This window comes from Proteus sp. G2674, from assembly GCF_009915195.1.
Lineage (GTDB): Bacteria > Pseudomonadota > Gammaproteobacteria > Enterobacterales > Enterobacteriaceae > Proteus > Proteus mirabilis.
Genome location: NZ_JAABLS010000023.1, coordinates 57,672 through 152,904, shown reverse-complemented (window position 1 = coordinate 152,904; position 95,233 = coordinate 57,672). Strand labels below are relative to the sequence as shown.

General features: G+C 37.5%; 87 protein-coding genes and 3 pseudogenes (1 of these 90 running past the window's edge). 33 read left to right on the top strand and 57 right to left on the bottom strand.

Translation table 11 applies throughout. The features are described 5' to 3' along the window. The 3 genes and pseudogenes from GWI58_RS10880 to cysB form a co-directional block, all read left to right on the top strand. Nucleotides 1–668, top strand: a 668-nt coding sequence (locus GWI58_RS10880) for a hypothetical protein (RefSeq protein ID WP_161769175.1), incomplete at its 5' end; no start/stop codon positions are given. A gap of 104 nt (nt 669–772) precedes the next feature. Next, nucleotides 773–1,518, top strand: a pseudogene (locus tag GWI58_RS10875) (hypothetical protein). A gap of 440 nt (nt 1,519–1,958) precedes the next feature. Further along, entirely contained in the window at nt 1,959–2,933 is a 975-nt protein-coding gene (gene cysB / locus GWI58_RS10870; RefSeq protein ID WP_004243041.1) for an HTH-type transcriptional regulator CysB, read from the top strand. Nucleotides 2,934–2,992: 59 nt separating this feature from the next. Here the strand turns inward: cysB and GWI58_RS10865 are convergent, their stop codons facing one another. Next, nucleotides 2,993–3,826, bottom strand: a complete 834-nt coding sequence (locus GWI58_RS10865; RefSeq protein WP_004248113.1) for a hypothetical protein — start codon at nt 3,824–3,826, stop codon at nt 2,993–2,995. Between the two features lie 221 nt (nt 3,827–4,047). On the opposite strand from GWI58_RS10865, the gene acnA reads away from it, so the two are divergent. After that, nucleotides 4,048–6,720: an aconitate hydratase AcnA gene (gene acnA, locus GWI58_RS10860; RefSeq protein WP_161769174.1), complete on the top strand. Its 2,673-nt coding sequence runs from the start codon at nt 4,048–4,050 to the stop codon at nt 6,718–6,720. A gap of 275 nt (nt 6,721–6,995) precedes the next feature. On the opposite strand, the gene GWI58_RS10855 is transcribed toward acnA, so the two are convergent. Together GWI58_RS10855 and ribA are read right to left on the bottom strand one after the other, a co-directional pair. Then, nucleotides 6,996–7,811, bottom strand: coding sequence for a MetQ/NlpA family lipoprotein (locus GWI58_RS10855; RefSeq protein WP_004243034.1), 816 nt, complete (start codon nt 7,809–7,811; stop codon nt 6,996–6,998). A 228-nt stretch (nt 7,812–8,039) separates the two neighbouring features. After that, the gene (gene ribA, locus GWI58_RS10850) at nt 8,040–8,639 is read right to left on the bottom strand and encodes a GTP cyclohydrolase II (RefSeq protein ID WP_004243033.1); all 600 of its coding nucleotides are present in this window, start codon (nt 8,637–8,639) and stop codon (nt 8,040–8,042) included. Nucleotides 8,640–8,917: 278 nt separating this feature from the next. Here ribA and pgpB point away from each other — a divergent pair, with 278 nt between their 5' ends. From pgpB to yciH, 5 genes are all read left to right on the top strand, one after another. Further along, on the top strand, nt 8,918–9,637 hold the full coding sequence (gene pgpB / locus GWI58_RS10845) for a phosphatidylglycerophosphatase B (RefSeq protein ID WP_094959214.1): 720 nt from the start codon (nt 8,918–8,920) through the stop codon (nt 9,635–9,637). A 158-nt stretch (nt 9,638–9,795) separates the two neighbouring features. Continuing rightward, on the top strand, nt 9,796–10,113 hold the full coding sequence (locus GWI58_RS10840; RefSeq protein WP_004243031.1) for a LapA family protein: 318 nt from the start codon (nt 9,796–9,798) through the stop codon (nt 10,111–10,113). A 12-nt stretch (nt 10,114–10,125) separates the two neighbouring features. Beyond that, the gene (gene lapB / locus GWI58_RS10835; protein ID WP_004243030.1) at nt 10,126–11,295 is read left to right on the top strand and encodes a lipopolysaccharide assembly protein LapB; all 1,170 of its coding nucleotides are present in this window, start codon (nt 10,126–10,128) and stop codon (nt 11,293–11,295) included. 43 nt (nt 11,296–11,338) lie between these two features. Further along, nucleotides 11,339–12,085 (top strand): orotidine-5'-phosphate decarboxylase, encoded by a 747-nt coding sequence (pyrF, locus tag GWI58_RS10830; RefSeq protein ID WP_094959268.1) that lies wholly within the window; start codon nt 11,339–11,341, stop codon nt 12,083–12,085. Then, the gene (yciH, locus tag GWI58_RS10825) at nt 12,078–12,401 is read left to right on the top strand and encodes a stress response translation initiation inhibitor YciH (RefSeq protein WP_004248106.1); all 324 of its coding nucleotides are present in this window, start codon (nt 12,078–12,080) and stop codon (nt 12,399–12,401) included. Before pyrF ends, yciH begins: the two co-directional genes overlap by 8 nt. A gap of 224 nt (nt 12,402–12,625) precedes the next feature. Here yciH and GWI58_RS10820 read toward each other — a convergent pair whose 3' ends face one another. From GWI58_RS10820 to GWI58_RS10780, 9 genes are all read right to left on the bottom strand, one after another. Continuing rightward, nucleotides 12,626–14,569 (bottom strand): exoribonuclease II, encoded by a 1,944-nt coding sequence (locus tag GWI58_RS10820; RefSeq protein WP_161769173.1) that lies wholly within the window; start codon nt 14,567–14,569, stop codon nt 12,626–12,628. Nucleotides 14,570–14,681: 112 nt separating this feature from the next. After that, a complete protein-coding gene (gene nth / locus GWI58_RS10815; RefSeq protein ID WP_161769172.1) occupies nt 14,682–15,320 on the bottom strand; it encodes an endonuclease III in 639 nt (212 codons plus the stop codon). 12 nt (nt 15,321–15,332) lie between these two features. Further along, entirely contained in the window at nt 15,333–16,037 is a 705-nt protein-coding gene (locus GWI58_RS10810; protein WP_161769171.1) for an electron transport complex subunit E, read from the bottom strand. A 1-nt stretch (nt 16,038) separates the two neighbouring features. Then, a complete protein-coding gene (rsxG, locus tag GWI58_RS10805) occupies nt 16,039–16,665 on the bottom strand; it encodes an electron transport complex subunit RsxG (RefSeq protein ID WP_004251120.1) in 627 nt (208 codons plus the stop codon). Nucleotides 16,666–16,676: 11 nt separating this feature from the next. Then, the gene (gene rsxD, locus GWI58_RS10800; RefSeq protein ID WP_161769170.1) at nt 16,677–17,753 is read right to left on the bottom strand and encodes an electron transport complex subunit RsxD; all 1,077 of its coding nucleotides are present in this window, start codon (nt 17,751–17,753) and stop codon (nt 16,677–16,679) included. A gap of 5 nt (nt 17,754–17,758) precedes the next feature. Next, nucleotides 17,759–20,263 carry an electron transport complex subunit RsxC gene (gene rsxC / locus GWI58_RS10795; protein WP_161769169.1) on the bottom strand — a complete coding sequence of 835 codons (2,505 nt, stop codon included), beginning with the start codon at nt 20,261–20,263 and terminating at the stop codon, nt 17,759–17,761. Beyond that, nucleotides 20,256–20,882 (bottom strand): electron transport complex subunit RsxB, encoded by a 627-nt coding sequence (rsxB, locus tag GWI58_RS10790; protein WP_004243020.1) that lies wholly within the window; start codon nt 20,880–20,882, stop codon nt 20,256–20,258. Before rsxB ends, rsxC begins: the two co-directional genes overlap by 8 nt. Next, nucleotides 20,882–21,463: an electron transport complex subunit RsxA gene (rsxA, locus tag GWI58_RS10785; RefSeq protein ID WP_004243017.1), complete on the bottom strand. Its 582-nt coding sequence runs from the start codon at nt 21,461–21,463 to the stop codon at nt 20,882–20,884. Before rsxA ends, rsxB begins: the two co-directional genes overlap by 1 nt. Nucleotides 21,464–21,556: 93 nt before the next feature. Then, complete coding sequence (locus GWI58_RS10780; protein WP_094959209.1) at nt 21,557–22,024, bottom strand: DUF2569 family protein; 468 nt, start codon at nt 22,022–22,024, stop codon at nt 21,557–21,559. Between the two features lie 132 nt (nt 22,025–22,156). On the opposite strand from GWI58_RS10780, the gene GWI58_RS10775 reads away from it, so the two are divergent. After that, a complete protein-coding gene (locus GWI58_RS10775; protein ID WP_094959208.1) occupies nt 22,157–23,200 on the top strand; it encodes an oxidoreductase in 1,044 nt (347 codons plus the stop codon). Nucleotides 23,201–23,222: 22 nt separating this feature from the next. Then, nucleotides 23,223–24,209 carry a bile acid:sodium symporter family protein gene (locus GWI58_RS10770; protein WP_004243014.1) on the top strand — a complete coding sequence of 329 codons (987 nt, stop codon included), beginning with the start codon at nt 23,223–23,225 and terminating at the stop codon, nt 24,207–24,209. A gap of 68 nt (nt 24,210–24,277) precedes the next feature. On the opposite strand, the gene add is transcribed toward GWI58_RS10770, so the two are convergent. Beyond that, nucleotides 24,278–25,279, bottom strand: coding sequence for an adenosine deaminase (add, locus tag GWI58_RS10765; RefSeq protein ID WP_094959207.1), 1,002 nt, complete (start codon nt 25,277–25,279; stop codon nt 24,278–24,280). 557 nt (nt 25,280–25,836) lie between these two features. On the opposite strand from add, the gene GWI58_RS10760 reads away from it, so the two are divergent. Next, nucleotides 25,837–26,790: a VWA domain-containing protein gene (locus GWI58_RS10760; protein WP_161769168.1), complete on the top strand. Its 954-nt coding sequence runs from the start codon at nt 25,837–25,839 to the stop codon at nt 26,788–26,790. Nucleotides 26,791–26,871: 81 nt separating this feature from the next. Here the strand turns inward: GWI58_RS10760 and GWI58_RS10755 are convergent, their stop codons facing one another. Then, a complete protein-coding gene (locus tag GWI58_RS10755) occupies nt 26,872–28,545 on the bottom strand; it encodes a YdgA family protein (RefSeq protein ID WP_004251140.1) in 1,674 nt (557 codons plus the stop codon). A 574-nt stretch (nt 28,546–29,119) separates the two neighbouring features. Between GWI58_RS10755 and fumC the strand changes: the two genes are divergently transcribed. Continuing rightward, nucleotides 29,120–30,517: a class II fumarate hydratase gene (gene fumC / locus GWI58_RS10750; protein ID WP_004243002.1), complete on the top strand. Its 1,398-nt coding sequence runs from the start codon at nt 29,120–29,122 to the stop codon at nt 30,515–30,517. A 75-nt stretch (nt 30,518–30,592) separates the two neighbouring features. On the opposite strand, the gene tus is transcribed toward fumC, so the two are convergent. Both tus and GWI58_RS10740 read right to left on the bottom strand, forming a co-directional pair. After that, complete coding sequence (gene tus, locus GWI58_RS10745; protein WP_004248095.1) at nt 30,593–31,522, bottom strand: DNA replication terminus site-binding protein; 930 nt, start codon at nt 31,520–31,522, stop codon at nt 30,593–30,595. Between the two features lie 473 nt (nt 31,523–31,995). Further along, nucleotides 31,996–33,261, bottom strand: a complete 1,266-nt coding sequence (locus tag GWI58_RS10740; protein ID WP_094959205.1) for an MFS transporter — start codon at nt 33,259–33,261, stop codon at nt 31,996–31,998. 138 nt (nt 33,262–33,399) lie between these two features. Here GWI58_RS10740 and GWI58_RS10735 point away from each other — a divergent pair, with 138 nt between their 5' ends. The 3 genes from GWI58_RS10735 to bioD all read left to right on the top strand — a co-directional run bounded on the left by GWI58_RS10735 (nt 33,400) and on the right by bioD (nt 36,522). Beyond that, nucleotides 33,400–34,314 carry a LysR family transcriptional regulator gene (locus GWI58_RS10735; protein ID WP_012367946.1) on the top strand — a complete coding sequence of 305 codons (915 nt, stop codon included), beginning with the start codon at nt 33,400–33,402 and terminating at the stop codon, nt 34,312–34,314. A gap of 129 nt (nt 34,315–34,443) precedes the next feature. Further along, nucleotides 34,444–35,655, top strand: a complete 1,212-nt coding sequence (gene mlc / locus GWI58_RS10730) for a sugar metabolism global transcriptional regulator Mlc (RefSeq protein ID WP_004242997.1) — start codon at nt 34,444–34,446, stop codon at nt 35,653–35,655. 195 nt (nt 35,656–35,850) lie between these two features. Further along, nucleotides 35,851–36,522 (top strand): dethiobiotin synthase, encoded by a 672-nt coding sequence (gene bioD, locus GWI58_RS10725; RefSeq protein ID WP_004242994.1) that lies wholly within the window; start codon nt 35,851–35,853, stop codon nt 36,520–36,522. Nucleotides 36,523–36,750: 228 nt separating this feature from the next. Here the strand turns inward: bioD and GWI58_RS10720 are convergent, their stop codons facing one another. The 5 genes and pseudogenes from GWI58_RS10720 to GWI58_RS10700 all read right to left on the bottom strand — a co-directional run bounded on the left by GWI58_RS10720 (nt 36,751) and on the right by GWI58_RS10700 (nt 39,321). Continuing rightward, nucleotides 36,751–36,987 carry a DUF1161 domain-containing protein gene (locus GWI58_RS10720; RefSeq protein WP_004242993.1) on the bottom strand — a complete coding sequence of 79 codons (237 nt, stop codon included), beginning with the start codon at nt 36,985–36,987 and terminating at the stop codon, nt 36,751–36,753. A 49-nt stretch (nt 36,988–37,036) separates the two neighbouring features. After that, nucleotides 37,037–37,393, bottom strand: coding sequence for a DUF1283 family protein (locus GWI58_RS10715; protein ID WP_004242992.1), 357 nt, complete (start codon nt 37,391–37,393; stop codon nt 37,037–37,039). A 97-nt stretch (nt 37,394–37,490) separates the two neighbouring features. After that, complete coding sequence (gene ydfG, locus GWI58_RS10710) at nt 37,491–38,240, bottom strand: bifunctional NADP-dependent 3-hydroxy acid dehydrogenase/3-hydroxypropionate dehydrogenase YdfG (protein WP_004242991.1); 750 nt, start codon at nt 38,238–38,240, stop codon at nt 37,491–37,493. 542 nt (nt 38,241–38,782) lie between these two features. Beyond that, nucleotides 38,783–38,935 (bottom strand): annotated as a pseudogene (locus GWI58_RS10705) (glycine zipper 2TM domain-containing protein); the annotation flags it as partial. Beyond that, nucleotides 38,923–39,321, bottom strand: coding sequence for a hypothetical protein (locus tag GWI58_RS10700; RefSeq protein ID WP_161769166.1), 399 nt, complete (start codon nt 39,319–39,321; stop codon nt 38,923–38,925). The gene GWI58_RS10700 and the pseudogene GWI58_RS10705, both read right to left, overlap by 13 nt. Nucleotides 39,322–39,934: 613 nt before the next feature. On the opposite strand from GWI58_RS10700, the gene GWI58_RS10695 reads away from it, so the two are divergent. Further along, nucleotides 39,935–40,219 carry a VF530 family DNA-binding protein gene (locus GWI58_RS10695; RefSeq protein ID WP_004242975.1) on the top strand — a complete coding sequence of 95 codons (285 nt, stop codon included), beginning with the start codon at nt 39,935–39,937 and terminating at the stop codon, nt 40,217–40,219. 12 nt (nt 40,220–40,231) lie between these two features. On the opposite strand, the gene GWI58_RS10690 is transcribed toward GWI58_RS10695, so the two are convergent. Continuing rightward, nucleotides 40,232–41,401 (bottom strand): XylR family transcriptional regulator, encoded by a 1,170-nt coding sequence (locus GWI58_RS10690; protein ID WP_004242974.1) that lies wholly within the window; start codon nt 41,399–41,401, stop codon nt 40,232–40,234. 188 nt (nt 41,402–41,589) lie between these two features. Between GWI58_RS10690 and GWI58_RS10685 the strand changes: the two genes are divergently transcribed. From GWI58_RS10685 to xylB, 4 genes are all read left to right on the top strand, one after another. Further along, nucleotides 41,590–42,759, top strand: coding sequence for a MalY/PatB family protein (locus GWI58_RS10685; RefSeq protein ID WP_110229218.1), 1,170 nt, complete (start codon nt 41,590–41,592; stop codon nt 42,757–42,759). A gap of 6 nt (nt 42,760–42,765) precedes the next feature. Next, on the top strand, nt 42,766–44,241 hold the full coding sequence (nhaC, locus tag GWI58_RS10680) for a Na+/H+ antiporter NhaC (RefSeq protein ID WP_004242972.1): 1,476 nt from the start codon (nt 42,766–42,768) through the stop codon (nt 44,239–44,241). A 10-nt stretch (nt 44,242–44,251) separates the two neighbouring features. Continuing rightward, complete coding sequence (xylA, locus tag GWI58_RS10675; RefSeq protein WP_012367934.1) at nt 44,252–45,568, top strand: xylose isomerase; 1,317 nt, start codon at nt 44,252–44,254, stop codon at nt 45,566–45,568. Between the two features lie 78 nt (nt 45,569–45,646). Further along, complete coding sequence (gene xylB, locus GWI58_RS10670; protein WP_161769165.1) at nt 45,647–47,101, top strand: xylulokinase; 1,455 nt, start codon at nt 45,647–45,649, stop codon at nt 47,099–47,101. A 61-nt stretch (nt 47,102–47,162) separates the two neighbouring features. On the opposite strand, the gene GWI58_RS10665 is transcribed toward xylB, so the two are convergent. From GWI58_RS10665 to GWI58_RS10625, 9 genes are all read right to left on the bottom strand, one after another. After that, nucleotides 47,163–47,762 carry a LysE family translocator gene (locus GWI58_RS10665; protein ID WP_012367932.1) on the bottom strand — a complete coding sequence of 200 codons (600 nt, stop codon included), beginning with the start codon at nt 47,760–47,762 and terminating at the stop codon, nt 47,163–47,165. A 358-nt stretch (nt 47,763–48,120) separates the two neighbouring features. Continuing rightward, nucleotides 48,121–48,384: a DUF3811 domain-containing protein gene (locus GWI58_RS10660; RefSeq protein ID WP_004242966.1), complete on the bottom strand. Its 264-nt coding sequence runs from the start codon at nt 48,382–48,384 to the stop codon at nt 48,121–48,123. A gap of 168 nt (nt 48,385–48,552) precedes the next feature. Then, the gene (locus tag GWI58_RS10655) at nt 48,553–49,578 is read right to left on the bottom strand and encodes a threonine aldolase family protein (RefSeq protein ID WP_004242965.1); all 1,026 of its coding nucleotides are present in this window, start codon (nt 49,576–49,578) and stop codon (nt 48,553–48,555) included. Nucleotides 49,579–49,715: 137 nt separating this feature from the next. Next, entirely contained in the window at nt 49,716–51,068 is a 1,353-nt protein-coding gene (gene yegD / locus GWI58_RS10650) for a molecular chaperone (protein WP_161769164.1), read from the bottom strand. Nucleotides 51,069–51,159: 91 nt separating this feature from the next. Next, nucleotides 51,160–51,558, bottom strand: a complete 399-nt coding sequence (locus GWI58_RS10645; RefSeq protein ID WP_161769163.1) for a DUF6122 family protein — start codon at nt 51,556–51,558, stop codon at nt 51,160–51,162. A gap of 57 nt (nt 51,559–51,615) precedes the next feature. Continuing rightward, nucleotides 51,616–53,091 carry a TolC family protein gene (locus tag GWI58_RS10640; protein WP_161769162.1) on the bottom strand — a complete coding sequence of 492 codons (1,476 nt, stop codon included), beginning with the start codon at nt 53,089–53,091 and terminating at the stop codon, nt 51,616–51,618. Further along, nucleotides 53,088–54,944 carry an FUSC family protein gene (locus tag GWI58_RS10635; protein ID WP_161769161.1) on the bottom strand — a complete coding sequence of 619 codons (1,857 nt, stop codon included), beginning with the start codon at nt 54,942–54,944 and terminating at the stop codon, nt 53,088–53,090. The genes GWI58_RS10640 and GWI58_RS10635 overlap by 4 nt, the downstream gene beginning before the upstream one ends. Continuing rightward, on the bottom strand, nt 54,931–55,971 hold the full coding sequence (gene mdtN / locus GWI58_RS10630) for a multidrug transporter subunit MdtN (protein ID WP_004242957.1): 1,041 nt from the start codon (nt 55,969–55,971) through the stop codon (nt 54,931–54,933). The genes GWI58_RS10635 and mdtN overlap by 14 nt, the downstream gene beginning before the upstream one ends. Nucleotides 55,972–55,974: 3 nt before the next feature. Further along, nucleotides 55,975–56,256 carry a YtcA family lipoprotein gene (locus GWI58_RS10625; protein WP_004242955.1) on the bottom strand — a complete coding sequence of 94 codons (282 nt, stop codon included), beginning with the start codon at nt 56,254–56,256 and terminating at the stop codon, nt 55,975–55,977. Nucleotides 56,257–56,559: 303 nt separating this feature from the next. Here GWI58_RS10625 and mnmH point away from each other — a divergent pair, with 303 nt between their 5' ends. Then, nucleotides 56,560–57,648: a tRNA 2-selenouridine(34) synthase MnmH gene (gene mnmH / locus GWI58_RS10620; protein ID WP_017628112.1), complete on the top strand. Its 1,089-nt coding sequence runs from the start codon at nt 56,560–56,562 to the stop codon at nt 57,646–57,648. Nucleotides 57,649–57,722: 74 nt separating this feature from the next. Here the strand turns inward: mnmH and GWI58_RS10615 are convergent, their stop codons facing one another. The 3 genes from GWI58_RS10615 to GWI58_RS10605 form a co-directional block, all read right to left on the bottom strand. After that, on the bottom strand, nt 57,723–58,478 hold the full coding sequence (locus GWI58_RS10615; RefSeq protein WP_094959193.1) for a DUF4184 family protein: 756 nt from the start codon (nt 58,476–58,478) through the stop codon (nt 57,723–57,725). A gap of 141 nt (nt 58,479–58,619) precedes the next feature. Beyond that, nucleotides 58,620–60,020, bottom strand: a complete 1,401-nt coding sequence (locus GWI58_RS10610) for an amidohydrolase (RefSeq protein WP_004251191.1) — start codon at nt 60,018–60,020, stop codon at nt 58,620–58,622. Nucleotides 60,021–60,076: 56 nt separating this feature from the next. Then, nucleotides 60,077–60,532 (bottom strand): YaiI/YqxD family protein, encoded by a 456-nt coding sequence (locus GWI58_RS10605; RefSeq protein ID WP_094959192.1) that lies wholly within the window; start codon nt 60,530–60,532, stop codon nt 60,077–60,079. A 251-nt stretch (nt 60,533–60,783) separates the two neighbouring features. Here GWI58_RS10605 and GWI58_RS10600 point away from each other — a divergent pair, with 251 nt between their 5' ends. Next, complete coding sequence (locus tag GWI58_RS10600) at nt 60,784–62,382, top strand: ABC-F family ATPase (protein ID WP_017827716.1); 1,599 nt, start codon at nt 60,784–60,786, stop codon at nt 62,380–62,382. A 133-nt stretch (nt 62,383–62,515) separates the two neighbouring features. On the opposite strand, the gene GWI58_RS10595 is transcribed toward GWI58_RS10600, so the two are convergent. Both GWI58_RS10595 and GWI58_RS10590 read right to left on the bottom strand, forming a co-directional pair. Further along, nucleotides 62,516–63,526 carry a hypothetical protein gene (locus GWI58_RS10595; protein WP_094959191.1) on the bottom strand — a complete coding sequence of 337 codons (1,011 nt, stop codon included), beginning with the start codon at nt 63,524–63,526 and terminating at the stop codon, nt 62,516–62,518. A gap of 433 nt (nt 63,527–63,959) precedes the next feature. Beyond that, nucleotides 63,960–64,304, bottom strand: a complete 345-nt coding sequence (locus GWI58_RS10590; protein ID WP_237611693.1) for a hypothetical protein — start codon at nt 64,302–64,304, stop codon at nt 63,960–63,962. On the opposite strand from GWI58_RS10590, the gene GWI58_RS10585 reads away from it, so the two are divergent. Further along, the gene (locus tag GWI58_RS10585; protein ID WP_337247329.1) at nt 64,288–65,097 is read left to right on the top strand and encodes an MFS transporter; all 810 of its coding nucleotides are present in this window, start codon (nt 64,288–64,290) and stop codon (nt 65,095–65,097) included. The genes GWI58_RS10590 and GWI58_RS10585 overlap by 17 nt on opposite strands. Before the next feature lie 3 nt (nt 65,098–65,100). On the opposite strand, the gene GWI58_RS10580 is transcribed toward GWI58_RS10585, so the two are convergent. Continuing rightward, nucleotides 65,101–65,988, bottom strand: coding sequence for a LysR family transcriptional regulator (locus GWI58_RS10580; RefSeq protein ID WP_004242940.1), 888 nt, complete (start codon nt 65,986–65,988; stop codon nt 65,101–65,103). A gap of 72 nt (nt 65,989–66,060) precedes the next feature. Continuing rightward, nucleotides 66,061–67,023 carry an acetyl-CoA carboxylase carboxyl transferase subunit alpha gene (accA, locus tag GWI58_RS10575; RefSeq protein ID WP_004248063.1) on the bottom strand — a complete coding sequence of 321 codons (963 nt, stop codon included), beginning with the start codon at nt 67,021–67,023 and terminating at the stop codon, nt 66,061–66,063. A gap of 262 nt (nt 67,024–67,285) precedes the next feature. Between accA and ydeE the strand changes: the two genes are divergently transcribed. After that, nucleotides 67,286–68,470 (top strand): efflux MFS transporter YdeE, encoded by a 1,185-nt coding sequence (gene ydeE / locus GWI58_RS10570; RefSeq protein WP_094959190.1) that lies wholly within the window; start codon nt 67,286–67,288, stop codon nt 68,468–68,470. A 6-nt stretch (nt 68,471–68,476) separates the two neighbouring features. Here the strand turns inward: ydeE and GWI58_RS10565 are convergent, their stop codons facing one another. After that, complete coding sequence (locus tag GWI58_RS10565) at nt 68,477–69,322, bottom strand: helix-turn-helix domain-containing protein (RefSeq protein WP_094959189.1); 846 nt, start codon at nt 69,320–69,322, stop codon at nt 68,477–68,479. A gap of 196 nt (nt 69,323–69,518) precedes the next feature. On the opposite strand from GWI58_RS10565, the pseudogene GWI58_RS10560 reads away from it, so the two are divergent. Then, nucleotides 69,519–70,062 (top strand): annotated as a pseudogene (locus GWI58_RS10560) (GNAT family N-acetyltransferase). A 52-nt stretch (nt 70,063–70,114) separates the two neighbouring features. Here the strand turns inward: GWI58_RS10560 and GWI58_RS10555 are convergent. The 6 genes from GWI58_RS10555 to ddlA all read right to left on the bottom strand — a co-directional run bounded on the left by GWI58_RS10555 (nt 70,115) and on the right by ddlA (nt 75,068). Next, nucleotides 70,115–71,398 (bottom strand): cystathionine gamma-synthase family protein, encoded by a 1,284-nt coding sequence (locus GWI58_RS10555; protein WP_004248059.1) that lies wholly within the window; start codon nt 71,396–71,398, stop codon nt 70,115–70,117. A gap of 12 nt (nt 71,399–71,410) precedes the next feature. Continuing rightward, the gene (locus GWI58_RS10550) at nt 71,411–71,986 is read right to left on the bottom strand and encodes a MetQ/NlpA family ABC transporter substrate-binding protein (RefSeq protein WP_237611692.1); all 576 of its coding nucleotides are present in this window, start codon (nt 71,984–71,986) and stop codon (nt 71,411–71,413) included. Nucleotides 71,987–72,202: 216 nt separating this feature from the next. Further along, nucleotides 72,203–72,724, bottom strand: a complete 522-nt coding sequence (locus GWI58_RS10545; protein ID WP_004242928.1) for a carbapenem self-resistance protein CarG family protein — start codon at nt 72,722–72,724, stop codon at nt 72,203–72,205. Nucleotides 72,725–72,913: 189 nt separating this feature from the next. Further along, a complete protein-coding gene (locus GWI58_RS10540) occupies nt 72,914–73,291 on the bottom strand; it encodes a lysozyme inhibitor LprI family protein (RefSeq protein ID WP_223231925.1) in 378 nt (125 codons plus the stop codon). Nucleotides 73,292–73,548: 257 nt separating this feature from the next. Further along, nucleotides 73,549–73,932, bottom strand: a complete 384-nt coding sequence (locus tag GWI58_RS10535; protein WP_004248057.1) for a VOC family protein — start codon at nt 73,930–73,932, stop codon at nt 73,549–73,551. Nucleotides 73,933–73,967: 35 nt separating this feature from the next. After that, on the bottom strand, nt 73,968–75,068 hold the full coding sequence (gene ddlA / locus GWI58_RS10530; protein ID WP_004242920.1) for a D-alanine--D-alanine ligase: 1,101 nt from the start codon (nt 75,066–75,068) through the stop codon (nt 73,968–73,970). 472 nt (nt 75,069–75,540) lie between these two features. Between ddlA and GWI58_RS10525 the strand changes: the two genes are divergently transcribed. Then, nucleotides 75,541–77,283, top strand: a complete 1,743-nt coding sequence (locus GWI58_RS10525) for an ABC-F family ATP-binding cassette domain-containing protein (RefSeq protein WP_161769160.1) — start codon at nt 75,541–75,543, stop codon at nt 77,281–77,283. 94 nt (nt 77,284–77,377) lie between these two features. Here GWI58_RS10525 and yqfB read toward each other — a convergent pair whose 3' ends face one another. From yqfB to leuE, 5 genes are all read right to left on the bottom strand, one after another. Beyond that, the gene (yqfB, locus tag GWI58_RS10520) at nt 77,378–77,707 is read right to left on the bottom strand and encodes a N(4)-acetylcytidine aminohydrolase (protein WP_004248055.1); all 330 of its coding nucleotides are present in this window, start codon (nt 77,705–77,707) and stop codon (nt 77,378–77,380) included. 44 nt (nt 77,708–77,751) lie between these two features. Beyond that, a complete protein-coding gene (locus GWI58_RS10515; RefSeq protein ID WP_094959186.1) occupies nt 77,752–78,615 on the bottom strand; it encodes a methylated-DNA--[protein]-cysteine S-methyltransferase in 864 nt (287 codons plus the stop codon). A 79-nt stretch (nt 78,616–78,694) separates the two neighbouring features. Then, complete coding sequence (locus tag GWI58_RS10510; protein WP_094959185.1) at nt 78,695–79,306, bottom strand: DNA-3-methyladenine glycosylase family protein; 612 nt, start codon at nt 79,304–79,306, stop codon at nt 78,695–78,697. A gap of 121 nt (nt 79,307–79,427) precedes the next feature. Further along, complete coding sequence (locus GWI58_RS10505) at nt 79,428–80,045, bottom strand: pyridoxamine 5'-phosphate oxidase family protein (RefSeq protein ID WP_094959184.1); 618 nt, start codon at nt 80,043–80,045, stop codon at nt 79,428–79,430. Nucleotides 80,046–80,148: 103 nt separating this feature from the next. Further along, nucleotides 80,149–80,796 carry a leucine efflux protein LeuE gene (gene leuE / locus GWI58_RS10500; RefSeq protein ID WP_004248051.1) on the bottom strand — a complete coding sequence of 216 codons (648 nt, stop codon included), beginning with the start codon at nt 80,794–80,796 and terminating at the stop codon, nt 80,149–80,151. Nucleotides 80,797–81,635: 839 nt separating this feature from the next. Here leuE and GWI58_RS10495 point away from each other — a divergent pair. From GWI58_RS10495 to GWI58_RS10485, 3 genes are all read left to right on the top strand, one after another. After that, nucleotides 81,636–82,394, top strand: a complete 759-nt coding sequence (locus GWI58_RS10495) for a GNAT family N-acetyltransferase (RefSeq protein ID WP_004242909.1) — start codon at nt 81,636–81,638, stop codon at nt 82,392–82,394. A 314-nt stretch (nt 82,395–82,708) separates the two neighbouring features. Beyond that, a complete protein-coding gene (locus GWI58_RS10490) occupies nt 82,709–83,107 on the top strand; it encodes a RidA family protein (RefSeq protein WP_004242908.1) in 399 nt (132 codons plus the stop codon). Continuing rightward, nucleotides 83,104–84,075 carry a threo-3-hydroxy-L-aspartate ammonia-lyase gene (locus GWI58_RS10485; protein WP_094959183.1) on the top strand — a complete coding sequence of 324 codons (972 nt, stop codon included), beginning with the start codon at nt 83,104–83,106 and terminating at the stop codon, nt 84,073–84,075. The genes GWI58_RS10490 and GWI58_RS10485 overlap by 4 nt, the downstream gene beginning before the upstream one ends. Before the next feature lie 94 nt (nt 84,076–84,169). Here GWI58_RS10485 and GWI58_RS10480 read toward each other — a convergent pair whose 3' ends face one another. From GWI58_RS10480 to GWI58_RS10450, 7 genes are all read right to left on the bottom strand, one after another. Further along, nucleotides 84,170–85,081: a dihydrodipicolinate synthase family protein gene (locus GWI58_RS10480; protein WP_094959182.1), complete on the bottom strand. Its 912-nt coding sequence runs from the start codon at nt 85,079–85,081 to the stop codon at nt 84,170–84,172. A gap of 23 nt (nt 85,082–85,104) precedes the next feature. Beyond that, nucleotides 85,105–85,716 carry a dihydroxyacetone kinase subunit L gene (locus GWI58_RS10475; RefSeq protein WP_004242903.1) on the bottom strand — a complete coding sequence of 204 codons (612 nt, stop codon included), beginning with the start codon at nt 85,714–85,716 and terminating at the stop codon, nt 85,105–85,107. Then, nucleotides 85,716–86,711, bottom strand: coding sequence for a dihydroxyacetone kinase subunit DhaK (locus tag GWI58_RS10470; RefSeq protein WP_017827727.1), 996 nt, complete (start codon nt 86,709–86,711; stop codon nt 85,716–85,718). Before GWI58_RS10470 ends, GWI58_RS10475 begins: the two co-directional genes overlap by 1 nt. A gap of 133 nt (nt 86,712–86,844) precedes the next feature. After that, a complete protein-coding gene (locus GWI58_RS10465; protein ID WP_004248045.1) occupies nt 86,845–88,332 on the bottom strand; it encodes a tripartite tricarboxylate transporter permease in 1,488 nt (495 codons plus the stop codon). Nucleotides 88,333–88,350: 18 nt separating this feature from the next. Further along, nucleotides 88,351–88,785, bottom strand: a complete 435-nt coding sequence (locus GWI58_RS10460; RefSeq protein WP_012367913.1) for a tripartite tricarboxylate transporter TctB family protein — start codon at nt 88,783–88,785, stop codon at nt 88,351–88,353. A gap of 30 nt (nt 88,786–88,815) precedes the next feature. Further along, nucleotides 88,816–89,760 carry a tripartite tricarboxylate transporter substrate binding protein gene (locus tag GWI58_RS10455; RefSeq protein ID WP_004242895.1) on the bottom strand — a complete coding sequence of 315 codons (945 nt, stop codon included), beginning with the start codon at nt 89,758–89,760 and terminating at the stop codon, nt 88,816–88,818. Further along, nucleotides 89,760–91,004: a PfkB family carbohydrate kinase gene (locus GWI58_RS10450; RefSeq protein ID WP_004242894.1), complete on the bottom strand. Its 1,245-nt coding sequence runs from the start codon at nt 91,002–91,004 to the stop codon at nt 89,760–89,762. Before GWI58_RS10450 ends, GWI58_RS10455 begins: the two co-directional genes overlap by 1 nt. A gap of 793 nt (nt 91,005–91,797) precedes the next feature. Between GWI58_RS10450 and dmsA the strand changes: the two genes are divergently transcribed. The 3 genes in view from dmsA to GWI58_RS10435 are tightly spaced (at most 11 nt apart) and all read left to right on the top strand, a layout consistent with a single transcriptional unit that may run on beyond the window. Next, on the top strand, nt 91,798–94,242 hold the full coding sequence (dmsA, locus tag GWI58_RS10445) for a dimethylsulfoxide reductase subunit A (protein WP_004248044.1): 2,445 nt from the start codon (nt 91,798–91,800) through the stop codon (nt 94,240–94,242). Nucleotides 94,243–94,253: 11 nt separating this feature from the next. Continuing rightward, a complete protein-coding gene (locus GWI58_RS10440) occupies nt 94,254–94,871 on the top strand; it encodes a DMSO/selenate family reductase complex B subunit (protein WP_161769159.1) in 618 nt (205 codons plus the stop codon). Between the two features lies 1 nt (nt 94,872). Continuing rightward, on the top strand, nt 94,873–95,233 hold the 5' end (the start) of the coding sequence (locus GWI58_RS10435; RefSeq protein ID WP_004242891.1) for a DmsC/YnfH family molybdoenzyme membrane anchor subunit. 500 nt of this gene lie beyond the right edge of the window; only the first 361 of its 861 coding nucleotides appear in the window; the start codon lies at nt 94,873–94,875; its stop codon lies off the right edge, out of view.

The window sequence follows — 95,233 nt, the reverse complement described above, 5'->3', positions numbered from 1 at the left end:
ATAATAAATTCCCCGTCAATATGAATAATGATGGCAATAAAATCACGGTTTATTCAACTATTTACCCTGAAATGGTAGTGCAAGTCCGAGGTACTTATACATCTAATAAGTGTGAACGTTCTCATTTTAATTCTGATTATACCGAAGTCTCTTACTCCTCTTTAACACAAAAAGTAGAGGTAGAGCGTAAAATAGCAGAGGATAATAAAACCGCGACCTATATCGTGCCTATTGATGGAGGGGGATGGTGTAATTGGAAGCTGGTAGAAATAGAGATAGCACCATTATCTACTAAATATGAAGTGCTTGTTAGAAGAAATATGGTTTTTTCATTGACTAATAGTGAACATTCAAAAATAAAATTATTTGCTACATTAGCCCCTGTTATAGTGGAAGAAAAGGATGAACAGTCCATCTATTACTCATCATCAATAATGGAGGATGAACAAAAATTATCCAATAAATCAGATGGAGAAATTTATTTTAATTATAAAATTGAACCTAAATTAACCACGACTATCATCTCAAATGATAACAAAGCTATTTTCCCTAACGGTAATATTAAAATATTGGACGGATCTAGTTATAGCAGAATAATTAATTTCAATGAAATAATCGAGAATAGTGATGAAAAAGCGTTTACTTCTTTTGTTAGATATATTGATTGATTAATCTGTTTGGGGGAGTAAGTGGTTTTTTTCTGTCTAAAGTGTAAGAAGGGATATGCGATTGCGATTTTAAGCAGGTGAACGGAGTTGAATGGGGATTAACTATACTAATGACAATGATTAAATTATTTGTTCTTATTCCTTATCTATTGTTAGGTGGTTGTAGTGGGCTTATCAATATATATCTGGATAATAAATTCCCCGTCAATATGAATAATAATGGCAATAAAATCACGGTTTATTCAACTATTTCCCCTGAAACAGTAGTGCAAGTTATTGGTACTTATACGTCAAATAAGTGCCAACGTTCTCATTTTAGTGCTGATTATACCGAAGTCTCTTACTCCTCTTTAACACAAAAAGTAGAGGTAGAACGTAAAATAGCAGAGGATAATAAAAACGCGACCTATATCGTGCCTATTGATGGGGGGGATGGTGTAATTGGAAATTGATAAAAATAGAACTAGCGCCAATCTCTACCATTTATAAAAATCATATGGTGATTAGTAAGGTTATCCCAATTGTCGATGACAAACATTCAAAAATAGAACTATTTACTACATTAGCCCCTGTTATAGTGGAAGAAGATGATCAATCTATCTATTATTCACCATCAATCACGGAAGGTGAGAAAAAACTATCCAATAAATCAAATGGAGAAATCTATTTTAATTATAAAGTTGAACCTAAACTAACCACGACTATCTCAAAAGATGAAAAAGTTATTTTTCCTAATGGGAGTATTAAAGAGCCGACCTTTTCTATTTATACTGGAAGGGTTAGTTTTAATGAAATAATCGAGAATAGTGATGAGAAAGCGTTTACTTCTTTTGTTCGATATATTGATTAATCAATAGGTTACTATCTAGTTCAACTATTAATTTAACTATGCAATCTTATAGATTTATTTGATATGAACTAACCTTCGATGGTGATCATCTTCTATGTATGTACATTACGTTAAATATGATTCTGTTGCTCCTGATCGTTTACTGTACTTTCCAACGTTTACTAGGCAATAGTACAGTGGTTTTAACAGCAAATCGAATCAGTAAATTGTTATTATCACAATACAATCAAGACCATCCACAGACAGCAAGATTTCTACCGATTTTTATAGCTTATAACTATTCGATATAATAAAACCTAAATAACCTTATTAATTACGTTAGACCGAAATGAAATAAGTGATATAGTGGTTATATATTGCTTATTTATTATTCTTTTTAGTTATATGAATATGAGCGGAATAACAGAATAATAAGTCTTTTGTAAAGGGATCGTGCTTCTATGAAATTACAACAGTTGCGTTATATCGTTGAAGTGGTGAATAACGATTTAAACGTCTCAACGACAGCAGAGCGTTTATATACCTCTCAGCCGGGGATCAGTAAACAAATTCGTATGCTAGAAGATGAGTTGGGTATACAAATATTCTCTCGCAGTGGTAAGCACTTAACACATGTGACGCCAGCGGGGGAAGAAATTGTCAGATTATCTCGTGAGATATTATCCAAAACAGAAGCTATCCGCTCGGCTGCAGGGGAACACACTTATCCTGATCGCGGTTCGCTTTCTATTGCCACCACTCATACACAAGCGCGTTATGTTTTACCCCCAGTGATTAAAGGTTTTATAGAACGTTATCCCGAAGTGTCATTACATATGAATCAGGGTTCACCGACACAAATTGCAGAAGATGTTTGCCGTGGTAAAAGTGATTTTGCTATAGCGACAGAATCACTACATCTGTATAACGATTTAGTAATGTTACCTTGTTATCGTTGGAATCGTATTGTGGTGGTAACTAAAGATCACCCATTGGCGCAAAAGCGTGAAGTTACCTTACAAGAGCTTGCAACTTACGATATCGTTACTTATACCCATGGTTTTACTGGGCGTTCTGATCTTGACGAAGCCTTTGGTAAAGTGGGTTTAAAGCCTAAAATTGTTTTTACTGCAACGGATGCGGATGTAATAAAAACTTATGTCAGGCTACACTTAGGTATTGGTGTGATTGCGAGTATGGCATTTGATCCGATGCTTGATAGCGATTTAGTCGCTATTGATATGCGTGATAAATTTAGTTATAGCACCACAAAAATTGCATTTCGACGTAGTGGTTTTTTACGCGGTTATATGTATGACTTTATGTGGCGTTTTGCCCCACATCTAACACGTAATTTGGTGGAACAAGCGACAGCTTTACGCACCAATGAAGAAATTGAAGAGTTATTTAAAGATATCGAGTTACCTTTAGTTTAATACGCAAAGGCGGGTATATTATCCCGCCTTTTACCATTATGTAACTTATAACATTAATGCTATTGCAATAAAAAGTCCCCACTAAAAAATGAATCAGATTGAGTAATACTTAACTGACGAAACTTATTTAAAAAAGCATAAAATTGTCGATTAATCAGTGGATCATTAAGTGCACCAATATCAAAAATTGAGGTGATTGTTGTGTATTCTACTGAAATCGTAAATTTTCGCCCCGAACAACTGGCTAATAACATTTTGGCTGTTCGATGTGAGAAACGTAGACTCATTATTTTTAATTTAGGTACAAAAATAAGCTGATTATTATGATTAAGGATTTCCGTCACACCTGCAATAGTTATCGTTTTATAGCTATCAAAGGATTGGCGTATTCCTAGTTCAATTTGTTGTCCCTGATTGCGTAAAAAATCGATAAACTCGGCTAATGACGGTGACGCTGCATTAATGGCCGCACCTAATAACAGTTGCACAAAGGCTTGAGCAATTGAAAAATCAAATGTTTGCTTATCAAGTCGTTTGCTTTCAACTTTATTACGGCTAAGCAAAGGCAAATGATTAAGGGTTTCTAGCCAATGCTCTGGTTGATAATAAGCTTCACTATCTTCTTTTTTTAATACTGAAAGATGATTCGACATAATAGAGATTAAGGCAATTTGTATATCTTTCAGCTGTGTCATGATCATTTTTTCTGATTCGTTAAAACGTTTAGGTGAAGCGATAATAAATTGAACAAGTCCTTCTGTATCTTTGATATTAAGTGTCTGTTGTAATGATTTTATTGCTAAAGGCTGTGGAAAAGGGGGCGTAATAGGTTGTGCAAAATAACTATCAGCCATCATAATCTTTTTTAGTTGTTCGGCTTGTTGATTGTTCATATACATTATCCTTTATTTGCAATAATACCCCCATTAAATCCTAATTAAGTTAAAAGAAAGAGATTAAGTTTTGTTAGTAATATAATCTCAATAACATCATATTAACAAATCGTGTGGTCCGTAAGCGAAATTTCTCTTTCTATGATATGGTTAATAGATAACCTTACCTATTTTGATAGTTTGTGATTGCTGTCAGCATAAAAATAAGAAGGAGAGGAGCTATGTCGTTACGTCTGAAAAAGGAGAGTCTTTCTACGCTCTCTGTAGGTACTCATCAATATGAGTATTACCGTCTTTCTGAAGTTGCTCGTCAATTAGGGGATATCACTCGTCTCCCTAAATCGTTAAAGGTTCTGCTAGAAAATTTAGTCCGCTATCTTGATGATGATACGGTTGTTGAAGATGATATTAAGGCATTGGTAGATTGGCAAAAAAATGCCCACGCCTCCCGTGAAATTGCCTATCGCCCAGCAAGAGTATTAATGCAAGATTTTACGGGTGTACCTGCCGTTGTTGATTTAGCCGCTATGCGTGAAGCCGTAAAATCTTTGGGGGGAAATGTAGAAAAAGTTAATCCACTTTCTCCTGTTGACTTGGTTATCGACCATTCGGTGATGGTTGATAAATATGCCAGTGATGATGCTTTTGAGAAAAACGTTGAAATTGAAATGCAGCGTAACTATGAGCGTTATCTCTTTTTACGTTGGGGGCAACAGTCGTTTGAACGTTTTCGTGTAGTACCTCCTGGAACGGGCATTTGCCATCAGGTTAACTTAGAATATTTAGGTAAAGCGATATGGTCTGAACAACAAAATGGCCGACATATTGCTTACCCTGATACTTTGGTTGGAACCGATTCACATACTACTATGATCAATGGTCTGGGCGTATTGGGTTGGGGCGTTGGTGGCATTGAGGCGGAAGCTGCGATGTTAGGCCAACCGATTTCAATGCTGATCCCTGATGTGGTAGGTTTTAAGTTAACGGGTAAACTACGTGAGGGGATCACAGCGACTGACCTAGTATTAACCGTAACGCAAATGTTACGTCAACATGGTGTGGTAGGGAAATTTGTTGAGTTTTATGGTGATGGACTAGCTTCTTTGCCTCTTGCTGACCGAGCGACGATTGCCAATATGTCACCTGAATATGGTGCAACCTGTGGCTTCTTTCCTATTGACGAAATTACACTAGATTATTTACGCCTTACTGGGCGTGAAGAGCAAGAAATTGCATTAGTTGAAGCCTATAGTAAAGAGCAAGGCTTATGGCGTCATGCCGGTGATGAACCTATTTTCACCTCAACCTTATCGTTAGATATGGGCACTGTGGAAGCAAGTCTTGCTGGCCCTAAACGACCACAAGATAGAGTTAATTTGCTGAATGTACCAAAAGCATTTAAAGCTGCTGTAGAGCTTGAAACAAATAAAAAACCTCTTGCTCAATATCCTCAGGTCACCATTGATAATCAGCCACCTTTTACCTTAACGGATGGTGCGGTAGTAATTGCAGCGATCACCTCATGTACCAATACCTCTAACCCTAATGTTTTAATGGCCGCAGGTCTACTGGCTAAAAATGCGGTAGAAAAAGGCCTACAGCGTAAGCCATGGGTCAAATCGTCATTAGCCCCCGGCTCTAAAGTGGTGACAGACTACTTAGCACTGGCAGGATTAACACCTTATTTAGATAAACTTGGTTTTAATTTGGTTGGTTATGGTTGTACCACATGTATTGGTAACTCAGGGCCTTTATTAGCCCCGATTGAAGAGACTATTAAAGATAATGATTTAACTATAGCCGCTGTACTATCGGGTAATCGTAACTTTGAAGGTCGTATCCATCCTTTAGTGAAAACCAACTGGCTTGCTTCTCCTCCTTTAGTCGTGGCTTATGCGCTATCTGGTAATATGAATATTGATTTGACCAAAGAGCCATTAGGTGAAGATAAGCAGGGCAATCCAGTCTATTTGAAAGATATTTGGCCTGACAGTAAAGCCATTGCCGATGCGGTGGAAAAAGTAAAAACGCAGATGTTCCATAAAGAGTATTCTGCGGTATTTGATGGTGATGAAACTTGGCAATCACTAAAAATACAAGATACCCCGGTGTATGCTTGGCAACCTGATTCTACCTATATTCGCCATCCTCCTTTTTTTGAAGGTATGACAAAAACACCTGAGGCGATTAAAGATATTCACCAAGCCAGTATTTTAGCCATATTAGGTGACTCGGTGACCACCGATCATATTTCACCTGCTGGGAATATTAAAGCTGATAGCCCTGCTGGGCGTTATCTTCGAGAGCATGGTGTTGAACCAAAAGACTTTAACTCTTACGGTTCAAGACGTGGTAATCACGAAGTTATGATGCGAGGAACTTTTGCAAATATCCGTATTCGTAATGAAATGGTGCCGGGGATCGAAGGGGGCTTTACAAAACATATTCCAACGGGAGAAACGTTAGCCATTTATGATGCGGCGATGCGTTATCAGCAAGAAAATACGCCTTTAGCCATTATTGCCGGTAATGAATATGGATCAGGCTCTAGCCGTGACTGGGCCGCCAAAGGTACACGATTATTAGGTGTGCGAGTGGTGATAGCCGGATCGTTTGAACGTATTCACCGTTCTAATTTGATTGGTATGGGAGTATTACCTTTAGAATTTCCTAACGGTGTATCACGCCAGACTTTAGGGCTCAAAGGTGATGAAAAAATTGAGATAACGGGGCTTAATTCGCTAACACCGGGTCAAGATGTCGCTGTCAATATTACTTTTGCAGATGGTCGCCAAGAAACTATTATGGCTCGTTGTCGTATTGATACGCAAACTGAGCTGGCTTATTTTGAACATGGCGGGATCTTGCATTATGTTATTCGTAATATGTTGTAAATAGAGCCTTCATATTAGTATTAATAGTAATAAACGCCTTATATGAAATCCCCCCGATAGTTGGACAACCGATTATCGGGGGGATTTTTGTGTCAAAATTATAGCCATGGTTTAAGAATCGCCGTAGCCAAGAACGCTTAAATAGGTTATGAAAACTCTTGCAAAAATCTGTTCGACTTGGATGAGACTGTCGTTAAATTGTGTATTTACCTAGTTTGGCTTAATTAAGTAAAGACCGAATTTAGTATTGAAGTCACTCTTTTTAATTTAAACAATTACCACCCTTGAATAGCACCACCTTTAAAAATAGTCTCAGCGGCTGTTGCCACTTCGGGTGACTGGTAGGCTTTAATAAAATCGCGTACATTCTCTGCTTCTTTATTATCTTCTCTTGTAACAATAATATTAGTATAAGGTGAACTTTTATCTTCAATAAAAATACTGTCTTTGGTTGGTGATAAATTAATTTGTTGGATATAAGTTGTGCTAATTATCGCAACCGTTACTTGGGGATCGTTTAATACTCGAGGTAGTTGCGCACCTTCTAATTGCATAATATTTAATTTAAGTGGATTATCAATAATATCGAGTGTTGTGGGTAATAGGCCACTGTCAGGGTTTAAGGTGATCAGTTTCTCTTTTTGTAGCAATAATAATGCGCGCCCCAAGTTGGTTGGATCATTGGGCAGTGCTATTGTATCACCGGGTTTTAATTCTTGAGGATGTTTAATTTTGGTTGAATAACCCGCCATAGGAAAAACAAAGGTATTGCCTACCGCGACGAGGTTATAACCACGAGAACGATTATCTTGCTCAAGGAAAGGGCGATGTTGGAACACATTGGCATCTAATTCTTTGTTTGCAGTGGGATCGTTAGGTAACAATGAGCCACTAAACCCCACCAGCTCAACCTCTAAACCATATTTTTCTTTAGCCACTTTTTTAGCGACTTCTGCCACATCTTGCTCTGCACCATTAATCACCCCCACTTTAATTGCATAACGGTTGTTATCATTGTTATCGCAACCTGTTAATAGTGTCCCAGCTAATAAAAGAGACGCAAAAATCCTACCAGAAAAATGTAATGGCATTATGCTATTCCTATTAAAAATTATTTAGTTATAAATAGCTTAAAGCCAGTTAAAGAGTCAACAGCTTGCCATATGATAAAATTTCACATGATATAATTTAATAATTAAAGGATAAAAAATCATCTTGAAAATAGTCAGTAGCTTGATGGGGGTAAGTGCAGGAAAATAAAATCCGGGCTAAATCACCCGGATTGAATAATAACGCTGATAATCTATCCGATATTTATGTTATTGCGCTTTTTTAAATAACATATGTCCCATTTTATCCGCTTTAGTATCAAGATAATGAGCATTACTTGGATTACGTCCTACGATTAATGGAACACGCTCTACCACGTTGATCCCAGCTTCTTTCATTATTTCGATTTTCTTTGGATTATTGGTTAATAATCGTACTTCATGTATGCCTAATAGATTATACATATCAGCGCAAAGGGTGAAGTCGCGCTCATCGGCTTTAAATCCTAACTTTAGATTAGCTTCGACAGTATCTAATCCTTGGTCTTGTAATGCATAAGCGCGGATTTTATTAAGTAAACCAATATTGCGACCTTCTTGGCGATGATAAAGTAATACACCACGGCCTTCTTTGCTAATTTGTGAAAGGGCAGCTTCTAGCTGAAAACCACAATCACAACGCAGGCTAAATAATGCATCGCCAGTTAAACATTCAGAATGAATACGGGATAAAACGGGTTTTGTGCCAGAAATGTCACCAAAAACGAGGGCAACATGATCTTTTCCTGTGGCAATTTCTTCAAAACCCACCATTAAAAACTCACCAAAAGGAGTAGGGAGTTTTGCTTCTGCGATACGTCTTAATTTCATTATTTTTGACTCATAATTTCAGGTGATACTCTCGTTCAAGATTATACACTTTATAACGAGGACAAAGAGAAATAAAACACTGAAATGGTTCCTTGTCTAAATCGGCAGGGAATTTGATCACACACACTTAATAAATCACACCTAAACAAATTATCAGATTTTAAGCCTACTTGCATAATTATTTATTGCTAAACTGGTATTGTTTATACTAATCATTTATATCAGTTAATCATCAGTAAATAAAAATAGTGCATACAGAATAGATAAGGACAAATAGATTGAATAAGCAAATATCAGTATTGATGCTTTTAGGAAGTGGATTGCTTTTGATTGTACCTATTGTGGTGCTTATTCTGGGATGGCAATGGCAACCATCAGCACATCCTCTGGGAGGCGAAAGCACTTTATGGATAGCCAATAGTGCGGCTAAACCTTGGGGAGCTTTAACTATATTACTTTGCCTTGTTTTGCTCTTTTTTATTCTTAAACTACCTAAAAAAGCATTTATTCAGTTGGCAATTATTATGGTCGCGACTTTGATGTTGGGGCAGTTGATCAAAGTGGTTGTAAAAAATAGCGTTAAAGAGCCACGACCTTATGTGGTTTGGGTCAGTAACCAACTATCAATATCACCAGAACATTTTTACCAAGTGTCTCGTCCTGAGCGTGAGCAACTGTTGCATAATGGATTATCTCATTCGTCGCTGATCCCTCAATGGCAATTAAGCCATTGGCGAGCAGAAACCGGTTATGCCTTTCCTTCTGGACACAGCTTATTCTCTGCAACACTGGCTTTATTTGTGTTTGTGCTGTGTATGTTACGACGTCATTATTTTTTAGCCAGCTTAGGGATATTATGGGGTATTGATGTGACTGTCGGACGAATAATATTAGGTATGCACTGGGCATCTGATGTGATTGTCGGTATTCTGATTAGTGCTGTGTTGGTGTGGTGTGCATTTTGGATGATTGAACGACGATTGTTGTTAAAACTTTGATAATCGTTTTTCTTTTTGAGATAGCGAATTTATTTTTCACTATTTATGTGAAAAAATATACGAAAATCAGATGATTCTAAGAAATGACTTTCTTTGTGAGTGGTGAAAATGCTACCTTTATCCCTTATCCAAAGAAAAGAGAATAAAAAGGAAATAATGTGAAGAAAGTTCTACTTTTTATTTTGGTTGTTCTGGTGCTAGCTATTGTCGTAATAGCTATGACGTTAGGTTCAAATAATGATCAGGTGATCACCTTCAATTATCTTATTGCTCAAGGTGAATATCGTATCTCTACTTTATTAGCCACGCTGTTTGGTGTTGGTTTTGTGCTGGGCTGGATCGTCAGTGGCGTTTTTTACTTGCGAGTACGTTTATCATTAGTAAGAGCAAAGCGTAAAATTAAGCGCCTTGAAAGTGAACAAACCAAACAAGAAAGCCAAGAAAATCGTTCTACAGCCGTTTCTACTGTAAAATAAGGACGAGAATAGATGCTTGAGTTGCTGTTTCTGTTATTACCGGTCGCTGCGGCTTATGGCTGGTATATGGGGCGTCGTGGTGCGCAACAGGATAAACAGCAAAATGCCGATCGCCTGTCACGTGAATATGTGGCAGGGGTTAACTTTTTACTTTCTGATCAACAAGACAAAGCGGTTGATCTGTTCCTTGAAATGCTTAAAGAGGATAGCTCAGCCTTTGAAGCACATCTTACTTTAGGTAATCTATTTCGCTCTCGTGGTGAAGTTGAACGTGCTATTCGCATTCACCAATCATTAATGGAGAGCGCGGCACTCTCTTTTGAACAACGTCTTCTCGCTATTCAGCAACTTGGCCGTGATTATGTCGCAGCAGGGGTTTATGATCGCGCTGAACATATGTTTTTACAGCTGATTGATGAGCAGGATTTTCGTCAAAGTGCATTACAATCCCTCCTAGCCATTTATCAACTTACCAGTGACTGGGGTAAGGCGATAGAAACCGCAGAGAAATTGGTAAAACTGGGTCAACATGAACTTAAAGAGCAAATTGCCCATTTCTATTGTGAACTCGCATTGCAAGAAATGAGCAGTGATAATCTTGATAATGCGCTAAGTTTTCTACAAAAAGCCGGGCAAATGGATCCACTTTGTGCCCGTGTTTCCATTATGTATGGTCGTATCTATATCGCGCGCGATGAAAAAAATAAAGCCATTGATGTATTAATGAAAGTGATTGAGCAAGATAAAGAGATGGTCAGTGAAACCTTGCCAATGCTTTTTGAATGCTTCCAATCTCAAGGTGATCCCGCACGTTGGGAAGCCTATTTACGTCAATGTGTCGAGAGTAATTGTGGTGCCATTGCAGAGCTTTATCTTGCCGATATTATTGAAGAGAAAGAGGGCATTGAAGCCGCACAGTTATATATTAATCGCCAACTAGAACGTCATCCTACCATGCGACTTTTCTATCGTTTAATGCGCTATCATTTAGCTGAAGCAGAAGAAGGACGCGCAAAAGAGAGTCTGATCTTATTACGTTATATGGTCGGTGAGCAGATCCGCACAAAACCTGATTACCGTTGCCATAAATGTGGTTTTACCTCCCATGCATTATATTGGCATTGTCCATCCTGTCGCTCTTGGGATACTGTTAAGCCGATACGTGGCTTAGATGGTCAGTGACGATGTCACTTTTAATAGTCTCTTGATAAATAAAGGCCTTAAAATGTCATTTGATTGTGATAAAAAATCGCCCAGCTCTACCTGCGCGCCCGTTATTGTGGCACTAGACTATGAAGACCAAAAAAGTGCACTCGATTTTGCACAACGTATCGACCCTTCATCTTGTCGCCTGAAAATTGGTAAAGAGATGTTTACTCGCTTTGGACCGCAATTTGTAACGCAATTGCAACAGCAAGGGTTTGATATTTTCTTAGATTTAAAATTTCATGATATACCCAATACGGTGGCGAGAGCAGTTGCCGCGGCTGCCGATTTAGGGGTATGGATGGTAAATGTGCATGCGAGTGGTGGTAGTCGTATGATGCGTGCGGCAAAGGAGAGCTTAAGCTCATTTGGCAAAGAGGCACCGCTATTAACTGCTGTTACTGTGTTGACCAGTATGGATCAATCCGATCTCACTGAATTGGGCATTAGCCTAACTCCAGCAGAACAAGCCGAACGCTTAGCATTACTGGCTAAAGCCTGTGGTCTTGATGGTGTGGTATGTTCGGCCCATGAAGCCACTCGTTTTAAACAAGTGTGTGGTGATGACTTTTTATTGGTCACTCCCGGAATTCGACCCGCAGGGAGCGAAGTGGGTGATCAGCGTCGAGTTATGACGCCAGAGCAAGCGATAGTGGCTGGGGTGGATTATATGGTGATCGGCAGACCTATTACACGCAGTGAAAATCCACTGGAAACTTTACAGCAAATTAATCGTTCTATACAAGGTGTTGTGCAACATGGATAATAATTCTCGGCTGGTTTATTCCACTGATATCGGTCGGATTAAAGAAGAAGAGCAGAAACCTACGCGTCCTGCCGGTGATGGTATTGTGCGTATCCAACGTCAAACCAGTGGCCGTAAAGGTAAGGGTGTTTGTGTTATCTCTGGTATTGATTTGGATGATGCCGCTCTGGCTAAATTAGCGGCTGAATTAAAAAAGAAATGTGGTTGTGGTGGCAGTGTTAAAGAGGGATTAATTGAAATCCAAGGTGATAAACGGGATTTAATTAAATCTTTATTAGAAGCGAAAGGGATGAAAGTGAAATTGGCCGGAGGCTGAGGTCGTTTTTTTATCACCACCCCAATCATTGATTGAAGCCTAGTATTCTACATATAGTGCGCTTATCTTGTTGAAGGTCGGCGCATTTTTATTATTAGCAAACTAGCATCAATAGTGACAGCGTCACTTTATCTATCTGTAGAGTCGCAAAATGCAATAAATAAAAAAGCTGATAACCTGAGTAAGGTTATCAGCTTGATAATATCTATTACGCTAAATAGCTGTTAAATCGGACGAGCAACAATATTACGCGTTTCTAGTTTCACATCTTCAATACGTACCGGAATAATGTCATTGAGCTTATAGGCTGTTTCACCTTTAATAATGACAGAGCCAGTTTCTTGACTACATTGAATTTCGTCACGTACCGCATGTAAAAATGGTGCAGGAATAAAGGCAATAGCCCCATTTTCAACTAAACGTACCCGAATACCACCACGAGTAATATCAATAATTTCGGCATTAAAGGTACTCTCAGTGCTAGCAAAAGGTTTTAAGAAGCGCGCATATAACCAATCACCGACATCGCGCTCGGCCATACGGTTAGCACGACGACGTTCGGCAATACGAACACAATCTTCATCTTGTGGTTTTTCTGCCGCACTTTTGCTGATAATCGCTTTTAATAAACGGTGATTTAAAATATCACTGTATTTACGGATCGGTGATGTCCATGTCGCATAAGCTTCAAGGCCTAAACCAAAGTGAGGGCCTGGCTCTGTTTTTATTTCAGCGAAGTTTTGGAAACGACGAATACGACTATCAAGGAATTGGTTTGGCTGATTATCTAGTTCACGACGTAAGCGACAGAAACCTTCAAGGGTTAATAACTCATCTGCGTTGGTTTCAATACCGTGCTCTTTTAAGGTTTGTGAGACTTGATCAATATAGAGCGGATCAAAACCAGTATGAACGTTATAAATACCAAAACCGAGATTGCGACTAAGTACCTTTGCCGCACAAATATTGGCGGTGATCATCGCTTCTTCCACGATACGGTTGGCAGTACGACGTTTTTCCGCCACGATATCTAATACGTTGCCACTGTCATCAAGAATAAAACGATAGTCAGGACGCTCTTTAAAGACGAGAGCATGTTGTTCACGCCATACATGACGTTTCTCGCTCATCTCTTTTAATAGCATGACTTGTTCATGAACAATCTTATTTTCAGGTGCCCACTGTGTTTCTTCACCTTCTAGCCAATCAGAAATATTGTCATAAACCAGTTTTGCTTTTGATTCTACCCATGCTGAGTAGAAGTGGATCTCATCGGTTAATGCACCATCCTCCATGATACCCACTTGGCAGACTAACGCAGGACGTTTTTCATTAGGGCGCAATGAGCAGAGATTATCTGATAGCTCACGAGGTAACATCGGGATATTAAAGCCCGGTAGATAGTTTGTTAGCGCTCGTTGTGCTGCAATGGTATCTAATTCACTATTAGGCTGAATATAAGCCGTTGGATCGGCAATAGCGATATACAGTGAAAGTTGGCCATTTTCTTCTTTACGAATATATAACGCATCGTCCATATCTTCGGTTGAAGCACTATCGATGGTCACAAAGGAGAGCTCGGTTAAATCTTCACGCGGTAGATCATCATGTAAGGTTAATGTTTCACTGTCTACTTCAGGTGCATTTCGCTCTAATTGATGACGCATTAATGTCACCCACCAAGGTGCAAAATGGTCATCTTTATCGGTAATAAAATCAGTTAATTCAGCTTGAAAATGTTTATCACCTTTAAGAGGATGTCGGCGCATTTCCGCCACTGCCCAATCTTGATCGGCAAATGGATGCGTTAAGCTTTTTACAGGACGACAAGGAATGGCATCTTTGAGTAGAGGGTGATCAGGAATAATCCATAGACGATTATCACCTTCTTTTTTCTGAACACGGCCGACAAAGCGAGTCAAAAAGGGTTCTACCAGCTCTTCAGGCTCAGCGGACTCTTTATCATTATTGGTATGTACGGCAGCAATAATGCGATCACCGTGCATCACTTTTTTCATTTGAGGAGGAGGGATAAAATAGCTTTTCTGACCATCAACTTCAAGGAAGCCAAAGCCTTTATCTGTCCCTTTTACAAGGCCTTCCACGCGCGGTGTTTGGGCATGGAGTTGCTGTTTTAGCTGAGCAAGCAGCGGATTGTCTTGAAACATATTTTTCCGGAAAGTCGGCAATTTTAATAATAAAAGTGGGCAATAGTTTTATTCGATTGTGTGTAATGACGCAAGTAATATGCATCAGAAAAACAGAGAAATTTGCACAATGTTATTGTGGATCTGTTTTTTCGGTATACTCACAGAGATCTTCAATAATACAAGAGCCACACCGTGGTTTTCTGGCAATACAGGTATAACGACCATGCAGGATAAGCCAATGGTGGCAATCGACTTTAAATTCTGCCGGTACCACTTTTAGCAGTTTTTGTTCCACTTCATTAACATTTTTTCCCGGTGCAAATTTAGTGCGATTACACACGCGAAAGATATGTGTATCAACAGCAATGGTCGGCCAACCAAAAGCGGTGTTAAGTACGACATTCGCTGTTTTACGACCGACACCGGGTAATGCCTCTAAAGCTTCTCTATTTTCAGGAACTTGGCCATGATGTTTATCTACCAATATTTGGCAGGTTTTAATCACATTCTCAGCTTTTTTATTAAATAGGCCAATGGTCTTAATATAGGATTTGATCCCCTCAACACCTAATTCCAGCATTGCTTGAGGTGTATTGGCAACAGGGTAAAGTTTTGCTGTTGCCTTATTAACACTAACATCGGTGGCTTGTGCAGAGAGTAACACGGAGATCAATAATTCAAACGGGGAGTTAAATCTTAACTCAGTAGTAGGATGCGGATTGTTATCCCGCAACCTAGTTAAAATTTCTATACGTTTAGCTTGATTCATTATGCTCACAAATTAGTTTTTAACAATATGACTGCCACAACCTTGTTCTTTTTCATAGGTTTTGGTCGTGGATGGAACGCGTTTTTTCTGTTTTTCATCAATCAGGTATTTTATGGCCAGCATAAAACCTAAACCAATAAAGGCACCGGGTGGTAAAATAGCCAGTAAGAAAGGTGAGTCTAAATGTACTATCTCAACCCTTAATACTTGCGCCCATTCACCTAATAATAAATCAGCACCATCAAATAAAGTGCCATTACCTAATATTTCACGCATTGCCCCTAAAACAAAGAGTGCCGCTGTTGCACCTAATCCCATAGCAAAGCCATCAATTGCTGAAGGGAAAACTTCATTTTTAGCTGCAAACGCCTCTGCACGACCAATCACAATACAGTTAGTGACAATAAGAGGAATAAATATTCCTAACGATTGGTATAAACCATAAGCATAGGCATTCATAAGCAATTGTACCGCACTAACAACGGATGCGATAATCATAACATAAATTGGAATACGAATTTCAGAGGGAACCCAACGACGTAAACTAGACACTGCCACATTGGTACAAACTAATACTAATGTTGTGGCTAGACCTAAGCCTAGAGCATTGGTCGCGGTAGAAGACACTGCCAGTAATGGGCACAGCCCTAATAATTGAACTAAAGCAGAGTTATTCTTCCATAATCCTTGTGAAAACAGTTCTTTGATCATACTCATTTTAATTCGCCTCACAAGCTGAAAGGGTATCTAATTTTTCAGGTAAAGATTGTATTAACCATGCAGTGCGTTTTGATGCATTAACGACGGCTCTTGGTGTGATAGTTGCTCCAGTGAATTGGTCAAAATCACCACCATCTTTTTTTACCGCCCAATGTGAGTCATGATCACTGGTAATAAACTTGTTACTTAATGAGTAAATCCAATCTGAAATACGCGTTTCTATTTTATCACCTAGCCCCGGTGTTTCATTATGTGTTGTCACGCGAACACCGAGTACTTTGCCACTAAAATCAGCACCAACCAATAATTCAATCGCCCCTGAATAACCGTCCGGTGCAGTTGATTCTAATGCGGCAGCGACAGGTTTACCATTAAAACGAGCAACATAAAGTTTATGTGGTTTTTCATTACCTAATGCTTTATCTGTCAAAATATAACAATCTTGCGCGAGATGGTTATTGTAGAGAGAGGTTGGGATCACTTGGTCTAATAATTTCTGTTTTTCTAAAGCCGCTTGCTCTGCGATAGTATTCGCCGTCAAGTGATAGACGACAGCCGTTAACCCTGTGGTACAGGCCGCAAAGATAGCTAATGTTAACCCATGACGTTTTAGTATCTCGATCATCATTATCTCCATTAATGTCCATAAACCCGAGGACGGGTATAACTATCAATAAGCGGTACAGCAATATTAGCTAATAGGACTGAGAAGGCCACGGCATCAGGATAGCCACCATAGACACGAATAATCCACACTAATAGGCCAATGATTGCACCATAGATTAATCGCCCTTTTGGTGTGGTGGAGGCGCTAACAGGATCGGTGGCAATAAAGAAAGCCCCTAACATCGTCGCACCTGAGAAAAGCTGTAATAGTGGCTGAGAGTAACGAGTAGGATCGATCCCCCAACTGATCAGCGAACAAACGCCAAGCAGCGTTAACATGGCAACAGGAATTTGCCAGCTAATAATTCGTTTATATAACAAGATAACGCCCCCAACCAGATAGGCAACATTCACCCATTGCCAACCCATTCCCGCAAATCCACCTTGTAAGATTGGCGTTGCTAATACTTCATCAATAGAGTGGGTTAATAATCCAGTTTTAAAACTATCAAGTGGTGTGGCTTGGGTAATGCCATCTACAGAGCGTCTTAAATCTTCAAGGGTGAGTCCTGAGGGTGTATGTCCGGTAAAGATAATACTTAAGCTATCTATAAAGTTATAAGACACTGCTTGTAATTCAATGGGGGGCATCCATGATGTCATTTGTACAGGAAAGGAGATCAATAGCACCACATAACCGACCATCGCGGGATTAAATGGGTTTTGACCTAATCCACCATAAATATGTTTGGCAATAACAACCGCAAAAAATGTCCCTAAAACAATTATCCACCAAGGCGCTAAAGGAGGAATACTAATTGCTAGTAAGATACCTGTTAGTAAAGCGGAATTATCTTTTAGGTATAGAAGTGGATCTTCTTTTCTGAGTTTGACACAAATAGTCTCCGCCAATAGCGCGACAATGATTGCCAAGATGATTTGATATAGCGTCCCTAAACCAAAGAAGTAGAGTTGGCATAGAATACCTGGAATAGCGGCCAATATTACCCACAACATCACTTGACTGGTGGATTGTTGATTATGAGTAAATGGAGAGCTGGCGATTTTCAATTTGCTATTGTTATTTTGTATTGGTCTAAATTTCATTTGTATTAATCCAATGTCACTTCTTCTTTAGCATGGCGTTGCTGTGCTTCTTTTTTAGCTTTTACGCGGGCAATGGCAGCGGCGACAGCCGCTTTACGTGGATCGGTTTCTACCTCAGCATCAGCCTGAGTTTCAGCCGGTGTGTCTACTTTTGCAGTTGCATGTGCTTGTTGAGCTTTTTTAGCTTTTACCCGGGCAATGGCAGCGGCGACAGCGGCTTTGCGCGGATCGGTTTCCACTTCAGCCGGAGTTTCAGCCGGTGTGTCTATTTCTGCAGTTGCTTGCGCTTGTTGAGCTTTTTTAGCTTTTACGCGAGCAATAGCAGCAGCGACAGCCGCTTTACGTGGATCGGTTTCCACCTCAGTCGGAGTTTCAACAGGTGTGTCTACTGTGCTTGCTTGCGCTTGTTGGGCTTTTTTAGCTTTTACCCGAGCAATAGCAGCAGCCACAGCAGCTTTGCGCGGATCGGTTTCCACCTCAGCCGGAGTTTCAGCAGGTATGTCTACTTTTGCAGTTGCCTGTGCTTGTTGAGATTTTTTAGCTTTTACGCGAGCAATAGCAGCAGCGACAGCAGCTTTACGTGGATCGGTTTCCACCTCTGCCGGAGTTTCAGCCGGTGTGTCTACTTTTGCAGTTGCTTGCGCTTGTTGAGCTTTCTTAGCTTTTACCCGAGCCAATGCTGCCGCTACAGCAGCTTTGCGCGGATCGGTTTCCACCTCAGCCTGAGTTTCAGCAGGAGTGTCTACTTTTGCAGTTGCTTGCGCTTGTTGAGCTTTCTTAGCTTTTACACGAGCTAATGCTGCCGCTACAGCGGCTTTGCGCGGATCACTTTCTGCATCGGCGGTGGTATGGGTATTTTGTGGTACCTGTTGTGCCAATTTAGCAGCTTGTTTTGCTCGGGCTTCTTCTTTACGTTTTTTGCGTGCAGCAATAGCCGCTGCGTTGTCAGGTTGTTCTCCTGCTTTAACAGCAATAATTTTGCCAATGCTATGTTTTTCTTTTACACGAGAAAGTGCAGATTGCACTTCATTTTGTTGGTGATCATCAAGCTTAACTGCAGCACGTTGATGTCTTGCCTCACGTTCAAGCTTTTCTCGTTCCATACGGATTTTTTTCGCTTCAAAGCGTGCCTTAGCTTCAGCCGCTCGTTTAGCTTCCGCATCAATTTCTCGTATTTCTGCTTTTTCTTGGCGGTAATATTGCACTAATGGAATATTACTAGGGCAGACAAAAGCACAAGCCCCGCACTCAATGCAGTCAAATAAATTATGTTGTTGCGCTTTCTCATGCTCTTTCCCTTTACTAAACCAGTAAAGTTGTTGTGGTAGCAAACCACTAGGGCAGGCGTCAACACATTGACCACAACGGATACAGGCTTCTTCAACATTATCTGTATCCATCTCCTCTGGAGAGGGAATTAATAAGCAGTTAGTAATTTTTATAACGGGGGCATTTAAGTCAGGTAAGGTGAAGCCCATTAAAGGCCCGCCCATAATGACCATCTGCTCAGAGCCAGCAACAAAGCCTGCTTGTTTTATAAGTGCATAAATAGGAGTACCTAAACGTGCCCAAAAGTTGCCTGGGGTTTTAGCCCCTTGTCCAGTTACGGTAACGACACGTTCAATTAAAGGTTCATCATCGATAATGGCACGTTTAATTGCCACTACCGTCCCCACATTTTGCATTAATACGCCAATATCAGAGGAGCGACCGCCAGAAGGAACTTCTTTGCCCGTTAATATTTTGGTTAACTGTTTAGCGCCTCCAGATGGATATTTGGTAGGGATCACCCGAATAAAAATACGTTTTTCATTTGTGAGTGCTGTTAATGCTTGTTTTAAGGCGGCAATAGCTTCAGGTTTGTTATCTTCAATACCAATCAGCACTTCATCTGGTGACAGTATATGCATTAATATCTGACAACCCGCAATAACTTCATCTGCGTGCTCTTGCATAAGTCTGTCATCAGCTGTGATATAAGGCTCACATTCAGCGGCATTTATGATGAGCGTTTTAACTAAATCACCACCACCTTTTAATTTTGTGGCTGTTGGAAAACCCGCTCCCCCTAATCCAGCAATGCCTGCTTCATGAATACGGGTAAGCAATACTTCTTTACTTTGTGATTGATAGTCAACTAGCGGTGATTTTTCTCGCCATTCGTCTTTACCATCAGAGACAATTTTCACTGCAATTTCAGGCAGACCAGAAGGGTGAGTGCTTGGAAATGGCTCTATTGCCGTAACCGTGCCTGATATAGAAGCATGAACAGGTAATGTTCTTCCTACGCCACGGGTTAAGGCTTGGCCTTTTAAAACATGATCACCCACTTTAACGCAAAGTTGCCCAGGAGTACCTAAGTGTTGATGAATAGGGATGGTAACCTCATCCGGTAACTGGGCAATACGCATAGGCGTGCGACTTGATTGTAATTTCATTTCGGGAGGATGAATACCGCCTTTAAAATCCCAAATTTTATCTTTTTTAAATAACGAAAAGAGATTAAACATGAGCGTTATCCTCCGTCTTTAATGACGGTTCATCTTCGGGGGTTTCTTCTGGCTCTGCAGGAATATTTCTTACAGGGATAGTATTTAAATCCCATTTCCAATTAGAGGTCGTCATTTTCACAGGAACTAAAGTAATACAGTCTGTTGGACAAGGTGGAACACATAAATCACACCCTGTGCAGAGATCTTCTATTATGGTGTGCATTGCACGAGTAGCGCCGACGATGGCATCCACTGGGCATGCTTGAATACATTTTGTGCACCCGATGCAGTTGTCTTCATCAATTAAAGCCACTTTTCTCACCGGATTTAATGCTTCTTCATCACCATCAAGTGGTTGTGGATCAACCCCCATCAGTTCGGCAATTTTTAACATAACCTGTTCACCACCTGGTGCACAACGGTTAATCATTTCTCCATTATTAGCTACCGCTTCTGCATAAGGGCGACAACCAGGATGACCACACTGACCACACTGACTCTGTGGTAATATGGCATCAATTTTTTCCACAATAGGATCTTCTTCTACTTTAAAGCGACGAGCGGAATAACCTAAAATCAGGCCGAATAGAAGCCCTAGTACACCCAGTACACCAATTGCTATCCATAAAGAATTCATTACAGTTTCACCAAACCACTAAAACCCATAAAGGCAAGAGACATTAAACCCGCAGTAATTAAGCCAATAGAAGAGCCTTTGAAAGGAGCAGGAATATTGGCGACAGCCAGTCTTTCTCTAATGGCTGCAAATAACACCATAACTAAGGAGAATCCTACCGCAGCACCAAAACCATATACTGCTGATTGCATAAAGGTATGTGATTGATTGATATTCAGTAACGCGACCCCTAATACGGCACAGTTGGTGGTAATTAAAGGTAAGAAAATCCCCAATAGACGATATAACGTTGGACTCGTCTTTCTTACGACCATTTCTGTAAATTGCACCACAACAGCAATCACTAAAATAAAGCTGAGTGTACGTAAATAGAGTAAGTCTAAGGGAACTAAAATAAAGGTATCCATTAGCCAAGAGCTAATAGAGGCAATCGTCATGACAAACGTTGTCGCAAACCCCATTCCTATCGCGGTTTCTAATTTTTTTGATACACCCATAAATGGGCATAAACCGAGGAATTTGACGAGTACAAAGTTATTCACCAAGACGGTACCAACGAATAAAAGCAAGTAATCAGTCATTGCTATGCCAAAATTGTTAAAAAATGGAGAAAAAGCCTCATAAAATAAAGAGGCTAAACGGGCGAGTATAATATCAAGCTGAAATGTATGAAGTTATCGATCTTGTGTGAAAGTTTCACGGACACGCTTAGCATATTTGATATAAGGCACAAAGCAGACAGTTGCCATAACGGCCCATAATAGTGACTTAACCGCGGTTTGATCATCAACAGGGGCAAAACCGAAACTTTTTATCGCCAACAATAAGTTAATTAATAACCAAATAATAAATAAACGAGGAAAATTTTTAGCGCGGTAAAAAAACTGTCTTAATAAATAAGCGGTAAATGCAAACATCGCCCATGCTGTTAACACGGAAAGATACCAGCTTGATACCACATGAAAAGGTAGCTGGTGGATAATCGAAAAATCTGAAAAATATCGTATTAAATATAAAACAGACATTAAACCTAAGCCCACTATCGACAACAGCAAATAAGCCAAAGGGGCAAGTAACCAACCCGTAATAGGGGCTTTAGGGGAATGCTCGGGCAAAACGTTTGTCTGAGGTTTTAATTTCATTAATCAAAGATCCTACTATTATACTAAGTTCTAAACGAGATATTATCACAAACTTTGTTATTATTTATTTAGCTGTAGAAGTGAAAGTCATTTTTCATTTATAGAATAAAAAGATAAAAGCGGGATAGGGTTATGACAAAAAATTTAAACGTGGGGATTATAGGCTATGGTTATGCAAGTAAAACCTTTCATGCTCCCCTGATCTGTACCACTGAGGGGTTAACACTATCAGCCATTTCAAGCTCTGATGAAAGTAAAGTTATCGCTGATTTTCCTAATATTACGGTGTATGCCAACCCACAACGACTGATTGATGATCCAGACATCGATTTAATTGTTATTCCAACACCTAATAACACTCACTATACCTACGCCTCACAAGCCTTAAAAAACGGTAAACATGTTGTTGTCGATAAACCTTTTACTTTGACACTCGATGAAGCAGAAAAATTGGTACAACAAGCGAAAGAAGCTAAGAGATTACTCTCAGTTTTTCATAATCGTCGTTGGGATGCCGGTTTTCTTACCGTTCAAAAATTACTCGCCGATAAAACATTAGGTGAAGTCAGTGCCTATGAAGCGCATTTCGATCGTTTTAGACCCGCTGTGCGCCAACGTTGGCGTGAAGATGCCGGACTTGGTGGAGGACTTTGGTACGATCTGGCCCCTCATTTACTAGACCAAGCGGTATGTCTTTTTGGTCAACCTTATGCAATCACTGCTGATATTGCTCAGTTGCGCCCTAATGCTAAAAATGCTGACTACTTTCATACACTATTAGACTATGGTCATCTGAAAGTTATTTTACATGCCTCTATGTTGGTTGCCTCACCTACGCCTATTTTTGCTATTCATGGGACCAAAGGCAGTTATGTAAAATATGGTTTAGATACCCAAGAAGATGCATTAAAAGCGGGTTATCTTCCGACGGAAATGTATAACTGGGGGGCTGATCCTCAAGAGGGTGAATTAACATTATCGACAGAGAGTGGTGAATTAGTAACAACAAAGTTACCGACTCTATCAGGTAATTATCCCGCTTATTATCAGCAAATTTATCGTGCGATTGCATTTGGTGAAGAGAGTCCTGTTACTGTGTCACAGGCCATTAATGTTATGCGTTTAATTGAAGCCGGTAGCCTTTCAAATCAATCAAAAACCACAATTAAGCTGTAAACATTAGGGAGTGACGAAAACCATGTCTTGGTGGCAAAAGCTAAAAATTGACTCTTTTTTAATGATTATGATCTTGGTGGTCATACTCGCAACATTATTACCTGCGCAAGGTGAGATAAAAGTCATCTTTCAACATCTCACTACGGCTGCGATCGCCTTATTGTTTTTTTTGCATGGGGCAAAGCTTTCTAGAGAAGCGATATTGTCAGGACTTGGTCATTGGCGCTTACATTTAGTGGTTTTTGCCAGTACTTTTGTTTTATTCCCATTACTAGGGTTGGGACTACAGTTTATGGTGCCTGACTGGATGTCACCTACCGTTTATATGGGATTTTTATATCTTTGTGCTTTACCTGCGACAGTACAATCCGCTATTGCCTTTACTTCTGTTGCCGGTGGTAATGTAGCAGCGGCAATCTGTAGTGCATCAGCATCAAGCATTTTAGGGGTATTTTTATCCCCTGTGCTGGTGGGTTTTTTAATGGAAACACAAGGCTCTGCTGAGCATTTTGATACTGCGGGGGCGATACAATCTATTTTATTACAACTGATGGTGCCTTTTATTATCGGTCATTTATCTCGTCCATTAATTGGCCGTTGGGTTGATAATCATAAGATGTTAGTGAATAGAACCGATCGCTCTTCTATTTTGCTGGTGGTTTATGTTGCATTTAGTGAAGCTGTCGTTGAAGGTATTTGGCATAAAATTGACGGTTGGTCGTTATTGACTATCACCATTGTCAGTTGTGTATTACTGGCTATTGTACTTGTTATTAATATTTATAGTGCAAGATGGCTTGGCTTTAATAAAGCCGATGAAATCACGATTGTATTTTGTGGCTCGAAAAAGAGCTTGGCGAATGGGGTTCCCATGGCAAATGTACTATTTCCCGCAGCAACGGTGGGGATCATGCTATTACCGCTGATGCTATTTCATCAAATTCAATTAATGGTTTGTGCCATATTAGCTCAGCGTTATGCTAATCAAGCTAAAAAACACCATCAGTAGTCACTGTAAAAATAGAGCAAAATATAAAAATACCGCCTTAGCAATAAGGCGGTATTTTTTCGTTAATATTAACCTAAACTCACTTTTTTAATTAATGCATCACGTTCAGCTTGGCTAATAAAAGCCATAGTAAGGCCATTAATTTGTGCTTGGCGAATTTGTGCTGCGGTTAAACCCGCCGCAGGAGCAGCAACAGTATACTCATGTTTTAACTCAATACCTTCCACGGCCGGATCGTCAGTATTGAGTGAGGCGATAATACCGTGCTCTAAGAACTTCTTAAGAGGATGTTGTGCTAAAGAGGTAATCGTACTGGTTTGAATATTTGAGGTTAAGCAAGATTCAATACCAATTTGGTGCTCTGCGAGATAATCCATCAAACGGGGATCTTCAATGGCTTTAACACCGTGACCAATACGACTTGCCCCTAATTCTTTAATCGCGTGCCAAATACTTTCAGCACCAGCCGCTTCACCTGCATGAACGGTGATCTTCCAGCCAGTATCACGAGCACGGTTAAAGTGAGGTTGGAATAAATGCCCAGGGAAACCTAATTCATCGCCAGCTAAATCAAGTGCGGTGATTTTATCTTGATGTTTTAATAGACCATTTAATTCTTGCTGGCAGGCATTTTCACCAAAAGTACGGCTTAAGATGCCGATTAAACGGATCTCAACATCATAAGTGTGTAAGGCACTTTGTACACCATCAATAATTGCTTCAACAACACCTTCAATCGGTAATTGATGCTTCATGGCCATATAGTAAGGTGAAAAGCGTAATTCTGCGTAATCAATACCTGCATTAGCAACATCGACGACGTTCTCATAAGCAACACGGCGACAAGCGTCTAAATCGGCGAGTACAGCAACGCCCCAATCTAACTTTTGTAAGAAGCTCACTAAGCTAGGCTCATTTTTAGTTATCTGCACATGTGGGCGCAATGTTTCTAGCTCATAGGCAGGTAGGGCAATATTATGTTGTTGTGCTAAATCTAAAATTGTTTCCGGACGGATATTTCCATCTAAATGGCGGTGCAAATCGGTTAAAGGCAACTGTGTGTCAATCACGTGTTATTTTCCTTTTTAATAATAATAATGAAAATCCACTTGTTATCGTGATTTTCTTTTAAGGGGAATAAAGTAATAAATTGCCTATTATTATGAATGATTTTCAATTGATTCACTATAAATTAAACTAAAGTTGTTTATTTTTAATACATAAAGAGGCGTTTTTTTTGTATTTTTCGATAATAAAAATTATTTTTAAATTAATACTGTACATTTATTATCTTTATTTTTCAGTATATTTGATGCTTCTTATCAACTTGGCTGAAAATGTAATTTTTCCTTTAAAAACAAATATATCATGATTTTTGATATAAGCTATCAGATATACTGATAGGTGTTAGTAAGAATAGAATGTCTATTAGCGGAAGGGCTGATTATCTAATTATAAATAAAGTGATTGTTTTATTAATTATTGTTAATAATATTGGGATATTAAAAAATAACAAATCTATTATATTTAATAAGGAAGTGAACAAACAAAATAAAATCATAATATATTTTTGCTAGAAAAAGGCTAATCACTTTATTTTTAATATTGCATATATTGGAGCGAGAATATGAATGGAAAAAATAGTTTAATAAATAATGATAGTAATAAACAAATAGCTAAACCAATAATTCCGCCACCAACTGCTAACCCTACTTTAAGTTCACAAATGGAGACAGGAGATGGCAATGTTGCTTTAGATTTAGTTGTGGTAATAGATACAAGTGGCTCAATGGCTGATGAATCTTCTGATTTAAGTCAACAAATAGATGATGCTGTTCAAAAGGCATTAGGACGTTGCCCATCAAGTTTAAGAGTCACTTTTTTAGGAATAGAAGGTACGTGGGATAATACTAAGTTCGATCGCTCAGTGACTGACTATTTAATGACACAAGGTGTATCTGCTCACAAACTACAAGCAAGAGCGCCATTTAAAGAGGCTGATGGACGAGATCATGCTGGAAATAAAGAAGATTTATGCCGAGCCGTCATTGATGTGTGTAAATATTTCGATTGGCGAGATGGCGCTCGTCGAGCAATTTTTGTCTTAGGTGATGAAGGTATGGAAGGTGGCGGAGGTGTATTAACACAAGCCGCTGTGCTTAAAAACAATGAGGCAATAGTGGTTGCTAGAAGCGAAAAAGTAAAAGTATATACTTATCAGGGAACGCCTAATGATGATCCCTCTAATGTGGATCGCTTTCCTACTATTGTTGATAGAGATAACATCACGAAAGAGTATGTGCGCTTAGCGCAGATGACGGGAGGACGTTCTTATATATACACAACAGGTATCGCTAATTTTTCTTTAGTTCTGCAAGAAATTCTATGTGACAGTTTAACATTACCTAAACTTCCTGATCTGAATAAAGATAATTCAACGTGTCGTCATGTTTGTGAAGAGCTCTCTACTATTATATCAACAGTTAATACCCTTGCAGAAATAATGCATAAAGCGATTGATTCATGTTGTAAAGATGATTGGGGCACTCGCGAAGTGTTTAAGCCCAATTGTGATTGTTAATAACAATAAAAAGCCCCTTATCATAAGAATGGTGATAGGGGGCTTTATTGATTAGTGACTGTATGCTATCAGTGACTAAAATTAATTGTTTTCAGCAGGTGCTGCTGGGATCTCAATTTGTGGCTCTTCTATTGCATCATTTTGATCTGGCTCTTCTGAATATTCAGGATAATCAGAGTCATCATAATCATAAGAAGAAGCACCCGCACCGAATAACATCGCCGCTAAACCTAACATTTGAGGGGCTTGTGTTACTTCCATAAACTCATCAAAGCTGTAAGTTTTACCGTTCATAGTAAATTTATCAGCAGCATAGTTCAGGTTTAAAGACAGTTTATTACCGTCTTGTGATAACAGCATCAATGGCAGAGCATCTTTCTCGTCTTGAGAAATTTGATTGATATTTTGCTGTAATTCAGTTTTTAACTGTGCCATGTCGTTAGCGGTTGTTTTCTGAATTTCAGCTTTATCTTCGTCTGTTAAGCCTTTTTCAGAATAACGCATAACATCAAGGTATTGTGTGGTACTACGGAACTCCGTTAGCATTGGTACAGAAAGATCGATATTAAAATCGATATTATTAAACAATTCATTAAACAGAACTGAAGGCGCCTTGTCTTCTTTTTTCAGTGCATCAGCATTGAACGCATTTAAATCTAACTTAAAGTTTAGCTTGCTTGCGCCACTGCTATTGGTAAGCGATGCTTCATCGATACGGAATACTAAACCTTTTTCCAAAACATCACGTACAGCTTGCTCAATCATCGCTGAATTATCGTATTTATTTTGATTCCAAGGTAAGAAGGTGCTGTTATAAACTTTAGTTAATAGCAACATCGCATCTGGGTCTGCTTTATCAATTGAGTAAGCAAATTTACCCGCACCAAAATCAAAACCACCAACATTAAGAGATTTAAAACTATAATCTTGAGTGATAAAGAATAATTTATCTTTAATTTGGCTCTTAGTAGCAAGAGAAGTATCTTTTAAAGTGAAATTAGATGACTTATCTTGGCTCGTAAAGGTAATATCGCCAAAGTTCAGTGTTTGTGTATCAAATAGATATTGATCGTCTTTAACTTTAGTTCCTTCGACAGAGCCTGCAATATTTTTCAGCGTAAAGGTTTCATCATTACCTTTCTTAACAATGACTTCATCACCTTTTACTGCTGTTGAGATGTTTGTTGCATTTTTATCGGAAGAAAAATCAATCTGAAACGCAGATGTTGTTAACTGGCTACCTTCTTTGCTGTAATTAATAGGATTTATGTTAACTTTACCCGATACACTGCCATCAAACGATAAAGAAGAGTGCATATCAATAAATGATGGCTCTTTGGTCAACTTAAATAGATCTTTAGTGGTCTCATTATTCACTAAAGTATTATTCATTGCTGCTAACTTAGGAGCTAGATTAAATTGAGCAATATCAGAAAGAGGGAATGGCCCATGGTCAATATCCGTCTTAAAGAGCACTTCTTCTACTTTTTTATCTTCATCTGATTTGGCATGCTCTGAAATCACAACCGCAAGATCAGCAGTAGAAGTAAAGACGCCTTTCTTATAGTCACGAATTTCAAGTTTAATATCCGCACCTAATTGGCTTTCTTTAGCGAGTTGCGCTAATTGAACGTTAGTGCGTTTGGTTTCTTCCTGTAAGCGGCTTTCAATTTTACTGCCCATGTACCATGATGCACCGGTCCAAACAACACCTAGTGCAACAATAACACCAACAGCGACAAGCGATTTCTTCATAATTCTAGTCCATCCTCTGTGTATGCTTCGTAGCATACGTTCTTAAGATTGTTTTGCTACCCTTAAACAATCCAACAAATTGGTTTTGGTTATCAATACTCTGAATATGAATATAGATAATTAGCGTATATTAATTGCTATCTATATTCTCTGTAAATATAGATTTAGTGAAATAAGAACGCAATCAGAACTTACTTAGTTATAAGCTAACACAATGAGTTTAAAGAGAAATAATTATAGATAACTTAAATAAGGCAATTAAAGATAAAAATGTCGTTTTTTGGTCTTTTTTGGATTAAAAGTATATTTATTTAAGCCATATTTGTATTTATGATACAGAATAAAAGCTTGTAATTAATATGGTTATAAATAGAGAGCAAAAACACCAATATTATCGTGAGCCAACCTCATTTAATCAGAAAAATCAACCAATTTCATTCTGTTATAAATTTCATAAGCTCGCTTTAGCTCTCATATTTATTATTCTATTTATGGCATGATAGCTGTATCCGAGTTATTTACTAGAAAGTAATTCGGAACTAATCAATTATTCTGTGTACTTAAGGAGATTGAAATGGCAGCCACTCGCATTGAAAAAGACTCAATGGGACAAATCGAAGTACCAGCTGACCAGTTATGGGGAGCTCAAACGCAGCGTTCTCTAGAACACTTCCGTATTTCAGTAGAAAAAATGCCTGTTGCACTGATCCACGCGCTTGCTTTAACCAAAAAAGCCGCCGCCGGTGTCAATATGGATCTCGGGTTATTACCTAAAGAACGTGCAGATGCAATTATTGCTGCTGCTGATGAAGTGCTGGCAGGTAAACACCCAACTGAATTCCCATTAGCAATCTGGCAGACCGGTTCTGGCACTCAATCAAATATGAATATGAATGAAGTGTTAGCTAACCGTGGTAGTGAGATACTAGGTGGTATCCGTGGCATGGAACGCAAAATTCATCCGAATGATGATGTTAACAAAAGTCAAAGTTCAAATGATGTGTTCCCAACGGCCATGCATGTCGCTGCTGTTATCGCATTACGTCAGGATTTACTGCCGGAATTAAAATCATTACTGAAAGTATTTAAAGAGAAAGCAGAAGCTTTCCATGATATCGTCAAGATTGGTCGTACTCACCTGCAAGATGCGACACCACTTACATTAGGTCAAGAAATCTCCGGTTGGGCGGCGATGCTTGAGCATAATATCAAACATATCGAAGATTCAGTTCCTCATGTGTGTGAGCTTGCGTTGGGAGGAACGGCGGTTGGTACAGGATTAAATACACATCCTGAGTACGCAGTTCGCGTTGCTAAACGTATCGCTGAATTATCAGGTCAGCCATTTGTCACGGCTCCTAACAAATTTGAAGCATTAGCAACCTGTGATGCACTGGTTCATTCTCATGGTGCGTTAAAAGGTTTAGCTGCCTCATTAATGAAAATAGCTAATGATGTACGTTGGTTAGCATCTGGCCCTCGTTGCGGTATTGGCGAAATTTCTATTCCAGAAAATGAGCCAGGTAGCTCCATTATGCCAGGTAAAGTGAACCCAACTCAGTGTGAAGCGTTGACCATGCTGTGCGCTCAAGTTATGGGTAATGATGTTGCTATCAATATCGGTGGTGCTTCAGGTAACTTTGAACTGAACGTATATCGCCCAATGATTATTGATAACTTCCTACAATCAGTGCGTTTATTGGCTGATGGTATGCGTAGCTTTAACGAGCATTGTGCTATTGGCATTGAACCAAACCGTGAGCGTATTAATAAATTATTGCATGAGTCTTTAATGCTGGTTACGGCATTAAATACCCATATCGGTTATGACAAAGCTGCAGAGATCGCGAAGAAAGCTCATAAAGAGGGCTTAACGCTGAAAGAATCTGCACTGAAACTGAACTACCTGACAGCAGAAGAATTTGATAGCTGGGTACGTCCAGAAGATATGGTTGGTAGTATGAAAAAATAAGCAATTATACGCTTATTTTATCTAGTACAATATTGGATCCCGCTATCCCAGATAGCGGGATTTTTTTTCTATTGCTTATTTTTCAAGATATAAATGTAAGCGTGGAATAATTAATTGTAACTTTTTGGCTTTAGGGCGATGGCGAATTTGAATATTATTCACATCATAATCAGCTAATTCACCTATTATGGGCTTAAAATCCGACGCTTTATCAATATAGAAAGCTAATAATGGTAGGGGACAAGCATATTGTACCTGTTTTTGTTGCTCCGAATACCAAACTCTGGCAATAGGTTGGACTTTCACTGGACGCTTAATTTTTAATTTGGCATTTTCCGGGAGTTGTGAAAGGGTCATTATCTCTTTATCGATACGTTCAGCCCATTGTTCACTAGTATAAGGAGGTACGGCGCGATTGGCTTCTCGACTTTTTTCTAGCTGAGCTAACACATCATTACGAGTTAAGTTTTTTATAATGTTTTTATTGGCCCAGCCAAAACGTACTGTATCAGGATCAGAAAGTAGGGTGAGGGTGCGATAAGCATTAAGTGTAATTAAGCCTTTTAGCTGATTATGGACAAAATCAAAACGTTCTTCTTTCGAAATACCAGACTCTTTCGTCACAATATCTGAAAGCTGTTTTTTTAATGAATTAATGCTCTCTACTTGTGTTTTTACATTCTTAAATACAGGATTGCTGACACTAAAACAGAGTACCCCCGGTAAACGTATCGCACGCTTGCTACTGACATGTGGGGCATTATCATAGATAAAGAGATTGGTCATTAATTTTAAAGAGAGTTCTAAAGCATCAAGATCATAACTAGGTGACACTGTAACATTTGTTATCTCATCATGTTCATCTTCTTTACTTACCTCAGGTAATTCAAAAACCGCAGAAGGAAGTTGCTTTAACTGACGAAGAAAATCGGTAAGAGCATTGATTTCTGTTTCAAGTTGTTGAAAACAGAGATTAAATCGCTGTATTGCATCATATTTGCTCATCTCTATAACCTTATTTAGTTACAACATACAATTAGCCGTTATTAAAAACAATACATAAACTTCAGTGGAATGTATATCGTCTAGTAGGGTGAAAATTAAAAAATCACGCTATACTGTTTATTTATACAGTATAGCGATAAAAGGGCACTTTGTAGATGATATTTTTCTTAAATATCGTTATATGCGGTTTTTTTAAGCTAGCTTGGTTTTATTTTTAATCTTCTTCAGGAAGGGTAATGAGAAGCTGTATATTCATCTACACAATCTGGCTTAGTCGGTGGACAGTTGTCTACTGTGGCAACAGATATAGATGTAAATAATAGTGTTGCTAGTATTATTGGTAATTTTATTAAAGTCATGGTTGTTGTCCTTTTCAAAATAGAGACTCCATACTAAAAAAAGCAAAGTAAAGTCACAATTTTCTTTATTATCAATAGGTTTTTATAAATTAACAGATAGAAAATTATGACTTTTTATTGTGCTATTCGATTAAGGCGCAGTGCGATTAATAGTGCTGTTAACATTAAAAAAGCAATAAACAAACCAACACCAAGCCAACCAAAATTGACCCAGAAGATCCCACCTAGTGTTCCCGCAATACTCGAGCCTGCATAATAGGTAAATAGATAAAGAGAAGAGGCCTGCGCACGTCCTCGTTTAGCTCGACGTCCAACCCAACTACTTGCTACCGCATGGGCAGCAAAAAAACCCGTAGTTAAAATAAGCATACCTATAAAAATAATTGCCAGAGAGTCAAACAGTGTAATTAATATACCCGCTAGCATCATAGAAACACCGGCAATAAACACTTTACCTAATCCATATTTATTGGTTAATAAGCCTGCTTTCGATGCACTATAAGTTCCACTCAAATAAACAATTGAAATTAAACCAACGGTTGTTTGAGTTAATGAATAAGGTGCATCTAATAGGCGATAACCAATATAATTAAATAAAGTTACAAACCCTCCCATTAACAAGCCACCTTCAATAAAAAGAAGAGGGAGTCCTTTATCTCTAAAATGCAATTTAGTTGTGATAAGAAGATTACGTAGTTTTAAGGTCGCTGGCCTAAAATGTTGTGATGTCGGCAATATTCGCCAAAAAATGATAGCAGCAACAAGGGCAAAAATACCTAAAATAATCACAGACACACGCCAAGAGTAATAATCACTCAAAACACCAGTAATAACACGACCACTCATACCACCAATAGAGTTACCGCTAATATAAAGCCCCATCGATAAGGCTAGATAAGCAGGATGGATCTCTTCGCTAAGATAGGTCATCGCAACGGCTGCAACACCACTAAGTGATAGTCCTACGAGTGCTCGTGTAATTAAAATCCCCGTCCAGCTATTCATCATGGCACTTAATAGTGTGAAAAAAGCCGCACAAAATAGCGCAATAACCATCACATTTTTTCGACCAAACGCATCAGAAAGAGGCCCTGTAATCAATAGACCACAAGCCATAAGACCTGTAGAAAGCGATAAAGCAAGACTACTGGTTGCTGGGGTGACTGAAAATTCTTTTGATAGGATAGGTAAGATAGGTTGCACAAAGTAGAGTAATGCAAAAGTGGCTAAACCAACCATAAAAAATGACACTGTCACTTTTATATAAAGCGCGTCATCACGCTGGATATAGTGTTTCGGACTGTTTGGTTTAGAAGTGGTGTTGATAGAAACATCTTCTTTTAGGGCCATGTTTTTGCTGCTTATTTCATGAGTGTCCATAAAAAGTGGCTATCCAATACTTAAATTTGATTTATATCAATGTTAGAAACATTTGATTTTTTTGTCTAATATATTAATCATTAGCAATAAGACTTTTAAAGTATCAATAGGCATTTACATCAACGAATAATACAAATTATGAATATAGAACTTCGCCATTTACGTTATTTTATTGCTGTTGCTGAAGAATTACATTTTGGTAAGGCAGCTGAGAGATTAAATATTTCCCAACCTCCTTTAAGTCAGCAAATACAAGCCTTAGAAAGTGAGATAGGGGCTCGTTTACTTGAAAGAACCAATCGTTCTGTTTCGTTAACCCCGGCAGGACAAATGTTTTTAAAAGGATCCTATCAAATTATGGCACAAGTTAAGGCGGTAGCGACACGAGCATCAAGAATGGAAAAAGGAGAATTAGGTGAAATTTCAATTGGTTTTACCTCAACAACACCTTTTATGCATTTGGTTACGTTAAGTTTGCGTCAATTTAGGGAAAATTATCCTGAAGTCGGTATTCATATGCATCAAATGAATACCAAACAGCAGATATCACCATTATTAACTGGCCACATCGATTTGGGAATTATGCGTAATACGGTGTTACCTGATAATTTGCACCACCAGCTCCTATTTCGTGAACCTTTTATTTTGGCAGTTTATGAAGGGCATCCTTTACTTGCATACAAAGAAACAGGCGTAAATATTCAAGATATTGGGCAATATCCTTTTGTATTTTTTGAGCGAGATGTAGGAACGGCGCTTTATGATGAAATTATTCAATTGCTTAGCCTTGCGGGAATTACACCAACGATAGCACAGGAAGCCGGAGAGGCGATGACCATCTTGGGGCTTGTTGCTGCCGGATTAGGTATTTCTATTGTGACAAAATCATTTACCCGCATGAAAGTTGATGGTGTGCATTATCTGCATTTTGCTAATTCGAATGCTTTCTCTGAAGTATGGTTAGTTTCTCATAACAAACGAACGATCCCCGCTGCGGCCAATAGGTTGACTCAATTATTGCTAAAAAATATCTTAGAAGATCAAAAATCTTGATTTATATGTGCTTTCCATCACGATTTTTATGTAATTATTGTACAATTATCACAAACTGACGACATAATCGAAAAATAATTATTTAGAGCTTCGAATTAATTACGGCTTTTTTATTAAGGATAAGATGAAATGGGGATCCCGCCTAGCCATATTGATCATGTAAAACAATTTAATCTTGGCACTGTTTTTCGATTAATTGATGAACATGGTCCTATTTCTCGCATCTCATTATCTAAAAAAGCAACACTTGCGCCTGCCAGTATTACTAAAATTACGCGAGAATTAGTTGAAGCACACCTTATTCATGAAACAGAATTTCCTGGGTTAGGATTTCGAGGACGGCCGGCTGTTGGTTTAAAGTTAGAGAGCAAAGGGTGGCAATTTTTATGTATTCGAGTAAATAATGGTAGCCTACTTTTTAGTTTAAGAGAGCTAGATAATCAATTAGTTGTTGAAGATACCTTCGACTTTCCTAAACAAAATAGTGATGCTTTTTTGCATCATTTCCTTGCTGCAATAGATACATTCTTTCAACGTTATCAATCAAGAGTAGAGCGCCTTACTGCAATTAGTATTACCATGAATGCAATTGTTGATCCGATTAGTGGCGTTATTTATAGCTCTCCTTACTATGCTATCCAAGATATCCCGCTGGCTGATAAAATTCAGGAAAAAACAGGTGTTGCTGTTTTCTTACAACACAGTGTAACAGCTTGGACAATGGCTGAATCACTCTATGGTGCAGCCAAAAATAACACCGATATTCTGCAAATTGTTATTGATGATATTGTTGGTGCAGGGGTTGTGACTAATGGAAAGACATTACATTCAAACAGCCATAGTGCCGTCGAAATAGGGCATACAAAAGTTATTGATTCACAGACACAATGTTATTGTGGTGCAAAAGGGTGTTTAGAAACGGAAATATCGATCCCTCAGTTAATTAAAAAAGCACAGCACTTGGCGCAAGAAAATCCCACCTCAATACTTAATCAATATCCGATTACGGTAGAAACGTTATGTGATGCTGTATTAATTGGTGATAAACAAGCATTAGACATAATTAATTTAGTGGCGCAACGACTTGGTTTTATTTTAGCCGTGATGGTCAATATTTTTAATCCTCAAAAAATATTAATAGGTTCACCTCTATGTAGAGCAAAATCTGCACTTTTCCCCCTGATCCTTAGTAGTATCCAACACCATGTATTACCTAGATATGCCCATAATTTGGTTATTGAAGAAACAGAATTGCGCAATAAAGGCACATTGCCAGCGGCATCACTAGTAAAAGAAGCCTTATATAATGGCTCATTATTACTTGAGTTAATGCAAGGCTAATAATAATACAATAAAGTATAATTAAAGTATTATGCATAGAGAAGTAGGCCAATTGATCACTTACATTACCCTATTTTTACTCAATTAACTAAAAAATTGAGCTAACTCAAGCCACCATAAACAGTGTTACCCTAAACTCTAATCTCTGTCATTTTTCGTAAACCTGATTTATCTGTCATAACGGAAGTAAATTATATGTTAACACGCTTGTTTGTTACGGGGACAGATACCAACATAGGTAAAACTGTTGTCACCCGAGCACTTCTTCAGTCAATAAATCGTGGCGGGACAACAGCAGTGGGCTTTAAGCCTATCGCAACCGAATTACATGAAACGGTTGAGGGTAATCGTAATCGTGATGCTCAGATTATTCATAATTCCTCACCTATTGACGCTCGCTACGACGAAATTAACCCTATTTTGCTAGAAAATTGTTATGTAAGTGAAAATGCAATAGACTTCCATCAAATTTCAAGTGAACTAAATAATTTGGGCCAAAAAGCTGAATGCGTTGTTATCGAGGGGAATGGTGGTTGGCGCTATTTACTTGATGATAATACTTTTTATTCAGACTGGGTGGCTAAAGAAAAAATTCCTGTTGTTCTAGTGGTTGGGATCCAACCTGGTTGTGTCAATCACTCAATTCTAACCGCGCAATCTATTATTAATGATGGTTTAGAACTAGTTGGTTGGGTGGCTAATAGAATTAATCCTGGGTTACCGCACTATGCAAAAATTGTAGAAAGGTTATCTCAGCATATTCCAGCTCCATTGATTGGTGAAATCCCGTATTTATTGCGCCCTGAAGAACGCGATCTCTCTTGTTATCTTGACTTAAGCCAGTTAGAAATCGCTCAACCCGCTTAGTTAAGGTCAATCAAAGAGAATAACAATAAGTTATTTCTATTCAATAACTTATTTCCTATTAATATTTAGTTTTACTTATTACTTATCAACGCCTAATGGGTTAACTCATTGGGTGTTTTTTATTTAACAATGAATACTAAATATTAATAGCCTAATCGCTATTTAGGTTAAAAAAGAAAAGGGCACACAAAGTGCCCTTTTTAGCTATTAATTCTATTAAATCAATGATTAATGGCGAGTATAAATGATTTTTTTAGAATCATTTTCACAAGTACCTACAACTTTACCTTCAGTCTGTGCAACTTGATCATTTTCAACCACTGTTAGGGTAAAGTTAGCCGCAGGAACACCATTATTTTCAATTTTTTGTTGAATATCTTGAACGACTTCATCACATCCAGCATTTGCGGCTAAAGGTGCAAATGCGAACAATGTAGCCAGTACTGCAAATAGATATTTTTTCATAACATTTCTCTCCTTGCTTGATTTCTAAAACATCATTGTTTTATTTATATTAAGGGTTAATTGGGCGACCAGTATTACTGTCTAAACAGCGACGTGTTTCTGGCTCCCAGTAAGCATAGATATTGGCGCTTTTTAAACAAGCATCACGCTCATCAATAGCTTTATCTATTTTATTAAACTCAGTTTTTTCGCGTTGGTTGATTTTATTACGGAGATCGCGTTTTTGATCCCAATCTTCTTTCATTTGTCGAGCTTGCTCTTTATCTAAAACATTATCATAGCCATTGCCATTAATGGTTACATTTGTTGAAGCTGCAACAGAAGAAAAAGAAGACACGGATAAACCAAGAAATAGTGAAAATAGCAGAGTCCTTGTTGCTTGTTTCTTAGTTAACGTATTTATCATAATGGCTATCCTCTAAAATTATGTAGCACTGAACAATGACTATTTTATATCAACAAGTATATATGATCCCTTAACAAAAAATGAGTTTTCAGTGCGTTTAATTTTGTCGGTGCACACTTAATCCGGCAAAAGATTGACTGACGGGCATCATCTCAAGCGTATTAATATTAACATGTGCAGGCAATGTTGCCGTCCAAAAAACCGCCTGTGCAACATCTTCAGGAGTAAGAGCATCTGCTCCTGCATAAGTTTGTTCTACTTTATCGGTATCACCTTTAAAGCGTACTAATGAGAACTCAGTTCCACCCACAAGACCGGGTTCAATATCAGTAACACGTATTTTTTTACCTTGAAGATCGGCACGTAAGCCTAGGCTAAATTGCTTAACAAAGGCTTTGGTTGCACCATACACATTTCCCCCCATATAAGGCCAAGAAGCCGCTGTTGAGCTGATATTAATAATATGCCCGACATTGCGTTCAACCATTGAGGGTAGTAATGCACGAGTGACATGCACTAAACCTTTATTATTAGTTTCGATCATAGTATCCCAATCATCAAGATTGGCTTTATCAGCGGTACTTAATCCTAAAGCGAGTCCTGCATTATTGACTAATACATCAATTGAGCGCCATTGTTCTGGTAATTGGTGATAAATTTCACTGACTGCTTTTTTATCGGTGACATCTAATTGTAAAGGATAGAATAGATCGCCCAGTTCTTGATGAAGAGCTTGCAGTTTATCAAGACGTCTCGCAGTACCAATAACTTTGTGTCCATGGTTAATAAAGTGACGAGCAATAGCTTCTCCAAAACCTGCAGAAGCACCGGTGATAAATATAATCATTTACTTATCCTCATTGTTTTAATCTTTGAAAGTAAAAAGCGAACGTTAACAAGAGTCAAGTTGAAAAATGCAGCTTTGAGATAAATCAGGGGAAAGATAAGGTTCTTTGCCAATGTAAAAGATTTTTAACTTTAATCATCACTGAGTTATACGTTTTTCACTACTGATCAAAGTGGGTTGAAAGGGGGGGGTTTATTTAGTGTCACAGTAGAGAAGGTTTAATATAGAGGTGTCATAAAAAAGCTAGGGCAAAACAAATAGGCTTAATAAAAACATGGTTACAACAATAATCACGACGCCTATAACGGCAATGGTAAGTGTGGGAGATAAAAGAAAGCAAAAATAACAGAGTACAAAAGTCACCGCGATATGGAGCAGATCGCTAAACTGATGATAAAGACAAATAATCAAATTTTTAATTTTCAATAGAGCCGTTCTTACCATCATTTACCCGTAACTATGACTACTATATAGGTTATTGCTCGAATCTGAGCTTATAAAAATTTATAAGCTCAGTTTAGCATAGTAAATAACGGTAATAGTTATTTTTTGCCAACTTGATGGCCAATAACACCACCTAATACACCGCCGCCAATAGTTCCTAATGGACTACCATCTGTTAAAATTGCACCACCTATGGCACCAGCACCGGCACCAATTGCTGTATTACGATCGCGTTTTGTCATGCTTGAACAACCCCATTGGGATTGGATATTCTTGCATCAGGGTCATAAACAAAGCAAATCAATGATTTGCAGTTGGGGTGTGCAGTGTAGTGGGCTTTATCTATTATTAATTGTTCACCGACCTCTTTTGCCTTTAAATTTTTTCTTGTTTTTTTGACCTCAATAATAATATTTTCATCCTTTAATAAAAAATCAACCCTTGATGATGAACCCGCGTAACTTGGTGTATATTCCTCTTCTCTAATATCATCAAAATGTAATTTTAATAAAGCATGTAATAAATCCTGAACATCATATTCATCTTCAATCTCAAGAGTAGATCTATCGCTATGTCTTGATTGTAATTGCCTTGCGACACTATGAAATTTATAGCAAATATTTTCAATAATACGCATTGGATCAGCTTTTAATGTGATGTCTGAAAGGGTGCGGTAAATGATTACCTCTACAGAAAATTATTTGTGGAGGGGGATTTATGCAGTATTGAAGTGATAAACGATCACAAATATATTGAACAAACTAAAGGCTATTTTACGGTTAGATTTATAGTTACAGCAAAGAGCAATATCAACGGTAGAAGTTTGAAATAATAAATAAAAATATTAAGAATTATTATTGGATAGATGTCTTTGATTCTTATGATAGCGTCACGGGCATCAATTTAACTGACGGTATAAACATCTAAAAAGGCTTTATTAAAATCCTTTCTAAAGTAGTATCTGATAAAAAGACAAAAAAACATTGGATCCAACCAACATAATCAATCAGCCAAAAACAGAGATTTCAGCGGCTATCCGTATTTACCTACCATTGTTCGCATAATGTATATTATGTTAAATGGCATGTAATAACCAATAACTTTATGGATGCTTTCTTTTAATGATTTATGGATTGTAATTTATGATTTTTAACCATAATAACAATATAGATGGCTTTATACTTTGGTTGTCTCTTGTGTTACTTTCTTGTACTCTGCTACGCTTTATTATCAACCTATTTGAGTAAACCATGACAGAAGCTCGTTCTAAAGATCCACTACACGGTATCACGCTTGAAATGCAAGTTAATGCATTAGTGGCTAAATATGGTTGGGTTAAATTAAGCCAACTAATCAAAATTAACTGTTTTAGAAACGAGCCAAGTGTAAAGTCGAGTTTGAAATTTTTGCGCAGAACTCCTTGGGCGCGCTCTGAGGTAGAAGCACTATATCTAAATCTTGTTGAAGAAAACCTTGATGATACAATCAATTATTCTGAAAGTGATCCTTGGGCAAATAGTCGCTATAAAAAATAATTGTTATTTTTATTAATTCTCATCTCTAAAATCCTTTGGTGTCATGCCAAACTCTTTTTTAAAAATAGAGTAAAAATATTGTAACGACGGATAGCCACACATCAAAGAAATCTCTTGTATTGATAATGTTGTTGTGGCTAATAAGTTTTTCGCCCTTTTCAGCTTCTCTTCATAAATCACGGCATGGATAGTCTTCCCTACTTCTTTCTTAAAACGCTGTTCTAAATTAGAACGCGACATATTTACAGCGTCTAACACTTGCTCAGTTTTTATTCCTTTACAAGCATTGTAATAAATATAGTGCATTGCTTGTACAACAGTAGGATCACTAAATGAATGAAAGTCTGTTGAGCGACGTTCAATGATTTTTACTGGAGGAACTAATATTCTTGGTAGTTGTTCGGTTGGATGCCCTTCTAATATTTGATGCAGAAGCTTCGCGGCTAAATATCCCATTTGTCGTGAACCTTGTACTACAGAAGATAACGCTATACGTGATAAATAACGTGTCATATCTTCATCATCAATGCCTATAATACTGATTTCTTCAGGCACATTAATATTTAAGTTATCACAGACTTGCAGTAAATGACGCGCTCTGGCATCGGTGACGGCAATAATGCCAGTTTGTGGTGGTAACGTTTGTATCCAGTCAGATAAACGATTCTGTGCATGTTGCCAATTCTCTTGTGTGATATCCATACCGTTATAAATGATGCCAGGGTATTTTTCGCGAGTAACTAATTGCCGGAATGCATATTCTCTCTCATTAGACCAATGCGGGTAGTTTTTTGCCGGTAATCCATAAAAAGCAAAATGTTTAAGCCCTTTTTGCTTTAAATGTAAAAAAGCTTGATGAATCAATTGGTAATTATCAGTAGCAATATACGGCACAGAAGGATAATCTTTTGCTTGATGATAAGAGCCACCGACACCAATAACAGATAAGGGTGATTGGCTCAAATGTTGAGTAATAATGGGATCGTCAAAGTCTGCAATAATGCCGTCACAAACCCAATGATTAATATTATCAAGACGGGTGCGGAAATCTTCTTCAATAAATACATCCCAATGGCACTGTGACGCCTGCAAGTATTCACCTACCCCTTCAACAACTTGTCGGTCATAGACTTTATTAGCGTTGAATAACAGCACGATACGAAAGTATTTATCTTTTTTCATATTAGATCACCCACTCTTCCATGTTGGCCATTAAACCACAGCTTTGTATTTGTCAGCATTCTCCTTCGTGGCTATGTGATTACTATCACACAAGTCAGATTTCGTAATAGCAAAGTAAAAAATAGGAATAACCAAGAGTAAGTACAACGAGTATTTTGTTGTTAAACCACATTGCCGAGGGGATTTTCATGAATCAGAATAACTTTAATAAATTAATTTCTAGGCAAAATACCTACAGTGCTAAATGGTGCAACAGTAACGCCAATGTTATTCCATTATCGGTTGCCGATATGGATATTTCTGCACCAGATTTTATTATTAATAAACTCAGTCAGTTTAATTTAACCGGTATTTATGGCTATACCGATCTTAGTTCTGATTGGAATAATGTTGCGGTAAATTGGTTTAAATCTCAATATGCTTGGCATGTTACACCTGAATCTGTGGTGTTTTGCCCTCGCATTATCCAAGCCGTCTCTCTCTATATTCAAAATTTTACTCAAATTGGCGATAAAGTGACAACCTTGTCACCTGCTTATCATCCTATTAGCAATACAGTTTGTGTAAATCATCGCCAGCTACTAGAAAGCCCCTTAATTTATCATAATGGGCGCTATGAAATAGATTTTGACGATTTAGAAGATAAATTTAAACAATCTGTCTGTTTTATATTGCTCTCTCCCCATAATCCAACCGGAACAGTATGGCAACAAGCTGATTTATTAAAAATTGCTAAACTTGCTGAAAAATATAAAGTTTTTATTATTTCTGATGACGTTCATGCTGATTTCGTTTTTGATAATGCCATTTATCGACCTATATCAACTTTAAGTAGCTATGTAGAACAACACTCTTTTATTTGCACATCACCGGCTAAAACCTTCAATTTAGCGGGGCTTGAAATAGCCAATATTGTGATTGCTAATCCAGAATATCGTGAGAAATTTAAACAATGCTTAATTGCCGCAGGTATTCATAATCCTGGTTACTTCTCTGTCCCTGCTTTCTTACAAGCTTATACCTTACAAGGTCAACAATGGATCAAGGAGCTTAAATATTACCTTGCTGAAAACAGGCAGTGGGTAAAAGAGCAATGTGCACGTTATTTTCCTGATTGGGTTATCACTCAAAGCCATGGCACCTACATGCTATGGATCAATTATCAAAAAATGCAGTTAACCGAACAACAATTAAAGCATTGGTTTGTTTCATTAGCCGAAGTAGAAATGAGTTGGGGGAGCGGTTTTGGTGCGGCTGGGGATGGTTTTTTCCGCATTAATGTTGCTACACCTCGTTCAATATTAGAAACCGTTTTTACTCGGCTTATTCGTACCTCACCTCACGCCAGTTTGGAATAAATTACAATGAAAACGCAAACGATAAATAATCCGAGAACCCCTACACTTCTCGAGTCACTGTTTCCTATATTTACAATGGTGGTGCTATTAGGCGGAGGTTACGCCGCTTTTGATTTACCTCCCGAACCACTAATGGTGTTATCAACCGTCGTCGCGGCATTATTAGTTAAACGATTAGGCTATCGTTACGACGAAATCTTAACGGCTATCTCACAAAAAATCGCCAAAACGATGCCGGCTTTGCTGATCTTAATTAGCGTTGGTTTATTAATCGGGACATGGATGGTGGGAGGAACCATTCCATTGATGATCTATTATGGATTAAAGATGATCAGTCCTGAAATGCTATATGTTACGGCACTGCTAGTGACATCATTAGTATCAGTTTGTACTGGCACTTCATGGGGCTCGGCGGGCACTATTGGCGTCGCTTTTATGGGCGTAGCTGTTGGTATGGAGGCTAATCTTGCAGCAACTGCGGGTGCCGTTGTTGCTGGTGCTTACTTTGGTGACAAACTCTCACCACTATCAGGGGATACTAACCTCGCTGCAATGGCGGCCAGAATAGATCTTTATCAACATATCTGTCACCTGCTTTATACCACATTACCTTCCTTGATCCTCACAGCGATTATCATGACTGTCTATGGTATGAATGGCGATTTAGCAGGACAAGGAGTGCCTGAAAAAGTCACCTTAATTACCAATGGGTTGGAGAATATTTACCACTTTAACTTGATCCTGCTTATTCCTGTATTAGTCATTTTATATGGTTCGGTCACGAAAAAACCGACTATTCCAGTTATGCTGGCCTCTGCCGCTATTGCGATGTTGAATGCTTATCTTATTCAAGGATTTGGCTTACATGATATCGTAAAAAGTGCCGTTGATGGCTTTAATGTCTCCATGATCCAAGGTAAAGAAGTACCTGAATTATTAGGTAATTTATTAAATCGTGGTGGTATGAACTCCATGATGAGCACCCTACTTATCTGTTTCTGCGCACTCTCCTTTGCGGGGACTCTATCTTTAAGCGGTGCATTAGAAGTGATCGTTCATGCACTGCTAAAAATGGTGCATTCAACAGGATCGATGATCTTAGCGACTATTGCTTGTGGACTGACCATGATTGGTGTTACTTGCAATGGACAAATCTCTATTCTTATTCCTATCGAAATGTTACGTGGTGCGTATATTGAACGCGGTTTACACCCTAAAAACCTTGCTCGTACTGTTGAAGATTCCGCCACTATTTTTGAGCCTATCTTACCTTGGACTGCTGCCGGCGCTTATATGGCGGGTACATTAGGTGTTGCAACCCTAAGTTATTTGCCTTGGGCTGTATTGTGCTGGAGTGGCATCTTCTTTGCCATGTTATGGGGTTTCACCGGTTTTGGCATTGCTAAATTAACACCAGAAGAGCAGGAAGAAATGACTGCTGAGCTTGGATCACATTCAGAATTACAACTTGATACTAAATAAGGACGGTTCCATGTCTTACTTTGATAAAATTGAACAAATTCAATATGAAGGTACCACCAGCGATAACCCTCTCGCTTTTCGCTACTATAATCCAGATGAAATTATTTTAGGGAAAAGAATGGAAGATCATCTGCGATTTGCTGCCTGCTATTGGCATAACTTCTGCTGGAATGGTTCGGATATGTTTGGTATTGGTACGTTTGATAGACCTTGGCAGACACCGGGAGAAGCACTAGAACAAGCAAAGCGTAAAGCGGATGTTGCTTTTGAATTTTTCCATAAACTCAATGTACCTTTTTACTGTTTTCATGATGTTGATGTTATCTCTGAAGGAAATAGCATTAATGAATATATCACCAATATGGCAGCAATAACTGAGGTATTAGCGCAAAAACAGCAAGAAACGGGCGTTAAATTATTATGGGGAACTGCAAATTGTTTTACTCATCCTCGTTACGGAGCTGGTGCTGCAACAAATCCTGATCCAGAAGTATTTGCTTGGGCGGCAACTCAAGTTTGTGAAGCGATGAAAGCAACAAAAACGCTGGGAGGTGAAAACTATGTGTTATGGGGAGGCCGCGAAGGTTACGAAACATTATTAAATACAGATTTACGCCAAGAGCGGGAACAAATTGGTCGTTTTATGCAGATGGTTGTTGAGCATAAACATAAAATTGGATTCCAAGGTACACTGCTCATCGAGCCGAAGCCACAAGAGCCAACTAAGCATCAATATGATTATGATACTGCGACAGTTTATGGTTTCTTAAAACAATTTGGTTTAGAAAAAGAAGTTAAAGTGAACATAGAAGCTAACCATGCAACTTTAGCGGGTCATAGTTTCCATCATGAAATCGCCACAGCTATTGCATTAGGTATTTTAGGCTCAGTCGATGCTAACCGAGGTGATCCACAATTAGGTTGGGACACAGACCAATTCCCCAATAGTGTAGAAGAAAATGCATTAGTTATGTATGAAATTCTCAAATCCGGTGGTTTTACGACTGGTGGATTAAACTTTGATGCCAAAGTACGTCGTCAAAGTAATGATAAATACGATCTTTTCTATGGGCATATATCGGGAATGGACACCATGGCAATGGCATTACGTATTGCAGCAAGAATGATCCAAGACGGTGGACTTGATAAATTTATTGCTCAACGTTATGCGGGATGGAGTGCTGAACTTGGCCAAAATATCCTACAAGGTAAATTAAGTCTTGAAGAAGTGGCAAAATATGCACAAAGCAATACCTTAGCGCCCCGCTTACAAAGCGGGCGTCAAGAGATGCTAGAGAGTTTAGTGAATCGTTATATTTTTGGTTAAGGGTATAAAAAGATAAACACAGCAGAGTAGCGCTGTGTTTATTGATTAAATTAACATAAGATCATGGGGTAAAACGTCATGTATTTAGGGCTAGACTTAGGCACATCAAGTGTTAAAGCGATCATCATGAATGAGCAAGGTGATGTCGTTGCCAGTCATTCTATACCTTTAACTCTCTCACGCCCTCATCCTCAATGGTCAGAGCAAGATCCACAAGCATGGTGGCAGGCAACTGATGAAGCGATAAAACAACTGAGTCGTACTCAACCTATGGAACAGATCCAAGCCATTGGTCTCAGTGGTCAAATGCATGGCGCGGTATTACTTGATGCGCAGCAAAATATATTACGCCCTGCTATTTTATGGAACGATGGTCGCAGTGTTAAACAGTGTTTACGACTGGCAAAGCAATATCCTCAATTTAAAGAAATCACGGGCAATTTAGTTATGCCTGGGTTTACAGCGCCTAAATTGCAATGGGTCGCAGAAAACGAAGCGGAGATCTTTTGTCAGATTGCTCATGTGCTATTACCAAAAGATTTTCTACGTTGGAAAATGAGTGGTAATTTTGCCAGTGATATGTCGGATGCGGCGGGTACACTGTGGTTGGATATGCAAAAACGCGATTGGAGTGATGAATTATTAGCGGCAACGGGGCTTTCTCGATGTCAAATGCCGGCCTTATTTGAAGGTAACCAGATAACGGGTTACTTACTGCCAGAAATTGCTAAAAAATGGCAAATGAAACAAGTGCCGATTATAGCGGGTGGTGGTGATAATGCAGCGGGTGCAATTGGTGTAGGAGTATATCAACCGGGTCAAGGGATGCTCTCTTTGGGCACATCCGGTGTCTATTTTGTTGTCAGTGAAAAGTTTCTCCAAAACAGTGACAATGCGGTACATAGTTTTTGCCATGCATTGCCACAAACTTGGCACTTAATGTCGGTAATATTAAGTGCGGCTTCTTGTCTAGATTGGGTATGCCAATTAACGGGGATCAGTGATGTTGGTGCAATGTTTAAAGAAATAGAACAGCATGCACATTCTGATAGTTCCCTGCTCTTTTTGCCTTATCTTTCTGGTGAACGGACACCTTATAACAATGCGGATGCCAAAGGCGTATTTTGGGGGTTAACTCACCAACATCAGCGTGCGGATTTATGTCGAGCGGTGTTAGAAGGTGTCAGTTTTGCGTTGAGGCAAGGAATTGAAGTGGCGGATAAGGCTGGACAACACGCAGACAACATAACGTTAATTGGTGGAGGGGCAAGAAGTGAATATTGGCGACAATTACTAGCTGATATTACAGGAAAAACCTTGGATTATCGTCAAGGTGGTGATGTTGGTCCTGCACTGGGAGCTGCTAGACTGGCGCAATTAGCGATAAATCCGGCTCATTTATCGCAAATTATTCTTTCTCAGCCAAAACTTGAAACACGTCATGTTCCCAATTTAGAAAAACATAAGGCATATCAAGATAAATATAATGCCTTTAAAAAGCTCTACACACTTATTGAAACAATGAAAATATAAAACAATATTGCGTTAACATCAGGATTATACAAAGGGCGAGATGATACTTGCCCTTTTCTATTTATTGGAATAATACAGAAATAGCACTTAATGCTAATAAACCACCCATAATAAAATTAAATAGCCTTAATATTTTGGGATTTTTTAATCGCTCTCGTAAGCTATGACCAAAAGTGGCCCATATAGCAACACAAGGAAAATTAATTAATGTGAAAATAATAGCAACTAACAACATTGAAATATAAGGATATTGTGGTGAGGTATATAATGTTATCCCTGAAATCGCCATCATCCATGATTTAGGATTAATCCATTGAAATAATGCAGCCTCTAACAAGGTTAACGGTGAGCCTTGTTTATTACTATTTTGCTCAACAGAATGACTAATTGCCGTTTTCCAAGCTAACCACAATAAATACAGTGCTCCGAGATATTTTAATATATTGTAAATAATGGGCGATGATTTAATAAGTGCTCCAATGCCTATCCCCACAGCCAATAACATCACAAAAAAACCGAGAGACACACCGATAGCATGAGGCATTGTACGCTTTAAGCCAAAGTTAATACCTGATGCCAGAAGCATAATATTATTCGGGCCTGGTGTAATTGAAGTAACAAATGAAAATATGGCTAATGATAAAAAAATGTCGAAAGTCATATATAAAATTCTAATCAATAAATAATGAATAAGGAGATATTAAATTGCCTTTTCTTTTTTTATTTACCAACTAGTGCTTAATTTTATAGGAATGGTAATACTTAGCACTAGAGAAATTCATTATTTTAGGAATTTGTCTATCTATATGGATAAGTTTCAGCTTTTATTCTATTATATGGAATTTTCTACGGTATGATAAGTTAAAATAACGATATTATATAGTAAGGTAATTGAAGGTGACTTATTACTAGAAGATATAACCTGCCCTACAAATATATTATTCTGATACCTTTCATAAAATATAACTATTAGCCCTAATAAATATATTGATATATTAGGGCTAATATAATAGCTATTGCTAACGATACCCGCGACGATGGTTTTGGGCAGACCAACTATAGGTTTCATCACTAGAGACTAATTTCTGTTTTTTCTTCTGGGAAAGGGCTTTTTTGCTGGCTTTTTCTACTTCGAGGGAGATTTCGGTAATAATAGCATCTTTCACTTTATTCATTTCGGCGTTAGTTAATTCACGCCCCAATTTCTTTCTCTCTTGACCGATTCTGGTTCTAACGCGCATCTGTTGGGCATCTGTCATCTCTTGAAGAGTCAGCTTTTTCATACAATCACACCCTGTATTGAGAAAGGAGTCTTTAATATAACATTATTTCAACGACTCACAATCAATCAATTGCCTTTTTTGATAGTAAAACGCGATCGAGATAGATATTACGCGCTTATTACACGCGTAATACCATAAAGTGAAGGATTAAACTAACAGATAGACCGATTAAATAAGTTTAAGAAATTTAACTTTAAAATCATCAATATCTTGTTGTGTTGTTGCCCAAGAAGTACAAAGGCGCAAACAGCTTAGCTGTGGATCGTCAAGTAATATGCGATGAAAAACAAACTGCTGCGTTAGCTTTTCTGCAATATCATTAGGTAAAATGACAAACACTTGGTTAGATTCTGGTGGTGCTAAAAAATCAAAACCATGCTCAGTAAAGAATGCGGCTAATTGTGAGGCCATCTCATTGAGATGTTTACCTAATTTAAAGTAGAGATCGTCGCTAAATAATGCCGCGAATTGTGCCCCTAATAACCAACCTTTTGCCTGTAATCCGCCCTTTTGTTTTAAGCTAAAGCGAAAATCAGAATTTAATGCAGGATGACAAATCACTAATGCTTCTGCTGACATAGCACCAATTTTTGTGCCGCCAATATAGAAAGCATCAGTTAAGTGTGCGATATCTTCAATCGTTAGATCGCTGTTATCAGACATCAACCCTGTCGCTAAACGTGCACCATCAAGATATAACCATAAATTATGTGCATCACAAAATTCGCGTAACGCTTGTAATTCGGCTTTACGATATACCGTACCAATTTCAGTGGCATTGGTTATATAAACAAGTTTAGGTTGCACCCAATGTTCATCGTTATGTTCAGCGAGGATCGGCTTCAATAAATCTGGGGTCAATTTACCATCAGCAGAAAAAGTGGTGATCACTTTATGGCCTGTTGCCTCAATCGCTCCCGTCTCATGAGTCGCAATATGCCCGGTGCTGACAGAAATTACTGCTTGATGTGGGCGTAAAAAGTGAGAAATAGCGGTTAAATTAGTGATAGTGCCACCATTAAAAAAATGGATCTGCGCTTCGGGTTGTTTAATTCGCTGTTTGATTAATTCTTTAGCTTGATGACAAAGGGTATCCATACCATAACCATCATAACGTTGACCTACTGTATCTGTAATTGCCTTCATGACCGCAGGATGTGCAATTTCATTATAATCATTTTGGAAGCGGTACACGTGTACTCCTATTTATGTTGTGTTTGGTCTGTCTATTATAGATAAAAGAAAAGCATATGGCCTTTAATTGACAAATTATCAAATAAACACCACATGCTGAGTCTAATATATTTAAAAATAGAGCGATTTAAAACCGCCTATTTAAAACAAACTTCACCCCAACGGGCTAATCCTGCGGTTACTGAGCCGAAATCATTACCTTTTACAATAGGCACATTAGGTAACTGTTGCTCGATAGCTTGACATAAAATCGGTGAACGCGCAGAGCCTCCCGTCATAAACACCACATCAGGTACTACGCCCCCTTGTTGTACGGCATCATTAACCAAATCAATCATTTTATCTTTAGGGGATCCAATGGCTTCAACCATTTGCTGGCGTGTGATATTGGTTTCTAATGTTTCACTTAATAACGCGATGCTGGCTAAATAGGTATGGCAATCTGATAATGCCATTTTTGCCTCTTCCGCTTTGCGGACAATGCCATATCCTAGTGTTTCATTATAGACTTCAATTAAGCGTTTTATCTTTTCTGGCTCTTGGGCATCACGACGTAGTTGATTTAATGCCGCTAAGTTTTGTTGAGAATAAAAATCTTTTTGTGCTTCAACATTATTGATAGCAATAGGATCCCAAAATTGTTTTAACGGCAATTTTATGCCCGATGAAGTTAGCCCTGTCATGCCAAATAAAGGCATTAGCTGTTTAAAAGCTAGGTAGATATCAAGATCATTACCACCCACACGTTGTCCACTATGCGCTAATAGTGTACTGGCACGATCGGTTTTACCCCGATAGCTAGGGCCCATTTGAATCAATGAGCAGTCCGTTGTACCGCCACCAATATCAACTACCAAGACTGTTTGGTCTTTGGTTAATGTGGATTCATATTCTAAACCTGCGGCTACCGGTTCAAATTCAAATAAAACCTGTTTAAAGCCGGCTCGTTTAGCTGCATTAATTAAAATACGCTCGGCTTGCTTATTGGCAGCCACTCCCCCTAACCCATTAAAGTTAATAGGTTTACCAATCATGGCATCAGTAATGGTTGCTTGAGTGCTTTTTTCCGCTTGTTGTTTTATATTGGCCATCATGGCGCACACTAAATCTTCAAAAAAGCTGATTTGTATCTCATGTAAGCCTGAGGCACCAAGAAAAGATTTAGGCGATTTGACGTAATAAACATCACGGGGATCTTTTAGATACAAACTTAATGCCGCCTGACCGAAAACGATATCCTCAGGCACTAATTCAATATCTTCATCACGATTAAACGCGATTGATTTTCTTAATAGTTGTTCGCCAATAGAGTTGGTAGGTTTAATATTTAAGTGGCGAAATAAATGTTCGGAAACAGATTCACGGGTTGGCGCACAAAGAGTAGATGGAATATAAACATTCTCACCTTCTAAAGGTAATAGCGTTGGTTTCCCCTCTTTCATTATTGCCACAGAACAATTTGATGTTCCATAGTCAAAGCCAATAAACATATCGCCTCCCAGCTAGACTTCGTTAAAAAAAAGACTGAGCACTCTACATCAAGCTTATTGTAATTACTACCAGATTGTGGTGTTTTATCTTTTAATATTCGAATGGCGTTTCTGGCGAATAAAGTTTATTACAGCTTATTGTTATCGCCATATTGGGTTTTAAGCCACCTAAATAACAATCAACAGAATCGGTTAATAGATGAAATAAGCACCCAACGGCAATGGCTTTCCATTTCCAAGAAGGAATAAACCATAAAACGATATAGACAATGGCAGCCCATAGAGTATGCAATGGATGAAAACCAACACTGCAACGATTGGGATCAAAGATTGGCGTTGCAAACAAATGGTCAATGTCTATTGCCATCGTACTTATCATAAGAAGCGCAGCAAGTCGCCAGTTTTTACCCCAAAATAGATAAGCGAGTGCTATTGGCGCTAAAAAATGTAAACCATAATGTATTATTGTTCTGGCGATTTCAAAGATCACAAACGTCTCTATTGCACTGTTATTTGATAGGCAGCCCTTTTTATAAGGTGATTATCTCTATTTATCAAGGTGTATATTAGGTAAGCCCTGATCAATATCCCCTAAAGCAAAGGCTAAATCTACTGCGGCAATTAATGAGCCTGTATAAGCATCTATATGTGAGAGTTGCGCATTTAATAGTGCAATTTCTGCAGTATTAATCTCCGTTACTGTACCTAGTCCATTGTTAAAAAAATCGACACTGGCGGTATAACTTAATTGTGCGGTATCAACGAGATTTTTAGCTGCTTTGTTCGCTTCAAGGGCCGATCTTAATGCATTCTCACTGAGAGAGATCTCTTTGATTGCCGTATCTTGGCTTTTGCGCAAATTTTCTTGTGCTAATTGGATATCTGATTGAGCATTGCTCATTCGCGACTGACGCATGCCCCCTTCATATAAGGGAATACTCACGCCAATTAAAATATTCGACGATGAAGTTCGTTGGCTAATTTCAGGTAACCCCTGAACATCAAAATGCCCCGAACCACCAGCAAGAGCACCGGCGAGATACACTTTAGGTAAATAGTCAGATTCAACAGAGCGTGCCGTTTTTAATGCCGCTTGCTCTAATTCATAGTGAGCTAAAATATCAGGGCGTTGTGATAACGCTTTTTTTATCACATCGTGAGTCAATGGGGAAATATCATCAGGTAAGTGCGCGTCATTATCATAATTCACTTTTATCTTTTCAAAGGGAGAGACACCTATTGCAGACAGTAATAACTGATACTGATCTTTTTCATGGCCTTTAGCTAATACATGTTGTAATTCTACTTGGGCAACTTGTTGTTTGGCTAAAGCAACATCTAATACGGTTGCTAATCCCCGCGCACGTTTTTGTTCTATGGCATATAAAATATCTTTGCTTCTTTGCAGTGCCTCTTGGGTTAGAGTGACTTTTTTAAGGGCCGCACCATAACTAAAATAGGCAACAGAAACATCATGAATTATTTTTTGATGCATCAGATTAAAATTAAGGTTTGTTGCCAAAGAAGCATGTTTAGCGGCATCGGCTAAAGCTCCTCGTTTGCCGAAGTCAAAAATAAGCCATCTAAAGGTTAACGCTGGAATAAAAGCACTGTTTGATGTTTTAATATCATCAACAATTGGATTGGCGGGTAAATCTACTTTTCCTCTTTGATAGCCTGCCAATGCCGTTGCGGTAATAATCGGCAAATAAGTGCTTTCTACCATACCAATATCGGTGGCTGATTTTTTCGCTAATAACCAAGCAATCCGTGTTTCAGGATTATTTTGCTGACCAAGATCGATAAGCTCTGCCAATCCATAGCTCGTTTTAGTGGTTTGCTCTTGCTGAGGTGTGGCGAGGTATTGTTCAGAGGCTGCCATATAGTTTGTATTATTATAAGGCATCGGTTGTTGTGCTGAGTATTTCCCATAATCGCTAGTATCAATACATCCAACAAGTAATAAACTTAACCACGATGATAGAATATATTTTTTATGATTAATGGCCGATTTTATCATCATCTATTTTCTCTTATTAACTGTTTAAATACTTGTTCTCTTTCATTGATAGGCAACATTTTTATTTCTTCAGTTAAGACATTTTTTTTAAAATCATCTGGAGATAAAGGCAGTGTATCGGAATACTCTCCATTATCATCAAAAATAAACCTATCAGCATAACTATGGCGACTGATGTAAGAAATCTTGCTTAATGACTGTTTAAAAAACAAGGTGAGTACTTTGTTTCTTTCTTTATCTTTTCTCTCAAACAGCAGTAAATCAATATTATCTTTAGATTGTGCAATAGTCTCATTAATAGAGGCGACTAAATCTAAGCACTCACTTTTATAGGCAGAGCATCTTAACTTTGTATAGTCATCTAAAATCGTGGCGAGCTGTTTGTATATTGTATTGACGATACTCGCGGGCCAGACTCGAGTAAAAATGACATACATAACGATATTGCCTAATAAAATACCCAAAATACGGTCGGAAACCACATCCATATCAAAACTCGGTTTAAAGCCATGTAGTGTCGTTAGCAAAAAGGCTAATCCTACTTGTACGCCAGCATAAGAGATACGTTCATTACCGGCGGCAACCCAGGCCGCCGGTAAAAGACAGAAGAAGATCAATACCATCAACTGAAAAATATCAGAAATATTAGGAATAATATAAAGCAGTGAGATCATGCCAATTAATGCGCCAATCAGACACCCTATTATTCTTAGTGTAAGTTTATGAACCGTTTCGCCCACTGACGTGAGTGCAACCACATAGCAAGTGATCATCGCTGTATGGATACCTTGCCATTTAAAATAATCATAAAACAAATAACATAAAATAGCGGCAAGAGTTGTTTTAATCGCAAAGTATTTATGATTAGGATTACTAAATGCATCGCTTACAAAAAAGGGTGTGGCTTTTTTAATGGGTTTAGTGGTTCGTTTTGTTAGCAAAATAGTATTAAATTTATCTAATAAAGCGATTCTCTTTATTGGCTGAAGACGTTGCACACTATCTTTAATGTTATCTAACGAGTGATTGGCAAAACAGTCCGCAATATATTTACATCTTTTCGCTAACATAAAACGTAACGATGTTGGGGTATTGTCATCCACTGTTATTGACATAACTAATATTGCATAGGAGTTATCAACCATGTTTTCTAACCATTGGATATCTTCTTTACCTAATAGATAAAGGATTTTCATAACCATCAAATAACGTTGGCATTCTGCTTGTGTTCCTAGTATTTCACTCAGCGTTATCTGGTTAGTTTTTTTCCCTAAGAAAAAATCATGGGCTGCCATAAAGCGCGTTGAAATTTTATTAAGCAGTAATTTCCGTGGGCTAATACCAAAAAAATAATTGAATACAATCACCAATAGCATCGGCGAAACGGCCATTAATAACGCATAAAGCAATCCTCTGGTTGCAGCATCACCAAATGGGATATCTTCAATTAGCGTCATTAAAAAGGCGATCACCAAAGCAACTAAATTGCCTATATCACCAAGACTACTTGCTGAAGCTAAATACATAAAAATGGCTGAGAAAAAAGCCATAAAAAAGAAGCGTAAAATAATATTTTGAATAGTGAGATTAAACAGTACTAACGCCACACCAACCACAATGGAGCATAAAATAATGACCCCAAGGGAGAGTAATATATTTTGTACCGCATCCGCTTTAATCAAATAGATAATTAAATAACAGCTGATTGCTGATTCAGGGATTTCATAAACCATAGCGATCACGGCCATTAAGGCACACAGTAACGCTATGCGCCACGTAGTGGCGAATCGATAGTCAAAAGGTAATAAATCTTGTTTGACTTGTTTTGCTATCAGCGAAGATTTAACAGTCATCATCGTTAGGTACAATATTTACAGTAGCAGTGGCACCGATGCGCATGAGTGCTTCTGGTGGTTCAGTAATAATGACTTTGACAGGAAAACGCTGCTCAACCCGAACCCAATTTAATGATTTAGGTACATAAGGTAAGTCTCTTGGAATATTAATCAGATCTGTCGACATGACTCCCCGACTAATTCCTTCAACTTTACCTTTAATGGGGTGTTGATTATCAATCATGGAGTAAATCACCACACAGCTACCAATTTTTATATTATTTAAATCTGTCTCTTTAAAATAGGCCGAAGCAAACCAAGTATCAGAGTCAATTAAGGTAAAAACAGATTGCCCTGATAAAATAAATTCACCGGGAGATAAAACGACTCCGGCGATATATCCATTACTTGGCGCCCTTACTTCAGTATTACTTAACTCCCACTCTGCCATGGCAAGCGATGTTTTTAATGATTTGACTAATGCTTCTTCTGAATCGGTATTATTAATAAGTGCTTCAGATGCCACATTCTGTTTCTGTGCTTGTTTTAATGTCACTTCAGCATCATGTTTTAACGTCCGAGCATCATCGACTTGTTGTGCTGTGACAAAGCCTTTTGCTAATAGAGGTTCTAATCGATTTAATGATTGTGTGGCTAATGATAAATTGACCTGCGCACGTTTTATTTGCTCTTGTGCCACTTCTGAATTGGATGTTTCCGCAATAATAATACGTTGCTTATTGCTTAATGTCGCTTGTGCAATCTGTAGTTGCTCTTTTGCTTGCTCTACCCTGAGTGCGTACATTGTGGGATCAAGTGTAAACAGTAAATCGCCTTTTTTGACTTTACTATTTTCTTTGACATAAACAGCAGCAATGCGTCCAGGCACCGAGGCTGAGATATTAATTTTATTTGCATCAATGATGGCATCTTCACTAAGGGGATTTAATGCCGATATATGAATACTTTGCCATAATAAAATGAGCGTTATCAAAAAAACAATAATGGTGATCACGCGTGCTAGGCTTTTTTTAATTTTTTTATCCATAGTTTAATAAGTAAAATAAAGTAAGGAGATAGTTAAAGAAATTGATAACATAATCGCAAAATAAAATAACAAAGGTACTGGCAATTTATCATCAATTCCCCAGTAGATAAGTAAAACCCGTAGACAAAAAGCACCTAATAGGCCAATAAATGTACATAACATCCAATAGGGAAAATAAGCACCTAGCATAGGAATAAAAGGAGAATGCCCTTGTGAACAGCCCGTCAACAATACAGTCATCACAGTTAAGCTGATAATTCGATGATGTTTTTTTATTAAGTTCAAGGTAATACACCTATCATTTTATGATTAAATCCATTCATAGCTATCAATACTATAATATTTTTAGTTGTAATAAAGTGACTTATATTATTTTGCTAAAAATAGCATAAGGTTATTGTAGTTGAATTATTTATGATCAATTCAATTTTCTTTATTTTAAATCCTTTTTTCAAAATAATGTCGCAGTGCTGGTTAAATAGAGTTTGATTTTATTACTCACAAAAACATGCTCTGTGTGTGCTATTAGGTAATTTTAAGAGTATAGTAGACAATCTTTCTGCCTGTTTAGATATTATAGTTTTTATTATGGAATCAACGCTTTCTGCTCAAAATATACGCCGACTCCTTGCCAATGAAACACCGATTATTGATGTTCGTGCGCCGATAGAATTCAATCAAGGAGCGATGCCCAACGCAATAAATCTACCTTTAATGAATAATGAAGAGCGTGCGGCTGTAGGGACTTGCTACAAACAACATGGCTCTCAAAAAGCGGTAGAGTTGGGGCATCAATTAGTTAAAGGCGAGATAAAAGCACATCGTGTTGCTGCTTGGCGCGAGGCTTGCGAGCGTTTTCCTTCCGGATTTATTTGCTGTGCTCGTGGCGGTATGCGTTCACACATTGTTCAAAAATGGTTAGCTGAAATAGGCATCGATTATCCTTTAATTGAAGGTGGATATAAAGCGTTAAGACAAGCGACGATCGAAATGACCAATGAGCTAGTACAACGCCCTATTATCTTAATTGGTGGTTGTACAGGTAATGGTAAAACAACCTTAGTACGCTCTTTACCAGAGGGAATTGATTTAGAAGGATTCGCTCATCATCGAGGCTCCTCATTTGGTCGCACTGTTGAGGCTCAGTTTGCTCAAGCGACTTTCGAAAACTACCTTGCTGTCGATATGTTAAAAAAATCCCCCTATCATTCGCGCTGGGTACTCGAAGACGAAGGCCGTGCTATTGGTGCTAATGGTTTACCGGAAAGTTTGCGTATACAAATGGCAACAGCCCATTTGGTTGTGGTGGATGACCCATTTGAGCGGCGTATGGCAAGACTCAAAGAAGAATATTTTGATCGTATGACTCATGACTTTATTGAAGCGTATGGTGAAGAAAAAGGTTGGCAAGAATACAGTGATTATTTGCATCATGGATTGTATGCTATTCGACGTCGATTAGGTGCTCAAAGAGCAGCGGAGTTAACCCAATTACTTGATAATGCTTTAGCCGCACAAAAAATAAGTGCGAATACGGAAGTGCATTTTTCATGGTTATCACCTTTACTAAAAGAATATTACGATCCTATGTATCGTTACCAGTTAAGTAAAAAACAAGATAAAATTATCTATACGGGTAGCTATGAAGAAGTTGAACAATGGTTTGCTAACCATTAACTCCTTAGATTTTCTGTACTAAAATAAAGCCCCCAATAGATATTGGGGGTTAATTATTATTTTTATTATGCTGACTAAAAGAGTTGTTTTTTCTGCTTAGCATATAACCATAATCCTAAAATTATCATCAATCCAAAGAAAAAAGGTACAGCTAAAGAAAGCTCAAGAAAAATAAATCGATTAACATTAATCCCCACTCCTTTATCGGCATTTTGCCATGCTAACGGGAATGTACATAACCCTGATATTAATCCGATGCCTATTAGACGAAATAATTTAAGACGATTTTTTAGTTGTATATCACACTCTTGTTTTCGCTGATACTGCACATATTTCCAACAAAGATAAATAAGTCCTAATACAGAGCCTAAGTGCTGTAATAGTTTATAAATAGCCAGTTCTTGGCTATCGGTCATTCCCTGCAGTAATTGAGTTTGTAGGATAGAAAAAATTCTGACAGCAGTGCCTGTTTCATGAGTGAAAGGATCCCATACAATATGAGTCACAGCACCGAGATACAGAGAAATAACAAATAGACTTAAATCACGCCAATTTAACCTTATTGAGTTATCTAGTGGAATGGGTGACACGGTTTTTAGTGGATTTCTTAGCCAATAATTAAAGATAAAAACTAAAAGACAAAAAGGAAACGCAGTATAGAACCACCCCACTAAATTATGTGCTGTGGTGGCTGATTGATATAAACCAAAAGAGTAGAGTAAGTCAGGTGAAGTGCTTCCTACCACTAATGCAGGCAAGTTAAGGTACTTGCCAATCCGAGACTGTTTTAAAGGGAAAACGACGGCAGGATGTGAAAAAGTCCACGGCATAGCATTATCTCAATAAATAAAAGTGAATAGAAAATTGTCTTGACTCTTATGTGGAAGCAATCCTAGTAACATAATGAAAAATATACAAAACAGGTAGCCATACTTAAACTACCTGTTCAATATATTGGTATGATTGGGGATTTATTTAACGACTTCACCACTATCAACAACGGTTTGGCGTACTTTATTCGCGAAATTTTGCGCTTCACTGATAATCGCTTGTTCATCTACGGTTAACAGTTGGCGATCTTCCATCAAAATTTTACCATCTACAATGGTATGACGAACATTACTTCCATTCGCACCATAAACTAATGCTGCATATGGGCTATACATAGGCACCATATTAGGTGCTTTAGTATCAACAACAATAATATCAGCAAGTTTTCCCGATTCTAAAGAGCCTAATTTATCTTCCATATGTAATGCCTTGGCTGAGCCTATTGTTGCCATTTCAACGACGGTTAATGGTGGCATTGCGGCGCGATCTTTATTCTCTAATTTATGAATTTTGCCTACTAAATTTAACTCATTCATCGTTGTGAGTGTATTGCTCGACATTGGACCGTCAGTCCCTAAACCAACACGAACACCTTTCTCTAGCATGGCAACAACGGGCGAAACACCTTTGGCTGATTTGGTATTAGCACTAATATTATGAGCCACACCTACATCATATTTCTTTAATAAATCAATATCTTGCTCATCAACCATAATCGCATGAGCGGCAATGACTTTATTATTTAAAGCGCCAATATCTGCCATATATTGAACTGGGCTTTTACCATCGGTTCGTTTTGCAATTTCTTCTTTCTCTCTATCGGTTTCTGCTAAATGGATCATCACAGGGGCATCAAGTTCTACCGAGAGTTTAGCAATTTTTTGCAGGTTCTCTGTGGTATTAGTATAAGGTGCATGAGGCGCAAAGGCAGGAATAATGCGCGGGTGATCTTTATATTCATTAATAAAATTGACAGCATATTGAATGCCTTCTTCAGGAGTTTGTGCATCAGCCACCGGAAAATTAATCACTGATTCACCTAAGATGGCTCTATTTCCCATCTTATCAACCGTTTTAGCGACTTCATCTTCAAAATAATACATATCAACATAGGTAGTTACTCCCCCTTTTACCATTTCAACATTGGCGAGGTTTGCTCCCACGCGAACCATATCGCGAGACACCATTTTATTTTCTAAAGGGAAAATATAACGATGTAATCGGTCTGGCACGTCATCGGCTAAAGAGCGAAAAACCGTCATTGATGCATGTGTATGGGTATTAATTAATCCTGGCATCACGATATCACCATCCACATCTAACACTTTGTTGGCTTGGTATTCTTGTGTTAACTCAGGCCCCCCAACGGCGATAATTTTATTTTCTTTTACAACAACCGTTCCTTGTTCGATAACCTGATTTTGTGCGTCCATTGTTAACACTGTGCCATCGACAATCATTAAATCAGCCTGTTTGGCTGCGTGACTAGTAAAAGAAACCGCCATAACAGCGAGTGCAAGCATTGATTTAGTAAATGACATAACTACCTCTCGGATGGTAAGAATATTCAAAAGTTTATTATTTTATTGATAATTTATTATTTTTTACGTTTTTGCTGTAGTAACCATTTATCCAACTCATTAGCAAAAAGTTGTCGGTCGCGCTGTGATAAACTTGCCGGTCCTCCTGTTTGAATGCCACTTGCTCTCATCGTATCCATAAAATCACGAATATTTAATCGTTCGCGGATGGTTGACTCTGTATAACGTTCACCTCGAGGATTGAGTGCAATAGCCCCTTTTTCGATCACTTCTGCCGCTAAAGGAATATCGGCCGTGATCACCAAATCATCTTGGTTTACACGTTGTACAATTTCATTATCAGCCACATCAAAACCTGCAGAAACCTGCAATGTGCGCAAATAAGGCGATGCGGGTATACTTAATCGCTGATTTGCCACAAAAGTGATCACCACTTTTTCTCTGTCTGCTGCCCGATAAAGTATCTCTTTAATAACTTTAGGACAGGCATCAGCATCAACCCATATCGGCATAGTAACTCTCTTTGATTGTTTCTTTGTGAAAATTAATCCTATTAAAATAACACATTCCCACTCATATCGTTATTTAAAGCAGGTAAATCACATAGTCTTTTTGAGTTAAGTGTTAAGTGATTAACGCGTAAAAGTGCATGATATCGTAAAATAAGTCATCGGCTAACCTTACTCTACTGTCTTAATGGGGTAAGTTTATGGCATAATGCCGCCCCATTATCTTTATCATTCACTAATCATGAGTATTCGTCTTGTTAATAAGTAATAATATCACTATGCAGTTTGGTTCGAAGCCACTGTTTGAAAACATTTCTGTTAAGTTTGGTGGCGGTAATCGCTATGGTTTAATCGGTGCTAACGGCAGCGGTAAATCCACCTTTATGAAAATTCTCGGTGGTGATCTCGCGCCTACTAGCGGTAACGTATTCCTTGATCCTAATGAGCGCTTGGGTAAGCTAAAACAAGATCAATTTGCTTATGAAGAGTTTACCGTGCTTGATACGGTAATTATGGGGCACGCTGAGTTATGGGAAATTAAACAAGAGCGTGAACGTATTTATAGCTTACCGGAAATGAGCGAAGAAGAGGGTTTGCGCGTTGCCGATCTTGAAGTGAAATTTGGTGAAATGGACGGTTACACTGTTGAGTCTCGTGCCGGTGAATTATTATTAAACGTTGGTATTCCACTTGAGCAACATAATGGCCCAATGAGTGAAGTGGCGCCAGGATGGAAACTACGTGTGCTCCTTGCACAAGCCCTATTCGCTGATCCTGACATCTTATTACTTGATGAACCGACGAATAACTTAGATATTGATACGATCCGCTGGCTAGAACAAACATTAAATGAACGTAATAGCACTATGATCATCATTTCCCATGACCGCCATTTTTTAAATATGGTGTGTACTCATATGGCCGATCTTGATTATGGTGGACTAACGGTTCATCCAGGTAATTATGATGAATATATGTTAGCGGCAACACAAGCGCGTGAACGTTTACTCGCTGATAATGCAAAGAAAAAAGCACAAATTAGTGAATTACAATCCTTCGTTAGCCGCTTTAGTGCTAATGCATCAAAATCTCGTCAAGCTACTTCGCGTGCAAAACAAATTGAAAAAATTCAATTAACCGAAGTCAAAGCTTCCAGCCGACAAAATCCCTTTATTCGTTTTGAGCAAGAGAAGAAATTATTTCGTAATGCTTTAGAAGTAGAGAATATTGCTAAAGGTTATGAAGCTAATGCGCCTTTATTTAAAGACGTAAATATGATGCTGGAAGTGGGCGAAAAAGTGGCGATTTTAGGCACCAATGGTGTGGGTAAATCAACCATGATCAAAACATTAGTGGGTGAATTAACGCCTGATAATGGACGCGTTAAATGGTCTGAAAATGCCACTATAGGTTATTATGCACAAGATCATGCTACTGATTTTGAAGTTGATATGACCGTTTTCGATTGGATGAGTTTATGGATGAAGCCAGAAGACGATGAACAGTCGGTGCGTAGTGTATTAGGTCGCCTTCTTTTCTCACAAGATGATATTAAAAAATCAGTCAAAGTATTATCTGGTGGTGAAAAAGGCAGAATGCTGTTTGGTAAATTGATGATGCAAAAACCAAACGTTCTGATTATGGATGAACCTACCAACCACTTAGATATGGAATCTATTGAGTCACTGAATATGGCGTTAGAACTCTATCAAGGGACGTTAATTTTTGTTTCTCACGATCGTGAATTTGTCAGCTCACTGGCTAACCGCATTATTGAAATTACGCCTGAAAAAGTGACTAATTTCCAAGGCACTTATGATGAGTTCTTGGCTAAGAAAGGGATTGATGGTTAGTACCTCCCCTTATTTATTAATATAAAAAATAAAAGGCTTGGTGTTATTTTACGTTCCAAGCCTTTATTTTATTTAAAGATAGAGTTATAGCTGTAGCTATTGTCACTTAATTCATTGTAATTATGGGCGTTTGTTATTGGCGGAAGGAGATATACTCACTTGGTACTATATTATTTATATAAATATTATTTATAGTCTCATCAGTAACATTGAATTCAAGTGTTCTAATAATTGGATAGTTATAATCAATAATAGCTTTCCTTAATGATTCACTGGCTTTTTCTTTTTTGTTTTCATCTTTAAATAAAGTTTCCATTCCATGTTCTATAAATCCTTCTATTATATCTACATGAGGATTGTAGAATGACAATAATTCGATTTTAATTAAATTCAAAAACTCTTCTGAATTTTTATCTTTTATATTTAAAGCAACACTATTCATCAAAAGTTTTATTTGAATATTTTTTCTATATTCTATATCAATATGCTGTATTATATTCATAAGTCTTTGTAATTTACAACGATCTTCAATTTTATCGTCTACACTAACTCTAGAATTATTTTTATTTATATTATATAAACGAATAAAATCTGTTATACCATCAAAATAACGCTCTACGTTAAAATAATTATTTGGTAGTAAGTCATTTTTTATTTTGGATAAATAGAAATTGTATTGATTAATATCATAATTGGCTTCAATAGGAATTTCATGCAGTCTTCTTCTTATATAACTTCTTATATTTCCTATGTCTTTTTCTATGCTTGGGTTTTTATTATGAACCCGATCCATCATGTCTTTAATTAAATTATCTAATGATACCTCACCATTATAAACGTTTTTTATAACAAATTTCATTTTTAAATCATAACCATCTTTTAAATATAAATGAAAATTATCTTTATATTGCGCCCCTGTCATAGAATATAATTCTGCAAAGCAATTAACCTTATCAAATATTGAATTTTTAGGATTGAAATAGGTATGATAAAGTAAATTAAGCACATGTTCTTTTTGACCATGATTAAACCAATCTTTTATTTTTTCCCAAATAGACATTACATCTCTAGCTTTAGATGCGTGTGATAATTTGTTTATTTGCGAAGTTGATACATTCACTCCACCAATTGTTAATTTACTCATATAACACCTTAATGATAATTACATATTAATTGAAATGCTTCTCTTTATTTATATTAGAAAAATATTTTATTTTATCTTTTAATTACATCATTATATTAAAAATATAGGTAATATTAATTTCATGTGGCATTTAAATATATAAAGATTAATACATGTTTTTTTGTTTGAAATTTAACATTCTGTTGTTGTATGTTACCAACCACGAGTCAATCATAATCCCCTTTCATTTTTGATGAAATTATCATGCTGCTCTTTTGAAGTCCTACCTTATGGTTATGTTGCTAAGAAACAGACAACCGTATAAAAGTGATGCAACAATATTAGAAACACCACAAATGATTTCGGTTGTTAATCGCGCCCAATTTTCTTTTTTGTGACAATGTCACGCCTATTTTATATCTACAACCCGAATATTCATTATTTAATAGTCTGGTTAACCTAATAATTGTGTAAATTGTCGATATAATAGCGCACCTAATGTTTGTGATGTGTATTCCGTACTGTGTTCTAAATTATCAACGGCAGCATGCATACCATGATAAATAAGCGTGCAGGTTAATTCAGGCTGTAGGACTTGCCACGTTTTATTCTCTACTCCCCCCATTAATATCGTTTGTAACTGCTGTAGCGCTCTATTTTCATGAATATTACCGCTTTGATGAAAGACTTGATGAAAAAGCATATCGTGTAATTCTTGTTTTTCAACATAAGCAATAACGCTAGTTTCACACCACTGTTTTAATTTAGCGCGAAAATCTTGAATTTGGCAGCTTGCCATTATTCCCCTGTTTGTTATAGTCGAAAAACGTATTGAACGCCCGTTATTACCGCTATCGTTATTTAAAGATCGCTCGTTTTTCCAATATAACCTTTCCTCTTTTACTTTGGGATTTGCCACTTATAGTAATGTCTTTTTTATTGCTTTTTTCCTACAAAAAGCACAAGGCTGGAGTGCATTAGAAACAGGTTTAAGAATGGCTCCTGAGTTTATCGCCATGGCCCTTTTTTCTATGTTATTTGGACGGTTCTCTCGTTATATATCTGTCAGAAAATTAATGATCTTTGGTTTTTTGTTGATTGCAATATCTTCTTGTTTATTGGCAACATTAGCAACAAATAGCCCTTACGCAATAACAGGAAGCTATTTATTTATCTTAGGTGCAGGAATGGGATTAGCGACACCCGCAATCGGGGTTTTAGTGATGAAAAGTGTAGCACCGTCTCGCTCGGGCATGGCGTCTGCAACCATGAATGCATTAAGACAAACCGGTATGACAATGGGAATTGCGTTATTAGGTACATTAATGATACAGCAAGCAATTAATTATATGATGATACAAAGTCAAGCATTAGGAATAGTGGCAGAACCGATTAATATTATTACGTTAGTAACAGAAAATAAAACCGCTTCCCTAGATAATCAGTTGGTTGCCTTATTACCTGAAGCATTTAATTCAGGATTTGCCTATGCCATGCTAACCGCAGGACTTTCCTGTTTTATTACTCTGTTTATTATGCTTTTTCCTTGCAAAGAAAAACAAGGTGCACTTTCTCAGCAGATAGCGGATTAATTATTATAAACGCTGAGTTAAAAATGCAAGAAAATGTTCAATATTACGTGAAAGCGAACGACGACTTGCATATATCGCGACTAAACTAATTGATGCGGGCTGTTGAGGAAAAGAAATGGCTCGCAATTTGCCTGCCTTTATCGCATCAAGGCAACAATGTTCAGCTAAAATAGCAAAACCTAAACCTTTTAATACGGCGGCTTTGGCTAAGATAGCACTATTTACACGATAACAGCTATTAATTGTCACTTTTACAGGGTTCTGCTCTTTATCAATAAAGATCCACGGTTGCCCTTCTAATGCACTTAAACTGGAAATACAAGGTAATTGACTTAGTTGCTCAATATCTGTAGGGATACCCGTTTTTGCTAATAAGCTCTCTGAAGCGACAACAATACTACGCCACGACTTTATGAGACGTGAATGGTAGCTACTATCGGCTAATTGGCCACGATGAAATGTTAGAAGTAAATCAATATCATCTTCTATAACATTTCTTGGCATTAGCTGCGTATCACATTGAATGGTTAAGTTAGGATGAAGTGCGGCAAAATCCGCTAAAATATCGGCAAGTAACTCACTACCATATTCACTGGGTATCGTGAGTCTAAAGGTTCCTGTTAATGGGCCATCACTCGTTATATGTTCTACAACATTATCTAATTCATATAAGGTCTTTTTGGCTTGCTGATACAAGATTTTCCCTTGCTCAGTTAAACGCATTTTTCGCGTGGTTCTATCAATTAATCGACAGTTAAGTTGTTGTTCTAGCTGTTTTATTGCCCTACTGACATTAGATGTTGGCATAGAAAGCGATCGTGCAGCACTGGCAAACTGTGCTTGCTCTGCAACCGCAGAAAAAATACGTAATAAATTAAGGTCAATTGACATAAAAATACTGCCTATATGGGGAGTATTGAATATAGGCAGTGTAACATTGATTGCTCTCTCACTTGAAAAGAATTAACAATAACCATAGGACATTAATTTTTGATAACGTTTCTCAAGCAGTTCTTCTTTAGAATAACTATTCAATTCTGTTAAATCTGCGAGAAGCTGTTTTTTTACAAATTCAGCCGCTTGCTGGTAGTGGCGATGTGCGCCTCCCAATGGTTCAGGAATAATTGAGTCTATAATACCCAATGCCTGTAATTTAGGTGCCGTCATTCCCATGGTTTGGGCGGCAATAGGCGCTTTATCAGCATTTTTCCATAAAATAGAGGCACAGCCTTCGGGCGATATGGCAGCATAAGTACTATATTGCAACATATTTACTCGATCCCCCACACCTATTGCTAATGCACCACCAGAAAAACCTTCCCCTGTTATTGTACAAATTATCGGTGTTTTTAATCGGGACATTTCAAGAATATTTCGTGCTATGGCTTCTGATTGCCCCCGCTCTTCAGCGCCTACCCCCGGATAAGCACCCGCGGAGTCAATAAAAATAATCACTGGTAAATGGAAGCGTTCAGCCATTTTCATCAGGCGTAATGCTTTCCGATAACCTTCTGGTGATGGCATACCAAAGTTTCTTTTTACTTTCTCTTTAGTGTCTCGCCCTTTTTGTTGACCGATAATCATCACTGGTTTTCTATCTAAACGCGCTAACCCTGCAACAATCGCTTTATCATCAGCATAAGCACGATCGCCGGCCAACTCTTGGAAATCAGTAAAAATAGCTTTGATATAATCTAATGTATAAGGGCGCATAGGATGACGTGCTAACTGTACTATCTCCCAATCCCCTAAATCAGAAAATATAGAGCGTGTTAATGAAAGGCTTTTTTGGCGAAGTTTGGCGATTTCTTCGTCTATATCAACTGCCGTTGTTTCATCTTGAGACTGTTTAAATGCAAGTAATGCATCTATTTTCTCGTCTAATTCAACAATAGGCTTTTCAAATTCAAGATGAATAATAGACATAATTTGCCTCTTAGCTAAATCGGGTTATATCAAACTATCTAGTCTAGAGAAAACTAACTTATTGTTATAGAGATATTTTTGATAAACAGTGTTATCAAAAATGGGATAATAAAATAGGTAGTGGTTAAAAAAATTTATTTTCTAGCTTTTATCTCTATACAGTTATTTATAAGTTATGTATAAATATACAGTTGGACAGTTTTCACCAGAAAATCACCAAACACAACAATAATCCATTAATACAAATAATTAAAATGATAATATGTTCTCAAAAAAATCTCGTTCTACAACTGCACTACTCTTTTCATCACTTATTCTGACTATAGGAAGAGGTGCAACACTACCTTTTATGGCGATATACTTATCACGACAATATAAATTGCCTGTTGATGATATTGGTATCGCAATGTCTATTTCACTGACTACGGGGATAGTATTCAGCCTTGCCTTTGGTATGCTGGCAGATAAATTTGAAAAAAAACGTTATATGGTTTTTTCTATTATTACCTTTATTATCGCATTTGCTGCTATCCCAATGGTCAATAGTACTATTTTAGTGGTTATCTTTTTCTCAGTTATTAACTGTTCCTATTTAGTCTTTTCTACGGTATTGAAAGCTTATTTTTCTGAAACTCTATCAATATCAGCAAAGCCTAAAATATTTTCACTAAACTATACTTTTATTAATATGGGATGGACGGTTGGCCCACCTATTGGCACATTATTATTAATGTATGGTACCCAATTACCTTTTTGGTTAGCGGCAATATCCGCCAGTATTCCTTTATTTATGATCCAATGTTTTGTGCAACGTTCAGTGGTAGAGCATTCCACAGAAGAAAATAGTGTAAAGTGGGATCCGAAAATAATGCTAAAAGATAAGGCATTAGGCTGGTTTGTGCTTTCAACTTTTTTTGGCACATTAACTTTTGGTACATTTGCTTCGTGTATTTCGCAATACCTTTTAGTTGTTTATGATGCTAAGTTGGCTGAATCTGCTATTGCGGTGATCCTCCCCGTCAATGCGGCCATTGTCGTCTCATTACAATATATCGTCGGTAAACAAGTGGTTGCTGAAAGACTACGTAAATTAATGACCTTAGGTACACTCTTTTTTATCTTAGGATTAGCGGGCTTTATGCTGGCGGGTGATAATTTAATTTTCTGGGCAATTGCGATAGCAATATTTACCTTTGGTGAACTAATTTATGCACCTGGTGAGTATATGATGATCGATAACATTGCGCCGTTAGGAATGAAAGCAAGTTATTTTTCTGCACAATCTTTAGGTTGGTTAGGTGCTGCATTAAATCCACTTGCTAGTGGTTATATCCTGACAACCTTGCCCCCTATTTCGTTATTCGCTATTTTAATGGGGATCGCAGTACTAGCTTGGCTTTGTATGTTGCAAGGTATGAACTATAGTGAAAAAAGAATAGCTGCTTAATATATTTTATTGCCGTTGATATTGTTGGCGATATCCAGATAAGGAACAATCAGTCTCGCGCTTAAAATAACGGCATAGATATGAGGGATCGTCAAAATGGAGTTTTATGGCGATCTCATTTACTGATAGCGTAGTGTGCGTCAATAACGCTTTTATTTTAAGAATTACTTGTCTATTAATCAGCGTCTTAGGAACATCATTAAAATATTGTTTAGTGAGCTGTGATAGATAAAACGGTGTAATGCTAAGGCGATTAGCATAATAGGCAACGTCTCTGTGCTGGTGGCTATGTTTTATAACTAACTCCCAAAATTGCCAACATAAGTGCTCTTTACGGCTGAATTCTTTTTTAGATAAGGAATAATGAGATGGTATTAATTCTGTTATCGCAAAAAAAAGATTTTGTAACTGCCCTCTCAACATTAACTTTCTATGATCAGTATAACTTTTATCTATATATTTTAATTGTTCCACCCAATTGTTTATGGCGTTTAAGTGGGTCGTTGAAGGGCGACAAATGGGGTTTTCATGCAAAAATGTAAACAAACTATTTGAAAGTGCATAAGCGATCTCAGAGGCAAAAGATTTCTTAAGAAAACAATAAAAAATACGAAAATTAGCTGATTTACGTTGCAATGTGACCATTCTATCATCACCGAGTATCACTATATCATTCGCTTTAATGGTTTTTGTTTGAAAATCTATATTAATAACAGCCCTGCCATCTAAACAAATAATAACCACAACATATGATAATGCTAATGGATAGCCTAATTCATTATGCATATCGCTTTCACCAATAACGGCATACTCCGAAGGGATATTTAACTTTAATAATGATTGACTAAACATAAATTATTCACTCTATTGCATATTGCTACTGTTTTTATTTTTAATGATCTCAATGTTAATCACAAGAGCATTAATGGATTTAGTTGTCAAAAGTACCGATAACACCTTAATTAATCCATTCAATTTTATATTGGCTCTCTTTAAAATACGCTCATCCTAACATAACGAAACATACGTTATAAAAGAGCTAAATTGTATGAAAAAATTACAAACAGAACGATTATTATTATCCATGGCGAATATCAGATGCTGAGAGCCTCTATTATTATGCGAGGGATAAGCGAGTAGGCCCTATCGCAGGCTGGCCAGCACATAAAAGTGTTGCTGAAAGTACCGAAATTATCCAGACTATATTTATGCGTGATGAAGTTTATGCTGTCACATTGCTCGATGATGATAAAGCGATTGGTTTAATTGGCTTATCTTTTTGCCATGAAAGCAATTTCCCTATAGGGGATAATGATGCCGAAATTTCTTATTGGATTGGTACTCCTTTTTGGGGGAAAGGACTTATTCCTGAGGCGATGAAAGCGCTTATTTGTCATAGCTTTGAGACTCTACAATTAGATAATCTATGGTGTGGCTATTTTGCAGACAATGTAAACTCGAAACGAGTACAAGAAAAGTGTGGATTTAAATATCATCACATAATTAAAGATCAGTATGTGGAGTATTTAGACGAAATAAGAACAGAAGTTATTTGTCGTTTAACCAAAAGTGAATGGCAAAAACAACAGTAAAAAACAACGGATTATAAATCTTATAATCCGTTGTTTTGCTATTGTTTATCCATTAAACATGATCTAATGCTTGAGATAAATCAGCAATAAGATCATAAGGATTTTCAATACCAATAGATAAACGAATGGTTGTTTCTTGAATACCTATATTGTGGCGTAATTCCATAGGAACACCTGAATGTGTGGTAGAGCCAGGATGACATGCCAATGACTCGGTTCCTCCCAAACTCACCGCTAATTTAAATATTTTCATCGCATTGAGAAAACGAAAAGCTTCTGCTTCACCACCAACAATATCAAAGGAGAATGTTGATCCCGCGCCTGTGCATTGTCTAGCAAATACTTGACCTTCAATACTATTTTCATCTACAAAAGGTAAATAGTGGATCACTTTCACTTTTTCATGGTCACGTAGAAATTGTGCAACTAATAGCGCATTTTGATTGGCTTTTTCCATGCGAATTTGCAATGTTTCTAAAGAGCGGCCTAACATCCAGCAAGAATGCGCATCAAGTTGTGTCCCTATTGCACCTCTTAATAGGCGAACTTGATTAATAAGCTCGCGTGATCCCATTGCAGCACCGGCGACTAAATCAGAATGTCCACCCACATATTTTGTTAATGAATAGAGTGAAATATCAGCGCCTTGCTCTATAGGATGTTGATAAACAGGTCCTAATAAGGTGTTATCGCAAATAATAATAGGTCGATAGCCTTGGCTTGTTTCTAATTTATCCGCAACGATTTTTAACGCTTGAATATCAACCAGTGAATTAGTTGGATTGGCGGGAGTTTCGGCAAATATCACCGCAACTCTCCCTTTTTGGCTAGCCATTTCAGCTTGCGATTGGATATGTGCTAAATTTAAACCATCTGTAAATGGTGTTGCTTGAATACCGAACTTAGCGAATGTTTTGGCTATTAATGTTTCTGTTCCACCATAAAGTGGTTGAGAATGTAAAATAACATCGCCAGGTTGTGTAAAAGCCATTAATGTCGTTGTAATAGCTGACATTCCCGATGAAAAGAGGACACATGATGCTGTGTTTTCATAAACGGCTAATCTATCCTCAACGATCTCACTATTAGGTTGGTTAAAACGAGAATAGACTAAACCCGCTTTTTCTCCTTCTGGAAGGGGTTTTCTTCCACTTACCGTATCAAAAAAATTTTTCCCTTCTTCTGCACTTTTAAAAATAAATGTCGATGTTAAAAATACAGGAGGTTTGACGGAGCCTTCTGATAACAATGGATCGTATCCATAGCTCATCATTAACGTTTCTGGAGATAATTGATGTTCGCCAATATATTGTTTTTTCAGTTGAGAACTAGACATTTTTTATTTCTACTATTTATGAATTATAAAGTTTCTATCATCATACATGGGAGTTTCAACTTCATGAAATATCAAGGCATTAGGATTATCAATAATGTCTTCAACGGAAGGTAAAAAACCAACTCCCTCTTTTAAAGAAATGAGGTGATTTTCTGCAAGTAATAATAAAGCTCGCCCTTTCATACTTGCTTCATTAGGAATGGCAACCACATCACCATATTCGAGTTCGCTAATATCGCTTATTTTCTTTGAATACGCGGCTAACGGGAAAATGTACGTTTTGCTGGCAATATGAAATTTGTAATTGTGGGCTTTTATCTCTGATTGTAAATAAGGAATAGATTGAAATACATTTACGTCTACTTCTCTATTTTCTAGGGCTTTATTAGGACGTTCATAGTCGTTAAATGCAATAACTTCAACATTTAATCCTTCGGTAAGTTTAGCTAAACGGATCACTTCATCCCAAATGACTTGGTCTGGTCCAGTATTGATTGCTACTTTGACGACATCTGTATCTTCTTGCGAACAAGAGACAGAAAATAAGCTTATTGAGGCTAGAAGCAAACCTGTAATAATTTCCTTCATAACTCCCTCTTAAAAACGGAACATGACAAACACAAAATTATCAGCATATTGATGATTAAGAAATATCCTAAGTGTAGATTAATAACAAGGAATGCTAAATGATACAAGTGATCGTACTATATAAAGAGAGGTATATGAGAGGGAATAAGGTAATTGGTTGATATTAAAAAGAAAAATAATTCAATAAAGTCAACGTATTTACAACCTATGCGTGTATCAATCTCGAATTAATTTATTTATGCAGGGATCAACAAAAGCATCATCAACATTAAGATAAGTAGAATTGGTTACGCAATATGCAGAAAATGCCCATTTATATTGTTTATCTTGTTTCGTGATAGTGTAACTTGAAAAACGTATAGGTGTTGATTGTAACATATCATTACCTATTTTCTCACCGCTCACTAAGATCACTTGATTTTTTTTCTCTATAAATTTGAAATTAGAGATTTTAATATCGCTGTTTTCAGCTTTATTATCAAATAAGCTAAGAGCATTATCATAAATTGAAGGTACAATATAAACTTGTTCATCTGCATCTTTTATATAAACCGTGACCATATTAATTGATGATGCATCATTTAATATACGCTTAGATTTAACGACTATATCTTTTACACCATCACCGTTAAAATCAATCAAATTAATACCGTATGTTAGTTTTATATCTGCAGAAATAGCAATAGTGGATAAGGATGTAAGCAATACTGCTGCGCCTAATTTCGTCATTATATTCATATCATATCTTCTATTTTTAATTGCTACTTTATAATTTAGAGTACTTTACAGGCGGGATTAGTCAAGTTATTTAATGTTTCAAAATAATACAAAAATAATAATTTTATATAACTAAAAACGATAGATTTTGATAAAAAACAATACTTTTAAAATGAGTAGCCTATTTTCAAGATGAAAAGTACTTTAGTCTTAATATAAGGCAATATAGTTTTTCAGATCATTAATTCTTTCTATGGTTTTATCTTTTAAGCAGCTACTGTAAACCATTGGAGCCAAACTGCCACCTTGGTAATAGTCTGCCTCATATTGACATGAGAGGTCACGAAATGTCATCCAAACTGACTGTGCATGCTGTAACTGTTGTTGTCGTTTAGTTTCTAATTTCGCATAATATTGTTGATAAATTTGTGACAGCTCTTCATCTTTTTGTTGAAAATCTTGGTATGCACATTGGTTAATTTCTGTTTGTGTTTCCGCATTACGACAATCAAAATTATCCGCTTGTAAATGTATTGACCAAAATAAGATCCCCCCTGATATTGCACTTACAAAAATAACTTTTTTCATCATACCATCCATTGTTACCTGAAAAATAATTGAATAATGCTAACATTATTATAATAAGAAAGGCTATATCATTAAATTATATCTATTAATTTTTATTTTAATCAGGCGAAAATAGCCACAAATAGGTCTATTTATTACTATCATATTTGGAGGGTTCATTTTTTGAATATAAATAATTTAAAATATTTAAGCTAAAAAGAACACTTATAGCTTTTTAACTAAATATTATTATATTTTATTTAGAATATGTGGTTAATCTATTCAATAATATTAGCAATTTCCAATAAGTTATTATCTGGATCACGTAAGTAAACTGACATAATAGGCCCTGTAGCCCCTGTTCTTGGTACAGGACCCTCTTCTATATTGATACCCTGCTGGTTTATATGCTCTATCACGTCTAACAATGGAGTTTCAGTAATAAAACATAAATCCGCAGAGCCTGCCGTTGGTTTAGCAGCTTTAGGCAAAAACTCTTTTCCTAGCTGATGAAGATTGATTTTTTGATGACCAAAAGCAAGGGCTTTACGCCCTTGTTTAAAGGTAATTATCTCAAAACCCAATACATTATGATAAAAATGACAACTTACCTCGATATCAGCCACTGTTAATACTAAATGATCAAGGTGTGTAATTTTCATCTGAACCTCACTTCGCTATTAGAGTATTATTGTGATTAAAGCTCACACTTAGTTTTTAATACGGCTGTTTTTTTATGATGTTCTAGCGCTAATTCAATTAATTTCGTGATGAGTGATTGATAATCTAATCCCGTACTTTGCCACAGTTTAGGATACATACTGATATTAGTGAAACCTGGTAATGTATTAATTTCGTTGATAATAACTTGATTATCTTCGGTTAAAAATACATCAACACGCGACATACCTAAACAGTTTAAAACTTGGTAAGCTTTCAATGCCGTTTGGCGAATATGTAAGCTAATCGCATTATCTAAATCAGCAGGTACTACTACTTTTGCACCATCATCATCAATGTATTTTGTGTTATAAGCATAAAAAGCATCATTTAACACAATTTCACCACAAGGGCTAACTTCAGGCTCTTCATTACCTAAAACGGCACACTCTATTTCACGGCCAACAATAGCACTTTCGATAATCACTTTAAGGTCGTATTCAAATGCCATGGATAAGGCAGCATTAAACTCGGCTTCATTATTGACTTTGCTGATACCAACAGAAGAACCTAAATTTGCTGGTTTAATAAATAAAGGGAGCCCTAATTGTTCAACAACTTCATTATAGGAAATATCATTTAATTGGTGAGCCATCAGTGTAATAAATGGTGCAACCGCTAATCCTGCATCATCCAGTAAGCGCTTAGTGATATCTTTATCCATACATGCTGCAGAACTCATGATATTAGGGCCTACATATGGCATATCAATCATATGTAATAGTCCTTGTAAGGTGCCATCTTCACCATAAGCACCATGCACAATAGGAAATACCACATCAATTTGTGCAAGAGGTTGCCCATCAGTTAAAGAGATAAATTGCTGACGGGTACTGCCAGGAATAATAGCCACTGGACGCAAAGGTTGGCTTAATGAGATAGTTGAGGGGTTATCGCTATTAATTAAATAATTGTCTTCAGCATATTCATGCCATTGCCCTTGTTCATTAATCCCAATTAAACAAAGGTCGAATTTCGTTCGATCTAATTCATTGATAATATTTTTTGCTGATTGTAATGAAACTTGGTGCTCGGTTGATTTTCCACCAAAAATAATAGCGACTCTTAATTTACTCATTTTCTAACCTTTTATAGGACAGCTATAGCGAATAAATAGCAATATATCATGATAAAAACACGCAATGTAGGGAGATAGTTCTTATCTAGGAAAATTTACGATAAAATGATGAAATTCTATGATTTAGTGTGCAAAAAATAGCTATTTTTGATATTAATTCAGCAACGCCTATTCCCTCCTCTTTCACACAAAAAGACACGGTTTCTCATCATTACATTCTTGCAATCAAGAAACCTGTCTTGCTAAACTCACTTTACCGATTAACTGATAAATTTTAAAAGGAGGCTAATTATGTTGTTGTGTGATCTTGTTGAATACTCACACTTCTTTGGTAATCGCCATAGCTCAGGCTTTCACAGTTCTTTACTGCGTTAACCTGCCTGAGCGACGTTAACTATTACCTCTCCTCAGCTTACTGGGTTATCGCGTGATATTACCCAAAGCATTTTTATGCTTAAAAAATGAGTAAGCTATGAGCACATTATTATCTACACAAAATCTCTCTTTTCATAATAATCACGGTATATTGCTGAGTAATATTTCTTTGGCACTCACTAAATGTGAGAAAATTGGTTTAATTGGCTACAACGGTTGTGGAAAAAGTACCCTATTAAAACTTTTATCACACCAATTAATACCAACAGATGGCTCTATTACTATCGCCAATCAAGTCATTATGGCTTATGTCGAACAACAGTTACCAAGTGAGCTACAGTCAATGCGTCTCATTGATGCGGTTCTTCATAAATTACCTGAAGAGCTACGCATATCTGAAAGTTGGCGCAGTGAATTATTATTAAGTGAAATGGGATTTAAAACCAATGAAATCAATCTATTAGTCTCACAATTAAGTGGTGGTCAACATACTCGTTTATTACTTGCGAGAGCATTGATTTTACAACCAGACTTACTGCTATTAGATGAGCCAAGTAACCACTTAGATCTACCGACTATCTTGTGGTTAGAAACATTTTTAACACAGTGGCGAGGAAGTTTTATTCTTGTTTCACATGACAATAGGTTGTTAGATAAAGTGACCAATTGTACGTGGATCATTCGTGATAAAACCCTATCTGTTTTTCGCTTGCCCTGCTCTCAGGCAAGACAAGAGCAAGAAGCACAAAATATCAGTGCGCAACATCGTTGTGATGCACAACAAAAAGAGATAGATCGTATTGCACAAAGTGCGAAGCAATTGGCCATCTGGGGAAAAGTGTATGATAACGAAAGTTTGTCACGTAAAGCCAAACAAATGGAAAAACAAATTGTTCGTTTAAAAGACGAACAATTCGATGTAACAGAAGGCAATCAATGGACGTTACAGTTATCAGGAACAATATTACGGGCAGATAGATTGCTTGAGCTGCATCAGCTTTCAGTGATCCCTGCGCCAGATGCACCGATTTTATATACCATCGATAATCAACGGATCAAAAGTGGTGATCGAGTCGCTATTGTTGGTGCTAATGGGACAGGTAAGTCATCATTATTAAAAATGATTTGGTCATCATTTCATGGTTCAACCACATCAACAGAAAATGTGATCAGGCTACATCCCAGAGTTGAGTTAGGTTATTACGATCAAAGTCTCGCACAACTTAATGATAATGATACCCTTGCCGATGCACTAAAGCCCTTTGCACCGCTATTAGATGAGCAAAGGAAAATGGCATTAATAAATGCAGGTTTTGTTTATTCTCGCCATAATCAGCAAGTAAAGTCATTAAGTGGTGGTGAACGAGCTCGTTTACTTTTTATTGGTCTCAGTTTGGCAAAATATTCATTATTAATGCTAGATGAACCAACAAACCATCTTGATATGGAAGGTAAACAGGCATTAGCTGAGCAAATTCAACAATTTTCAGGGGGAATTTTACTCGTCAGCCATGATAGAGAATTGATAGAGAAAAGCTGTAATCGTTTTTGGTATATTCACAATGGTATTCTTAGCGAACATCATGATATTGAAACAATTTATCAGCTTATTTCTCAACAAGATATGTCATCGGTCTCTAATGAGCAAAATGGCCATCATGCTCCATCTGTTGAAATAGTAAAACATCATAATGAAGATGAATTGCTAATGAAATTGATAGCACTTGAAGATAAATTGAATGCTGATTTAGCAAGAAAATCTGCTCATCAAAAGCCTATGTTACAGGCTCAATGGCAAGCAGAAATAGAGATCTTAAAGCAGCAACTTGATTTAGCTTAATTTTTCTAACGATTAACCTATTGATTTTAAGTTATAATACAAAGCGGAGGACCCCCTCCGCTTTTATTGGTATTAACTAATAAGAGAGAACTACTTATTGTATTAATTTATATTCTATTAAATAAAGATTTTCCGTTGTAGGATAAATGTCTTTAATTAAGGCCTTTAAAGTAGGCAAACTCATACCCTCTTGTTGAGCATGAAATTCATTTATCTCATTAAAATTTAAGGGTGATACAGAAATAATTTGTAACTTTCCATAATAAGTGCCATGTTCATTAGATAATAAATCAACAATAGTGTTTGGTTTATAGTGGCTTTCTGCTTCATCCCTAATTGTGATCACTTTAATACCGGCTAAAATTGAAGGGATTAAACGCTCAAAAAACGTAATATCTGTTGGTACAATCGCTGTTGATGCCATTTTATTTCATCTGTTATAAATTGATATTATGTTTATTATAACGGTTAATCGCTCTTGCTAATAGTTAATCTATCATCCTGATGATGAAGGGATTTTTCTCTTTGTAATAATTTTTCTTTGCGCTCAATTCCCCAACGATATCCAGATATTTCACCATTTTGTCTGATAACTCGATGGCAAGGGATCGCTACTGCTAGTTTATTTGATGCACAGGCATTCGCCACTGCTCGATAAGATTTTGGCGAACCAATTTTTTGAGCAATTTCTTGATATGTCATGGTACAACCAAAAGGAATATCTAATAATGCCCGCCAAACTTTTTGTTGAAATACTGTTCCTTGAATATCAAGTGGTAATGCCAAAGGTTGTGTTGGCAGTTCAACAAAACCAATGACTTGGGCAACCAATTTTTCAAACTCTTGGTTTGCACCAATAAGTTCAGCTTGAGGAAATTGTTTTTGTAATTCATCTAATAAACACGCAGGATCATCGCCAAGTGTTATCGCACAAATGCCCTTTTCACTTTGAGCTACAAGGATATGGCCTAATGAGCAGATCCCTACAGCAAAAAAAATCACGATATTTTGTCCACCATTGCGCCAATGGGTTGGCGTCATGCCTAATATGGCTGTCGCATTTTCATAAAATCGGCTATTCGCATTAAAGCCTGATTGATATATCGCATCTGTAATTGTTTTATCGCCAGCTAATGCTTTCTTAATTAGCTTGTGCCGATAAGCATTCGCATACTCTTTAGGTGTAATTCCCATTATAGATTTAAATCGTCGATGGAAATAATATGGACTGGATTGAATATGTGCGGCGATGTCGGCAAGAGAAACATCACCTTGATTTTCTTCAATAAAACGGCAGGCTTGTTCAATAAGTTGATAATGTCTCTTTTCCATTTTAGTTCCTACATTTATGTATGCTGGATGAAGTCCATTATCAATAAACTTCTATTTAGATCACTCCGATTATTGCTCTTTAGTCTACGCTTTCTTTAGATAATGCCCATAAATAGAGTGAAGCCGTTGAACCATAAGGAGAATAACGTTTACGATAGCGTTCAAAGCGTGTTCTATCTAAGCTTTGATGGCGATATAAACGCATGATGCCACGCTGAATAGCTAAATCCCCCCAACTTAAAATATCAGGACGATTAAGTGATGAAATTAATAACATTTCAGCTGTCCAAATACCAATACCTTTTAATTTTATTAGGGTATTGATCACCGCTTTATCAGACATAGCGGGGATTTGGTCTAAATCTAACGTATGATTTATAACGGAGTCAGCGATACCTTTAATATAGCCGGCTTTGCGCATTGTCATACCACATTGCTGAATATCTTGCACTGATAAACTAGCAATATGTACAGGAGTATAATTACCATCACATAGGGTAAGTAAGCGTTGGTGAACCGTGGTGGCAGCCGCAACAGAAATTTGCTGTTCAATAATATTTTTAATTAATGCGGTAAATAAATCAGGAGTAAGTGGACGTTTAATTTCCCCTATTCTTTCCATCACCGCGGCTAGACGCTTATCTTTTTGTTTTAAAAAAGAGATCTCTTTTTCACCATACTGAAAATACATAAAATCACGCTACTAATTAAGGTATTTATATAAAACAGTATAGCGTGCGCTTCCCCCTGTTATGCACTCTGTTTCTTGCTCTTTTTAGCAAATGTTAATATAAAAAGAGCAAACTATATGATTAATATAATGTTTTTATAATACGTTCAGGCAATTGTGCATCATATTTATCACCATCAAATTGTTGATGAGAAATGGATTTCAATATTTGTCCCGGAGCTGGAATAGTTGATTTATCAGCTAAATATTTGTTTTCCCACAAACCTGAACGAATAAGTGCTCTACCACATTGGAAAAATACACGCTCAACATGGATGCGCAAGACTGAGCGAGGTAGTGCATTGTTATATTTAAAGCGTGCGAGTGTTTCTTCATCTATTAAAATTTCCGCATGACCATTAATTCGTAATGTTTCATTAATGCCGGGGACTAGCACTAATAAAGCAATCGCGGGATTAATTAACAAATTGCGCATACTATCAATGCGGTTATTACCACGTCTATCGGGTAATAATAAAGTATGATCGTCTTCAATATGAATAAAACCAGGCTCATCGCCACGAGGAGAAACATCCATACCATCAGCACTATAAGTGGCTAATGCAACAAATGGTGTAGCTTCAATATAAGGGCGATAAAGGGGATGAATAAAATCCACTTCTTTTAAGACCGATGGTTCGGCAGGTTGACCATAAATCTCTTCCAGTGTTTTCAGATCTTTTACAATGATATTTTTCATAAGGTGGCCTTGTTATCATTTAGCTCATTCTCATCATATACAAATTTCGTATAAAAAAAAGGTCACCATAAATGTGACCTTTTCATTCAATCTTATCAATCTGTTAAGCCGTTAAAGCAAGTTTGGCACCAAATAATAAGAACACAGCACCAATGCAACTATTCGATAATGATGCTAATCGTTTGTTATGCTTAACCTTATTAGTAATAGCAACGCCACCAAAAATAAGTACAGATAAGTAAAGCATGCTACATATTTCTAATATTACACCTAATACAAAAAAGGGAACCCCTGCATTTTCATATTTAGGATCAATAAATTGAATAAAAAATGACACATAAAAGATGATCATTTTTGGATTTAACAAACTTAAGAAAAGCGCTTTGATATATAAGCCGTTTTTCGCTTTTACAACCTCTACTGCAACCTGTTCCGGCTGCTCTTTTTTCTTATGGAATGTCGCATAGAGTGTTTTTAAACCTAAATAGGTTAAATAAAGTGCACCGGCATACTTGATCACAATAAAGAAAACGGGTGAAGTTTTGACTAATGAAGCAACCCCCAAAAATGCCAAAAAGATTAATAATGCATCACCCGTAAAAACACCAAGAGCGGCTTTATACCCCCCTTTCACGCCATGCTTCGCACTCGAAGTTAGGACGAAAATTGAATTTGGACCTGGTACTAGTGTAATAAAAATAACGCCTAAAAGGTATGTCCAAATATTTGAAATACCAATACTTTCTAACATATGACGCCTTTTTTAAAAAAATAATATGCTGTATATGTGGGCTATCATATCGATATTAATTTTTTTGTAAAACAATAAACTTATATTTAACGATAAATAAGTAAATTAAACTGGTTTTATGGCTTAAATATAGTCTAATAATTCATTTTTTCATTTACATTTGGATTATATGACTGGTTTGAATGCGGGTAATAGTATGGTGCTGAAATTGCTTTTTTTATATAGATAAAATTCTTAATAAAACATTTTAATAAGAATTATTGGCTGGGTTTTTGGTTATTTATGGGGAGAACAACCTATTGTATCGTTAATGTTATAGTCTATTTATCTCTTTGTGATGAGAATCACTGTTATAAGTCATTTTTTATATAGAAATAACCATATATCTTTATGAAAAATAATTATTTTTTATAAATTTTGCATTTTTTAGCACATAAAGTGAGTATAATATTCACAAGGATTTACCAAAGTGATTATTCTTTAGTAGATCTATCCCTATTGTAGATTACCGATAACGTAATCTTACACATATTACATTGAAATTAGTGATATACATCACCCTGAGCAAATGCTAAGCCACTAAGATGACTTTTTATGGTAACTTTAGTGATACCGGAAAACGTATGATAAAAAGGCTATAATTGCTCAGCAACGACTATTAAAGATGGAACATCGATTATAGCCCGATGCCCTATTTGCTAAAAGATTTACATGTAGCAACAGACACATTGGTGACACCGTCACCTTTATTAGGTGAGTAAGTTGAACCAAATTAATCTACACAAGCGGATCCTCTGTTAGCCTCTTATCGCTTATCATGATTTATCTAGAGAACCATTATGGATGCACAACTGTATAAAGAGTTTAAAATTATAGAAAAAGCGTTTTGGTCAGAGATATGTGAAAACAATATTCGTATTGGTGATCATACCCACTGCTTTATGACACCGATGGACGCGCCTATTTTTAATTTTATCTACCTTCGCCAAGGCGCTAGCGAAAATACTTTCCAACAAGCAAGTACGCTGTTCTCCTCGCAAAAAAAAGGTCATATGCTGGTTCTGCCGGAATCTCTGTTGCCTGAATTTGAAGAGATAATAAAAAAAGCAGGTTATACGGGTGACGGTATGACAACCGCTATGTATCTCTCATTGTCTGATGCGACTTATCCCCCCTATAAAAATAACCCGTGCGATATTATTTTAACTAACCATGATCTTAAACAGTGGGCGCAACCATTGAAAACCGCCTTTCCTGTTGGTGACGATACGATAACTAATGAATATATTCGTTATCACCAAAAAGCGTTAGATAATGGTGCGACGATCCTTCATTATGCATTATTAGTTGCAGGGCAGCCTGTATCATCATTAACGCTGACATTACATGATAAACTAGCAAGATTTGACGATATTGGGACGGATATTGCCTATCAAGGCAATGGTTATGCCACACATTTAATTACTCACGTATTAGAGTTTTGTCGAGAGCAAGGTGTCGAGCGTTGTTTCTTAGATGCGTCAGCGGATGGTCTAGCGCTATATCGTAAATTTGGTTTTAAGCCACTTTTTAACTATTTAAGCTTTATTAACGAATAACCGCATACATTAAGAAGGCTCAATCAAGTTATTGAACCTTCTTTCAACCTTTAAAAGGCCTACGACAAAGCAAATGCTAACGCTATGTTATCTATGTTAAAATAACACCATTAAGCCATTACTTTCCCTCTAAACAGTGGCGATTAATTTTACCTTGCTAATAACTACTTTCTATATAGCTATCATAGCTATCGTCAATTTCCTCGTATTTATTATTTGATTTACTAGCTAAAACTACACTATTGATCTAGAGTTAGACATAATGTATAAGTTGTTATACATTTAATCTAACCAGAGTGAAATAGGAAAATACTATGAGTTCACATCTTGTGATGCAAAATATTGAAGCTCTTACATCGCCAGGGGGTCACTACTCTCATGTTGTTACAGCCAATAATATGTCCTTTATTTCAGGCCTATTACCTTTAGATAAAAACGGCGTCCCATTAACGGATAAACCTATTGAATTTCAAATTAATCAAGTGCTTGAAAATTTAAACGCTTGCCTTATAGGAATAAAAGCACAAAAAACCGATATTGCCCAAGTTAAGATGTATATTACAGACATTAACGAATGGCCTGTTGTCAATGAGTTATATGCAAAATGGATTGGTGAGCATAAACCGGCCAGATTAGTCGCGGGTGTAAAAGAGCTTCATTTTGGCAGTAAAATTGAAATTGAAGCCATGGTGATCAAGGAGCAAACTTTATGAATAAATTAGCGCTTCCTACTTACCCAGATGTGGTTGAAGCACATCAACGTATTTTGCCATATCTTAATAAAACACCTATCTTAACCTCTCGCACTATCAATGAGTTAACGGGTGCTCAATTCTATTTTAAATGCGAAAACTTTCAGCGCATAGGCGCTTTTAAATTTCGCGGAGCAATGAATGCATTATCACAATTTACGGACGAACAGCGCAAAAATGGTGTGATAACTTTTTCATCAGGTAATCATGCTCAAGCTATTGCACTATCGGCAAAATTATTAGGTATTCCAGCTACAATTATCATGCCTGAAGATGCCCCCACCGCTAAAATGCAAGCAACAAAAGGTTATGGTGGTAGAGTCATTCTATATAACCGTTATACACAAGATCGCGAAGAGATAGGACAAAAGCTTGCTCAAGAAGAAGGATTAACTTTAATACCACCTTACGATCATCCTCACGTTATTGCCGGTCAAGGTACTGCAGCTAAAGAGTTATTCGAGGAAGTTGGTAAGTTAGATATGCTGTTTGTGCCCTTAGGGGGAGGTGGTTTACTTTCAGGTTCATTATTATCAACCAAAGCCCTTTCGCCACATTGTAGAATTTTTGGTGTTGAGCCTTTAGCGGGAAATGACGGACAACAATCATTACGCAAAGGTGAGATAGTTTATATTGATACGCCAAAAACTATTGCAGATGGCGCACAAACTCAGCATTTAGGCGATTATACTTTTGAGATCATTCGCAACAACGTAGACGATATTTTAACAGCAACAGATGAAGAACTAATTTCTGCTATGCAATTTTATGCTCAGAGAATGAAAATCATTGTAGAGCCTACAGGCTGTTTAAGTTTAGCTGCAGCTCGTCAATTTGGTGATAAGTTAAAAGGCAAAAAAATTGGCATTATTATCAGTGGTGGCAATGTCGATATTATGCAATATGGTCATTTTTTATCACAAAAATAATTGAATAAATAGATGTTATTTATTATAAAAAAGCAGTATAGCTTGTTTTTTATACTGCTTAATATAATAAAGATATTTTGAAACTGAGTCTCTGTTAATTAATTGAAAAAGCGATCCCCGCTTCTTTGCATAATTGCGTTAGATCTTCTTTCAATTGTTGGTTTTCTTCAGGTAATAAATCAAGTTGAGGTAAACGCATATGACCACCGTTTAAGCCACGCATAGTTAATGCTGACTTAAATATCGCCATGTTCGCGCCTGATTTCAAAGCATCACTAAATTTCACACAAAATTGTTGCCAGTGCTTCGCTTCTTGATAATTACCCGTAATATAGGCTTGATACATATTCACAAATGGCTCAGGGAAAACACAGGCACATCCTGAAACAGTGCCATCACAGCCTGCATCTAATAAACCAAAGAATAATTTATCGTAGCCATGAAGTACTGAAAAATTATCTGCAACCGCTAAATAGCCAAGTGTCGTATTGTTATCGGCAAAACTGTATTTTATACCAATCACATTTTTGCATTGTTGCTGAATTTTAGCCGCTAATTCAGGCTTGATATTATTAGCCGCACATTGTGGAATGTTATAAAGATAGATTGGGAAATTCTCTGGTACGCTATTGGCGATAGTCACAAAATAGTGCTCTAATTCTCTGTCTGTGGCAGCAAAAAATTGTGGCGTCACTACACCAATACCATCGGCACCAATTTCTACAGCATGTTTGGCGAGTTCAATGGTTTCTGTTACCGTCATTGCGCCAACATGAATAAAAACAGGTAAACGTTTATTTGCCGTCTCTACTACGGTTTGCGCCACACTTTTACGCTCTGATGCGGATAAACGCAACATTTCTCCGGTCGTGCCACAAGGATAAAGACAATCAACACCTTTAGTGATCAACATATTAGTTAATGCAGACAACGCGTTGATGTCCACATGATCATTTGAATCAAACGGAGTAACCATCGCCACTGTAACGCCAAATAATTTTTTCATGTAAGAGCCTTTTATTTATTCAATCAAATTGCTTCAACAATAACGTTAATCGCTAACATTCCGGGATCGTCTAATCCTATCGATTTTTCTGGGAACATACGGGCACGTCCCAATAAATTAGGCTTAGGGCGAAATTCATTTAGCGTATTATTAATACTTTTTAAAGCAGTGGGTTTTAGTTCAGTCAGAGATGAGATTGACGCTAGATCTTCAGATAAATGATAAAGAATATCTAATACTGACTTTTGCCCTAATTCCCCTTTTCCTCTCGCCATCATGCTTTGGTATGCGACCGTCAATAGTGGGGAAATATCAGTAAGCGCTATTTCTTGCAGGTGGTTTTCTTTGCAATATTTGGCCATTGCCATAAAAGCCGTTGCTTGCAAAGTACCAAAAGAAGACGCACAGGCTTTTTGTAATGATTTACTGCATTGAAAAAGCGCTTTGCTTAAATCGTCAGGCCAATCTTGGGCATCGTTAGCAATTTGTCGCCATCCTTTTTGCATGGTTACCCCTAAATCACCGTCACCAAGTTGGCTATCTGCTTCACATAGTCTATTTTGAGACTGTTCACAGGCAATTGCGATACGTTGTACAGCAAGTTTTATATTATCGAGTGTAATATTAGTCATCATCACACTCTCCAAAATGCACAGTGTGCAGGTGCATTCAATAAAGCTTCAAGCTCATCATCAAGTTTACAAAAAGTTAAGCTAGCACCGGTCATTTCCATTGATGTTGCATAACGGCCGACTAATGGGTGAATGATAGTCGCCCCTGTATTATCAATAAGTTGAACAACTTTATTATATAAAATATAGAGTTCTTCTAAAGGCGTTGCACCTAACGAGTTGACTAGTACTGAGACTTTATCACCCTTTTTTAGTGATAATTCGGCTTGTAAACGTTGAAACATTTCTTCAGCAATATCATCTGCACTACGTAATTTATCGCGCCAAATTCCTGGTTCACCGTGGATCCCCATTCCCATTTCCATTTCATCGTCAGCTATTTCAAAGGTAGGATGTCCAACAGCAGGTAAGGTGCAAGATGTTAAGGCACAGCCTATTGTTCGCGTGTTTTCCATGGTTTTTTGAGCAATGCGGGTCACCTCATCAAGAGTTGCCCCTTCTTGAGCTTTGGCCCCTGCCATTTTAAAACCATAAATCATTCCAGCCACACCACGACGTTTATGCGCTTCTTCTGGTGTAGCAGAAGCAATATCATCTGTCGCTAACACCGTTGTACATCGAATATTATCTTCAAAATCTACCGTTTCAGAGGCCATATCAAAATTCATAATATCGCCACCATAATTACCATAGAGCAGTAATACCCCCTGCCCATTATCCGCAGCGCGTATCGCATCAGCCATTAGATCTGCTGACGGTGAGGCAAATACATCACCGACTGCGGCGGCATCTAATAAACCTTCACCTACATATCCGGTGAAAACGGGAAGGTGCCCTGATCCTCCGCCAGTAACAATTCCCACTTTAGCTTTATCTGAGCTGTTAGCTCGCGTAATTAAACGTGGTTGTGGTTGACGATAAATATCATTATGTGCAAGGCATAAGCCAGCTAATGTTTCATCAACATAATTTTCTGGTTTATTTAATATCTTTTTCATAAAAACACCCGATATTTTTATTTATCTACGGATATTGCTCTCTTAAATTAAAAATTAATTATTTAAGAAGCATTTTCCCTGGTATTGGATAGAATATGTGTATATTTTTTGAAAATAATAAATAGCTTATTAGTTATTTGGTTTTAAATGCGCTCCTAATTTGCATAGCGACAATTAATAGGAAAACACTGGCTAATACAATTGAAATAGGTCTATTAACAAAATTAATTAGCTCTCCGTCCGATTTCATCAACGAAGAAAGTAAATTCTTCTCTAGCATCGGCCCTAAAATCATCCCTAATATAATCGGTGAGATAGGAAAGTTACGCTGTTGAAGAAAATAACCGATAACTCCCATCACCATCATAACCACAATGGATGACATCGTATTGGTAATAGCAAATGAACCGACAATACTAAATAAAATAATTGCTGGATAAAGAATTGCATTATCAATAGCAACAATTTTCTTTAAGAAATTAACAACAATAAAAGCTATAGGTAATAAGATTAAATTCGCAATAAAGAAAATGATAAAAACGGCGTACAGTTTATCTGGATTAAATAAAAAGAGAGTTGGTCCAGGTTGCATATCTTTCATATACAATACACCAATGATAATAGCTGCCGCAGAATCACCGGGAATACCAAAAACCAATGAAGGTATCCAACTTCCTGCTAAACTAGCATTATTACTTGCTGATGCATCAACAATACCTTCTTCTGAGCCTTGCCCATACTTTTGCGGTTTTTTTGATAATTTTTTAGATACCGCATAAGAGATCCACGCAGCGATATCGGCACCAGCACCGGGTAAAGCCCCTATCAATGTACCAATAATACCACTACGGAAAATGCCCCCTTTACGTTGGCAAACAACCTTTCCCACCCCTTTAAAAATATTATATGAGCTATTATCTGTATTAACTGCTAATTTAATTTGCTTTTCTTTCCAGCGATCGACGTAATATTTAATCGCACCAGAGATAGCAAATAGCCCTATCATGGCGGGAATAAAACTGACACCTTGCATTAAAGAGACTTCACCAAAGGTAAAACGGGCTTGTCCTGTAAATTCATCGTAGCCAATAGTGGCTAAAGCAATACCGAAAAACAGTGCTAGCAAACTTTTTCTAATTTGAGCGCCAGAAACAATAGTGGCGCAGCTTAATCCAATTAAAGTAAGCCACATATATTCGTAAGAGCTAAATTTAAGTGCAAACTCGGCTAACAACGGAGCGGTTGACGCTAAAATAATTGTGCCGATCACCCCACCAATAACGGAGCTTGTTAATGACATCCCTAATACACGATTAGTTTTACCTTCTTTAACCAATGTATGGGCATCGTTAGTATAAGCTGCAGAAGCGGGTGTTCCGGGAATATTTAATAATGCCCCTGGAATATCGCCGGCAAATATCGAGGATGCACCTACGGAGATCATCAGTGCTAATGCAGGAATTGGATCAAGAAAGAAAGTAAAAGGCACCATTAAAGCAATTGCCATGGTTGATGTTAATCCCGGAATTGCTCCAACAAATAAACCAAATAAGCAAGCGCCTATGACAACAAGTATTGTCGTGTAATCAATATAAGCTAATGCGCTAATAAATATATCCATACTGTTTTTCTCTATTTATTAAAATAATTGAGGTAGCGGTACTAACAGTACAGCGGTAAATAAATAGTAAACGCCTAATACAATTCCAGCAGAAATAATAAAACTAAATATCGGTTTTACTTTTGCGTATTTCATCATTAATGGTGCAATAACAATAAATCCTGTAACAATAAAACCAAGGTATTCAGCAAAAAACACATAAAATAGAATGATACCAATAATTAATAACACAAATTTTATTTCATGCCATGTCACCAAAGGTGTATCCATTTGCTGCTTTTTTGCAAAAATATCTAATAATGAAAAAACAATCATTCCTCCACCAATTAGTGAAGGCATAAAAGCCGCACCATATTCACTAAAATCACCTAATGAATAGGCGCTATAAATAATAAGAAATAATCCAAATAGGCAAAATATAAATGATAATATATGACGATTTAGCATAGGCATAAAAACGGCTATTATCAGCCGTTTCCTCAGTTATTTTTTTATAATTTCGCCAAACTTTTTATCTTCATTGGCCATAAATTGTGTCGCATCATCACCATACAATTCAATGACTTCAAATCCTTGTTTATTAGCAAATTCAGCTAATTCACCTGAAGCATAAACTTTCTTCATTGCTGCGGTAAGCTTATCTTGTGCTTCTTTATCAAGTCCTTTAGGGGCAACTAACATATTCCATGCTTGTAAATCCCAATCATAACCTGTTGCTTCTTTAAAGAGAGGAACATCAGGATAAAATGCCGATTTTTCATTAGACATAATGGCCATATGTTTGACTAATCCGGCTTTGACCATACTGTCAGCCTCACCTAATGAAGACGTTACAATATCAACGCCCCCTGAAGCTAACTCTTGTAATGCAGCACTAGCTCCTTGGGAAGGAATAAAGCGGATTGCGTTATCAGGTAAACCTGCTGCACGTAACATGCCAATATTATTAAGATGCCAGATAGAGTTTAATCCACTCCCTGACGCTTTTAATTTCCCTGGGTTGGCTTTGGCATAATCGATAATTTCTTGTGCATTATTAAAAGGCGATGATTTTGCAACTTGTAATCCACCATAAATTACTGCTAAACGTGTGATCGGGGTATAATCTTGATAGGTTAAATTAGTCATCCCCTGATGATGCATCATCGCAATTTCAACCGTGGCAATACCTAATGTGTAACCATCTGGCTTAGCATTTTTAATAGCATCATGTCCAACAACGCCACTTCCTCCGGTCTTATTAACGACATTAACCGTCACCCCTAATTCTTCTTGTAATCCTTTTGCTGCTAAACGAGCAACGGTATCGGTATTGCCACCAGCAGCCCAAGGAACAATAATCGTAATAGGTTTTTCAGGCCATTGTGCAAAAGCAGGAACAGTAAAAACAGAACTGCATAGGGTCAGAGCTAAGAGAGTTTTTTTCATTATATGCACCTTTTCTCATTGCAGATTACTTGTGGTCGAATATCTTCAATTCTTAATTTAAGACGTGCTTGTACTTGTGATAGTGAAGGCATTGAAGTCACCCCTTTTTGTTCTATAAATGCAGACAAGAAAGCGCTAGCAAATAAAACACTTTCTGGCATTGTGCCTCCTGCGGCTATTTTTGAGGCAAATGCACCATTAAAAGCATCTGTTGCTGCCATCGTATCAACACGTAGAGAAGGTAGTGGCGGAATATGAAAAGTATTCCTCCCATCAAAATACACCACGCCTAATTCATCTATGTAGATAATCACTTTTTTCTTTTCGTTACCGGCAATAATCTCTACTGCTTGCTTGGCATCATTAATCGTATTAATTTCAATACCTGACCAATCTGAAGCTTGGTAAGCGTTTAACGTAATAAAATCTACATATAAATAAAGTTGTTTTAAATCATCGCTATACGGAGCGACATTAAGTATGACGGTTTTATTAATAGAATGAGCAAAAGAAGCGGCTTTCACATTAGCATCAATATTAATTTCCCCTTGCAGTAATAACACGTCAGCTTCACTAATATAAGGCAGTGATATATCGACCTCTTGCAGGGTAAAAGTGTTATTTGCGCCTAAATAGGTAGCCGTAATATTATTTTGGGTTTTATCTGCTAAATAGCTAATTGAGCTACCTGTTGGCTCTATTTCTGTTTGAAAAATAGTAAATGAATCAATACCGCTCTCTTGCAAATATTTATAAGCGTACTTACTAAAATGATCTTCACCGACTTTGGTAATTAAATGCACTTTTGCATCAGAAAAACTGGCAGAAATGGCTTGATTCGTCCCTTTTCCACCCGGACCTATTGAGTTTCCTTTTGAATTTACCAATTCCCCTACACGAGGAAATGCATCAACATTAGCAATAATGTCCACCACAAAAGAGCCTAATACACACACTTTACCTTCTGGTGTTTTCTTTTTATGTTCTTTGACGATCAATAAATCGTGTAGTAAGCATGAGATATCAAAACTATCACTAAATTTACTGATCTTTTTTATTTCTTGTTTCCCTAGTATGGCGCCACCATGACAACGTTTGATCAACCCTTCATTTTCGAGGTATTTCAAATCACTGCGGATCGTTTCTAATGTGACGTTGAATCTTTCCGCTAGCTGAGCCACTTTAACTTTTTTCTGTTCCCTAATAATGCTATAGATTTCCTGTCGTCTTTCTTCTGAAAACATATAAAGTGCCTCCGTATCATTAATACGAGAATAAGGATATCCAGCCGATGATTTTGCGATAACATTCAAAACAAAAAACCAAAAACGGAAGCAAAACCAAATCCGAACAACTTAGATCACATTTTTTTAACAGTAATTCAATTGTGATAGCTGGAAAATGAGAGATGAAACGAATCTTTATCTGATGAGCAGTTTGTTAAGCGTAAGAAAAATCAGTCTATTATAAGTGCATTGATTTTCAATGTTCTATTTTAGAACCAGTTGATTTTGTAAATATCATGTTAACTGACGGCTTATTTGTTTTATTACATAAGAGATTATTGATACGCAGTTCAAGCTACCCGACATTTTTTAATGTTTACTCGATATCAAATGACACTTGTTAAATAACAATAATAAAAAAAACACAGATGTAATCATTGATAAAAATAATGAGTTAATGATTCTGTATATTACACATCATAAATTGGACGCTATTGGGCTATTTTAGTTATTTAGTTTATTTTTTCTTATCAATCGATATGTATTAAATTATATATCAAAGTTAATCAATTGATTAATTTTAAATAATACATAGAGTTAAGAAAACAGCGACAATTGATAACCTTCGTAATAAATCATGTTTCTTTGATGTAAAGCAACTACCACTTTTTATAAGTAAGTAATATCCACATTAACAGTTGGGTTTTATTATCTTACGTTAGCGTGCTTATTTATTAACAAAAATGATAACAATAATTTCTATATAAGCTCTTTATTTTTCTTCTTAAAAATATAATTAAGTGAGTAATGTATGAAAAACATCAAAGAGATGGCGTTACTTTCCACCCCCCTATCTCGCCGACGCTTTGTCAAAGTGGGAGCCGCTGGTGGATTAGTTGCAACGGCAGGTGGATTATCTCTCCCCTTTAGCCAAGCCATGGCTTCGGAGCAAACAGCGCCGACATCTACCAATAAAGAAAAAGTCGTCTGGAGTGCATGTACCGTCAATTGCGGTAGTCGTTGTCCATTGCGTATGCATGTCGTTGATGGCGAAATTAAGTACGTTGAAACAGACAATACCGGCAATGACGTTTATGACGAGTTCCATCAAGTACGAGCTTGCTTACGTGGTCGCTCTATGCGTCGGCGTGTTTATAATCCAGATCGCTTACGTTATCCCATGAAACGCGTAGGTAAACGTGGTGAAGGTAAATTTGAACGTATCTCTTGGGATGAAGCCTTTGATACTATTTCCGACACCATGAAACGACTGATAAAAGATTATGGCAATGAATCTATTTATCTAAATTACGGTACAGGCACCCTCGGTGGCACCATGACAAAATCTTGGCCACCAGGAGCAACCCTTATTGCCCGTTTAATGAATTGCTGTGGTGGTTATCTCAACCATTATGGCGATTATAGTACTGCGCAGATCGCGGCAGGCTTAAATTACACCTACGGGGGATGGGCTGACGGCAATAGTCCTTCAGACATCGAAAATACTAAATTGGTTGTTATGTTTGGTAATAATCCCGGTGAAACACGTATGAGTGGCGGTGGTGTAACTTATTATGTTGAGCAAGCTCGTGAAAAATCAGATGCTCGCATGATAATTATTGATCCTCGCTATACTGATACGGGTGCAGGTCGTGAGGATGAGTGGATCCCCATTCGTCCAGGTACTGATGCAGCCTTAGTTAATGCGTTAGCTTATGTCATGATCAAAGAAGATTTAGTCGATAAACCCTTCTTAGATAAATACTGCGTAGGTTACGACGAAACCACGATGCCAGAAGGGGCACCTAAAAACGCCCACTATAAAGCCTATATTTTAGGTGATGGCGCAGATGGTCAACCCAAAACCCCAGAATGGGCAGCACAAATTACCGGTATTCCCGCGGCACGTATTGTTAAATTAGCCCGTGAAATCGCCGGTGCTAAGCCGGCTTATATTACTCAAGGTTGGGGCCCACAACGCCGTTCAAATGGCGAATTAGCCTCTCGCGCTATTGCAATGCTCGCTATCTTAACAGGTAATGTGGGAATAAACGGGGGTAATACTGGTGCCCGTGAAGGCTCTTACAGCATTCCTTTTGTCCGTATGCCAACCTTAACTAACCCTGTCACGACCAGTATTTCTATGTTTATGTGGACAGATGCCATTTTACGTGGCCCTGAAATGACCGCTACACGTGATGGCGTGCGAGGTAAAGATAAACTGGATGTACCTATTAAAATGGTATGGAACTATGCAGGGAACTGCTTAGTTAACCAACATTCAGAAATAAACCGTACTCATGAAATCCTACAAGACGATAAAAAATGCGAAATGATTGTGGTTATCGATAATCATATGACCGCATCGGCAAAATATGCAGATATCTTACTGCCAGATTGTACGGCATCAGAGCAAATGGATTTCTGTATGGATGCTTCTGCGGGGAATATGGCTTACGTGATTTTCGCTGACCAAGCGATTAAGCCACGTTTTGAAAGTCGCAATATCTATGAGATGACCAGCGAAATTGCTAAACGTATGGGGGTGGGTGAGAAATTTACCGAAAATCGTACCCAAGAAGAGTGGCTACGCCATCTTTATGAGCAATCGCGTCAAAATTTACCAGAACTGCCTACCTTTGAAGAATTCCGGGCACAAGGTATCTTTAAAAAACGTGATCCACAAGGCCATCATGTAGCTTACCGTGAATTCCGCGCTGATCCACTCAACAATCCACTGACAACGCCGTCAGGAAAAATTGAAATTTATTCTTCGCAATTAGCTGAAATTAAAGCGACATGGGAATTAGCGGCAGACGATGTGATTGATCCACTGCCAATCTACTCCGCAGGTTTTGAAAGCTATGGCGACCCTGCTATGGATAAATACCCATTACAAATGACGGGTTTCCACTATAAAGCTCGTACCCACTCAACTTATGGCAACGTGGATGTATTAAAAGCGGCTTGTCCACAAGAAATTTGGATAAACCCTGTTGATGCTACAAAACGTGGTATCAAACACGGCGATTTAGTCCGTATTTATAACGATCGCGGTGAAGTACGTATCAACGCTAAAGTGACACCACGTATTTTGCCGGGTGTTGTCGGATTAAGTGAAGGGGCTTGGTATAACCCAGACAGTAACCGTATTGATCATGCAGGTTGCATTAACGTGTTAACGACCCAACGCCCTTCACCACTTGCTAAGGGTAATCCTTCTCACAGTAATCTTGTTGAAGTCGTCAAGGCGTAAGGAGTCTGGTTATGTCAACGCAATATGGTTTTTATATCGATTCAAGTCGTTGCACCGGCTGCAAAACCTGCGAACTCGCGTGCAAGGATTTTAAAAATTTATCCCCTGAGGTCAATTTCCGCCGTATTTATGAATATGCCGGTGGTGATTGGACCGAGCAAGATGGTGTGTATACGCAAAACGTTTTTGCTTACTACTTATCTATTTCATGTAACCACTGTGACGATCCGGCTTGCGTAAAAGTCTGTCCAAGTGGCGCCATGCACAAACGCGAAGATGGTTTTGTGGTGGTAAATGAAGAAGTGTGTATAGGCTGTCGTTATTGCCATATGGCATGTCCTTATGGTGCACCGCAGTTTGATGAAGTCAAAGGCCACATGACCAAATGTGATGGTTGTTATGAGCGTGTTGCTGAAGGTAAAAAGCCAATTTGTGTCGGATCTTGCCCATTGCGTGCATTAGATATGGCACCGATTGAAGAGTTACGCGCTAAATATGGTGATCTTGCTGAAATAGCCCCTCTTTCATCTGCGAAATACACTAAACCGAATATTGTACTTAAATTAAATGCCAATAGCCGACCTGTAGGTGACACCACCGGGCATCTGGCTAACCCAGAGGAGGTTTAAGATGGGCATGGGATTACATGAATGGCCACTGATGTTCTTTACCGTTATTGGTCAAAGTGTGGCTGGCGCCTTTATTATTATGGGTTGCGCCATTCTTTCAGGCAAACTGCCTGAAGCGTTAAATCGCAAAGTGCATTACAGCATGTTTGGTTTGTGGTTATTAATGGGGATTGGTTTTTTACTCTCCATGATCCACATGGGAACCCCAATGCGTGCCTTTAACTCTTTTATCCGTTTTGGTCATTCATCGTTAAGTAATGAAATTGCCAGTGGTGCCACATTCTTTGCTTTAGGTGGCTTATATTGGCTAATTAGTGTGTTAAATAAAATGCCTGCTGCATTAGGTAAATTGTGGCTAGTGG

Bases quoted from the DNA above. Each gene is read 5' to 3' on its own strand.
- GWI58_RS10455 (WP_004242895.1), bottom strand. From the start codon at position 89,760: ATGAAAAAAACTCTCTTAGCTCTGACCCTATGCAGTTCTGTTTTTACT.
- tus (WP_004248095.1), bottom strand. From the start codon at position 31,522: ATGAGCAAATATGATGCAATACAGCGATTTAATCTCTGTTTTCAACAA.
- GWI58_RS10660 (WP_004242966.1), bottom strand. From the start codon at position 48,384: ATGAAAAAGCTGACTCTTCAAGAGATGACAGATGCCCAACAGATGCGC.
- bioD (WP_004242994.1), top strand. From the start codon at position 35,851: ATGTTAACACGCTTGTTTGTTACGGGGACAGATACCAACATAGGTAAA.
- GWI58_RS10605 (WP_094959192.1), bottom strand. From the start codon at position 60,532: ATGCCGATATGGGTTGATGCTGATGCCTGTCCTAAAGTTATTAAAGAG.
- GWI58_RS10755 (WP_004251140.1), bottom strand. From the start codon at position 28,545: ATGAAGAAATCGCTTGTCGCTGTTGGTGTTATTGTTGCACTAGGTGTT.
- GWI58_RS10555 (WP_004248059.1), bottom strand. From the start codon at position 71,398: ATGTCTAGTTCTCAACTGAAAAAACAATATATTGGCGAACATCAATTA.
- GWI58_RS10460 (WP_012367913.1), bottom strand. From the start codon at position 88,785: ATGCCTATGCTAAATCGTCATATATTATCATTTATATTTTGCCTATTT.
- GWI58_RS10690 (WP_004242974.1), bottom strand. From the start codon at position 41,401: ATGAAAAAAGATAAATACTTTCGTATCGTGCTGTTATTCAACGCTAAT.
- GWI58_RS10780 (WP_094959209.1), bottom strand. From the start codon at position 22,024: ATGAAATTAAAACCTCAGACAAACGTTTTGCCCGAGCATTCCCCTAAA.
- mnmH (WP_017628112.1), top strand. From the start codon at position 56,560: ATGGAATCAACGCTTTCTGCTCAAAATATACGCCGACTCCTTGCCAAT.
- rsxD (WP_161769170.1), bottom strand. From the start codon at position 17,753: ATGAAATTTAGACCAATACAAAATAACAATAGCAAATTGAAAATCGCC.
- GWI58_RS10685 (WP_110229218.1), top strand. From the start codon at position 41,590: ATGAATCAGAATAACTTTAATAAATTAATTTCTAGGCAAAATACCTAC.
- GWI58_RS10495 (WP_004242909.1), top strand. From the start codon at position 81,636: ATGGATGCACAACTGTATAAAGAGTTTAAAATTATAGAAAAAGCGTTT.
- GWI58_RS10510 (WP_094959185.1), bottom strand. From the start codon at position 79,306: ATGTATTTTCAGTATGGTGAAAAAGAGATCTCTTTTTTAAAACAAAAA.
- rsxA (WP_004243017.1), bottom strand. From the start codon at position 21,463: ATGACTGATTACTTGCTTTTATTCGTTGGTACCGTCTTGGTGAATAAC.
- GWI58_RS10760 (WP_161769168.1), top strand. From the start codon at position 25,837: ATGAATGGAAAAAATAGTTTAATAAATAATGATAGTAATAAACAAATA.
- GWI58_RS10615 (WP_094959193.1), bottom strand. From the start codon at position 58,478: ATGCCGTGGACTTTTTCACATCCTGCCGTCGTTTTCCCTTTAAAACAG.
- GWI58_RS10715 (WP_004242992.1), bottom strand. From the start codon at position 37,393: ATGATAAATACGTTAACTAAGAAACAAGCAACAAGGACTCTGCTATTT.
- accA (WP_004248063.1), bottom strand. From the start codon at position 67,023: ATGTCTATTATTCATCTTGAATTTGAAAAGCCTATTGTTGAATTAGAC.
- lapB (WP_004243030.1), top strand. From the start codon at position 10,126: ATGCTTGAGTTGCTGTTTCTGTTATTACCGGTCGCTGCGGCTTATGGC.
- GWI58_RS10450 (WP_004242894.1), bottom strand. From the start codon at position 91,004: ATGTTTTCAGAAGAAAGACGACAGGAAATCTATAGCATTATTAGGGAA.
- fumC (WP_004243002.1), top strand. From the start codon at position 29,120: ATGGCAGCCACTCGCATTGAAAAAGACTCAATGGGACAAATCGAAGTA.
- GWI58_RS10545 (WP_004242928.1), bottom strand. From the start codon at position 72,724: ATGAATATAATGACGAAATTAGGCGCAGCAGTATTGCTTACATCCTTA.
- GWI58_RS10695 (WP_004242975.1), top strand. From the start codon at position 39,935: ATGACAGAAGCTCGTTCTAAAGATCCACTACACGGTATCACGCTTGAA.
- nhaC (WP_004242972.1), top strand. From the start codon at position 42,766: ATGAAAACGCAAACGATAAATAATCCGAGAACCCCTACACTTCTCGAG.
- GWI58_RS10740 (WP_094959205.1), bottom strand. From the start codon at position 33,261: ATGGACACTCATGAAATAAGCAGCAAAAACATGGCCCTAAAAGAAGAT.
- GWI58_RS10610 (WP_004251191.1), bottom strand. From the start codon at position 60,020: ATGTCATTTACTAAATCAATGCTTGCACTCGCTGTTATGGCGGTTTCT.
- GWI58_RS10640 (WP_161769162.1), bottom strand. From the start codon at position 53,091: ATGATGATAAAATCGGCCATTAATCATAAAAAATATATTCTATCATCG.
- GWI58_RS10490 (WP_004242908.1), top strand. From the start codon at position 82,709: ATGAGTTCACATCTTGTGATGCAAAATATTGAAGCTCTTACATCGCCA.
- GWI58_RS10770 (WP_004243014.1), top strand. From the start codon at position 23,223: ATGTCTTGGTGGCAAAAGCTAAAAATTGACTCTTTTTTAATGATTATG.
- acnA (WP_161769174.1), top strand. From the start codon at position 4,048: ATGTCGTTACGTCTGAAAAAGGAGAGTCTTTCTACGCTCTCTGTAGGT.
- mdtN (WP_004242957.1), bottom strand. From the start codon at position 55,971: ATGGATAAAAAAATTAAAAAAAGCCTAGCACGCGTGATCACCATTATT.
- rsxC (WP_161769169.1), bottom strand. From the start codon at position 20,263: ATGTTTAATCTCTTTTCGTTATTTAAAAAAGATAAAATTTGGGATTTT.
- GWI58_RS10480 (WP_094959182.1), bottom strand. From the start codon at position 85,081: ATGAAAAAATTATTTGGCGTTACAGTGGCGATGGTTACTCCGTTTGAT.
- xylA (WP_012367934.1), top strand. From the start codon at position 44,252: ATGTCTTACTTTGATAAAATTGAACAAATTCAATATGAAGGTACCACC.
- ydeE (WP_094959190.1), top strand. From the start codon at position 67,286: ATGTTCTCAAAAAAATCTCGTTCTACAACTGCACTACTCTTTTCATCA.
- GWI58_RS10700 (WP_161769166.1), bottom strand. From the start codon at position 39,321: ATGCGTATTATTGAAAATATTTGCTATAAATTTCATAGTGTCGCAAGG.
- GWI58_RS10820 (WP_161769173.1), bottom strand. From the start codon at position 14,569: ATGTTTCAAGACAATCCGCTGCTTGCTCAGCTAAAACAGCAACTCCAT.
- GWI58_RS10525 (WP_161769160.1), top strand. From the start codon at position 75,541: ATGAGCACATTATTATCTACACAAAATCTCTCTTTTCATAATAATCAC.
- nth (WP_161769172.1), bottom strand. From the start codon at position 15,320: ATGAATCAAGCTAAACGTATAGAAATTTTAACTAGGTTGCGGGATAAC.
- cysB (WP_004243041.1), top strand. From the start codon at position 1,959: ATGAAATTACAACAGTTGCGTTATATCGTTGAAGTGGTGAATAACGAT.
- GWI58_RS10735 (WP_012367946.1), top strand. From the start codon at position 33,400: ATGAATATAGAACTTCGCCATTTACGTTATTTTATTGCTGTTGCTGAA.
- mlc (WP_004242997.1), top strand. From the start codon at position 34,444: ATGGGGATCCCGCCTAGCCATATTGATCATGTAAAACAATTTAATCTT.
- leuE (WP_004248051.1), bottom strand. From the start codon at position 80,796: ATGTTAGAAAGTATTGGTATTTCAAATATTTGGACATACCTTTTAGGC.
- GWI58_RS10485 (WP_094959183.1), top strand. From the start codon at position 83,104: ATGAATAAATTAGCGCTTCCTACTTACCCAGATGTGGTTGAAGCACAT.
- GWI58_RS10595 (WP_094959191.1), bottom strand. From the start codon at position 63,526: ATGAGTAAATTAACAATTGGTGGAGTGAATGTATCAACTTCGCAAATA.
- GWI58_RS10505 (WP_094959184.1), bottom strand. From the start codon at position 80,045: ATGAAAAATATCATTGTAAAAGATCTGAAAACACTGGAAGAGATTTAT.
- GWI58_RS10465 (WP_004248045.1), bottom strand. From the start codon at position 88,332: ATGGATATATTTATTAGCGCATTAGCTTATATTGATTACACGACAATA.
- yqfB (WP_004248055.1), bottom strand. From the start codon at position 77,707: ATGGCATCAACAGCGATTGTACCAACAGATATTACGTTTTTTGAGCGT.
- GWI58_RS10475 (WP_004242903.1), bottom strand. From the start codon at position 85,716: ATGATGACTAATATTACACTCGATAATATAAAACTTGCTGTACAACGT.
- rsxB (WP_004243020.1), bottom strand. From the start codon at position 20,882: ATGAATTCTTTATGGATAGCAATTGGTGTACTGGGTGTACTAGGGCTT.
- GWI58_RS10635 (WP_161769161.1), bottom strand. From the start codon at position 54,944: ATGATGACTGTTAAATCTTCGCTGATAGCAAAACAAGTCAAACAAGAT.
- ddlA (WP_004242920.1), bottom strand. From the start codon at position 75,068: ATGAGTAAATTAAGAGTCGCTATTATTTTTGGTGGAAAATCAACCGAG.
- pyrF (WP_094959268.1), top strand. From the start codon at position 11,339: ATGTCATTTGATTGTGATAAAAAATCGCCCAGCTCTACCTGCGCGCCC.
- dmsA (WP_004248044.1), top strand. From the start codon at position 91,798: ATGAAAAACATCAAAGAGATGGCGTTACTTTCCACCCCCCTATCTCGC.
- yegD (WP_161769164.1), bottom strand. From the start codon at position 51,068: ATGTTTATTGGCTTTGACTATGGAACATCAAATTGTTCTGTGGCAATA.
- GWI58_RS10515 (WP_094959186.1), bottom strand. From the start codon at position 78,615: ATGGAAAAGAGACATTATCAACTTATTGAACAAGCCTGCCGTTTTATT.
- xylB (WP_161769165.1), top strand. From the start codon at position 45,647: ATGTATTTAGGGCTAGACTTAGGCACATCAAGTGTTAAAGCGATCATC.
- GWI58_RS10590 (WP_237611693.1), bottom strand. From the start codon at position 64,304: ATGGCAAGCTGCCAAATTCAAGATTTTCGCGCTAAATTAAAACAGTGG.
- GWI58_RS10855 (WP_004243034.1), bottom strand. From the start codon at position 7,811: ATGCCATTACATTTTTCTGGTAGGATTTTTGCGTCTCTTTTATTAGCT.
- GWI58_RS10565 (WP_094959189.1), bottom strand. From the start codon at position 69,322: ATGTTTAGTCAATCATTATTAAAGTTAAATATCCCTTCGGAGTATGCC.
- GWI58_RS10810 (WP_161769171.1), bottom strand. From the start codon at position 16,037: ATGAGTATGATCAAAGAACTGTTTTCACAAGGATTATGGAAGAATAAC.
- GWI58_RS10470 (WP_017827727.1), bottom strand. From the start codon at position 86,711: ATGAAAAAGATATTAAATAAACCAGAAAATTATGTTGATGAAACATTA.
- rsxG (WP_004251120.1), bottom strand. From the start codon at position 16,665: ATGATCGAGATACTAAAACGTCATGGGTTAACATTAGCTATCTTTGCG.
- ribA (WP_004243033.1), bottom strand. From the start codon at position 8,639: ATGAAATTAAGACGTATCGCAGAAGCAAAACTCCCTACTCCTTTTGGT.
- GWI58_RS10550 (WP_237611692.1), bottom strand. From the start codon at position 71,986: ATGAAGGAAATTATTACAGGTTTGCTTCTAGCCTCAATAAGCTTATTT.
- GWI58_RS10540 (WP_223231925.1), bottom strand. From the start codon at position 73,291: ATGAAAAAAGTTATTTTTGTAAGTGCAATATCAGGGGGGATCTTATTT.
- yciH (WP_004248106.1), top strand. From the start codon at position 12,078: ATGGATAATAATTCTCGGCTGGTTTATTCCACTGATATCGGTCGGATT.
- GWI58_RS10535 (WP_004248057.1), bottom strand. From the start codon at position 73,932: ATGAAAATTACACACCTTGATCATTTAGTATTAACAGTGGCTGATATC.
- GWI58_RS10665 (WP_012367932.1), bottom strand. From the start codon at position 47,762: ATGACTTTCGACATTTTTTTATCATTAGCCATATTTTCATTTGTTACT.
- ydfG (WP_004242991.1), bottom strand. From the start codon at position 38,240: ATGATTATATTTATCACCGGTGCTTCTGCAGGTTTTGGAGAAGCTATT.
- GWI58_RS10775 (WP_094959208.1), top strand. From the start codon at position 22,157: ATGACAAAAAATTTAAACGTGGGGATTATAGGCTATGGTTATGCAAGT.
- GWI58_RS10720 (WP_004242993.1), bottom strand. From the start codon at position 36,987: ATGAAAAAATATCTATTTGCAGTACTGGCTACATTGTTCGCATTTGCA.
- GWI58_RS10580 (WP_004242940.1), bottom strand. From the start codon at position 65,988: ATGTCAATTGACCTTAATTTATTACGTATTTTTTCTGCGGTTGCAGAG.
- GWI58_RS10440 (WP_161769159.1), top strand. From the start codon at position 94,254: ATGTCAACGCAATATGGTTTTTATATCGATTCAAGTCGTTGCACCGGC.
- GWI58_RS10865 (WP_004248113.1), bottom strand. From the start codon at position 3,826: ATGAACAATCAACAAGCCGAACAACTAAAAAAGATTATGATGGCTGAT.